The 115,343-nt window shown below is 43.9% G+C and carries 86 protein-coding genes (2 of these 86 running past the window's edge); 25 read left to right on the top strand and 61 right to left on the bottom strand.

Annotated elements, in window-relative coordinates:
* Both ACIFSR_RS06620 and ACIFSR_RS06625 read right to left on the bottom strand, forming a co-directional pair.
* On the bottom strand, nt 1-1,083 hold the 5' portion of the coding sequence (locus ACIFSR_RS06620; protein ID WP_430055976.1) for a sensor histidine kinase. The gene continues 270 nt to the left of window position 1, outside the view; 1,083 of the gene's 1,353 nt are visible here — the first part of the coding sequence; its start codon is at nt 1,081-1,083; its stop codon lies off the left edge, out of view.
* Nucleotide 1,084: 1 nt separating this feature from the next.
* Nucleotides 1,085-1,801 (bottom strand): response regulator transcription factor, encoded by a 717-nt coding sequence (locus ACIFSR_RS06625; protein WP_339206184.1) that lies wholly within the window; start codon nt 1,799-1,801, stop codon nt 1,085-1,087.
* Nucleotides 1,802-1,956: 155 nt separating this feature from the next.
* Between ACIFSR_RS06625 and ACIFSR_RS06630 the strand changes: the two genes are divergently transcribed.
* Nucleotides 1,957-2,619, top strand: a complete 663-nt coding sequence (locus tag ACIFSR_RS06630; protein ID WP_430055979.1) for a hypothetical protein — start codon at nt 1,957-1,959, stop codon at nt 2,617-2,619.
* A 154-nt stretch (nt 2,620-2,773) separates the two neighbouring features.
* Nucleotides 2,774-4,540: a sulfatase-like hydrolase/transferase gene (locus ACIFSR_RS06635; protein ID WP_430055982.1), complete on the top strand. Its 1,767-nt coding sequence runs from the start codon at nt 2,774-2,776 to the stop codon at nt 4,538-4,540.
* Between the two features lie 9 nt (nt 4,541-4,549).
* Here ACIFSR_RS06635 and ACIFSR_RS06640 read toward each other — a convergent pair whose 3' ends face one another.
* From ACIFSR_RS06640 to ACIFSR_RS06650, 3 genes are all read right to left on the bottom strand, one after another.
* On the bottom strand, nt 4,550-5,203 hold the full coding sequence (locus ACIFSR_RS06640) for a response regulator transcription factor (protein ID WP_430055984.1): 654 nt from the start codon (nt 5,201-5,203) through the stop codon (nt 4,550-4,552).
* The gene (locus tag ACIFSR_RS06645; RefSeq protein ID WP_430055988.1) at nt 5,200-10,281 is read right to left on the bottom strand and encodes an AAA family ATPase; all 5,082 of its coding nucleotides are present in this window, start codon (nt 10,279-10,281) and stop codon (nt 5,200-5,202) included. Before ACIFSR_RS06645 ends, ACIFSR_RS06640 begins: the two co-directional genes overlap by 4 nt.
* A gap of 570 nt (nt 10,282-10,851) precedes the next feature.
* The gene (locus ACIFSR_RS06650; protein WP_339206175.1) at nt 10,852-11,640 is read right to left on the bottom strand and encodes an arylamine N-acetyltransferase family protein; all 789 of its coding nucleotides are present in this window, start codon (nt 11,638-11,640) and stop codon (nt 10,852-10,854) included.
* A 146-nt stretch (nt 11,641-11,786) separates the two neighbouring features.
* On the opposite strand from ACIFSR_RS06650, the gene ACIFSR_RS06655 reads away from it, so the two are divergent.
* The 6 genes from ACIFSR_RS06655 (at nt 11,787) to ACIFSR_RS06680 (ending at nt 18,143) form a co-directional block, all read left to right on the top strand.
* The gene (locus tag ACIFSR_RS06655; RefSeq protein WP_430055991.1) at nt 11,787-12,542 is read left to right on the top strand and encodes a class I SAM-dependent methyltransferase; all 756 of its coding nucleotides are present in this window, start codon (nt 11,787-11,789) and stop codon (nt 12,540-12,542) included.
* A 464-nt stretch (nt 12,543-13,006) separates the two neighbouring features.
* A complete protein-coding gene (locus ACIFSR_RS06660; RefSeq protein WP_430056216.1) occupies nt 13,007-14,059 on the top strand; it encodes an LLM class flavin-dependent oxidoreductase in 1,053 nt (350 codons plus the stop codon).
* 148 nt (nt 14,060-14,207) lie between these two features.
* Nucleotides 14,208-14,885, top strand: coding sequence for a Crp/Fnr family transcriptional regulator (locus ACIFSR_RS06665; protein WP_430055994.1), 678 nt, complete (start codon nt 14,208-14,210; stop codon nt 14,883-14,885).
* A gap of 75 nt (nt 14,886-14,960) precedes the next feature.
* Nucleotides 14,961-15,113 (top strand): hypothetical protein, encoded by a 153-nt coding sequence (locus ACIFSR_RS06670; protein WP_339206171.1) that lies wholly within the window; start codon nt 14,961-14,963, stop codon nt 15,111-15,113.
* Nucleotides 15,114-15,327: 214 nt separating this feature from the next.
* Nucleotides 15,328-16,431 carry a hypothetical protein gene (locus tag ACIFSR_RS06675; protein WP_430055997.1) on the top strand — a complete coding sequence of 368 codons (1,104 nt, stop codon included), beginning with the start codon at nt 15,328-15,330 and terminating at the stop codon, nt 16,429-16,431.
* A 1,454-nt stretch (nt 16,432-17,885) separates the two neighbouring features.
* The gene (locus ACIFSR_RS06680; protein WP_430055999.1) at nt 17,886-18,143 is read left to right on the top strand and encodes a carboxymuconolactone decarboxylase family protein; all 258 of its coding nucleotides are present in this window, start codon (nt 17,886-17,888) and stop codon (nt 18,141-18,143) included.
* Nucleotides 18,144-18,209: 66 nt separating this feature from the next.
* On the opposite strand, the gene ACIFSR_RS06685 is transcribed toward ACIFSR_RS06680, so the two are convergent.
* The 6 genes from ACIFSR_RS06685 to ACIFSR_RS06710 all read right to left on the bottom strand — a co-directional run bounded on the left by ACIFSR_RS06685 (nt 18,210) and on the right by ACIFSR_RS06710 (nt 25,000).
* Nucleotides 18,210-19,541 (bottom strand): family 43 glycosylhydrolase, encoded by a 1,332-nt coding sequence (locus tag ACIFSR_RS06685; RefSeq protein WP_430056001.1) that lies wholly within the window; start codon nt 19,539-19,541, stop codon nt 18,210-18,212.
* A 207-nt stretch (nt 19,542-19,748) separates the two neighbouring features.
* Nucleotides 19,749-20,720 carry an N-acetylglucosamine kinase gene (locus ACIFSR_RS06690; RefSeq protein ID WP_430056004.1) on the bottom strand — a complete coding sequence of 324 codons (972 nt, stop codon included), beginning with the start codon at nt 20,718-20,720 and terminating at the stop codon, nt 19,749-19,751.
* 28 nt (nt 20,721-20,748) lie between these two features.
* Entirely contained in the window at nt 20,749-21,741 is a 993-nt protein-coding gene (locus ACIFSR_RS06695; RefSeq protein WP_430056007.1) for a LacI family DNA-binding transcriptional regulator, read from the bottom strand.
* 84 nt (nt 21,742-21,825) lie between these two features.
* Nucleotides 21,826-23,166 (bottom strand): ABC transporter substrate-binding protein, encoded by a 1,341-nt coding sequence (locus ACIFSR_RS06700; RefSeq protein ID WP_339206163.1) that lies wholly within the window; start codon nt 23,164-23,166, stop codon nt 21,826-21,828.
* Between the two features lie 59 nt (nt 23,167-23,225).
* Complete coding sequence (locus ACIFSR_RS06705) at nt 23,226-24,107, bottom strand: carbohydrate ABC transporter permease (protein ID WP_076268609.1); 882 nt, start codon at nt 24,105-24,107, stop codon at nt 23,226-23,228.
* Nucleotides 24,104-25,000 carry a carbohydrate ABC transporter permease gene (locus tag ACIFSR_RS06710; RefSeq protein ID WP_076268610.1) on the bottom strand — a complete coding sequence of 299 codons (897 nt, stop codon included), beginning with the start codon at nt 24,998-25,000 and terminating at the stop codon, nt 24,104-24,106. The genes ACIFSR_RS06705 and ACIFSR_RS06710 overlap by 4 nt, the downstream gene beginning before the upstream one ends.
* 551 nt (nt 25,001-25,551) lie before the next feature.
* On the opposite strand from ACIFSR_RS06710, the gene ACIFSR_RS06715 reads away from it, so the two are divergent.
* On the top strand, nt 25,552-26,094 hold the full coding sequence (locus tag ACIFSR_RS06715) for an NADPH-dependent FMN reductase (RefSeq protein WP_430056012.1): 543 nt from the start codon (nt 25,552-25,554) through the stop codon (nt 26,092-26,094).
* Nucleotides 26,095-26,190: 96 nt separating this feature from the next.
* Here ACIFSR_RS06715 and ACIFSR_RS06720 read toward each other — a convergent pair whose 3' ends face one another.
* The 4 genes from ACIFSR_RS06720 to ACIFSR_RS06735 form a co-directional block, all read right to left on the bottom strand.
* Entirely contained in the window at nt 26,191-27,189 is a 999-nt protein-coding gene (locus ACIFSR_RS06720; RefSeq protein ID WP_339206155.1) for a LacI family DNA-binding transcriptional regulator, read from the bottom strand.
* Nucleotides 27,190-27,447: 258 nt separating this feature from the next.
* Entirely contained in the window at nt 27,448-29,721 is a 2,274-nt protein-coding gene (locus ACIFSR_RS06725) for a glycoside hydrolase family 3 C-terminal domain-containing protein (protein ID WP_430056015.1), read from the bottom strand.
* A 49-nt stretch (nt 29,722-29,770) separates the two neighbouring features.
* On the bottom strand, nt 29,771-30,016 hold the full coding sequence (locus tag ACIFSR_RS06730) for a hypothetical protein (RefSeq protein WP_430056018.1): 246 nt from the start codon (nt 30,014-30,016) through the stop codon (nt 29,771-29,773).
* Nucleotides 30,017-30,290: 274 nt separating this feature from the next.
* A complete protein-coding gene (locus ACIFSR_RS06735; RefSeq protein WP_430056021.1) occupies nt 30,291-30,767 on the bottom strand; it encodes a CcdC family protein in 477 nt (158 codons plus the stop codon).
* 420 nt (nt 30,768-31,187) lie between these two features.
* On the opposite strand from ACIFSR_RS06735, the gene ACIFSR_RS06740 reads away from it, so the two are divergent.
* Nucleotides 31,188-33,281: a GxGYxYP domain-containing protein gene (locus ACIFSR_RS06740; protein ID WP_430056024.1), complete on the top strand. Its 2,094-nt coding sequence runs from the start codon at nt 31,188-31,190 to the stop codon at nt 33,279-33,281.
* 79 nt (nt 33,282-33,360) lie between these two features.
* Here the strand turns inward: ACIFSR_RS06740 and ACIFSR_RS06745 are convergent, their stop codons facing one another.
* The 17 genes from ACIFSR_RS06745 to ACIFSR_RS06825 all read right to left on the bottom strand — a co-directional run bounded on the left by ACIFSR_RS06745 (nt 33,361) and on the right by ACIFSR_RS06825 (nt 56,821).
* Nucleotides 33,361-34,326 carry an alpha/beta fold hydrolase gene (locus tag ACIFSR_RS06745; RefSeq protein WP_430056027.1) on the bottom strand — a complete coding sequence of 322 codons (966 nt, stop codon included), beginning with the start codon at nt 34,324-34,326 and terminating at the stop codon, nt 33,361-33,363.
* A gap of 53 nt (nt 34,327-34,379) precedes the next feature.
* On the bottom strand, nt 34,380-37,268 hold the full coding sequence (locus ACIFSR_RS06750) for a sensor histidine kinase (RefSeq protein ID WP_430056029.1): 2,889 nt from the start codon (nt 37,266-37,268) through the stop codon (nt 34,380-34,382).
* On the bottom strand, nt 37,265-38,614 hold the full coding sequence (locus ACIFSR_RS06755; protein ID WP_430056032.1) for a response regulator transcription factor: 1,350 nt from the start codon (nt 38,612-38,614) through the stop codon (nt 37,265-37,267). Before ACIFSR_RS06755 ends, ACIFSR_RS06750 begins: the two co-directional genes overlap by 4 nt.
* 84 nt (nt 38,615-38,698) lie before the next feature.
* Entirely contained in the window at nt 38,699-40,177 is a 1,479-nt protein-coding gene (locus tag ACIFSR_RS06760) for a glycosyl hydrolase family 28 protein (RefSeq protein ID WP_430056034.1), read from the bottom strand.
* Between the two features lie 23 nt (nt 40,178-40,200).
* Nucleotides 40,201-41,088, bottom strand: coding sequence for a glycoside hydrolase family 43 protein (locus ACIFSR_RS06765; protein ID WP_430056037.1), 888 nt, complete (start codon nt 41,086-41,088; stop codon nt 40,201-40,203).
* A 9-nt stretch (nt 41,089-41,097) separates the two neighbouring features.
* Nucleotides 41,098-42,594, bottom strand: coding sequence for a glycosyl hydrolase family 28 protein (locus tag ACIFSR_RS06770; protein WP_430056040.1), 1,497 nt, complete (start codon nt 42,592-42,594; stop codon nt 41,098-41,100).
* A gap of 29 nt (nt 42,595-42,623) precedes the next feature.
* Nucleotides 42,624-43,466 carry a carbohydrate ABC transporter permease gene (locus tag ACIFSR_RS06775; RefSeq protein ID WP_430056043.1) on the bottom strand — a complete coding sequence of 281 codons (843 nt, stop codon included), beginning with the start codon at nt 43,464-43,466 and terminating at the stop codon, nt 42,624-42,626.
* A 1-nt stretch (nt 43,467) separates the two neighbouring features.
* Entirely contained in the window at nt 43,468-44,436 is a 969-nt protein-coding gene (locus ACIFSR_RS06780; RefSeq protein ID WP_430056046.1) for a carbohydrate ABC transporter permease, read from the bottom strand.
* 88 nt (nt 44,437-44,524) lie between these two features.
* Nucleotides 44,525-45,964 (bottom strand): ABC transporter substrate-binding protein, encoded by a 1,440-nt coding sequence (locus ACIFSR_RS06785; protein ID WP_430056049.1) that lies wholly within the window; start codon nt 45,962-45,964, stop codon nt 44,525-44,527.
* A gap of 212 nt (nt 45,965-46,176) precedes the next feature.
* Entirely contained in the window at nt 46,177-48,519 is a 2,343-nt protein-coding gene (locus ACIFSR_RS06790) for an FtsX-like permease family protein (protein WP_430056052.1), read from the bottom strand.
* A 1-nt stretch (nt 48,520) separates the two neighbouring features.
* Nucleotides 48,521-49,282: an ABC transporter ATP-binding protein gene (locus ACIFSR_RS06795; RefSeq protein ID WP_076270674.1), complete on the bottom strand. Its 762-nt coding sequence runs from the start codon at nt 49,280-49,282 to the stop codon at nt 48,521-48,523.
* 144 nt (nt 49,283-49,426) lie between these two features.
* A complete protein-coding gene (locus ACIFSR_RS06800) occupies nt 49,427-50,686 on the bottom strand; it encodes a HAMP domain-containing sensor histidine kinase (RefSeq protein WP_430056055.1) in 1,260 nt (419 codons plus the stop codon).
* A complete protein-coding gene (locus tag ACIFSR_RS06805) occupies nt 50,683-51,366 on the bottom strand; it encodes a response regulator transcription factor (RefSeq protein ID WP_430056058.1) in 684 nt (227 codons plus the stop codon). Before ACIFSR_RS06805 ends, ACIFSR_RS06800 begins: the two co-directional genes overlap by 4 nt.
* Nucleotides 51,367-51,523: 157 nt before the next feature.
* A complete protein-coding gene (locus tag ACIFSR_RS06810; protein ID WP_430056061.1) occupies nt 51,524-52,339 on the bottom strand; it encodes an MBL fold metallo-hydrolase in 816 nt (271 codons plus the stop codon).
* Between the two features lie 372 nt (nt 52,340-52,711).
* Nucleotides 52,712-53,245: a DUF1854 domain-containing protein gene (locus ACIFSR_RS06815; protein ID WP_430056064.1), complete on the bottom strand. Its 534-nt coding sequence runs from the start codon at nt 53,243-53,245 to the stop codon at nt 52,712-52,714.
* Nucleotides 53,242-55,434, bottom strand: a complete 2,193-nt coding sequence (locus ACIFSR_RS06820; RefSeq protein ID WP_430056067.1) for an ABC transporter ATP-binding protein — start codon at nt 55,432-55,434, stop codon at nt 53,242-53,244. Before ACIFSR_RS06820 ends, ACIFSR_RS06815 begins: the two co-directional genes overlap by 4 nt.
* Before the next feature lie 178 nt (nt 55,435-55,612).
* A complete protein-coding gene (locus ACIFSR_RS06825; RefSeq protein WP_430056070.1) occupies nt 55,613-56,821 on the bottom strand; it encodes an MFS transporter in 1,209 nt (402 codons plus the stop codon).
* 196 nt (nt 56,822-57,017) lie between these two features.
* On the opposite strand from ACIFSR_RS06825, the gene ACIFSR_RS06830 reads away from it, so the two are divergent.
* Entirely contained in the window at nt 57,018-57,617 is a 600-nt protein-coding gene (locus ACIFSR_RS06830) for a TetR/AcrR family transcriptional regulator (RefSeq protein WP_339209459.1), read from the top strand.
* Nucleotides 57,618-57,746: 129 nt separating this feature from the next.
* Nucleotides 57,747-59,657 (top strand): beta-N-acetylhexosaminidase, encoded by a 1,911-nt coding sequence (locus ACIFSR_RS06835; protein WP_339206134.1) that lies wholly within the window; start codon nt 57,747-57,749, stop codon nt 59,655-59,657.
* Between the two features lie 119 nt (nt 59,658-59,776).
* Here ACIFSR_RS06835 and ACIFSR_RS06840 read toward each other — a convergent pair whose 3' ends face one another.
* From ACIFSR_RS06840 to ACIFSR_RS06880, 9 genes are all read right to left on the bottom strand, one after another.
* Entirely contained in the window at nt 59,777-61,291 is a 1,515-nt protein-coding gene (locus ACIFSR_RS06840) for a CehA/McbA family metallohydrolase (RefSeq protein WP_430056073.1), read from the bottom strand.
* A gap of 179 nt (nt 61,292-61,470) precedes the next feature.
* Nucleotides 61,471-62,589: a glycoside hydrolase family 88 protein gene (locus ACIFSR_RS06845; protein WP_430056075.1), complete on the bottom strand. Its 1,119-nt coding sequence runs from the start codon at nt 62,587-62,589 to the stop codon at nt 61,471-61,473.
* Between the two features lie 18 nt (nt 62,590-62,607).
* The gene (locus ACIFSR_RS06850) at nt 62,608-67,896 is read right to left on the bottom strand and encodes a polysaccharide lyase family 8 super-sandwich domain-containing protein (RefSeq protein WP_430056078.1); all 5,289 of its coding nucleotides are present in this window, start codon (nt 67,894-67,896) and stop codon (nt 62,608-62,610) included.
* 56 nt (nt 67,897-67,952) lie between these two features.
* Entirely contained in the window at nt 67,953-69,716 is a 1,764-nt protein-coding gene (locus ACIFSR_RS06855) for a beta-galactosidase (RefSeq protein WP_430056080.1), read from the bottom strand.
* A gap of 48 nt (nt 69,717-69,764) precedes the next feature.
* Nucleotides 69,765-71,435: a DUF4091 domain-containing protein gene (locus tag ACIFSR_RS06860; RefSeq protein WP_430056083.1), complete on the bottom strand. Its 1,671-nt coding sequence runs from the start codon at nt 71,433-71,435 to the stop codon at nt 69,765-69,767.
* An 84-nt stretch (nt 71,436-71,519) separates the two neighbouring features.
* The gene (locus ACIFSR_RS06865; protein ID WP_430056085.1) at nt 71,520-73,034 is read right to left on the bottom strand and encodes an extracellular solute-binding protein; all 1,515 of its coding nucleotides are present in this window, start codon (nt 73,032-73,034) and stop codon (nt 71,520-71,522) included.
* Nucleotides 73,035-73,088: 54 nt separating this feature from the next.
* Nucleotides 73,089-73,970 (bottom strand): carbohydrate ABC transporter permease, encoded by an 882-nt coding sequence (locus ACIFSR_RS06870; RefSeq protein WP_430056088.1) that lies wholly within the window; start codon nt 73,968-73,970, stop codon nt 73,089-73,091.
* Complete coding sequence (locus tag ACIFSR_RS06875) at nt 73,970-74,959, bottom strand: ABC transporter permease (RefSeq protein ID WP_339206122.1); 990 nt, start codon at nt 74,957-74,959, stop codon at nt 73,970-73,972. Before ACIFSR_RS06875 ends, ACIFSR_RS06870 begins: the two co-directional genes overlap by 1 nt.
* 319 nt (nt 74,960-75,278) lie before the next feature.
* Nucleotides 75,279-77,588, bottom strand: a complete 2,310-nt coding sequence (locus ACIFSR_RS06880) for a helix-turn-helix domain-containing protein (RefSeq protein ID WP_430056091.1) — start codon at nt 77,586-77,588, stop codon at nt 75,279-75,281.
* 264 nt (nt 77,589-77,852) lie between these two features.
* Between ACIFSR_RS06880 and ACIFSR_RS06885 the strand changes: the two genes are divergently transcribed.
* Nucleotides 77,853-78,503, top strand: coding sequence for a GDSL-type esterase/lipase family protein (locus ACIFSR_RS06885; RefSeq protein WP_430056094.1), 651 nt, complete (start codon nt 77,853-77,855; stop codon nt 78,501-78,503).
* Nucleotides 78,504-78,620: 117 nt separating this feature from the next.
* Here the strand turns inward: ACIFSR_RS06885 and ACIFSR_RS06890 are convergent, their stop codons facing one another.
* The gene (locus tag ACIFSR_RS06890; RefSeq protein WP_430056096.1) at nt 78,621-78,983 is read right to left on the bottom strand and encodes a DUF423 domain-containing protein; all 363 of its coding nucleotides are present in this window, start codon (nt 78,981-78,983) and stop codon (nt 78,621-78,623) included.
* A gap of 193 nt (nt 78,984-79,176) precedes the next feature.
* Between ACIFSR_RS06890 and ACIFSR_RS06895 the strand changes: the two genes are divergently transcribed.
* The gene (locus ACIFSR_RS06895) at nt 79,177-80,436 is read left to right on the top strand and encodes an MFS transporter (protein WP_339206117.1); all 1,260 of its coding nucleotides are present in this window, start codon (nt 79,177-79,179) and stop codon (nt 80,434-80,436) included.
* 67 nt (nt 80,437-80,503) lie between these two features.
* Here the strand turns inward: ACIFSR_RS06895 and ACIFSR_RS06900 are convergent, their stop codons facing one another.
* From ACIFSR_RS06900 to ACIFSR_RS06925, 6 genes are all read right to left on the bottom strand, one after another.
* Nucleotides 80,504-82,090, bottom strand: a complete 1,587-nt coding sequence (locus tag ACIFSR_RS06900) for an ABC transporter substrate-binding protein (protein ID WP_339206114.1) — start codon at nt 82,088-82,090, stop codon at nt 80,504-80,506.
* A gap of 47 nt (nt 82,091-82,137) precedes the next feature.
* Nucleotides 82,138-83,070, bottom strand: a complete 933-nt coding sequence (locus ACIFSR_RS06905; RefSeq protein WP_430056098.1) for a carbohydrate ABC transporter permease — start codon at nt 83,068-83,070, stop codon at nt 82,138-82,140.
* Between the two features lie 14 nt (nt 83,071-83,084).
* Nucleotides 83,085-84,005 carry an ABC transporter permease gene (locus ACIFSR_RS06910; RefSeq protein WP_430056101.1) on the bottom strand — a complete coding sequence of 307 codons (921 nt, stop codon included), beginning with the start codon at nt 84,003-84,005 and terminating at the stop codon, nt 83,085-83,087.
* Nucleotides 84,006-84,170: 165 nt separating this feature from the next.
* On the bottom strand, nt 84,171-85,745 hold the full coding sequence (locus ACIFSR_RS06915) for a response regulator (protein WP_430056104.1): 1,575 nt from the start codon (nt 85,743-85,745) through the stop codon (nt 84,171-84,173).
* 28 nt (nt 85,746-85,773) lie between these two features.
* Nucleotides 85,774-87,513 (bottom strand): sensor histidine kinase, encoded by a 1,740-nt coding sequence (locus ACIFSR_RS06920; RefSeq protein WP_430056106.1) that lies wholly within the window; start codon nt 87,511-87,513, stop codon nt 85,774-85,776.
* Nucleotides 87,514-87,774: 261 nt separating this feature from the next.
* Nucleotides 87,775-88,989 (bottom strand): MFS transporter, encoded by a 1,215-nt coding sequence (locus ACIFSR_RS06925; RefSeq protein WP_430056108.1) that lies wholly within the window; start codon nt 88,987-88,989, stop codon nt 87,775-87,777.
* 257 nt (nt 88,990-89,246) lie between these two features.
* Between ACIFSR_RS06925 and ACIFSR_RS06930 the strand changes: the two genes are divergently transcribed.
* Nucleotides 89,247-89,876 (top strand): YfbR-like 5'-deoxynucleotidase, encoded by a 630-nt coding sequence (locus ACIFSR_RS06930; RefSeq protein WP_339206107.1) that lies wholly within the window; start codon nt 89,247-89,249, stop codon nt 89,874-89,876.
* Nucleotides 89,877-90,100: 224 nt separating this feature from the next.
* Here the strand turns inward: ACIFSR_RS06930 and ACIFSR_RS06935 are convergent, their stop codons facing one another.
* A complete protein-coding gene (locus ACIFSR_RS06935) occupies nt 90,101-91,081 on the bottom strand; it encodes an NAD(P)H-binding protein (protein WP_430056111.1) in 981 nt (326 codons plus the stop codon).
* 237 nt (nt 91,082-91,318) lie between these two features.
* A complete protein-coding gene (locus tag ACIFSR_RS06940; RefSeq protein ID WP_339206105.1) occupies nt 91,319-91,837 on the bottom strand; it encodes a TetR/AcrR family transcriptional regulator in 519 nt (172 codons plus the stop codon).
* A 322-nt stretch (nt 91,838-92,159) separates the two neighbouring features.
* Here ACIFSR_RS06940 and ACIFSR_RS06945 point away from each other — a divergent pair, with 322 nt between their 5' ends.
* A complete protein-coding gene (locus ACIFSR_RS06945) occupies nt 92,160-94,088 on the top strand; it encodes an ABC transporter substrate-binding protein (RefSeq protein WP_430056113.1) in 1,929 nt (642 codons plus the stop codon).
* A gap of 80 nt (nt 94,089-94,168) precedes the next feature.
* On the opposite strand, the gene ACIFSR_RS06950 is transcribed toward ACIFSR_RS06945, so the two are convergent.
* Nucleotides 94,169-95,017, bottom strand: coding sequence for an AraC family transcriptional regulator (locus tag ACIFSR_RS06950; protein WP_430056115.1), 849 nt, complete (start codon nt 95,015-95,017; stop codon nt 94,169-94,171).
* A 247-nt stretch (nt 95,018-95,264) separates the two neighbouring features.
* Here ACIFSR_RS06950 and ACIFSR_RS06955 point away from each other — a divergent pair, with 247 nt between their 5' ends.
* The 5 genes from ACIFSR_RS06955 to ACIFSR_RS06975 all read left to right on the top strand — a co-directional run bounded on the left by ACIFSR_RS06955 (nt 95,265) and on the right by ACIFSR_RS06975 (nt 100,039).
* Nucleotides 95,265-96,644, top strand: coding sequence for an ABC transporter substrate-binding protein (locus ACIFSR_RS06955; protein ID WP_430056118.1), 1,380 nt, complete (start codon nt 95,265-95,267; stop codon nt 96,642-96,644).
* A gap of 79 nt (nt 96,645-96,723) precedes the next feature.
* Complete coding sequence (locus ACIFSR_RS06960) at nt 96,724-97,623, top strand: carbohydrate ABC transporter permease (RefSeq protein WP_076270705.1); 900 nt, start codon at nt 96,724-96,726, stop codon at nt 97,621-97,623.
* 16 nt (nt 97,624-97,639) lie between these two features.
* Nucleotides 97,640-98,497 carry a carbohydrate ABC transporter permease gene (locus ACIFSR_RS06965; protein ID WP_076270706.1) on the top strand — a complete coding sequence of 286 codons (858 nt, stop codon included), beginning with the start codon at nt 97,640-97,642 and terminating at the stop codon, nt 98,495-98,497.
* A gap of 40 nt (nt 98,498-98,537) precedes the next feature.
* Entirely contained in the window at nt 98,538-99,335 is a 798-nt protein-coding gene (locus ACIFSR_RS06970; protein WP_430056121.1) for a histidinol-phosphatase, read from the top strand.
* Nucleotides 99,336-99,340: 5 nt separating this feature from the next.
* Nucleotides 99,341-100,039 carry an MgtC/SapB family protein gene (locus ACIFSR_RS06975; protein WP_076270708.1) on the top strand — a complete coding sequence of 233 codons (699 nt, stop codon included), beginning with the start codon at nt 99,341-99,343 and terminating at the stop codon, nt 100,037-100,039.
* A 128-nt stretch (nt 100,040-100,167) separates the two neighbouring features.
* Here the strand turns inward: ACIFSR_RS06975 and ACIFSR_RS06980 are convergent, their stop codons facing one another.
* From ACIFSR_RS06980 to ACIFSR_RS07010, 7 genes are all read right to left on the bottom strand, one after another.
* Entirely contained in the window at nt 100,168-101,307 is a 1,140-nt protein-coding gene (locus ACIFSR_RS06980; protein ID WP_339206099.1) for a toxic anion resistance protein, read from the bottom strand.
* Nucleotides 101,308-101,332: 25 nt separating this feature from the next.
* Nucleotides 101,333-103,021: a VWA domain-containing protein gene (locus ACIFSR_RS06985; protein WP_430056124.1), complete on the bottom strand. Its 1,689-nt coding sequence runs from the start codon at nt 103,019-103,021 to the stop codon at nt 101,333-101,335.
* Nucleotides 103,011-103,778, bottom strand: a complete 768-nt coding sequence (locus tag ACIFSR_RS06990) for a hypothetical protein (RefSeq protein WP_430056127.1) — start codon at nt 103,776-103,778, stop codon at nt 103,011-103,013. The genes ACIFSR_RS06985 and ACIFSR_RS06990 overlap by 11 nt, the downstream gene beginning before the upstream one ends.
* 513 nt (nt 103,779-104,291) lie before the next feature.
* Nucleotides 104,292-104,939 carry a 2OG-Fe(II) oxygenase gene (locus tag ACIFSR_RS06995; protein ID WP_339206093.1) on the bottom strand — a complete coding sequence of 216 codons (648 nt, stop codon included), beginning with the start codon at nt 104,937-104,939 and terminating at the stop codon, nt 104,292-104,294.
* 109 nt (nt 104,940-105,048) lie between these two features.
* Complete coding sequence (locus ACIFSR_RS07000; protein WP_430056130.1) at nt 105,049-105,987, bottom strand: GNAT family N-acetyltransferase; 939 nt, start codon at nt 105,985-105,987, stop codon at nt 105,049-105,051.
* Nucleotides 105,988-106,495: 508 nt separating this feature from the next.
* Complete coding sequence (locus ACIFSR_RS07005) at nt 106,496-106,855, bottom strand: DUF3221 domain-containing protein (RefSeq protein ID WP_339206089.1); 360 nt, start codon at nt 106,853-106,855, stop codon at nt 106,496-106,498.
* A 386-nt stretch (nt 106,856-107,241) separates the two neighbouring features.
* Complete coding sequence (locus ACIFSR_RS07010; protein ID WP_430056133.1) at nt 107,242-108,615, bottom strand: hypothetical protein; 1,374 nt, start codon at nt 108,613-108,615, stop codon at nt 107,242-107,244.
* 557 nt (nt 108,616-109,172) lie between these two features.
* Here ACIFSR_RS07010 and ACIFSR_RS07015 point away from each other — a divergent pair.
* The 4 genes from ACIFSR_RS07015 to ACIFSR_RS07030 are packed head-to-tail and all read left to right on the top strand — an operon-like array spanning nt 109,173 to nt 111,610.
* Complete coding sequence (locus ACIFSR_RS07015; RefSeq protein WP_430056135.1) at nt 109,173-109,490, top strand: ArsR/SmtB family transcription factor; 318 nt, start codon at nt 109,173-109,175, stop codon at nt 109,488-109,490.
* A complete protein-coding gene (locus ACIFSR_RS07020) occupies nt 109,490-109,624 on the top strand; it encodes a hypothetical protein (protein ID WP_430056137.1) in 135 nt (44 codons plus the stop codon). The genes ACIFSR_RS07015 and ACIFSR_RS07020 overlap by 1 nt, the downstream gene beginning before the upstream one ends.
* Nucleotides 109,599-110,915: an alpha/beta fold hydrolase gene (locus tag ACIFSR_RS07025; protein WP_430056139.1), complete on the top strand. Its 1,317-nt coding sequence runs from the start codon at nt 109,599-109,601 to the stop codon at nt 110,913-110,915. Before ACIFSR_RS07020 ends, ACIFSR_RS07025 begins: the two co-directional genes overlap by 26 nt.
* Complete coding sequence (locus ACIFSR_RS07030; protein WP_430056141.1) at nt 110,912-111,610, top strand: DUF998 domain-containing protein; 699 nt, start codon at nt 110,912-110,914, stop codon at nt 111,608-111,610. The genes ACIFSR_RS07025 and ACIFSR_RS07030 overlap by 4 nt, the downstream gene beginning before the upstream one ends.
* A gap of 182 nt (nt 111,611-111,792) precedes the next feature.
* Here the strand turns inward: ACIFSR_RS07030 and ACIFSR_RS07035 are convergent, their stop codons facing one another.
* The 3 genes from ACIFSR_RS07035 to ACIFSR_RS07045 all read right to left on the bottom strand — a co-directional run.
* Nucleotides 111,793-112,680 (bottom strand): carbohydrate ABC transporter permease, encoded by an 888-nt coding sequence (locus ACIFSR_RS07035; RefSeq protein ID WP_339206077.1) that lies wholly within the window; start codon nt 112,678-112,680, stop codon nt 111,793-111,795.
* A 14-nt stretch (nt 112,681-112,694) separates the two neighbouring features.
* Nucleotides 112,695-113,585: an ABC transporter permease gene (locus ACIFSR_RS07040; protein ID WP_076270718.1), complete on the bottom strand. Its 891-nt coding sequence runs from the start codon at nt 113,583-113,585 to the stop codon at nt 112,695-112,697.
* 89 nt (nt 113,586-113,674) lie between these two features.
* Nucleotides 113,675-115,343, bottom strand: partial view of an extracellular solute-binding protein gene (locus tag ACIFSR_RS07045; RefSeq protein WP_430056144.1) — the 3' portion only. The gene runs 50 nt beyond the window's last position; 1,669 of the gene's 1,719 nt are visible here — the last part of the coding sequence; its start codon lies beyond the right edge, outside the window; the stop codon is at nt 113,675-113,677.

The following is a 115,343-nucleotide window of genomic DNA, read 5'->3' on the forward strand; positions in this document are numbered from 1 at the left end:
ATTTGTCACAACATTAAGCATCGCTTGAAGAAGCTTGTCTTGGTCTGCTCGTACAATCAGCTGTTCATGCTCATCATAGCTTGGATGCAGTGTAATTCCTTTTTTGACGAGCATAGGGTTTACACGTTCAATCGTCTCCGCGAGCAAATCCTTTAAACACACCAACGAGGGCTGATAAATATCCTCCTCGCTGTCGAGCTTCGCTAACAACGTCATTTCGGTCACCAGATTTTTCAGCCTGTCACTTTCACTTAAAATAATGTCCAAGCCTTTATAAACACCTTCACCTTCAAATACTCCGTCTCTAATGCCTTCCGCATAACCCGCAATGGACATTAAAGGTGATTTCAGCTCATGTGAAGCATTTTGGAAAAACTGCTTTTGCGCACGGTTAAAGCGATTAAGCTCGTCAGCCATTTCAAAAACGACCTGTGCAACAGAACCAATCTCTCCCCCTGCCTTTACGCGTTTCACCTTGGAAAACTGGCGGCTCTTCACCTTTGTCAATTCTTCCTTTAATTTCATGAGCGGCTTGATTAGCTTCCTTGTGATCAAATGGCTAAGCACCAGCATGAGCATTCCGCCCACACCAAATACAAGAAGCAAACGTTTCAGCAGCGCCTGCTCTATTTCTTTAACTTTGCTAACTGGCGTAAAGACCGTCAGCGTACCCTGCGGAATGGCGTTCACTTCAACAAGAAACCCTTTATCCGTACCGTTCACTACCTTACCAACGCTCGCAATGGCTGCTGTCTCCGTGCTCGACGCTTTGCCGGCCTGCAAGGTTTGTATCGGCAATACCTCTTGCATAATATTTCCTTGGGCATCCGTCACGACGGCTTCAATGGATGAGTTAATTGATAATGCACTGGCAGAAAGAGTCACCCGGCTATCCTTCGCTGATTGGGTCACCATATCCGTCTTCATAGTAGCGGACAGCGTTGCGCTTGCCATCTTCAATTCTTCCTTCTGCGCAACCATAAAATGATCTAATAATACATAATGAATTAATAGCGCAGTGATTGATAAAACAAGCACAAGCGCGATGCCAAATGCGAGATTAATTTGATGAACGAGCTTCATATTAATACACACCCCGATCCGTTCTCATTCGATAGCCATGACCCCATACCGACTCTATAGGTAAATGTTCTATTTTTTTTCGTATTCGTTTAATAAGATGATCGACTGCACGATCGCTGCCGAAATAATCGTCGCCCCAGACGAGTGTGAGCAGATCAGCTCTAGCAAAAGCACGATTCGGCTGCTCAATAAACACCTTGAGCATCGTGAATTCCTTGCTCGTCATGTCCACTTCCTCGCCTTGCCAGAATACACGTCTTTCCTCCAGCATCAATTGAAGCTCACCGAGCTCCAGCCGTGACAATGGCGTTGCAGCATTCGCCGTGTTTTCTTCGGCTTGGTTAATTTTATACCAGCGTTGGAGCTGCCGCTTTATGCGCGCCATCAGCTCGCGAGGACTAAACGGCTTAACTAAATAATCGTCGCTCCCAAGCTCCAAGCCTAATATTTTATCAACCTCTGTATCTTTGGCTGAAATCATAATAATGGGAACTTCTGCCTCATTCCGAATTCGCCTGCATAGCTCATAGCCATCCATTCCCGGCAGCATAATATCGAGCACCCACAGATCCGGAGGATTGGTTTGCCACAGCTCCCATGCGTCCTCTGCATTTTCCAAACCGATTGTCTGGTAATTTTCCTTCTGCAAATAAATCTCGACTAAATTACGTATATGAAAGTCATCATCCACAACGGCGATGCGATAATTGCTGTTCACCTTCACTAACCCCCTGAACATTTCTTCTATAAGTATACCAAGCCCACAATCACAATGGGGTCGTGCCATCGTTTTTCCACAAATACACCAATGTTCTGACACAGCCTTCTTGTAGAGTAAGACGAGTAAGACAAACCCATTAGGAGCGTGAAACCATGAACCATAAGTTGATTATTTCCAGAGTTGTCCTTTCATCTGCTTTATTAATGTCCGCTGTTGCAGGCCCTGCCATCTCGAATGCAGCGTCTAAAGCGCCAGCACCTGAAAAATTCTCTATGCTGCAAAACGTAACAGCAAGCACTTTCATCTCCGCAGATGCAACGACTGGTGTAGCTGTGGTCAACAGCTTTACTAATCCGCTCGACTTAGCCAAAAAGTATGCACCTGACACACTAGCGGACTGGCAGGATACATTAGACCAATATGAGAAAACGATCGGCAGCACTATGAAAAACCTCATTTCATCTGTTGAAGCAATACCAGCAATTTCAGCTGGCAAGGAAACGATCTCTATTTCTAAATCGGAGAATGTCGGAACTTTATCAATGAGCACTGCTGCAGTGAAAATCTCAGATTCCAATAAACTAAATATTGCACCAGCTGATGTCGTTCAGCTTGATAAGAATACAGGTACGGCAGTTCAAATGACTGAAGCGACTATTAGCGAAGCAGACAGCGCTGACATGGCGTTTATTAGAGCAGAGATTAAGCTGGCGCAAGCAGTTCAAGCTGAAGATGCTGCTGCTATTAAGCAATCACTTAGCGAGCTTCTTGTACAATACAAACAGCAAATCGCTGAATGGAAAGCAGAAAAGTAAAACCTATAAAAAAGGAAACAAGCTCACCTCCTTAATGAGGTGAGCTTGTTTCTTTTTTCGTATATGCTTACGCATCTAACGGTAGAAAATTACTGTTTCTAAGCTTTACAGCATAATTTAAAGTGAAGTCTTTAGCCAAGGATGTGTGTATGCCATGAAACGTAATCAGCAAGCTTCACGAAAGCTCGATAAGCCTAATTTTCTTGTCATCCTGGTGGATGAGGAACGTTATCCCCCTGTATATGAGAACGCCGAAATAAAAAAATGGCGCAAAAAAAATCTAATCGCACAGGAGTTGTTGAAAGAAAACGCTATGGAGTTCCATAGGCACTACATCGGGAGCTCCGCATGCTGCCCAAGCCGGGCAACCTTGTTTACCGGACATTACCCGTCGCTCCACGGCGTCAGCCAAACGGTTGGAATCGCCAAAGAGCCTTTCGATTCCGATGTGCATTGGCTGGATAAAAACACCGTTCCTACGATGGGCGACTATTTCCGCGAAGCCGGCTATCAGACGCACTACAAAGGGAAATGGCATATAACCTATGCAGATATTATCGTCCCTGGCACCCACAACAGCATTCCAAGCTTTGATCCTTTGACAGGCGTACCTGACAGAGAGCGAAGCGACTTATATTACCAAGCTAATCGCTTAGATGACTTCGGCTTCTCTGACTGGATTGGTCCGGAGCCAAATGGAAAAAATCCGCGTAATTCCGCCTCCTCTGCAGGTTTTGGAATAAGCGGACGTGATGTGGTTTATGGTGAGGAAACCGTGATGCTGCTTGAAAACCTTGATCGTCAAAAAAGCAATGATAAAAATGCCAAGCCATGGTTAGTCATTGCTTCCTTTGTTAACCCGCATGATATTGTTTTGTACGGTGCGCTCACCGCGCATCTGCCCGCCTTCCGTTTCGAAGTGGAGCCTACGGTACCATCGGTTTCCCCGGCGCCAACGATGAACGAGTCGCTGCTTACGAAACCAAGCTGCCAAGCAAGCTATCGCGATACTTACCCTAAGGCGCTGCAGCCGATCATCGACAATCCATTTTACCGTCAGCTTTATTACCAGCTGCAAAAAAATGCCGATCAGCAAATGTTAAAAGTATACGAGGCGCTTGCTCGCTCATCATTTTATGACAATACGATCGTTATTTTCACCTCAGACCATGGAGATTTGCTCGGATCTCACGGAAATCTTCATCAAAAATGGTACTGTGCCTATGAAGAGTTTCTGCATGTGCCATTCCTTATTCATAATAAGCATCTTTTTCCGCATAATAAAAATGTGGATACCCTTACAAGCCATGTTGATTTGCTGCCTACTATGCTTGGACTTGCGAATGTGGACATCCATACCATTCAATGCTGCTTGCAAAAGAGATTCAGCGAAGCCCGCCCTTTTGTTGGGCGCGACCTCACTCCTATCATTTTGGAACAAAAACAAGCGGTAACCGGCGATAGTCCTGTATATTTCATGACCGATGACGACGTGACACGCGGCCAGCACCAAGTAAATCCACTCGGGGAAGCCTATGCATCCGTTGTTCAGCCTAATCATATTGAGTCTGTCCTCATGACGATCATTACCGATGGCAAGAAACAATTGTGGAAATACTCCCGTTACTATGACAACGTGCAATTTTGGAGCCAACCAGGCGTACAAGATGTAACCTTTTTGCAAGCTGATGCTGCGAAAGGTGAACAGTACCCGCTGTGGGCGACACAAGTGAAAACGGAGCCGGCTCCTGAGGAATTTGAGCTGTACAACTTAACCGAAGATCCTCTAGAAAATCGCAATCTTGCGAATCCAGCCTATGCCACGCAGCATACGAAAGAAATTGAAACATGGATGATGGAGCTGCTAAATGAGCAGCGCATGCAAAAACGTCTTGTCCCAGCGGATACAGGCATCACTTAAAGCCATGAATCAAATCAAGCCTTGCAGGCGAATAATCGCCTGTGCCCGGTCGACAACTTCCAGTTTGCTATAGAGATTGCTGATGTAGTTGCGTGCTGTACCTTCGGCTATGAACAACGCATCAGCAATTTCTCGATTGTTCAGTCCGCGTATAATAAGCTGTGCCAACTTTTTCTCGCGATCTGTCAGCTGGATGTGGCGCTGGCTCGGATTTTGCCATTGCTCGTGATCTTCTGTAAACCTGTTCATCCTCTCAGCCAGTTTGGCTGCAACCGCGGCTGGAAGAATAAACTGCCCGGATATCGTATCACGAATCGCGGCAATCATTTTATCGATGTCCATATCCTTCAGCATATAGCCGCTTGCCCCGTGCGCCATGCCCTCTACAATATAATCCGCGTCTATGAATGTCGTTAAAAACAAAATAAAAATGTTGGGCGAGCTCTGCTTTATTCGTTTTAAAGCGGTGATTCCATCCATAATCGGCATTTGAATGTCCAGCAGCATAAGGTGTGGCTGAAGCGTCTCTGCCATTTCACACGCCTCTTCCCCATTTTTAGCTACGCCAACGATCTCGAAATCATCTTCCAAGTCCAATATGGTTCGAAGTCCTTCCCGTGTCAGCATCTGATCATCGGCAATTACTATCGTTATCTTATTCATTCCCTCTCTCCATTCAAACGTAACTTGTAGGGCAAATCGATTTTTAACAGACAGCCTTGATTTGGCCATGATTCAATAGAGAGGCTTCCGCCCAGCTGTTCCACTCGCTCTTTCATCGCCTTTAACCCAAATCCAAGCGCAATCTCGGGGGCTCCAATTCCGCAATCTTCAAGCCTGAACTGCAAATAGGTGCCGACGGTTTGCAAACTAAAGCGGAATTCCTTGCTCCCCCCATGCCGGATGCCATTGGTTAAGCCTTCTTGCAGCGCATGATAGATCGCCTTCTTATGCGCTGTCGACAACTTCGGCAAAGGCTGAATCACTGCATGAACTTCTACTTCCATATTGCGCTCTGTATCCTGAATGAGCCGATTCAGCATTTGTCCGAGGTCAGCGAACTTGTCCTCCTTCAACATATGGACAGAGCCGCGGATCTCATTCAAGCTATGCCTTGCTAGATCCTGTGCTTCTTTCAGCCGCTGCATGCCGCCCTCCATGTCCTTGTGCAGCAGACGCTTCCCAGCTTCAATCTGAAGGATCGTCGAGGTAAGTGAATGACCGACAATATCATGAATATCATGGGCAATGCGGCTCCGTTCCTCATAAACAGAAGCTTCGGCAAGCGCAGCAGACGTCTCTTGCATCGATCTCTCAAGACTGCGAGTCCGCTCGACGACTTGTGCCTCTAAGTTGTTTTTAAGATATTGTATCCCCGAATATAGCTTAGCGTTTTCTATGGAAATGGCGCACTGGGAGCCGAGCAGCTTCAGAACATCAAGCCGCTGCGGTGTGAAGACGCTCGTCGATAGCTTATTCTCCATATAAAGCAAGCAAATCAGCTTATTCTGATGCATGATAGGCAGACATAAAACCGACTTTAATCCATTATTTTTAACATACGGATTTCGGACGAACATCCCTTCATGGGCTGCATCATGCAGGACAACTTCCTCTTTCGTTCGTGCTGCATAGCCAATAATCGCCGCTGAGGCGATTTCCGATTCCTCCGCAAGGGGCACGGTTTCAATGTGAAGCTCCTCTGCTGTTCCATACGCCTCAACAACCCAATTGTCTTCGTGACCAAAAATAAGTACGCCATATTCCGCACCTGCATTATGAAGCATGATACGCATCAGCGTATCGAGCAAACGATTCATTTCCATTTCGCCCGATAATGCTTGCGCGGACATGACTGCTGAGAGATAATCCACACTTTCAAGGCCCGACTCCCGTCTAATGTGGAGCAGATGCCCATATTTTTGTTCCAGATCAGCCGCTTTTGCAGCCGCCCCCCATTCAATATAAGCTTCATACGCTTCCGTCATATAGATTTTCGCGAGCTGCTGCCTGCCTTGACGAAGGGCAAATTTTGCAAGGCATTCCGCTGCTATTGCAAGATCATGTATATATCCATAAGCACGCGCTGCCTCAATCGACTGCTCAAACAGCTCCTCCGCTTGACGGCTCTTTCGTCTAATCCGCGCCATTTCAGCTTTAATGAGCAAATATTTATGCTTATAGTTTTCTGGACAACGCGAAGTGAGCACTTTCATTCTTTTCATATGTTTCTTAATAGTTGTCAAAAATTCTTTTTGCTCCTGTACGGAAGCATCCTCATAAAGCTGTGCCAGCACTAACGATTCATAAAAATATTGTACGGTGCTCTCATAGTTATCATTCCGCAAAGAAATAATTGCGGCTGCTCTCTTCAAAGCCTCATTTGCTTCCTGATACTGACCAAAAAAATAGCCAGGCAAATAATGAAGCGTGCAAACCAGCTCTTGAATCGTATTAAATTGATCTCCGTGCACCGATCCGGCAAAATCCTCGCTAAAGATATCCGTTTCCATAAATGGATCATTCGGCGCGCGATATCCCGTTAAACGGACAAGGAGATTAGCAAGCAAAACGGCTTGCTTCCAATGAAGCGTATTATTATGGCGCAAAAAATCGCCTGAATGCGCAATTAACCGGTTATAAATATCACTAAGCGGATGACCATATTGCAGTAGAGTTGCACAATTAATTAATACACTTTGATTGCTGTGCCACAGATCTCCCGATTCCAGTCCAACTTTCCCAGCATGCTCGGTAAAGGTCTTCAGCATCATCGGATCAAATTTGCGCCAGCTGTCGTAACAAAGGGTGAATGAAGTAAGCGTCTTAACATGCAGTATAGGGTACGGCTTCGATAATTCACAGGCGAGCATACCCCATTCGAATGCCTCTTTATAATGCCGAAACTGAAAATTCAGGAACATGGCATAACCGACAAAACCGATTGAAGACTCCGGGGCCATGCCGTAATCCAGTGTCATTTCGACCATGGTAAACGTAGTAGCAAGCCAGCCTTTTTGATTTACAAAAAAACTGGCATTACTCGTATAGACCATCGCGGTCATAGCCGCTTTCCGTACTTCATCTGTCATTGGCGGTAGTTGCTGCAGCGATGCTATCGAATGTTTCTTAATTTTCCTTCTGAGCTTTAACCACTGCACAGTCAATTCGAATGTGCTTGGCTCAAAACGAGGGTAAATATCCAATAGCTCCAACGTTTGATGGCCCAAAGAAAGGACCTCGTCGTAATTGTCATTCGTTGCCTCTAATTGAATTTTCATGGTCCAAACGAGCGCTTTATCTAAATTAGTCTCCGCTTTGCTGATCAACAAATTAAATAAACCATCTGCTTTCGCAAAATGACCGCATAAATATTCCGCCTCGGCGCGTTCTCTGAATATTCGGAAGGCAAGCGAGTAGCTGTTTTTCCAACATTCCTCTTCGATAAGGGCAGCAGCATGACGCAAATAGCCTAGTGATGTCTCATATGCGGTCGATTGTTTGGCCTTCAAGGCCGCCTTTAAGTTCAGCTCGGCGAGTTCCAGCTTCTGCTCTAGACGTTCTATTTGTTTCCATGCCTGATTGAAATGATTGACGGCTTCGAATACATTTGCATCTTCAGTGAATGCTACACGGTCCACAAGCAGCGATCCGATTCTCCAATGCAATGCGGGAAGCTCATCCTCGGATACAAGATGATAGGCAGCCTGCTGAATGCGATCATGCTGAAATTGATAAATTTTTCCGTTCCCGAGCTTAACTGGCTGCAATAATTGTTCACGCTCGGCTTTCTCCAGCACTTCTGCAAGCTCCTGCAAGGGTAGATTCGTAATGGGAACAAGCATATCTACATCAAAGCTGGTGCCAAGAACAGCTGCCCGCCCAAGCACATAAACCATCTGATCTGGGAAAAGCTTCATCTTATCCGATATATAATCAGCCGTATTGGCCGGAACGTTCCTTTCAGCAATTAGCTGCAAATCCCACTGCCAGCGCCTGCTCGATTCATCAAACATAACTTGCTCATCATCAACCAAATCCTGAATAAATTGCTTTAGAAAAAAAGGATTGCCTTCCGTCTTATGGAGCAATATAGCAGCCAGCTCATCGGTTTCAGCAGCTTCGCAGCCCATGGTGTCGCTTAGAAGGCTGGTTAAATCAGCGGCTTCCAAAGCCTCCAGATGAATACGGCTGTTCTTTGTGTTGTGCTCTTCAAATTGATTCTCCAAACGGCTCAGCGGATGCAGCGGCGTAATTTCTCCATCCCGATAAGCTAAGATGACGAGTAAATGATTGATGTCCCTATCCTCTAGCAGATAAGCGAGATATTGAAGCGATTCTTCATCCGCCCATTGAAGATCATCAAAGAACAAAACCAACGGGCAGTCCCGGTGAAGGAATAGATGAATAAAACGGCTCAAAATAAGGTGGAAACGGCGCTGTGCTTCCACTGGCGGCAATGAAAGTACCGCTGGCTGCTCTCCAATCAGCAGCTCCAGCTTTGGAACCAATTCAATCAACAGCTGTCCATACCCATTTAGGGCATCTATAATGCGCAGCTTCCAAACCTCTGCCTGCAGCTTGCTCTCCATGAGCATCAGGCTAACCAGTTCATCAATGGCTTGAATCCATACGTCGTAAGGTTTTGCCGTTTGTTGCGGATTGAATTTGCCCGTAACAAAATAAACTTCAAGCGGCATCGACTTTCTAAGCGTTTCATTCACAAAGGACGTTTTCCCTATTCCTCCGTTGCCGCTAACCCAGATAACCTCCGCAGCGCTTAACGACGCTCGCTGCAGTGCATCTTGCAAGCATTGCTGCTCGGAGCGTCTGCCGTAATAATGGCTTGAAGTCCTCCAAAGATCGGAAATATCACGGCTTGCCAGTGCAAAGGCTTCTACTTCTCCTGATAACTGGAATTGATTCAGACATTCTTCCAAGTCCGACTTCAACCCGAATGCACTGATATACCTCGCATCAGGCATCTTCTCCATACACTTGCTTACAATAGCAGATACCATCTCGGGTATAGAGGGATACCTCTTATGCAGAGGTTCAGGCGTGCTGGCAATATGCCGATATATAACATCCATTACATCTTGTGATTCAAAAGGAAGGCTTCCCGACATCCATTCGTATAAGGTGACGCCGAGCGAATAGAAATCAGAGCGGTAATCGGGGATCATTCCCGTTCTGCCCGTCTGTTCTGGAGAGATATAGGACAAAATGAAGTCAGGCCTGCCTGTTGTTAAGGGAAGCTGACTCTTGTTAAGTTCAGTTGAACACATTCGAATATCAATAAACTTCACTTCATAAGTATCGGGATTTGCGATGAGATGAAAGGGGGTTATTTCATTGAGTATTATTTTTTCACGATGTATTTGCATCAGGCTATCTGCTGCCGATACTGCGATAGCCAGCAACGCTTCATGCATAAAAGGGTTATCGCGCGTGCGCAATACCCGATCTAGTGTACTGCCTCCGATATCCTGCAAAATCAGAACAGGTCTGTCAGCTAACATTTCCAGACTGTATGCTTCTAACGTTCCTCGTCCGCCGAGCTTAACGAGCAACTCATACTCATGCTGAAATGCAGCAACCACGTTCGGTCCTGTATAGATGTCACATGTGGTTTTGGCGATAACCGCAATGTTATCCGCTTGGCGAATCATTCTATATAGGTTTATATCATCATAACTGCCTATTTCATCGATCATTTGATAACCTGATATCTCAATCAAGAAGCCGCACTCCCCAGTTGCTAGATATGGAAAGAATTCATTATTTAAATATAGGTAATCAATTAAAGGAAGCCCAGAAGAAATTTAACTTCATTATAGCATTGGCTCATCTACTATGAATACCGCGTTCGTGCTTGGAATAAAAAAACAGACCATCCGATGGAAAGTCTGCTCGTTACATTCACTTAAACATTCGTTTTCGATGATTGCTCCCAATTTTATACCAATATTTAGTATGTTCATCCTTGAATAGTCGAATGCCTACCAATCGGAAAGGCGTCCAAATCTCTCGAAACATGATATACTCAGCCATTGTTTTCACCTCAAAAATAATTCCTATTATCTATTTACCTTTAGCATTTCTATCATTTACATGATACTAATTACCTATAAACAGTATAATCCAAATTCTCCCTTTTATATAGTGAGAGTTGTCATTTTTTTGTCATATGACAACAATCGGTCAGCATATACGTAAAAAATGGGCTATCTCAAAAGTAGATTAATCTACTTTTGAGATAGCCCATTAGTATGATAGAAATATAAAAGATGATCCGATTGCTTAGCATGCTATACGGATATGACAATTCCAAAATATTTACGTAATGCTTCCGCATATTCCTCTTGTGTAGAAGGTGTAACTACCTGAACGCCCTCTGCCGTAAATATACGAAACTCTTCGCCTGCGATCGTATTTCTTCCTTCAGCTGTCCGAATGGCCGCCATCGGCGTGCTCACAAATATCGAATCTTGTGCATGCTCACACCAGTAGGAAGTCATAATGAAATCCTGCGGCAGCTGCGGTTCCTCGGTAAAGGTATAAAGGCGGCTCCATTCCCCCTTCTTCCTCTCCAGCAGCACCCAGCCAAAAAAGGCATCCCGCTCCAGCTGATACGCTTCATCCTTTTGCTCATGGATGACATTTTCAGCCAAAAGAATCGGGTTTCGTGGTGCAATACCGCCTACTCCCACATCGCATAGATACGGCTTTCCTTCAGCTAATACCTGTAAAATATGATGCCTGCGTTTTGGCGGCGTCTGTGTCTCATCACGCCAGAACCGGGCAAAATAGTTCGTCACGTTAAAGCCGAGCTCGGCTAACAACCAACCAAACAGTGCATTCAACTCAAAGCAATAGCCGCCGCGATGCCTTGTAACGATTTTATTGAACAGATCAGGAATTTCCAATGATAGCGGAACCCGATTTATAATATCTAAGTTTTCGTAAGGTACGGTATGTACATGGCAGTTCTGGAGCTCCGTGAGTGTTGCCAAACTGTTGTCGATCGGGCCGTTATAACCTATTCGTTCAAGATACGCCAATACTTCAGGTTTCCATTGCTTGTGGTCAACTACCATTTTATCTACCCCTCGCTGATCGTAGACTTGTTATTTATTTCATCATATCTTCCTGCATCGACTAATGGCAAGACAAGAGCTACAATTAAAGAAAATCAGTAAAATTATTGTATTCAAAATAAATCATTTACGGGAGGCTATTTATTTTGGGGACAAAAGATAACTTTACGGGCAAAGCCACGATTTACTCCGAATACCGTTCCAATTATCCAATGGCTTATATGAACTACCTTATTCAGAGCAATAACCTATCACCGGATCATACTGTAGCTGATATTGGTTCCGGCACTGGAATACTTACGAAGCAGCTGCTGGATCAAGATTTAAAGGTCATTGCCATTGAGCCTAATGAGGATATGAGATCCACCGCAGAAAAAGAATTAAATCATTATGCTAAGTTTACCTCCATAAATGGTGCTGCTGAGCATACGCCGCTGCAAGGCCAAAGCATTGATTTAATTACGGTTGCCCAAGCCTTTCATTGGTTTGACAAGGAGCAGTTTAAGCTGGAGTGCCAAAGAATACTAAAACCAGATGCTAACGTTGCCTTAGTGTGGAATAGCAGAGATGCTTCAAGCGAGCTCGTTATTGAAAACGCAGCGATCTGCCAAAAGTATTGCCCTGCATTTAAAGGATTTAGCGGCGGTATCGATAAGACTCCTGACGTGTATGAGCAGTTTTTCCGGAACGGGAGCTATGAATTCAAAGTATTTGAATACCATTTGGAGTTTGATTTAGACCGTTTTATTGGACGAAATTTATCCGGTTCCTATGCGCCAAAAGAGACTGATGAACAATATGAACCATTTATTCAATCCCTCTCCGAGCTGTATGCAAAATACAGCAAAAACGATGTGCTTATCATGCCGAATCTGACACGCAGCTATATGGGTAACGTCTAATTCGAGTAATAACGTTCTGCTATATAGCTGAAAGGGCTGTCCCAAAAGTAGAAATCTACATTTGGAACAGCCCTTGTTATGTTTATGGAGGCTTAGACAAAACGCATGCCTGAGTGAATCGCTGTTAACTATGTGCTCCTTTGCCCGGAATTTGTATTGGATTTATCGCTAACGAACCTAGCAGCTCTTATTTAATCGATTCGTAATGGATTAAATATGTAACGAACTCCAGCGTCGCTATTTTGAGAAAAACAGCTCCTAACCCCTCATACAGCATGCCATAACGTTAATCAGGTTCGTTAAAATTTAAAAGATGCCGTTTTCTGCCTAATAAGCATATTACGATTCGTTAGAGAAGTAATCAACCGAAATTATCTGCTTACTAAATTTGAGAAACCATAAAAAATTGAGTAAACTATAGGTAATAAAGGAGGCGTATGCTTATGGCCAATTTGGCAGCAAACATGGAAATTGGAATTAGTACTTTTTTGGAAACGACACCGGACCCGGTGACAGGAGCAATCATGAGCCATGCTGAACGTCTGCGCAATGCGGTTGAGGAGATTGTGCTCGCAGACCAAGTTGGACTAGATGTTTATGGTATTGGAGAGCATCACCGTGCTGATTACGCTGGCACTGCGCCTGCGGTTGTACTGGCAGCAGCAGCTCCTATGACCAAAAATATTAGACTCACTAGCGCCGTTACCGTTCTGTCCTCAGACGACCCGGTTCGTGTATTTCAACAGTTTTCCACACTCGATGGCCTCTCGAACGGCAGAGCCGAGATTATGGCAGGGCGGGGATCGTTTATTGAATCCTTCCCGCTATTTGGGTACAGCTTAGAAGATTATGATGAATTGTTTGAAGAGAAGCTAGAGCTGCTTCTTGCTATCAGAGATTCCGAAAAGGTCAATTGGCGCGGTGGACATCGTCCTGCTATTCATAATCTACCTGTATACCCGCGGCCAGTTCAGAGCCCGCTTCCCGTTTGGATCGCAAGCGGCGGCAACGCACAATCTGCAATTCGCGCAGGCTTGCTCGGCCTTCCTATCGCCTTCGCTATTATTGGCGGGATGCCTGAAAATTTCGCACCGCTGGTCGATCTTTACAAGGAAGCAGCTGCAAAAGCTGGCCATGATCCTAGCAAGCTGCAAATCGCCACACATTCGCACGGTTTTGTTGGCGAAACAACGGAGCAGGCAGCCGATTTATTTTTCCCGCCGACTCAGGCACAGATGAATGTCATTGGACGTGAACGCGGCTGGGGGCAGCATTACAGCCGTGCAGCTTATGACTCTGCCCGCAGCCTTCGAGGCGCTCTATATGTGGGTGATTCTGAATATGTTGCAGAGAAGATTCTTTTGCTACGCAAAAATCTAGGCGTCACTCGATTCTTCCTGCATGTGAATGTAGGTACGATGCCGCACCGCGAGGTACTGCGAGCCATTGAACTGCTTGGCACCAAGGTCGCCCCCATTGTACGCAAGGAGCTTGCAAGAAGCGAAGGAAAGCAATAAAAAAGATAGCCATTATCAAAAAATTGAAGTGTGCGAGCCTGAGATGGCCAGTGCACTTCTTTTTTTAGGTTGGGTAAATCTTCTAATAAAAGGAAAAACAAAAAAGACAGAGAAATAGTACACAATCCGTCACTTAAGGAGCTTGTGTATGAATCATCTTTCTCGCAAAAAAATACAGCAAATTCAGCATATGTTTCCCTCATTCGCCCATCTTCCTGCTGAGAGCTGGGAAGCTGCACAGCTATTATCCATTAATCCGGCTACCTCGCATTCCATTCGCGAAGGCCATATTTTACAGCATGCAATGTTTATTGTCAGCGGTCAAATTCGAGTGTTTAAGCTGAGTCAAACAGGCAGAGAGATCACTTTATACCGGGTGCATAGCGGTCAGTGCTGCGTCCTTATAATGGCAAGCATACTAGGTGAGACTGAATATGAAGCATCGGTTGCCATAGAGGAGGAGACGGACGTGTTGCTGCTGCCTGTTTCCGTATTTCGAGACTGGATGAACACGATCAAACCCATTCGGCAATATTTTTATAAACAATTTATTGATCGAATGACGAATGTGACAAAGCTGTTGGAAAATATCGCTTTTCAGCCTCTCCCTTATCGCATTGCGGACTATTTAATTTCAGAATTTGTGAAGGGTGATTGCTTGCGGCTTACTCATGAACAGCTAGCTATAGAAATTGGGACATCACGCGAGGTCATTACCCGCATTTTAAAAAGCTTTGCGGAGCAAGGAGCGATTGAATTAAGCAGAGGAAAAATCATCATATTGGATCGCGGCATCTTAAACCGTATAATAAAACAGCATTTGTGACAATGTCACTGAGATTTGAATCGCTCTTCCCTACAATTAATAAGGAATCAATCCTATTTAACGGGAGGGTACAGGATGACCCATTATTACGATCGTTCGAATTTAAGCCGGATTCCAGAGTTGATTAAGCTCGTTCCACAGGCTGCAGGTTCCTTTTTAGCTTTTGAAAAAGACGTTTATCTTGCTTCTGATGCCATACCTGAACCTTCTTTTATAGTATCGGCTTGATATGGTTTATTTTTCATCTAAGTCATGCTATTTTCGACATTTTTCGTATAAACCTAAACTAGAACTTAGGACTTTTTTTCTTCTTCAGCAAACACTAAGGCCCAAAATCCCTATTTTAAACATTTATTACATATATTATAATTTTTGGTATTATAAAAAATATGATATGGGAGTGTTGAATGGAAAGATAGGTAAAATGAAAAGGAAATTTCTAATGGTTATACTAACTTTGGCTATGCTCTTTAGTTTGCCACTACTCGTATTTGCAGAGTCTAAAACTTTTTCAAACTCAACTTATACAAATTGGGATAAGCCATACACCGGCACTTACAATGCGTATAAGTACACAACATCCAATAAAAATTACGTTCATGCTGATGTCAAATTTAAATACAACAGCACTCAAAAAACAAATATGTTAAACACTAATTATTACCCAACAGTAGAGATAAAATTAGATAGTGTAAACCCTAAATTACAAGGACTTTATTATAGTACCACTATGCCAGATGCTAAACTAGATACAGATAATTGTTCATATAGTACATTTTCAGCCATTTGTGAAATTGAGGCAGCTTCTAAGACTCCAAATGATATTGTAGCTGGAACAGAATATCAATTAAGTACTGAATGGCAATATATTAGCTCTTATAATGTTTCTACAGAACCATATTTAATAGCATACTCATCTCAAAGTAGAGAACCTACAACTGCAGAATGTTTGATTGGGCAATGTGAACTAAATACAGTAAGTAATACATTTGATTCATTAGCTGGTTTTCATATCCCATCAGACATTACAAGTGGAAGTTGGACAGCAACAACGACTACCTTAGCTACTGACTCAATTCAAACGAACACAACTCAAATTGAGAGTAAAACTTTGATAGAGAATCCAGAGTATACAGCTATCGAAAACAAGATACAATTGGATGAATTCGCAGCTGAGGTGAATGACAATATAAGAGAACTTAAGGGTAATGAACTTTCAGAGTTTATTATTACTTTTAACAGACCTTTATCAAGTGAAGAAGTCAAAGAATATTTAGATGATATTTCGAGTGTATTATTGTATGGAAGAGGTATTAACTCAAATAGTGAACGTGTAACTATTGGTCAAGTACTACTGTCTGATTCAGTGTTTGATGCAATAGAAAGTGATACAAGTTATGAATTTAAAGGCTATATACAATTACAAGGTGTGGCAAGTAAAGAAGTTTTAGAAAAATTGGTAGATGATTCGAATGTGTATTCAGTTGAAGTTGCTAAAGGTACAATTCCAATGGGATTATATTGGAAGCTAGAAAATAGTAAATAATAATCTTAAGCCTGGAGACTTGTCTTCAGGCTTAATAATTTTTGTAAATGTGGTATAATATATACTAAACAAACAGGGGTAAGGTGGTGAGTCATATCAAAGTTGGTCACTATAAAAGGATAATTGGAATCCTTACATGTTTGACAGGTTTACTCTATATTCCTAGTGTATTGAAATGGCTTTGGAATAGTGATTCAACTATGAGCGACCTCTCAGTTAGCTTAGTATGGAGTTTCGTTTGTGTTTTTATTGGTATTGCTTTATGCTCTAAGGACTGGAGTAATCTTCATGTTGCTTTTTTAGTGATCAATTTAATTTATCACTTGATTTGGAGTTACTTAATAATTGATCAAGTCCTACATCTTCCTAACAAGCAACTCCAATACTTACCTTACTACATTCATATCGTATTAGTAGTAGGTTGTGGAGCGTATTTTATTATTTATAACAACAAAAAAAATACAGTTTAACAATAGTATCAAGTCAATAAGTCTAGTGTATTCTAGGCTTTTTATTTTGCGATCTATTATTACTTTTTATAATTTTAATAGGTGTAATAAACTTAAGGCTCTTCGCTCTATTACGTGGGTAAGCAGAATTTTGCTCCGATGATAGAACGATTTGACTTGGAGCCTCTGCGGCATGAGTAGTCGCGCCAAAGAAGAAACAGTCATTACAATATTTTCATGTTTCGGTCCCCAAACATATTCATTACTATAAATAGGTTCCTTGCCCTTAGTCTTATTGAGCTTTTGTATTAATCGAAACTGTTCTTGAAGAGAACATGCTAACTGAATATCTTCCTCTGAAAACGTTTGACTCGCAAGCAAATTAGTTAGTTCACTTTGCAGAAGTGGAATTTTCTTTGTTTGGTCTAATGTTTCAACTGCAATTCGTTCTATGTCTGATGGATTTAAATTTTCATACACTTGACCTGTAATACCAAGAACTTGATTATTTGCTAGAACATATTCTTCAAGTCTTATAAAATCTCCAGCTGCATTTTTTTAAATTCAATTTGTTGGTCAGAAGCTCTCTCTATTTCTGGCAAAATAGTTCTGTGTAGTTCCTGCTTGCCAATACCAACGGATAAAACCATTTTTTTAACTTTTTAACATTTGCAATAACAGAGTTTCCTCTAATGACACCTAGTAAACGTTCAGCTTTCCCAGCTACATTTAATGAATCGAATTCATCTAAATGGGGGCTATCTGGCTTATAGTTTTTCTAGTGTTTTTGTGTTGCAATCGACCAGTAACCCTCTCTTAGTTTGTCCATTATCATTTCCTCCGTAATTAAAAGTTACTAAATGAATTTATTAATATATTATATTAGATATCTCCAATTCCGACTTCAATTCTTCAACTGCGTTTCCACTAATAATAATCTTTGGGGAAATTTCAATAGTCATGTAAAACAAACCCTCTTTCTTAGAATCTTACAATCCGACAAAAATGAAAGAGCTCATTGCTGTAGCCGTTGCTCATGTGACCGGATGCCCCTATTGCATTGATGTGCATGTGAAGAAATGCAAGGAGCTAGGAGGCACACGGGAGGAAATAATAGAGGCCGTTTTGGTTGCAGCATCCACAAGAGCAGGCGCCATTCTCAGCCATGCGACCCATGCCTTAATCTCATTTGAAGAAGATGATAACAAACGATCACGCAAGGAAGCAGAGCAATCATCCTCAGCGCCTGACTGTTTCTGTTAAGTTTATTTCTTCAAATTAAAAAGCAGCAGCCCCCATTTGTTGTCGCGGGGGCTGCTGCATATTCCCTCAATCCAGAAACGGACTAACCGTTATGCTCACGACACTAATCTCGCCATTGCCGCCTGTGAGCCTAATGATATTGTCATCACCTGGCTCTAGCTGAACGGTAATGCTGGCAAGGCCGCTATAGTCCAGCAGACTTCCTGTCGACAGTGCATTAAGCAAGGAATAATCATGACCATTCACGGTCAGGTTTAGTTTGGCGAGTCGCTCTGCCGTTGCATAACGAATATGAATGGCCGCTCTTCCGCCTTTTTCTCCGTTGATAGCTTGAAACTCACAATAAGAGCCCTCAATATCCAAACGATTAACGACACTTTCTCCTTGCTCGTTTGTTTCAACAACCGCTCCTCCGTCCACACGGCTGGCAGAGTAGGTTTTCTGATTTGTGTTAGGAGCCGGAGCATCCCCTACAGGCTTGACGCCTTCTTTGGTTTGAACGACGGTCTGGATCGTTCCATCTTCATTAAAATACAAATAATCAATACACATGCTTCTTAAATTGCCTTGGCCCGAAATTTCCTGATTGTGATAAAACAAATACCACTGCCCCTTAAACTCCGCCACAGAACCGTGAGTAGTCGAGCATCCAGTCGGCTCTAGAAAAATACCTCTATATGTCCATGGTCCAAGCGGATGCTTGCTGGTAGCATATCTCATGCGGTTGTTTCCATCTAAATTATCGGCGTAGGTCAGATAGTAGAGATCTGCCCTTTTGAAAACCCAAGCCGCCTCATGAAAATCCTCCAGTCCTTCCATCTCGCGCATCTCGCCGTTAATGGACATCATATCGTCGTTCAGCTCGCCGCCCTCGCATCTGCTGCCCCCGCCATAATACATATAAGCACGTCCATCATCATCAACGAGCACGCATGGATCAATGAGTGCAAATCCGCCCAGTCCCGAGATATAACCTTGATCCTTAAAACCGCTTCCTGGTTTTTGACTCGTCGCCACACCGATTTTCCATGTATCATTCCAATTTGACCCGCTGGGATGCGGGTAATAGAAATAATAGGTTCCGTTCTTGTAGGCACAATCGGGCGCCCACATGAAGCCGCCTTCCGGCCTGCCCCATGCTACATCGTCTGAACGAAGAATTTCACCCTCATCCAACCAATTGACCATATCGGAAGAGGAGTACACATGGTATCGATCCATTAAATCACAGCCTCTTGCCGGATCCATATCATGTGAAGCATAAATATAAACCTTGCCGTCCTCCCAAACATGAGCAGAAGGGTCAGCCGTATATATTGTAGTTATTATCGGATTTTGAGATGTTAACTTCACATGTTTACGTTCTACTGGAATACCTTCATTTTTTATCATGTTCATCTATTCCTCGCTCTCCAGCCTATATTTTATAAACTTAACCAAATGATTAGCTTACTCCAGCATAACTCGACTTACCTATACGTCACCATGAGACGATATTAAACAATCTAGTCGATTTGAATAGCATCTTCATATGCCACGTTCATTACATTTGTTTTAAAAAGCCAAATAAAAAAAGAGCACCATCAACGGTGCCCTCCAAAAAAATCAATAACTATATTCCGACACGGATCTTAAACGGTCGTAGACTTCCCACGGCAGCGTATTCCCTTCAGCTTCAAAAGCAAGCCACACCGCTCCGACAACCGGTTCAATCTCGAGCTTAACTAATGATGCATCTGGAGCACAGCTTTTGACAGCTTGTTCAATATACGGGTGAATAAAACTTGCCTCTCCCCTAGTAAGTACGCTGCCAGCAAGGACAACATCGAACTTGTCCGCCTCCATCCTCAGACGTTGAATGACAGCCCGCGCCGACTTGCCCAGCTCCTCCCCCTGCACTCGCAAAATCGTTAATGCAACCTCATCTCCCTGTTCTGCTGCTTGAAACAGCAGCTTCACTGTTCTAAGCGGGGGTGTTTTATCGTGATTCAAATAATCGTTGAACATGCTCTCCACACTGTCGTAGCCTTGGTCCTGCAGGAGGAGGTTCGTCAATATAGTCGGCCGCTCGCGCCCATCCCAAGCCCGAATAACCGAGCGGAAAGCTTCAATGCCTAAGTCGCTGCCACCGCCGAAATCTCCGAAAGCATAAGAGAAGCCTCCGCACTGATAAAACTCATTCCGAGAGTTAACGCCCGCGCTGTTCGTCCCAGCACCACAAATCAGTACAACGCCATACGGCTGATCCGTTCCCGCTCGAAGAGCTATCGCTGTATCGCAATTCACTTCATGCTTTGCAAATCCCAGTTCTGCGATCATAGGTCTCAATATTTCATAATCCGCTTCCCTGTCAGCACCAGCCAATCCAAAATAAGCGAACTGAATGTCACTGTGGACTACATTTGCTTCTTGTAATGCCATCTCAACCGATTCGCGTATGTTGCGTTTGGCCGCCTCATAATCAACCTGATGATTGCCGTTCCCGCTATTCCCTTTTCCTACAATTCTGCCCGACTCATCTGCAATCAGCGTGTACGTCTTGCTGCCGCCGCCATCTACACCCAAGTAATATTTCAACGGATACACTCCCTTGATTTCATGTTTGTTATTGCCTCAAAGAAGTTGTCTCCCGAATAACCAGCTCAGGGCTCAATTGAACAGTGACATTTCTTTTGGCTGCACCGCTTATGCTCTTCAGCAGCAGTTCAACCCCCATCCTTCCAATTTGCGCGGCCGGCTGGCGCATCGTCGTCAGCTTCGGGTGAAACTCCGTGGCAAGAATCTGATCATCAAATCCAATGATCGAAATTTGCTGAGGTATCCGAATTCCTTCAATTATAAAAGCATTCATAGCGCCGAGCGCCATATTATCATCGGACGCAAATACCGCAGTCGGCAGTCTGCCAGCGTCCATCCAGCTTCGAGCAATTCGATAACCCGTAGATATTTCAAAATCTCCGCGCTCCACACAAAAGGGTGCTATGCCCGCTTCTTCCAATGCGGCATGGTATCCTCGTTCACGCTCTCGACTGCTCAGAAACAGCTCTGGACCACTAATATGCGCGATATCCCTATGCCCCAAATCGATTAAATGTTTGGTTGCTTCATATCCACCATAAAAGTTGTCTACGATGACAGAGGTTGCTGGCGAATTCATCTGCTGATTATCGAGCATGACAAATGGAATTCGGTTTCTCTTAAGCTCTAGTACGTACTCATCCTCACGTATGGGCGACAATAAGATGACGCCATCGACACGGCCTTCCTGAAACAATGATCGATGGATGTGATCATCCTCTTCTGTTGAAATCGATAATGCAAGAAAATAGCCGTTTTCCGCAAGCCGATCATTAACCTCCTTCACGACCGCATCGAGAAACGAGTCATGTAAAGTTGTTAACGCTAGTCCGATTATGCCTGTTTTTCCTCTTGCAAGACTCCTTGCAGACGCATTAGGGTGATAATCAAGCTCCTTCATAGCCTGAAGAACCCGCTCCCGGTTGCTCTTTCTGACACTTGGCAAATTGTTTAATACCCTTGATACCGTCACAATGGATAATCCTGATTTTTTGGCAACGTCCACAATGCTTACCTTCATAAGAACGCCTTCCTCAGACTAGTAGTAATCATGCTTTGTATAAAATGGAGGGGAGCAGCCTAAATCGCCCCTCCCCTTGACCCATTATTTATTCACTCTTGCCAAAAGATCCTTCAGCTTCTGTTCAATGACTGGCAGCACATCCTCAACCTTCTGCTTTCCGTTCTCTACACCAGAAAGTTCATTGATGAACAGCTCATTGATTTGAGAGTAATTGGAAATCAGATGATTGTACGATTCGAAGCCATATTTATAAGCACCTTCGAATACTTGCTTAATGCCTGCTGGATCGATGCCTTCAAAGTTGCTGTAATACTTTTCTGCAGCTGCTTGGTTGACCGGAGGATTGCCTCCGCTAAGCTCGATCGATTTCTCTTGAATTTCAGTTGTAACCAAGAACTTAATCCACTCCGCAGCTTCCTTCGGATGCTTCGAATCCTTAAGTACAAATAATGGATCCACGTAAAGCACGCTTCGTACATCGCCTTTTGGACTTACTGGAACCGCAGCAACACCTACTTTAAAGTTGAAATCTGCAGCGGCAGCAAGGCTCCATGAACCAACTACAGACATCGCGATTTTACCCGATAGGAACGGATCACCGAATTGCCCGGATACGGATTGGGAGAATGCTGGCGTTGGCGACACTTTTAAATCATGAATGAGACCATAAAGTGTTTTGTAGGCATCAATTACATCAGGCTTAGTCAGATTGATCTCTGTAGGTTTGCCGCCATTTGTCCATGTATCATCGGAATAAACATTCGCACCGAAGTATTGAGGACGCTGGTCGCGCTCACCAAATCCAAAGTCGACGCCATATTGAGCTTCCTCCAAATTTTCAGAGTCTACGGTCAGCTTCTTCGCATATTCGACCATTTTGTCGAATGTCCAGCTTTTATCCTCGTAATCAGTTGGAGGGTATGGAAGTCCCGCTTTATCAAAAAGATCCTTGTTGTACAGCATGACGGTCACGTAGCTATTTAACGGAATACCATAGGTTTTACCGTCAACCTTGTAGATGTTCATTACATCTTCCGGAATATTGTAGTCCGCTGCTTTGAAGTCTTCAAAATAAGGGGTCATATCCATCAGCATATCTTTGTTGTAATATTCCATAAAACCGCCATAGCCCCAGTGAGAGGTTACGTCCGGCGCATTTTTCGCAGCAATGGACGATTGCAGCTTAGAATCAAACTGTTCATAAGGTGCTTTAGTCACTTTTACTTTGATGTTCGGATGTTTTGCTTCAAACTCTGGAATCAGCTTCTCTACAAACGTTCTGTCCGGCGAGTCAATCGTATAATGCGTGATCGTTACCTGTTTTTCTTTACCGGAACCCTCGTTTCCGCCGTTTGAGCAAGCGGTTGCAAACATCGATAATGCGAGAATAGCGGTAATGGATAACCATTTCTTGTTCTTCATTCTAATTTCCCCCTTGGTTTTATTAGATTTCATACAAGCAAGCTAAAACGCTTAAAAAACTATTTAATGCCTGTAAGTACGATTCCCTCAACGAATCTCTTCTGTGCTACCGCAAACAACACGATAATTGGCAGTACGGAAAGAATCGAAGCGGCCATCAGTAAATTCCAAGGCGCTAAACGAAACTTCGATGACAGCATAGCGGCCATCCCTACTGGAAGCGTGAAGTTCTCCTGCGAGTCTAAGTAAAGTACAGGGGTGAGCAGGTCATTCCAACTCCAAATGAATGAAAATATAGCAACCGTAGCGAGCGCTGGTCCTGCTAAAGGCAGCGTAATATTCCAGTACAGTCTGAACTCACTGCAGCCGTCAATCCGGCCGGCGTTATAAAGCTCGTCAGGCAACGTAGAGAAAAATTGACGCAATAAAAAAATCATATAAGCTGACCCAAAGAAAGCGGGCAGAATAAGCGGCAATAAAGAATCATGCAGTCCAAGATTCATAAATAATAGGAACTGCGGAATCATAATCGCTGGATAAGGAAGCATCAATGTGCTGAGCACTAGCATGAACATAAGCCCGCTGCCTTTTCCCTTATATCTAGCAAATCCAAAGGCAACGAATGATGAAGAAAGCACCGTTCCAATAACTGTGAATATGCCAACAATCAAGCTGTTCTTATATTGCTGTCCGAATTTAATTTCGGTATTGGTAAACAATTCACGGAAATTTTCCCACGCAAACACTTTTGGAATAATTGTTGGGGGAAACATAAGCATTTCTTTCGTCGTCTTCAGGGATGTCGAGAGCATAAACCAAACCGGTGACAGCATCGTAATTGTTACCGCTAATAAAATAAGAAATCCGACAATTTGCGAAAGCTTTAGCTTTCTTTTGACAATAATCCGCTTTGAGCTCGCGTCATGGGTCACTTCACTCATTTACTGCCCCCTCCTTCGTAGTAAACGTAACGTTTCGACGTCCTCATGATAAAGTAGGTGACAACGAGTACTGCAACGAGAAGGATCCAGGCCATGGTAGACGCGTATCCGTAGCGGAAATTTTTGAACGCATTGATGTAAATGTTGTACACGTAAAACCATGTAGAGTAGTTCGGTCCACCACGCGTGATGGTATAGGCCTGTGTAAACACTTGGAAGGATTCAATGACACCGATGATAAGCTGGAACAGAAAAACGGGCGAAATCATTGGAAAGGTTACGTTCCAAAATGTTTTCCACCGGCCAGCACCGTCGAGCCTTGCTGCCTCCAGCAGATGAGCCGGCACACCTTGGAGCCCTGCTAGGAAAATAAGCATGCCTGCGCCGAGTCCCCAGAACGACATAATGATGAGCGCCCACAAAGCGTAATTCTCATCCAGAAACCAGTGGATGGGGTCAATTCCGAAAAAAGATAATCCATAGTTGAACAATCCCGCCTGTGGATTAAACACCCAAAACCATAACAAGGCCATGGATACGCCTGAAATCATACTTGGAAAATACATCGCTGTTCGGAAAAAGCCGTTAAAAGGAATTTTCTGATTAATCAAGATTGCAAACATAAGTGATAAAAACAACGTAATAGGAACACTAATAAGCGTGTACTTGAGCGTAACCATTATCGAATTATAAAACTGTTCATCCTGAAAGAGCTCTTTGAAATTGTTCAATCCCACGAAAACAGGCGGGTTAATAATATCGTAGTCTGTGAAGCTGTAGTACAATGATGCGCCTACTGGATATAAAGCAAATATGAGAAAACCAATAATCCATGGCGAAATAAATAAATAAAAGTGTTTGTTTTCCCGTCTCTGAAATTTGCTGTTCTTCAGTAAAACCGCCCCCTTCCATTTGGTTTCCTATTCCTTTTGGCCTTAAAAGAAGCAAATTTAAAAAACTCTTAATTGCTCTCTTGTATGTCCCCTTTTTTCCACCATTACTTTGCTTCTGCATTTCTTCGAAATCGCTTTTCAAATCACCTCTTTTTCTCTCTGTTATTGCTTTTCATTCACGAAAGTTAAACCGCTTTAATATTCAACATGAGTTTATACCGACATTCAAAATATGTCAATTAATATTTTTTTTGTTTATTATGGATTATAAATTCCCTTGACTTAGTACAAAAACGTACGGTTTCTGTTATTGTCTTTACTTGTCTCTTATAAGTATCAAACGTAAATTTTGTCGTATATTTTGTTTAAACGTTTAAACTTTATTATGTGAAAGCGCTATTCAATTATCGGGTTTTATTTTAATATAGGCAGAAGTTATTTAAAAACTCGTGCTTAAATGAGATAATAAATATGAATGCGACTGTTTATCATAATACACGGCAACTCCATATCGAGGGCTTAATATCATAGAAGAAAAGAGATGAAGTGGGATGAATAAGGAAATTAAAATCTTGGCTATTTCGGGGAGTCTTCGTCAAAACTCCTCAAATACATCGCTAATGAAGGCTGTCATCGGATTAGCCCCCGCAAACATGGAATTTACTATCTATGGCGGGTTAGGCGACCTTCCGCATTTCAACCCTGACATGGATATAGATGAAGGACCGGTGCCTGTCAGAGAGCTGAGAGCACTTCTTGAGGAAACGGATGGCGTGCTTATATGTACACCCGAATATGGAAACGGTGTGCCTGGCGTTTTAAAAAACGCGTTGGACTGGCTTGTATCCACAACGGCGTTTATGAATAAACCTACAGCGGTAATTAGTGCCTCACCTACTCCAATGGGCGGGGACAAAGCTCATGCTTCACTTTTGCTTACCCTTAAAATGATTAATGCTGATATTGTTGAGGGCGGGACATTAATTATTCCGCATATTACTTTGAAGCTAAATAAAGAAGGCATTATTACCGATTCCCAATTAAAGCAGGAGTTAATAACCGCGCTTCAATCACTTGAGCAGGCTTGCTACTAGAATTAATAGCGACTCAGCCAAGATAAAAAGAAAAAGCCAGCGCAATCACTATAGAAATAGTAATTGCGCTGGCTCTTTTGCTCGTTATTCTTAAACTTAACGCCCTCTTGGCGCTCCCGTCGATTTCCTCACCATTAACTCCGGATCAAACTCCATAATCGTATTTCTTTTTGGAGAATCCTTGATTAGCTTCAGCAAAATATCAACACCCTGCCGCCCAATTTTCTCAAATGGCAAACGGATGGTTGTCAGCGCAGGATGGAATTCTTCCGCATAGATCTGATCATCGAAACCTACGACGGATACATCTTGAGGAATGCGAACCCCTTCATTTTTGAACGCGTCCATTACGCCTAGTGCCATAAAGTCATCTGCTGCGAATACAGCTGTAGGCAGCTTGCCTGCATCGATCCAGCGCTTGGCAATGGCGTAGCCTGAAGGAATATCAAACGATCCTTGCTCCACTTCAAAAGGCTGCAAACCTGCTTCTTCGAGCGCGAACAGAAACCCTCTCTCACGCTCACGGCTGCTCAGAAACGGATCTGGCCCGCTAATATGAGCGATTTCGGTATGTCCAAGGTCGATGAGATGTTTGGTTGCATCATATCCGCCTTTGAAATTATTAACAATAACAGAAGGAACCGTCGGATTGCGCTGCTGGTTATCAAGGATGACAAAAGGAATTTTCCGCTTCTTCAGCTCCATCACATATATATCTGCATTAATTGGCGAGAGCAAAATAACTCCATCTACACGGTCCTCTTGAAACATCGAACGATCAAATGAATCCTCGTCCCCCTGCGAGATGGAGAGTGCCAGAAAATAACCCTGCTCTGCCAAGCTATCATTAATTTCTTTGACTACAGCGTCAAGAACAGTATCATGCAATGTCGTCAAAGTTAGACCGATAATACCGGTTTTGCCGCTTGCAAGACTACGGGCTGAGGCGTTCGGATGATAGTCCAGGTCCTTCATGGCCTGCAACACTTTTTCTTTATTTTTCTGGCGCACGGATGTCGACTTATTAAGAACTCGGGATACCGTTACAACCGACAATCCTGACTTCTTGGCAACATCGAATATACTAACCTTCATTGATGAACCGCTCCTGTTAAACGCAATTTACATAAACATAACACATTTACCACTAGATTTCACATAAGTTGAGACTTTATTAGAGTAAATTTATGTTTTATTCCATTGACAGGCCTATATTCTGGTTTTGACCGTAAAAGGCACCTCGCATCCCTGCTCAATTGTGGATCTGCATATAAAAGCTTTGCATTAATTGAATAGAAAAAAAGAACCGTCACGTGGAAGGACGGTCCTTTTGTAAAATCTATTTTGCTCCTACTATGAATGGTTTAATTGGTGAAGCAAGCCGTTTAGCATTTCATCTGTGAACGCCCCTTGGCTAAAGGACACCAAGCTGCGAAGAGGCATAAATTTCATCATCGCGGCCATCATGTCTGCCATTTCGTTATCCTCAGACATCAAGATTCCCATTCCTGCTTGAACCTGCTGCATAATGCTTTGCACGATTGGACCCTTCTCCGTATCACTTATTAAGTCACCGAGAAGGCTATTGCGATGATACACAACTTTCAGAGGGACAGTGGATTGAACGCGCAGCGTCTCGCCTAGGACTATATCCTCCGATGAACGCCCAATAAGAACAGCAAAGTCTCCGCTCTCGACATGCCAGTCTTTTAGAGCAACATTGTAATAAGCGAAAGATCGTTTATCCAGCGTAAACGTTATCTTCTTTTGCTCTCCAGGCTGCAGCTCCACCTTGGCAAATCCTTTCAGCTCTTTCTCCGGCCGGATCACGGTGCTCTCGACATCTTGAACGTACAGCTGAACGATTTCTTTGCCGGTGCGTGTTCCTGTGTTCTTAACCGTGACGTGAACGCTAACCGTTTCCGTATCCTTTATTTCCTTGCTGTCTATCAACAGATTTGTGTACTCGAATGTTGTATAGCTCAGACCATGCCCAAACGGGAACATCGGCTTAACGCTCTTCGAATCATAGTAGCGATATCCGACAAAAATGCCTTCCCGATATTCCGCATGATCTGCCTCGCCTGGATAAAATAGAAATGAGGGATTGTCGCTTAGCTTAGCAGGAAATGTCTCTGCCAGCTTCCCGGATGGATTCGCTTCTCCGAACAGCAGATCAGCAATAGCACCACCAACCGCTTGCCCCCCTAAGTAAGCCTCCAAAATGGCTCCCACCTCGTCAGCCCAAGGCATCTCGATAGCCGAACCATTCATAAGGACAACAACGACGTTGCTTTGCACGCTCGCTACAGCCTTAATCAATTGATTCTGATTACCCGGCATATTTAGATGTTTTCTATCGTACCCCTCAGATTCATAACGGTCGGGAAGACCTGCAAATACAATGGCCACATCGGCTTCGCTTGCGGCCTTCTTCGCTTCTTCCACGAGTGCATCATCACTATTATCGTTATCTAGCGAGTAACCCTCAGCATATACAATGAATGACGAGTCTCCAGCCAGCTGCTTTATTTCCTGCAGCGGATTATCGAGCGCAGTCGGCACGATATGCGAGCTGCCGCCGCCTTGAAATCTAGGCTTTTGAGCGAATGCGCCAATGACCGCCACTTTTTTCCCTTTGCTAAGCGGCAGCAGTTGTTGTTCATTTTTCAAAAGCACCATACATTCACTAGCAACCGTGCGAGCTAGCTGATGATGCGCTCCCACATTGTAGGAGGCGTTCTCTTTTTTCTGATCAACGCTCATAAATATAATGCGAAGCAGTCTTGCAACAGCTTGATCGAGCAATTCGACGGATAGCTTGCCGCTTTGTACGGCCTCTATTATTTTTTTGTCGCCACTGCCGTTGCTGGAAGGCATTTCTAGCTCAAGCCCCGCTGCAAGCGCATCTACTCGCTCATCTACCGCACCCCAGTCGGAGACAACAAAACCTTCATGGCCCCATTCTTCCTTCAGTATATCCGTTAACAAAAATTCGTTTTCCGAAGCATACGTTCCGTTTACTTTGTTGTAGGCGCTCATGACCGTCCATGGCTTTCCTTTTTTCACCGCACCCTCGAAGCTTGCCAAATAAATTTCACGCATCGTCCGCTCATCGACAATCGCATCGACTGACATTCGGCGATGTTCTTGATTGTTGAGTGCAAAATGCTTGAGTGAAGTGCCTACTCCTTGGCTTTGTACCCCTTGAATATGGCTTGCCGCCATTTCCGAGGATAGGAACGGATCTTCAGAAAAGTATTCAAAATTCCGTCCGCATAGCGGCGTCCGCTTGATGTTCGCGCCTGGCCCAAGTAAAACAGCCACATCCTCCGCTTGGCATTCCTCACCAAGAGCCACGCCTACCTTTCCAACTAATTCACGGTCCCAAGAGCCAGCAAGCCCCGCCGCTGATGGAAAGCAGGTAGCAGGAACGCTATCAAAAATACCTACATGGTCGGAAGAACCCTTTTGCTTACGCAACCCATGAGGTCCATCCGTTACCATTACAGAAGGAATATGAAGTCGTTCAACACCCTTTAAATGCCAGAAATCGAGCCCCGAGCACATACCTGCTTTTTCTTCTAAAGTCATTTGGTCAATAAGCGCTTGAATATCAATTTTCATTTAAAATCCTCCTCTATTGTGTTTCTCATTACACCTATGTTTAGACGCCTTAAGCTCTGAATACAGCATTAGGATTCTCATGCCTAGCCGTACTAAAGAGAATGCTGCCCGCGATAAATAGGACAATAAATGCAGGATGCTCGCCGAAGTTTTCAAAAAACGGTCCAAACAAGGAGTGTTCCTCGTTATATATCGCTTTGGACAAGCTCAAATCAGCAAAACTAAAAACGATCATGACTGCGACCCACAAGAGCACAAATCCCCAAATAAAGAGACGCATTCCTTTCGATGTCATATCCATACTCCTTTTCGAAAAATGCACATTACAGCAAACGCTTACATTTATACAAAAAAGATAGAAGCTACGACTAAACCATTACTTCCAGCATGGTCATCCTCATTTTCAAATCCCCCTCATCTCCATGGTTTCATTCCTATACGTTGATTATAAAATGCCAATTCCACAAAATATGGTATAAATTTCAGAAAAATAGTATTTTAATGAGGTGTCATGAAAACAGAAAAAAAGGAGCTCCTTTAAAAGGTCTCCTTGGATGCCAAAATAGCGATTATACTTTTCGTACCGTTTGAAGCTGCAATAGTTTCCGAAATTTAATATAAGAAACGACTCGCCATGGAATGACGTAGAAGAACGCTAAAATCATAAACAAGGCAGCCAGCGTTTGAGGTTCGATTGTGGACAGGTAATGGTGAAGCTCGAAACGAATGGCAATGACAACGAGAAAAGCGACGATGAATCCCCAGTTCTTCTTAGCGTATATAAGATGATCATCACGAATTTCATAGTTTGTAGTCCATATTAGAGGAATCGAGAGGATAATACCTATAGCCGCAGCAATCAAAAATTCGTAAAACGGCGCATGGACATTGGAATTAAATATCAACAGCAGACCCGGCAGCATAAATAGAATAGGGTACAACAGCCTTTTGCCGTCTCCTCGAATGGGGCGGTAAAAGCTCCTTGTTCGTCTCCACAGCACGAGAGCAGCAATGGCAATGACAAACACATAAACTGAACGATCCATTTCAACACCGCTTTCTACAAATTAAATATTGAATTTCCATAATTTATATTATACCTACTCGAATGAAATACCTGCAATACGATTCCTTTGGATATAAAGGGATCACTATGTGAAGTATATGCTGCATGCCTATTTTCCGCCAATTATATATATTTAATATATACAATTACTGTATGCAATACTCATGATTTGGCTATGTAAAAGGGACTACTGTCTATCTCTTTTGCGCTATTATACTTTAGGTCTCGAGTTGTCTTCTGTTGGAACATTTGTCGAAACGATTGTATTAAACATAAATATATTTAATATATAGTTTAGGTACTGCCGTATGCGCATTAGCGAAGCCGCCTAAGAAGGAGGGAATGGAAAAGGCGCTATGACGATGGTATTACCCAATCAGATGAGACGAGGTGTAAGATCGTGATTCGAAAACTTACTGTCACATGTCTGGCTATCGTATGTACGCTGTCTTTAACGCTTGGCGCTTCAGCACCAGCTGCAGCAACTGCGGAATCCAAATCCGGCAAAAGCTCTATTAGCTGGCCAAACAAGCAAGCGCTTCCATCCTTTGCAACCCCCAAAAAACTAGATGTAGCTGATATTTATGATGCGCCAGGGGACATTAAGCTTCTGCTTGCAACGCTGCAGGGTATCGTTAACCGTGAGGAGCCTCGCATCTATCTGCTGGAAAACCAAGAAGAAGGCAAACTGACCTGGCTAAAAGATTTGAAGGTTCCCTACAATGTGCATGCAGATTACTGGGAGATCGTCAAAAAATATAAAAAAGAAGTGAAAGGCATCATTGTTTACGATCCGAAGGTTGCTGATACTATCAATGTAGCGACTACTCTTGCTGGGTTAAAAGATGCCGTTGTCGCTAGCCCTGCTCTCGCCGCGCAGTTGAAAGCAGCACCATTTAATCTAAAAGTGCTCGATGATCTACAAGGCAAATTCAAAGACCGTTTGGATGCTTACACATGGCAATATGAGAATCTATGGGCCAAATCGACACATCGGATGTTAGTCGGATTAAGCCCTGACACATCCGTAAGAATACCTCCCGGACTCCCTGAATCGTTTAAGACCATTGCAGAAGACACCACGCAGGAGCGCGATGGCAAAAATAAAAATACGTATGAGCTGGATTTGACGAGCAATTTGGGCAAAGAATCCGTATTTCTTCGCTTCGAGGACGCTTTCCCTCAGGATGGCTGGGGATCCGCCGTTCATGAAGTAACCGTGAAGGCAGACGGGCAAACAATCGCACAGTTCATTCCAGGTACGCCTGAGGAAGAGGCGTTTCTGTACGACCGTCAAAGCTCTCAAGTATCGACAGGTCAAGGCGGACACCGATTCGCAGACAATGGCCGATACTTTGTCTATAAGTTTACGCCGCCTGCAGGTACAAAGCAGTTAACTGCCTCCGTCCTTATGTGGAATCAATTTAAGGTATCGGCAGGCAATATCCAGCCGCCAACCTCAGATCAGAAGGAGCCTTACGGCTACCTCCGTGATTATGCAGTTGCGAATAAAGCGATGGTGTTCTGGCTTGATTCCAACGTGCCGGAACAGAAAGCACTTTTCGAAAAAATCTTATCAGGCGTCAAGCCAGGCACCCCTTACTTAGGCTGGTTCAATAATGACGTTGAAGGCGAATTTAGCTCCGTAGAAATTACATCCAATTACAGTGTCTACGTGCTTGCGGCCGACTGGTTCAGCAACTTAACGGTTTTCTCGGGTACAAAGGCAAAGGCAGTCAAAGCCAAAACGCCTAAGGCACCTAAGCTTGCAAATAAAATTTACGTCACGTATACCTTCAGCGAGGGCGACAACTTCCAGTACAACCAGCATAGAATGCGTATCCTATGGGATGATCCTGCTCGCGGAAAAGTACCGATCAACTGGACATCAAGCCCGCTTCTTTATGACGGCGCACCCGCTATTTTGAACTATTTTCAAAAGACAGCAACAGAGAATGACCTCATCATTGCTGGTCCTTCTGGGTCAGGATACTTCTACCCGGAAGCATGGCCGGAAGCCACATTCTCTGATTTCCTTAAGCAGTCTTATACGTATATGAAGCAAACAGGAATGACCGTTCCATATGTGCTGAATCGTGTGAACAGCGAGAATGTTCCGCTCAGCGCATCAAAGGCAGCTGCCTATGAGAAGTTTTACAAGGCAAAAGGACTATTCCTAAGTTGGGAAGATCATTATGGTGTCGAAATTATAAACGGTACACTGCCGGTATCCACGATTCAAGGCATAAGTACCGCACAAGACGGGAAAAACATTTTGGCAGCAGCCAAAGCAAAATGGGATGGCAAATCACCATTATTCGTATCACTCGGGCTGCTCGCATGGAGCATGACACCTTCTGATGTTGTGGCGATAACAGAATCGCTCGGACCGGAATATCAAGCTGTAAGGGCTGACCACTACTTCTCACTTATCCGCGATTACAATAAACTGCCGGCCAAATCGCAGCTAGCGGAGGACGAAAACGAGGATTAGATTTAAAATATACGTGGCTTTTGTTAAAAGTGGAACCAAAAAAAACTCTGACCATAAGGTCAGAGTTTTTAATTCTATTTCATTCATATAAGTTCAAGAAAAATTGAATCGTACGATCCGACGAACCCGGCAAATGCTCATGCCCAAAGTCCGGATAGATGACTAACTGCTTAGGAGCAGTTATTTTGTTATAAGCTGCAAACTGTGTGGAAGGCGGACAAATGGTATCCATGAGGCCAACAAACATCAATACTTCGCCGCGAATGCGGTTTGCAAGAAATTGAAGATCGATATAACCCAGCTTCTCAAAAATTTCATCCTCGCGCTCATGCAGCGGATCAAAATAACGGAAGAAGGTGCGAAGCTCCTGATACGCGTCCTTCGCCAAATCCATCTCCCACGTGCGTTTATAATCGCAAAGGAATGGGAACACAGGAGCAAGCTTCTTTACTCTCGGTTCAAGCGCCGCACAAGCAATCGTAAGCGCTCCGCCCTGCGAACCGCCAGCTGCATAAACACGCTCTGGATCAACCTCAGGCAAGCCCAGTGCGATGCCCGCCAATTGTGCAGTATCCAAATAGATATGACGGAACAACAGATTGTCCGGATGGTCATCTAATCCCCGAATAATATGACCCTGATGTGTATTTCCCTTCACATTGCCGGAATCCTCAGACTCCCCGCCTTGACCACGGCAATCCATAGCTAGAACGGAGAAGCCTAATGCGGCATAAGCCAGCTTGTCACTCCAATCGCCTGCATTTCCCGTATAGCCATGGAATAATACGACTGCCGGATGCGGCTCTGCAATATGTTTTGGCCGAACATATTTTGCATGGATACGAGCCCCGCGAACGCCCGTAAAGTAGAGATCGAAGCATTCCGCGTTCGGAGTCTGGAATGAGCTTGGAACGAGCTTAATTTGCGGATCTACAGCACGCATCTCAGCGATCGCACGATCCCAATAAGCATCAAAATCAGCAGGGCGAGGATTAATTCCTTGGTACTCTTTTAACTTCTCAAGCGGCATGTCAACTAACGGCATTTACACTCATTCCTCTCAAATATTATATGTTTATGCGACTGTTAATCGGCAGATTACGAATCATCCACCACTGCAGGCGCAATGGGTAGTTTGATTGTTATCGTTGTACCTATAAGTTCCTCACTCTTAATATCCAATTCTAATTGCTCGCCATAATAAATGCGCAGCCGCTGATATACATTTACCAAACCTACACCACTGGTACGCTTCATTGTTCCTTTGGTCTGAGCTGGCATCGGCTCAGTCGCCATGCTTAACGAATCTTTTACCTGTCTTAACTCTTCCTCGCTCATGCCTATTCCGTTGTCTGATATAGATAGAATCAACCGGTGATCTATAAATTCTACACATATGCCAATTTCACCATTACCATAAAGGTCTTCTATGCCGTGCTGAAGTGCATTTTCGATAATTGGCTGCAAAATGAACTTTAAGACCGGCATTCTCATCGTCGACTCTTCCAGCTGCCAATTGACGGTGAACTTGTTTTGGAATCGCAGCTCCTGAATGGTCAAATAATTACGGGTATGCTCAATTTCTTCGGTAAGCGGCACAACTTCGTTGCCGGTATTTATCGTAAACCTAAATATTTTAGCTAAGGAGTTCACCATTGTACTAACCTCAGTCGCACCATATTGCCTCGCTCGCATATTGATGGCTTCCAAAGTGTTATAGAGAAAATGAGGATTAATTTGCTGCTGCAGCATGCCGAGCTCAGCCTTCATCCTAGATGTAACTAATATTTTCTCGCGGATTTGCTTATTAATATTCTCTTCCATCAATTCATGGATCTGCTTGATCATCTGATTAAAGCTTGCGACGAGCTGGCTAATCTCATCCCTCGGATTTGCTCCCTGCTCCAGTTGAATCGGCAACACCTCCTCCTTCTCTACAGCTTGCTTCAACCTTTCAATCGGCTTGACCAGCATGGACGATACACTCCACATTACCGCCAAAATAATAATGATAATCAGGAGAATGAGCAAAATAAAGCGATGAAACATACTGTTGATTTTTAAATACATATCATCAATCGTCATAAAAATAAACGTCGACCAGCCCAAGCTCCCTATCTGACGATGTACAATGACCTGATTGCTGCTTTCCACCTGATCGATTAAGACATCCTCCACCTTCTCCAAATCGCCATTCCACTGATGGGCCGCCGCTTCCCTGAACCCTTGTGAGGACGTATTCGAATAAATAAATTTACCGGAACGATCGAGCATGACGAAGCTCTGTTTGCGATCCGAGGTCACATAGGAGAATGCATCTTCCTTGAGAACAACCTGAAGAAAAGCATCCGTCGACTTCCCCGGGGACGCCGAGGGAACTGACAGCTTCTTAATCAGCATCAGGGATGGATGTCCATAGACATCATTAAGCCCAGTTACCCAAACCATTTGTTCAGGTTGTAAACCCTCCAGCAGTTCAGAATCAATTGAAGATAGCTTAAATAAAGTCAAATTGTTAAAGAATGCCGACGAGTAACGTGCAACTCCCCCTATATCATATAAGACAAAATAAGAAAGATCACTTAACCCAGGATAGCTTGCCACTGTAAAATCATCAATATTTTCCATATAAGAGTAAGGTGATATCAGGTTCGTCAATCGGCTGTCTGTAGACAACCGATTCGTTAAGTTCTCGTAACGCTCCATTCGATCACGCAGCTCTATAATAAGGTGGTCAGAAGATTCGACTGATAAATCCACTGCTTTGTTAAAGACGTAATTATACATCATGAACAAATGCATGCCGATTGCCATTAACACTGGAATAAGAACGGACGATACGAGCAAAAGCAGTATTTTGCCCCGAATAGACAATCTCGAAAACTTACCTTCGGAGAACTTTTCCTCAGGTATACTCCGAAGATCTAGCTCATTTCCCTTCTTCCATACGATTCTAGCAAGCACTTGGAATGGGTACATAATCATATTGGCAAACTTAAAGGCAATCAGAAGGCTGATCACCAATGTACACATGAAGAAACCAATGTATGCGTTGATATAATTCTGGCTCCATAACGAATCGCTTCTTATCCGTTCGAAGAAAACAATATTTAGCCCGTATGGGGAAACAGGTGTCGCTCTCACTCTATAATTGCCTTCAATGTGCTGCTCCCACTCGTTGAATCCGTTTTCAATTCGATGCACCGCTGTCTCTAGGGCGTCCTCGCTTGGCAAGTTTGACCACAGCGTCTGACGATTCTCATCTAGTACGCTTACGTAGCCGTTCCATATGCTTTCCGAGGGAAGCTCAGCCGAGAAAATACGTTCATCTAATACAATAACGGACAGCACGTTTAAGTAATTTACACCATTATTAATAATTAAATGCCCTTCTATGTGCTTAAAAAATTGATCGAGTCGCAGCCATGTATCCGCTGAAATATCCGCCTTCTTTGCTGTGAGGACATCCGTGAACATGCCGACTGGAATGTAAGTCGGCATGCTGTAATACCGGGTAAATGAATCGAGCAAGCCTGCACTTCTTAGCTCATCGATCCACGGAATTTGGCTGCCCGGAATAAATTCTTTGGTAACAAAAGATTTGCCGAAGTTTTGCTGGTTAATATTTTCCCCGATGAAATAAATTTGATCGACAGAGCCTGGAGGTAAGTGCAGCTGCTCCAGACGAGAATTGAGCTCGCTCCTTGCTATCGCTTCTTCTTCACGCGAACGAAGGCTCAAAAACGAACGTGCGTAATTCGTAAAGTCCAACGATTCAATCTGCAATGCCAAGGAATTCATTTCATTGAGCTTCGATACGATTTGACTCTCAACATGATTGGAAAGATTTTGCTCGGACGACCGCTGAATCTCGGAACCAACATCCCGCGTATTCCAATAACTTATGCCGAATAACGTGCATTCTGAAAGCACTGTCAGCAGAAAGGCAATGAATACGAGTCGGTTACGGTGGTAACGAAATCTCATAATGATGCGTCCTTGTCATCTATGTGATAAGAAGTATTGCGATATTCAATCGGAGATTGCTGTGTATACTTTTTGAAAACCAAAGTAAAATACCTAGGATTCTCGTAGCCTACCATTTCTCCGACCTCATGCACTTTATGGTTGGTTAGTTTCAATAAAGTTTTCGCTTTCTCGATTCGGTACACCGTTAAATAATCAATATACTTTTGTCCAGTAAGCTCTTTGAACAGAAAGCTCAAATAACTGGCATTCAAATGAACATGTTTGGCGACGTCATCCAAAGTGATCGTCCGATCAAAGTTCTCTTCAATGAAAAGTTTTGCTTCTTGTATGAGACGTTTGCCGTTAACCTGCTCGACGTACTTACGCGGGATGGCCTCTTCTTGCATTGATGTTTTTGTTTCAAGGCTAATGTGGTCATCCTTCGTTTGAAACAATAATCCCGCTCCCTGGTACGACAACCGAATATGTTCAGGTTTCGAGACGACCTTTCCAATGGTATACGACAAATGTGATTTAAATAATCCGCGAAAACGTCTTAAGCCATGCAGTAACCGATCAAGCTGATCGGCCAATTCTCCCGCGCCTTCCCTCAGCGCCAATACGGCACCAGGCTCAGTAACAATTAACGAGCATTGTCCTTCTTGATCCACATAATGATAACCGAGGCCTTTCTCATCCCATAAATCCTGAAGCAGATTGTCCAAGGTAAAGACGATTAAGTTCCAATCCTTGTCGCCAACACCTCTAGGTTTATTCGGATATTCTGAAAAACGAAGCAGACATACCGCATAGTCCCCGTTATCCTCCAGCATGACTTCAGCCGATGCGCTTTCCAGCTCGATAGCCTCTTCTGTCATCTCGCTTTGCAGAATATCCCTTAAAAACTTCTTTCGCAAATGATTCGCGGACAGCTTTGCCTTCCTCTCAAGCGTGAGCGTTTTAGCTTGCTGCTCTTTCTCTTGGCTAATGAGACGAACCGCTTTCGCCAAAATTTTCTCGTATTCATCGAAATCAAGCGGCTTAAGCAAGTAATCAAGCGCTCCATGTTTCATACACGACTTCGCGTATTCAAAATCATCATAACCCGACAAAATAATAATTTTCGTGTGGGGATATAGAGCGGCCACTTTTTCTACCAACTCCAGCCCATCCATAAGAGGCATCCGAATGTCCGTTACCACGATATCCACCGGTTCATTTATTAAAGACTTTAGAGCAAAAAGTCCATTCTCACAATCCTCTGATACTTCGATCTGAAGTGCCGAATAGTCAATGCTCCTAAGCCCTTGCCTAATTTCGTATTCATCGTCCACGATCATAAGTTTGTATCGATTGCTAGTCATTCGCAATCCCCCTCTGAGGATGACAATCTACTCCATTATATAATATAAGGGAGGGGAAAAAACGAAGAAAATTTCTATTAGTCACTATTCGGATTTTCCACATATGCTTATGTCGCTAACGTAGTCATTCATTCGGAAGTTCGCATCCTCCAATCGCTCGACTGGTCTTCCATCAATAAACAATCCATCAACCAAGACATCTTTAACCACATGGCTCGCGTCATACCCATGAAAGAGAGACGGCACTTCCTTAGGCAGGTAAATGTTTCGGAATAGTATATTATTGATATGGCCTGGTTCGCTGTCTACCGACCAACGGTCTTTGAAGATCAGACACGCCATGGCATACTGGCGTTCATCTTCGATCCTCATATTCTCGAATCGAACCCTCTCAATAGTGCCGGAGTCTCCTACAATAATACAGAGGGAGCCCAGCTCCTCCGTCCATGTAGCTGTACTATGCACAATGTCGCAATCTTCGAATACGACGTCCTGAATATTTGTTCTCGTCTCCCCCGTAATACCGAAGCAGCGCACCTTATCATTCCATACCGTGCATTGGCGAACGGTAATATTTCGTCCCCCAACCGCAGGAGGAGCAGCCATTGCCTTGACGACGACCGCATCATCGCCCGTACGGATTAGACAGTTTGCTACATGTATATCCTGACTATTAACAATATCAATCCCGTCACTGTTCTCCCGGTAACCGATTAAAGTAATGTCATTTATGGTGCAATCGCTCGATTTGGATAGATGAATCGTCCAATGCGATGTTCCGACAATTGTTAAACCCTCAATCTGAATACGTTTGCTTTCATTAATAAATATTGCCTTTCGAGCATGCCAATCCAGCTGGGATAAATCAATAATGCCTCGTCCTCGTATTTGTATATCTTCGGTGTGTTCCGCGACAATAAAGTCCTGATAAACCTTCTTTTTTGCCCAGTCGCTCTCGACCATCGGGACTTCATCTTCCGGAACAAACACCTGAAGGACAGCACCTCCTGCGATATAAAGTGTCTGCCCCTTCGCAAGTTCCAGCTTGCTGACCCTGTGCAAACCCGGCCCGTAATAAATGACATCTGGGTTGCCAGCGTGGGGTACATTTCGTTCTTCGGCATGTACCGTTATGAACAAAGGACAATCCTGATTTTCATTCGTCTCAATAATCAACTTACAAGGGCCGTTTATCGGAATATGGACTTCCTGCTCCAGCGTTTTTGGAGACAGCCCAAGCGAAAATGGGTGAATGGATGCGCTGTGAACTGGCCTTGCGCTACGTGCAACAAGCGTGATTTTGCCCGGTTCACCTACATAAGATAGCGAAGCAAATGAAGCAGGCCCCCCGCTGGTGACGGGAGCAGCATATACAGGGATAGCATGCCCGCCGACGCACAACTCCCAGTCCCTGGAAAGCACAAGTCCGTCAGGATCAGCTCCATATGCGTCCTCACCTTGTCGCTTTAACCTTTCTTCACTCACCGCGTAATAGATCCCCTTAGGGGCGGGGTCTATCCGAATGGATGCATAATCCCCTTTATAAACAATCGTCTCTTCCATATCAATCTCTCCTCGTCGTCCATTCATGCCTCTAATTGTTTTTTGTGCTCCACTTGAAGCTTTCCATCAGCGCTAAGGACGGATAAGAAAGTAGGTCGCTCATTAGGATGAGTATTTGGCATGTGTAACGATAACAACAGCTGCCCCTGCAGCGTATGAAACAGCATGCCATGACCTCCATCTTTCTCGAATAGTAGCTCTGGCTCCTGCAACCACGGACCCAAAATATGACCCGTAACCGATTGTGCTATTCCAATGGCATAACCCTGCTTGCCGTGACTAGACCACATCATTAATAATCGTCCGGCGTCAGACCGAAACAAGAAAGGCCCATCCGTTACGAAATTTCCTTTTCCTTCGGCTTCTACTGGCCAATAAGCTTGTGATGCCTTGAATAATAAAACGGGTTTACCCAGCGCCCTATCGAGTTCATGCGTCAAGCGCATGGCGTGTATTTCTCCATCCTTAACCTGTGTCCACTCATGACAAAACACGATCCACGGAACACCGTCATGGTCCACAAATAACGTACCGTCCAAACACTCCCATTCCGGAGGCGTTATCGGTCCATCGCCATGCGGAACAAAAGGCCCTAAGGGATGGTCCGCGACCAGTATCTGTGTAGCTCTGCACTTATTAAGCGCCTTAAAGCTCGCAAACATATAATACCTGTCACGATAGAGATGCACCTCTGGCGCCCAATAGTGATGATCGGACCAGAAACCGGTCGGTGGACGAAATACCGGAAAAGGACCTTCCCAGTCGATTAAATTGCTGCTCGTATACGCATCGAATCCGTTTGCTTTGCCATTCCAAGCGGTGTCGCCGTTCGTACCATACATGTAATAGCAGCCATTGCTGCTGTCCGTCCATACAAAAGGATCGCGCAGATGAATTTCACCTAATCGCATGACTCCCTCCTATTTCACATGCACATTTTCTGCATATTGGTTTATTGTAAAATGCGGATCATCTACGGCCTTTACTTTCTTCCCATTAATCTTGATATTGTCGAAAATAACATCCGAGATCATACGGTCTTTGCTCCAGCCCTGAACTTTAATTTCGTTCGTTCCATCCGAATAAGAAGTAATATCCTTGTACCGGATTCCTTTAATTGATCCGGGCCATGCCCAGCTCCCCTGTATAGCACCAAAGTAAAATGTTGTGTCCATCTGAATATTAATCAGCCTTTTTGCTTTCTCAACTCTAATATTCTCGAATGAAATATCACTGAATTCCGTGCCATGCAGCGCAAAAATATTGATTGCAGAACGATCTGTCAACCCATCTGGATGATCACGATCGTCAAAATTATATAGCACGTCAATATTGTTGAAATGAATATTTTTAAAATACGCGGCTACTGTCTCTGCGCCGATGCCGATTGCGTTATTGCCATCTGCCCAAAGCTGAGCGTTCTTATAAGTGATATTGTATACAGGTAGCGCTTTAGCAGGATCTTCCTCTTGCGACAATCCCTTAATGGCTAACGAGTCATCAGCGGAATGGATAAAGGAACCGTCAAAGACGATATCATGACTGCTTACAATATTAAACCCGTCTGAGCTGGCATACCTTGGACTTACAGCTTTATAGTTAATGACTTCAACGTCGCTGTTGCCATGCATCGATGACGTCCAACTATTCGTATCTCGATTGACAATAATATCTCTAACCGTGGACTTGGTGACGTAGTTCAGTGCTAATGCGATATCATCATATTCATCTTGGGCTCTGTAATCATTAAGAATAATACCCCTGCCTCTTATCGTAATATTCGTTGCATGATCGGCTCGGAACCTGCCTCTCACAACCGCACCGCCGCTAATATACAAGGTTTGGTTTGATTTGATCATGGTTGGTGGCGTGCCATATTCCCCTAAGTCATGAAAACCAGGACCAAAGTAGATAACATTAGGATCTGTAGGGTCGGGAATATCCGTCTCCGGGGACTCAGCAAATAGATGCAATACTTTACCCTGATAATTGCCGTCCACCACTAAAGAAACGTTGGCTGGACCATTTAGCTTGAACGTAATGGTGTTTCCACTGCGTTCGCCTTTAATCCCAAGCGATCTAGGCACTAGCTCAAAGGACGAAAATTCGAAATTCGGTGTTACCGCAATCGTACTGCTGGTTGGAATATCGAAATATCCGTAAGAGACCGGTTTATTCCAGCTGTTATTGCCTGCGTTGTATAAATCAATATCGCTCTCTCCAGCTTTCACTGTGAAGTCGTTCGAACGGTAGTTCACAGGTAAGTCAACCGGCGCTGCGTAGGTTTGAACTGGTTTTTCTTCTACGTTCTCCTGCGGCTGCGCGCAGCCAGCTAACGTCTGGATGAGTATGGCTGCCATCATAACCTGAAGCAGAATTAATCTAATAACACGCTTTGGATTCCTATTTCCTTTCATCTAAATCCCCCCATTGCTTAATGCTATGATCATCCTTTGACAGCCGAGGATACGACTCCTTCTACCAAATAACGCTGCCCTAAGAAGAACACAACGATAATGGGCAATACGAACAGAACCAAGCCAGCGCTCTGTACCTGCGTCATCGTAATTTCCTTCTGCCCGGGAAAAACATAGCCGATCGAGAACAAAGCTGTAGCCAGCGGGTATTTATCATTTTGCAGAAACATGAAAGGTGTAATATAATCATTGCCCCATGATCCGTTAAAAGCGAGGATCGATACCGTTGCAATGACTGGGAGCGATATCGGCAAAAAGATATTCCAGAAAATACGATAGGTCGAACAACCATCAATTCTGGCTGCTTCCTCTAAATCTTTAGGAAATGTCGCAAAAAATTGGCGATACAAAAAGATGCTGAACGCACTTCCGCCCAAAGCCCAAAAAAACCAAGGCCAAAAGGTATTAATAAAGCCAATTTTGAAGAAAATGACGTACGTCGGGATCTGAGTAACGATACCTGGCAGCATCATCGTGGAAAGCATCAGTAGAAATAAAACATTTTTCCCCGGTCCCCGAAGCCTTGCGAATCCATAACCGACCAAGGCGCTTGTTATCGTAGGTATGACCACAGAAATAACGGTAATGATGATTGAGTTTTTAGCGTAACTCCAATAATCAATGAAGGTTAATGCATACTTGTAATTTTCGAAGTGCAGGCTGGTTGGCCAGAATGTTGAAGCTGATCCTACCACTTGCAAAGAGTTTGTCACAAGCCAGTAAAGCGGAATGACAAAAAGAATGGAAAGCAAGACAAGCAATGTATAGGTAACAATTCTGAATGACGTATTCTTTACACCTGCGTTTACCATCTTACTTTCCCTCCTGATCAACTTCGTAGAATACCCATAGCTTGCTCGAAGAGAAAACTACGACAGTTAGAACCAATATCATAATGAAAAGAACCCAGAGCAGCGCAAGCCCATATCCAAAACGGCCATAAGCGAATATTTGTTGAAATGCATGTACCGAATAAACATAGTTAGGCCGGATTGGTGTCGACAATAGGCTGTTTGAGTTAGCCGCAAGCAGGATAGGCTGCACGAATATTTGCAAAGAGCCGATGATACTCATTATGAATTGAAAGAACAATACCGGTGTAACAAGAGGAATCGTAATTTTCGTAAAGCGTTGGAACGTCTTGGCCCCGTCGATGGCCGCAGCTTCGTACAAGTCCTTTGACACGCCTTTTAATCCTGCCAAATAGATGAGAATACCTCCACCCACACCCCATAGAAGCATAATGATAAGCGGATAGATGGCGTAGTCGTAGCCGAGCCAATCTATAGGCTCCATCCCAATTTCAATCAATAGGTTATTAATTACGCCTTCATCTACAAACAGGGATCTCCACATCGTTCCTACAGCTACCACAGGAATTATAGATGGAATAAAAAACAGCGTACGATAGAGCCCAATTCGCTTAATATTCTGGTTTAATAGCACAGCGAGCAAGAAGCCTAACACGATGCTGGTTGGAACCATAATTACCGTGAAAAACAAGGTTCGGCCAAGCGAATACATCGCATCGTTATCCGTAAATACTTTGCGGTAATTGTCTAGTCCAACGAAGGTCAACCGATCCATATTAAATCCTGCGTAATTGGTAAAACTCAAATATAGTCCGTATAACAGTGGAATAAGACCTAAGAAAATAAAAACAACGAACCATGGAGAAATAAAAATATAAAATTCAACGGCTTCTTTGAAGCTTTTCTTGCGGAATCGTCCCCGCTTGGTTTGGAAGGCTGCTGCCGTTCCGGGGTTGGCTAATTGACTCATGGAAGCCTCCTTGCTTTACGTCGTATGTGAATCATTAAAAAAAAGAGCTGCCGGAGAATGATCTGCTCCGGCAACCCTATAACGCTTCTTACTCTGGGCTGACGAGTTGCTTGCCTTCCGTAATGAGTGTGTTTAGCTCTTCAGTCATTTTTTTCGTAGCGCCATCCACCGTATCTTTGTCGAAATACACTGGAGTGAAATATTTATCAAATATCGAGTTAACCGCTTGATAATTGAGGTATGGATTATACGGCAAGCTGCCATCCGTATACTGCAGTTCATTCTGGATAAAGTCGTAATTCATTTTGTCGAATTCATTAGATTGCGGAAGCATAGCCGCAAATGTCTTCGTGCCTGGCAAGCCGTATCCTGCTTTTGCGCGATCTTCTGCAGGCTTACCGCCGAAGAACCATTCGAACACTTCCCATGCCTCTTTTGGATGCTTCGTGTTTTTGTAAATAATTGCGCCTGTACCTGCGCCAGTCGGCGAAATTCGTTTTCCTCCTTCAACTACCGGTGCAGGAGCTACGCCAAATTCACCTAATCGGTCCTTCGTAAGCTCATTTGTCTTCAGGAACCCAGAGAACCAATATCCCGCGATAATAATAGCTGCCTTGTTGTCCACAAACAATTGCCCGCCCCAATCTGTTTCTTGGTGCAGGGGACTAGGTCCTACTCCCGACTTCGCAGTGTCTACCCAGAATTGAAGCAAGTCCTTCATCTGCGGTGTCGATAAATCTGCTGTGCTGAAATCACTGCTGAACATGCTTCCGCCTTGCTGAAGCAGCTGAAGGTTTAAAAGATCCTGGTTTGCAACGGTTCCGCCGTTGAAATAAACGAGCCCATATTGGCTCACTTTCTTACCATTTTTGACCGTCAGCTTTTGTCCTAACTCCACAAGCTCCTCCCATGTCATCGCCTCCGTACTGCTAGGCAATGGCACTCCGGCCGCTTCGAACATTTTTTTATTGTAATAAATCGTATAGTCTGGCGACCAATCTTTAGGGAAGCCATACAGCGATCCGGTGCCATGCAATCCAGTCACAGTATCGTATTTAAATTGATTTACGACAGGAAGAAAATCATCTGTTTTGAATACGCTGCTTTGATTGAAGTTTGTAGTCAAATCAAGCGCCATCCCTTTCAGAACATAACCAGGAAGCTCGGTAACAGAGTTCGTACGAATGATATCCGGTCCGTTACCAGCCGCCATCATTGCCATGAGCTTGTTGTAATCAGCGGATACGATCTCCACCTTGATGTTGGGATGAGACTTCTCGAATTCCGCAACCATCTCGCTTGTAAACTCGCTGTCATACATCGTGTGCCTAATAACGACTGGTTCCCCATTCGTTGCAGGTTGTTCGGACGGCGCTCCGGTATTTGTATTTTCATTTCCGGTTGACGATGTGTTGTTCTTTGACGTAGCGTTTTTGTCATTCGCATTGTTTCCCCCACATGCGCTGACGAGCAGCAAGCCGGATATTAAGAGTACAGATAGACAAGTCGACCACAACGTTCTTTTCATTAGAATCCCCCTAGACGTAATAAGTAAGAAATAAGTAGTAGTACTATCTACTCTTCAAATTATAGAATTGATCCCCCTAGGCAACAACGTCGTATCTTTTTTGATTCGTTCACTTTTATTTAGGATTTTCCAATCCCTTGTTAAGCGTATCGTTTCCGAGTATACAAAAAAGCGACCCCGAAAGGTCGCGTATACGCATATTGGCTATATTTTTACTCTGTAATTAATTCATAAGCGGAAATTCCTTTGATCCGCCGCGACACAAGAATGGAAACAACGTAAGACAACATAACAATTCCGAAACAAAGCGCAATAACAAGAGGCAATTTAATAATGAACTGAACATTGTGAATTCCCGCTCCAGAGAGCAGCAAGGTCAGCATGGAATTGGTATACAGGCTGCCCAGTACGCCACCAATAACAACCCCTATAATGACAATTGGCACAAAGCTTAGCATGATTTGCGTCATTAGCTGGCTCGTCGTATATCCTGTTGCTTTAAATATTCCGAGCTCCCTCTTGCGCTTGAGAATCATCGTTTTAATAACAAGATAAAGAATGAGAACGACCACCAATACAGTAATCGCGAGAACAAGCGCCATAACAGCAAACACCGCGGAAATATAGACGCTGCTTTGGCTGTTTATCGTCTCATCTACATCAACAAATTCCTCTACTGAGCTTCCGTATTGTACTTTACTATTTTTGATAAAGCTCGCATTATCGATACCATTTAAGTAAACGTTGAGCATCTTGCCCGTATAATCTGGAATGAGGTGCCGAACACCTTCCAAAGTGACAGATGATATTTGCCCCATATTGCTAATAGACTGACTCAGACCGGTAATTAAAAAAGAATGACTGGCTTCCCCTATATCTACTTTGACTGTATCGCCAATGTTTTTTTCAAGCAGCTGCGATACTGCCCACGAAACGACAATTTCATTATCATATTGCGGATATCGTCCCTCATACACCATTTGGTTTTCCAACCCGCTGTAATCATCCGAAATCGTCATAGCAAACGGTTTATCGTCAACTTTCGCTATTAAATAGTCCAGCAATACCGTTTTTTCAACACCATCCATTTGCTTAATGGATTCAAACAGCGCCTCACTATCTACGTCCTCTTTAGCCTGAACATTGACATTCGAGGTTTCTGCACCAACGAGGTGAATAAAGGCTGTTTTATCTGTTGCTATATTGTAATAAAGAACGATAGCAAAAACAGAGGCAAAGGTAACGGCGGCAACGATAAAAGTGATCATAATGTTCTGCCTGATGTTCATCACGATGGTTTTGCAAGCAAGCACAAAGCTTAATCCACCCTTGGCTTGATCTAGGGGGAAGCGATTTTTCTTAAAGTTATGTGTCACAATGCCTCCCCGCAGCGCCGCTATTGGATGCAGCTTTCTAATACGTATCGAAGTGAGAAGTGTTACAGTCACGACAAGTACAACTACAATTAGAATACTGGCTAAATTAATTACAGCATTAAAGCTTTGATTCCATAGCAGTCCAGACAGCGTAGAAATAATGCCTCCGAATACAGGCATAACGGTGTAAGTGACCGCCACCCCCATAATACTTGCCAATAAGGTAATGATCATAAACTGCATCATAATAGATAAAATAATTTGCTGGCTCGTATAGCCCACTGCTTTCAGAACACCAATATTAACAAGGCCATCCTCAATACTATTAGTGACACGGAACTTAATAACAAGCAATGACACCACAACAATAACCGCCGCAAATGCAACCATAATCATAGCGACCAGATTGATCGTCATCGTACTTATGCCCTTCATCGTCATGACGTCTAATGAAGAATAAAAGGAGCTTGCCTCATTATGGGAGAAGGGAAATTGCTCTTCGTAATCTTTAAGCAATTGAATTGACTGCTCGCTGTTTTTCAACTTGGCAGATATGAAGGTGCCTTCCTCTTTGGGGCTTAATTGGCTGAGCAGCTGCTCATATTCCGTATCCGGCAAAAAATACTTCATCAACGTTATGTTGGTGGTGCCAAGCATCGTTGTCTCAAAAAAACCTGCAACCCGGTAACGATATTCCTTGTCCTGATAGGTAAAGACGAAGCTGTCAGCCAGCTTATACCCGCCGCTTACTTTAAAGCTGTAAGGGAGGTATATATCCGGCTCAGAGCTCAAGGCTATCTGCTCAATTAGTTTTAATGGTGCAATCGTGCGAGCAGTATCCGCATTAAGGATAACAGCGGCATGGCTCATGTCACTATCCCCATAACGAAATTTGGCTGAACTCATCAACACCATGTTTTCGAGCTCAAACTCACTCACATCAGAATAGTTTTTCAAAAAGTCGCCCTTGGCATTCGTATAGCTTGCACTGTCCATGATGATGTTCAAGTGGGGATCATGTAGTTCCGCCACCTTATCATCAAAAAACGTATTAATTTTGAAAATAACCGTCATTCCCACATTAAGCAGCAGCGCTGCGATAAATATCAAAATAAAAAGGGAAAATGCCGCGCTTTTGCCTTTTCTGATGTTGGCCCAGGCTAGGTTGACGATGTTCATCTCACCACCCCATTTCAGCCAAAAATGCTTTTAGCTGCTCATGCCGTTTATGGTTATTTTCCACATGGAACGGACTAAGCTGCAAATCCCCAAAAATAACGCCATCACGCAGGTAAAGTATTCTATTCCCTCTTAATGCGGTTTTCATATCATGTGTAACCATAACAATGCTTTGTCCGCTCTTATTAACCTCCGTCATGACATCCAGCACACTGTCGCTAGCAGCGGAATTAAGCGCGCCGGTTGGTTCATCTGCAAACACAATTTTGGGATCATTGATCAATGCGCGCACGATGCCAGCACGCTGCGCCTCTCCTCCGGAGAGCTGCTCCGGAAATTTGCCCCATGAGGTTTCATTCAACCCCACTTGGGCAAGCAGTTTTTTTGCTTTGGCTACGATAGCCCGCTTGTTTTTGCTAACGAGCAGACCGCTTGCCAGCGCATTATCCAGCACGCTCATATTGTCGAGCAAATAAACCTTTTGGAATACAAAGCCGCAATTGTTCCTTCGGAAAATCGCCAGCTGATCGTTATTTAGCTTCGAAATCTTTTTCTCCTCAAAATAAATTTCGCCTAATGTCGGTTTATCCATTCCAGAAAGCGCATAAAGCAGGGTCGATTTGCCCGATCCTGAGCTTCCCATAATAACGGTAAAGTCACCCTCCATTAAACTAATGTCGAGGTTTTTTAGCACATGCTGCTGATTTCCCCCGCTTGAGAACGTTTTGCACAATTTTTCGGTTCTTAACATTTGGCTTGGCATAAATTAAATCTCCTTTATCCTGCAGTTGTATGATAGCTTCGCTCTAGCCCTAAGCAAAAAAGACTGTAATGTAGCTTACAGTCCTATCATACAAAACCAATTCTTAGTTAAGCTTTGTTCAATCCTTAGCCAATTCTTAATTCTTTAAGCTAACTTAATTTTTAACGTCACGCTAAAACCATCTTCACGGTTATGGCAGGTTATATCGCCCTGCATGCTTTGCATCAAGTACTCGGATATGTATAGCCCAAGCCCTGAGCCACTGTGTCCCTCTGCATTGTTTCCTCGATAAAATTTATTGAACAAGAGCGGCAACTCGTCCGGATGAATTCCTTTTCCATAATCCATAATGCTTATTTCCAAATAGCTGTGTTTTATTGCGGACAAAATGGTAACTGAGGTGCCCGCATACTTATAAGAATTGCTCAAAATATTATCAAATACCTGCTGTAAACGCGATACATCCGTTAAGATTAGGCATGCAGGAACAGGCGTAAAGCTGATTTGATCATCATAATTCACGTTAGCGATGATGCCGTTTAAAACACTGCTTTCTTCCTCCGTCACCGTTACTTTCAGCTCATTAAGCTCCTCTAAAGTCGCCGTAAACATATCGCTCACCAATAGGTTGATCTGCTCTGCCTTTGAATAAATCGTCGTTAATTGCTTCGTTACTTTCTCATCGTCAGCTCGAAGCAGCATCAATTCGCTCACCGCTTTAATCGAGGCGACTGGTGTCTTAATGTCATGGCTTAAGCTGGCTACAAGCTCCTTCTTGCTGCGGTTTGCCTCATATTCACTTTGCCTTGCTAGAGCCAGTTCCTCGCGCATAATGTCGAAGCTTTCTGTAAAAGCGCCAAACGGGTTGTTTTGACCCATTTTCAAAGGAATATCCAGATTCCCTCTCGCCACGTTAACTGCAAAGCTTTGCAGCTTATGAAATGGTTTGAAAACCTTATAATTTAAAAACAAAACATAGATGACACTTAGCAGCGCAAACATAGTAAAAGTGATAAAGAGCACGATAATAAGCTGCCGTTTCATTTGCTGAATTACTTTTTTATCATCGTTTAGCACAATAAGCTTGCCAACTAAAGTACCCTCTACCACGACATCTGTTATCGTATCTCTGTTTTTAATTGCATCATTAATGGTAGGAGATTGCCCCTCGAATGTTTGAAAGCGTACTTGGCCATGAGTATCGATAACGCTGAATGACTGCTTTATCGTGCTGAAATTCGCTTGATCGATTTGCCCCCAGTGGCTCTCAAGCTTTTTTAACACCTCATTTATAGCTACCATATCCACTTCGGTATCCGTCTTGCTATTCATAACGAGCCAAGAAGCTGCACTGCCTGTTGCAAATACAAAGAGGATAGTGATGAACAGCCACTTTATTCTCATAACTTGTGATCTTCCAGGACGTATCCCGTCCCCCATACCGTTTTAATATATTGCGGCTGGTTGGGATTCGGTTCGACTTTCTCGCGCAAGTGCCGAATATGTACATTAAGAGTTCCATCTCCGGCAAAGGAGTCACCCCACACCTTGTCAAACAGCTCTTCTTTTGAAATGACTCTGTTTTTATTTTTCGCCAAGTAACAGAGCAATTTATATTCCATCGTTTTGAGCTTCATATCTACACCGTTCACACGAACGCGGCAAAGATTGCAATCAATTTTCACTTCTCCAAACTCCAGCATTTCGGTTGGGCTTTGATTCCCGTATCTTTTGAGGACAGCCTTCACTTTAGCAAGCAGCACACTAAGCGTATAAGGCTTCTGGATATAATCGTCGCCGCCTATGTTAAGAGCTATAAGAATATCGTCATCACTGGACCGAGCGCTAATAAACAGAATCGGAATTTGTGTCGTTTGTCTGAGCTTCTTGCACAAGTCAAACCCGGAAGTATGACCAAGATTAATGTCGAGCAGGATAAGCGACGTTTCATTTTCCCGTAAAAAGAGCTCACATTCCTCCGCACTTGTCACGTATGCTGATTTGACCTCAAACATATTAAAATATTCACTCGTCGTTTCTGCAAGAACCGTCTCGTCATCCACAATTAAGCAATCATAGTTCATATGCGTTCTCCATTAGTTGATAGAATAGTAAACATCAGTCACTTCCATAATATACTATGAAAAAGGAAGTTTAAACGTAAATAAACCAAAAACACCCTATCGCGCAGCACGCAAGCGGCTCCTCGTTAGGGTGTTTTAATGTTCGTTGATTATAATATTACTGATATTCACGTTGTATAATCGATACATTTTCCTTGTGGCAATATTCCGTAAAGGTGGATAAGAAGGCATGCTCACGGTAGAGCGCAGCAAGAGCAGTCTCGTTATTTGCCATAACTGCCTCACAAAGGCGGTTTAGATAATCCGATGCCATAGCCAAACGTCTCTTCATCTCTGACGAGTCGGCTGTCGCTTTTCCGTGACCCGGTATAAGCAAGCGAACGGAATGCGTTACAAATATACGGTCAACCTTCTCAAGGGTATGGTTATACGCCTTCGCACTTTGATAAATAAAAGGCAGCTCGAAATCGGATAAATAATCTCCTGCAATCATGCTTCCTAACGGCTCGACGATCGTTATTAATCCATCCTCCGTATGACCCGGCGCAAGATAGAAAGTCATTGTCGTATCTCCTACGTGCAGCTGCTGTCCATCCTCTTTAATTATGATATCAAGGCTTGGGAATGCGATAGGATAATTTCTTGCAATATAGTTTTTACGATCAAACTCTCGAATCATTTCAAGCTTCTCTTCTTTTTGCGGATGCTGATGCAGCCCGATGCTGCCGATGGTTGTGGCATCAGGGAACGCTTGATAACCAATAATATGATCGAAATCTCCGTGAGTAAATAATAGATACAGAGCTCGATCACCTTTGATCTCATTTACATACTCTTTAATCGCCTCAACTTCTCCCGCAAGCCAGTTCGGATCTACGATGAGTACCATTTCCTCCGTCTGAATGACCGTCGCTGTCGTTTGATATAACTCACTTTGGAACACGGTTACCTGTTCATTTTTGTATTGAATCAAAAGTATCTCTCCTTTAGGTCTCGCCGAGAAGCTTCTTAAACGAAGCTTCTATTTCATCTTGGTCAAGCGATCCGATAATGTAATCAATGATTTCCCCGTCCGTATTCACAAAGCACAGAGCTGGGAAGCCATCTCCACCGTAGTACTTGTATACATCCCCCGTTTTATCCAGGAGGACCGGGTATCCACACCATACTGCTTATGGATGATATCGTTCCCCAATGACTGCTGGTTGAATGTGGATATCAATCTAGCTTACGATGATTTTCACATGCAATCTACTTTTTTTCTACACGAGCATCATAAGACAATACAAAAGTGCCGCCCTCTCTTTTTATTTAGAAAAAGAGGGACAGCACGATATTCGTTGCCTTATAAGACATCCTTCAACTGACCGCGACTGTGGCCGTCTAACTTCTTCCAATCACGAACTTCACATCTTTTGCCGTTGATGTCGGTCAGAATAATTCGATTATCACTCGGGTATTGCATATGCTCATGCAAGTTCCGCATGACGATGCGGGTCGGTCCCAAATTGGTTTGCAGCTCCCAAATCCACATGTCGGCTTTTTGCTTAATGGAATCAATATGAGTTACAAGCGGAAGGAAATACCGAAGCTTCAGCTCCTTATCCATTTCGGATCGGCTTTCTTTATCCAGCTGCTCAATATCCTGAATAACGCCGATCTCTTCACCCTTTGCATCGCGGACGGAAATATACTGGGTCGTGTATTGGAAAGGAAATATACGAAAGAGTATGATTTCTTCATAGGCCTTTCCTGCTACAACGCCTTGAAAAACGCCGCCTTGGCTGCGGGAAAATGAGACCGCGTTTGGTTCCAATAGATTAATCTCAAAAGGGTCCTTCGTGTTTATTTCAACACCAATGTCATTGGAATCAATCATGCATTTTCAACCCCCTTGATCTTGGACATTTCCTTTTGCGCCTCAACCAGCTTGTAGTATGCACCTTCGGAAGCCAGCAGCTCCTCATGTGTTCCTACTTCAACAATTTTGCCGTGATCCAGCACAACAAGCCGGTCTGCATTGCGCAAAGTTGACAATCGATGGGCAATCGCAAACGTTGTTCTTCCTTTAACCAGACGCGATATCGCTTCTTGAATTTGACGCTCCGTCACCGTATCTACGGAGGCCGTTGCTTCGTCCAGAATTAGAATTCGCGGATCATGAATAATGGCGCGAGCAATAGATACCCGCTGCTTTTCTCCACCAGACAGCTTATGACCACGTTCACCTACTCTCGTGTCGTAGCCATCCGGCAGCTGAACGATGAAATCATGTGCATTAGCGATTTTGGCTGCGCGCATAATTTCCAGCTCTGTAGCGTCCGGTTTAGAGTAAGCAATATTTTCTGCTATCGTCCCGTCAAACAGAAACGTCTCCTGCAGTACGACGCCAATCTGCTTACGCAGGTCGTTCTGGCTAATATTGCGGATGTTCGTGCCGTCGATCGTAATCGTACCCTCATCCGAATCATAAAATCGGCAAATCATGTTAATAAACGTCGATTTTCCAGCACCGGAATGTCCGACTAATCCAATCATCTCGCCTGCAGCTACCTTTAAGTCTACGCTTTTGAGCACAGGGTGATGCTTTTCGTATCCATAGGTCACCTTTTTGAATTCAACCTCGCCTTTTACACGGCCAATCTGTGCTGGGTTTACGGTATCGGGCACATCAGACGGGGTATCCATAATTTCAAATACGCGGTCAGCTGCCGAAATCGCATGCGTTGCCCAGTTGATCATTTGGCTTACCCACTGCAATGGTCCAAGAAGCATGCCCAAATAGGTAACTAGAGCGATCAAAGTACCGATAGATAGATTGCCCTGAAGCACGGTTTTGCCGCCAAAATACCAAATCAATAAGGTACCCGCTCCAGCGACTAAAGCGAAGACGGGGAACATGCCCTGCCACAAACCTTCAATTCGAATATTATGCCGAACGAGCTCCTTATTCGCTGCCGTATAACGTGACATTTCCGTCTTTTCCTGACCAAACGCTTTAACCACACGAATTCCTTGCAAAGAATCGCCAACTAAAGCATTTAATCTGAAAATAGACCTCCACTGCTGATACCACCGCCGACCGATCATCGGCCATAATACACTGGACAAAATAATCATAAGCGGCATAGGCAGCATGGCGAGCAGCGTTAATTTCCAATCAAAGCTAAACATAATGATGAAAATCGCAATGACACGAAGTGACTCACCCGAGACCCAGATGACACCATCGGTCATGAATTGCCGCATCGCCTCTGAATCATTGTTTACCCGTCCAATGAACTGCGAGGATTGTCTTCGGTCAAAGAAGGATAACGACAATCTCATCAAGGCATTATAGACATCGTGCCGAAGATCGCCCATTAATTTGGAACCGATCCACACGCCAATAATACCGCGCACGGTCTGCATGAGGGTGACTACCAGCGAGGTCGCTGCAAGGCCGATAACAATCCACAAAAGCGTGGAGCCCATATCCTTCGGAGTCAGCACATCATCCACAATCATTTTGGTCAAAAATGGCGGGATAAGCTCAACCAATGTTGTGAAAATCAACATAATCGCTGCCGCAACCATTTGCAGCTTGTAAGGTTTCGCATAGCTCAGCATTCGAAACAGAACCTTGCCGTTGTTTTTACAAACGGGACAAGCTTGAGAATCGTCCGGCAGCGGATTGCGGCATTTTGGACAATTTCTCGGGAATTCTTTCTCAGAAACCGTTGGCCGCTCTTCGCCTTTTGCCACTGCACCCATTAATTTAGATGCATATCCAAATATAGAAGTAAGCGATGCTGTGTAGCGTATAAGGATAATCGGACCGTTCTTGGTATCCGCTAGCAATGAGCCGCCGCCTACTCCGCCAACAGCCCGGGCATCTGTAATATCCGAAAATGCGAGTGTAGTCACCAACATCCCATCCGAACTCCACACCGATACTTCCTTTTCAGTCAGGACCAGCCATTCTTCCCCAAACTGACCATCATTCATTAAATCTGATACGGCATGAAACAGCGTTTTCTCTCTAAGTTGTGCTTCTATCGCCTTAGGAAGCTTATTAATAAAGGTCATATTCTTCCCCCTTTCGTTACCAACCTATTTACTCACATATTTTCATATGGGTAAAGATGGAAAATAACTATAACTGTTTATTACTGCCGGGCTGTCTTTATTACAGTACAAACAAAAACCCACAACCTTATTTGGTCGTGGGTTAGTATTCATACTATAGCTCTTAGCATATTAATACTTACTGCTCAGAGCTCCTTATTGCGTAATTATATGCTGTCATCAGCGATTTATAACCAAGAGCCACAATAATCAGAGCGAGAATTCCTGCTGCTATTGCTACCGCGAATCCCGTTCGCGCACCAAAGTGATCCACGACCCAGCCAGCTGCGGATGATCCTAAAGCAACCCCGATTCCCATGCCTGTAATAGCCCAAGTCATTCCTTCCGTCACTTTAGATTCGGGCACAATTTTCTCCACCAAGCCCATCGTAACAATAATAGTAGGAGCTACCGATATCCCAGCGAAAAATACAGCTACTGCTAGCTTCGTTATATTATCTACAAATAATAGCGGAAGCATCGTTGCCATGGTGACCGCGGCAGCCCACAAAAACTGGCGATAAAGCGGAGTTCTGAGCCTAAGTGCACCATAAACCAAGCCAGCTAAGCACGAACCTAAAGCATAAACGGAAAGCACAATGCTGGCAGCTGCAGTATTTCCTTGATTTTCTGCAAAAGCTACACTAACAATATCCACGGTGCCAAAAATAGTGCCTAACGCAATGAGCGCAAACACCAACACCCGCAATGAGCCAATCTTAATAACCGAACCTTTATGATCTGAATGAAGGGGACGCACAGCAGGTTCTGTACTCTTTTGCATCGTAAACAGGATGACCCCTATGGTTAAAAAAACGATGGCTAGAAGCGGACCCGCTTCGGGAAACAGCATAACGCTTAAACCGACCGAAATGATTGGGCCAATGATAAAGCAAAGCTCATCCATTACAGATTCAAAGGCAAACGCCGTTTGCAGCTTCGGGGAGCCCCGGTACAGCTCAGCCCAGCGCGCACGAACCATTGCCGGCATACTAGGCATGCAGCCTGCAATTAAGGCAAACAGGAATAGCGTCCAATCCGGCGCTTCATATCTTGTGCATAGCAGCAAGAAAACGATAGATACTACACTAATCCCTGTAAATGGGAGCAGAATACGGGATTGCCCCAACCGATCTACCATACGGGAAATTTGTGGAGCCATTAAAGCCGTTGATAAAGCAAAGGTAGCTGCTACAGCACCTGCTAGCCAGTATTCGCCGCGCAGCTGCGACAACATGGTCACGATGCCAATGCCCATCATCGATATAGGCATACGAGCAACAAAACCTGCAGCTGAAAACCCTTTTGCTCCGGCAGCTTTGAATATCTCGCGGTACGAATTAGCCATGATGCACCTCCAAGCAGTAAACGATTCGTACTACACTGTTCATTCCTTTTCTCCCCTCATATGAAAAACTTTTTATTTAGACTCTGTTTGATTTGGGCGTCGAAATATGAATTGACATACGCCGTGTATGTGAATAATATAAATACATACGGCGCGTATGTCAATGATTAAAAAAAGAATGCAAGCAGGAGGAAACATGGTTCGCAAAACGAGATCAGAAATGATTGCAGAAACACGAATCAAACTAGTGAGTGCCGCTAGAGAAGCATTTGGCACGATTGGGTATGCAAACACATCGATGGATGAGCTTACAGCTTCCGCGGGGTTAACGCGCGGTGCGTTATATCATCATTTTGGCGACAAAAAAGGGTTATTAGAAGCAGTTGTCAACGAAATAGATGCTGAAATGGATAGCAGATTAGCCGAAATTTCAGATACAGCCGAAGGAAATTGGGAAGGGTTCGTTGGTCGATGCCACGCATATCTTGCCATGGCGCTTGAACCGGAAATTCAGCGAATCGTACTTAGAGATGCACCCTCTGCTCTCGGAAATGCTTATTCGCAATCATCTCAGTCCCAATGTCTCGCAACGATGGCTGATATGCTTCATCGTTTAATGATAGATCAAGTTATAAAGACGACAGATCACGAAGCTTTAGCGCGGTTATTAAATGGAGCGCTAATTAATACTGCTTTTTGGCTGGCAAACGCCGAAAACGCCGAGGACGGCTTGAGTAAGGCTTTGCAGAGTCTTTCCCTCGTGTTAAACGGCTTGCTTCTAAAAGATCGTTCATAACATATAAAAGCGTGATGCACCTCAAATGTGCGAATGAAGTCCTTATTGCTTTCATCAAATGGTTGGAATAGCATTAAATTATTTGTGGTTATCATCTTCACAAAATCCGAAATGCTGGAGGAAGATCATATGAAGTTACGTTTCGAGGGGCATTATGCGGAGCTAATGCCTGGTGTAAAGCTGCTCATAAAGGAGCTGGGAATTGACTTGCAAGAGGACGGGCTGCCCGTTCACATCGAAGCATCCGAAGGTGAACTGGAAGTTGGCCTTGAACAGGACAAGGCTTATATTCGTTATGGACAAAAACATCAATTTTTCCGCGGACTTGGCTTGCTCATTCAACATAGCCGCAAGAGCAGCACATTCCATATTCGTGAGAAGCAGCAGTTCGATCAAATTGGACCTATGTTTGATCTTTCCCGCAACGCGGTGCTTACTTTAGACGGCTTTAAATCCATGCTGAATAAGATGGCTTTAATGGGAATGAGCACGGTCATGCTGTACATGGAGGATACATACGAAATTGAAGGCGAACCGTATTTTGGTTACATGCGGGGCCGCTATACGCAAGCGGAGCTGAAGGAAATTGACGATTATGCCGACCTATTCGGCATCGAAGCCTTCCCAAGCATACAAACACTCGCGCATCTGGAGGAATTTCTAAAATGGGAGCCGATCAAGCATTACCGCGATACGAAAGGCGCCTTGCTCGTCGGTGACGAACGGACAGATAAGCTAATCGAAAAAATGATTGATGCTGCCAGCTCGCCGTTCCGCAGCCGCAAGCTTCATATCGGAATGGACGAAGCAGAGGAACTTGGCCGCGGCAAATATTTGGACTTGAATGGCTACGAAAGCCGCTTTAATATTATGACTTCACATTTGGAGAAAGTACTCGAGGTCGCTCGCAGCCGCGGTTTGAAACCGATGATGTGGAGTGATATGTTCCTCAAGCTCGCTTCCGGGAATGGCGATGAATATTACGATAAAGATACCTCCATTCCTGAGGAGATGGCAAGCCGCATTCCCAAAGATGTCGATATGGTGTATTGGGATTATGTACATTTGGAAGCTGAGGATTACGAGAGGGTTATCGCTAATCATCGGCCGCTCGGCTGTAATTTAGTATTCGCAGGAGCCGTTTGGATTTTCAACACATTCGGCGTGAATTACGGCTTATCGCTGAACGCTTCAGATGTTGCGTTGCAAGTATGCAAACAGCAAGGCATCCGCGAAGTATATGCAACCATGTGGGGCGACGACGGCAATGAGGGAAATCCTTTCGCAGCGTTGCTTGGTCTGCAGCTTTATGCGGAGCATGCTTACTCCGAACAAAAACCAACGCAAGAACAGCTGGCGGAACGGGTTAAGTTTTGTACTGGAATAGAAGCAGAAGCTTTCATGCAGTTGAAGGATCTCGACGAAATTCCAGGGTCGGAGCCAAACAACAGCAAGCAAAGCAACCCTTCGAAGTTTCTACTATACCAAGATGTGCTGCTCGGGATGTTCGACAAGCAAATTGAAGGGCTGGATCTGGACAGTCACTATGCCAACTTAGAGCTGCAAATTCATAATAAACGCGATAAGAATGCTGCGCTTGATTATTTATTCGAGATGCCTGAGAAGCTGTGCACCGTATTGAAGCTAAAGAGCGAAATCGGGATTACGCTTAAGCAAGCCTATGATTCAAAGGATGATGATAAACTGAGGCACCTAGCCATGAATGAGCTGACAGCTATTGCAGAGGCAGTACGTGAGCTTCGAATAGCACATCGCTCGCAGTGGCTGCGCATGTTCAAACCATTTGGTTGGGAAGTCATCGACATTCGTTATGGCGGAGTTATTAGTCGCTTGGATACTGCGTCCGTTAGGATTATGGACTATGTGGAGGGACGAATTGCGAGGATCGAAGAGCTTGAACAGGAACGGTTGGTGTACAGCACAGTAAACCGCTTCAACCACAAAGGAGTAGGCTGGTGCAGCTATTATTATCGGATGGCATCGCCAAATGTCTTCTTCCATGTCTTGAACCCTTTTTAAGTGAACTGAATGAATAATTAGACTAAAAGCCCGTGAACGGATGATGACTACACAAACATCGCCGTCACGGGCTTGTTTATTATGAAATGTATAAGCTCCAGCGTATACGAAAGCCTGCCCTAATCCTCTTGTGTCAGATTAGCGCTTGCCAAGAGCTCATTGTAAGTTGTAATCTGCGGCTCCTTAGAACCGTAATAGAATGGGTTCGTAAAGGCGAGCAGCATTCCCGCTTCATCGCGAATATCAAAGCGATACCAGTTATACGCGCCTTCTTCCCAAGGTATATTCCATTCCAGCGCCGCTGGCGTTTCTTCCGCATCCGCCGCAGTAACTTCCTTCACTGATTCAGCAATACCGTTGTGAATGAAGGTTACTCGAGCGAACACATCACTCGCTACACTTAATGTGCAGTTCACTTCATGGGATGCAGCCTCGCTTTTCCCCGAACTAAACGCATCAGACAAATCACAGCCAAATCGGTAATCGTGGCCGCTGACTTGAATCGACGCTTCAAGCACGGGTCCGCGCGACACATAAACATGCCCATTTTTCACGCCTTCTAATACGTTGTCTGCACTCAAATCATCACACCATACATACGTGGAAGGGTCGCCAATTAAAGAAGGAATGGGGCTATCTTCATATTTATCTGTAGGCAGCATGTGAGAGTCAGAACCGCCAATTCCCGTAATACGATAACCTTCATTCCAGCTTGCCGTCCATAGCTGCAATGCCTTCTCGGTAGCTGCAGTGTTTGGAGAAAAGGTCGGATCATTCCATATTTCCATGGCGTGTAATCGCTTTAGCTGCGTCTCCCCATATAACCATGCCCAAGGTGCCAGCATTGGATGATTTATGGAGCAGACCGCTCCAAGCTCCGCTGCTTCCTTCATCAATCGGTCCATTCCCCGCTGCGTCGTCAAGCCACCGTCTTGTGCAGTCGCTCTCCAGTCGATCCATTTCCTTAGACCAAGTGCATTCCAGTGCCCGTCACCAGCTGTGACCTCCACGCCGGGAATGACAAGTGCATCTCCTTTCGCCCATGATGTAGACAATACATTGTGATCTGTCGCTACAAAGAAATCCAGATCCTGCTTCACCGCTTGCTCACGGTTCATAAGCTGCGTCATTTTGCCATCAGACAATATTGTATGTGTGTGGAAATCACCTTTGTAGTAGCGGCCCCCCGTCTTCCACACCTTCGCCCAGTCGTAGTTGTCCATCGTGACGCCAGCATTCAAATTGCCAGTGCTCCAATATTCACGCTCGCCCTGCATCTGTGTCGATTCATATTCTGCCGGCAGAGAGCCATATCCAAGCTCCCATTCTGCTTCGAACATTCTGCCCTGTTCATTTGAAACCTCAAGCGTCCATGTGCCTTGAACAATGGGACCGGGCATCGCTATGGGACTCGTAAATTCTACCTGCTTATGAACGACGATCAGCCGCTCATTTCCACCATCTAGGAAGCAGAAGCGAATATTGTTCTCTGCATCGAATAAATGCAATCTTCCCCATGAATTTTCCTTCTCATACGTAAAGCGAATCGCAAGCCAGTCGTACTCTTCTTCAACCGCAATCGGAAAATAGCTGTTATTTTGCTCCAGCTTAACGGAAATTTGTCCTTTATTCATGGTTATTCACCTTCCATATCCTATAATTCTGTAACTATCCAAGCGTGCCTATTATAATAATTCCTGTGGTAATTGCGATCGACATCACAATCCGCATTTTCCCCTGCTGCTCTTTCAGGACTATACTACCGAGCAGCGTACCAAAGACGGTTAAAATAAAGCCTGCTCTCTTACTCCATTTACTCGTACCAGTAACCTTTTATTCCTTTTTCCATCCGCATAAGTGCCTCAAGGTAAAAGTAGTCTCCCCAGATCATAAAATCATCCGGCGCTGTATTGCCTCTTACATAATAAGAGCCATGCTTTAATAATCCCTCTGCCTCTTCTCCCATCGTGGAGTAATGACGAACAAGTGAGGTCATCGACAAATTCAGCTTCCGTTCAAATTCAGTGCGATCTGGATCGTTATCGTCCAGATGGCTCATTAATTCTAGCAAGCCCGCGGCTGTAATCGCAGAAGCAGAGCTGTCACGGTACGTCCCTTCCTCGACCTGAACATCAAAGTCCCAGTAAGCTACATCATCCTCTGGCAGCTTTGAAAGGAAATAGGCTGCCATCCGTTTCGCTGTATCCAAATACGCCTTGTTTCCGGTGTAGCGATAGGCAAGTGCAAAGCCATAAATACCCCATGCTTGGCCGCGAGCCCATGTCGATCCGTTGGTGTACCCTTGATGTGTTGCGCCGCCTAGCGCCTCACCGGTTTCTTCATTAAAAACGAAGGTATGATAGGAGCTGTCGTCACCTCGCACAAGGTAGCGGCGGCTTTGATCTGCCTGCTTAATGGCAACCTTATAATAACGCTCATCGCCCGTTTGTTGATAAGCCCAGAATAACAATGGAAGATTTAAGAGGCAATCAATAATCATGCGCCCGCCATGCTTCTCGTCTCCAGCCAGTCCCCAAGCTTGAATGTATTGCCCTTTTTCTCTAAAGCGGCGCAAAAGCACATCTGCCGCCTGTAATGTCAGCTCTCTTGCTTCCTCATCCCGCTCCAAAATCCACTGTGCTTTCGAGGATAAGGTGTATAAGAAACCGATGTCATGATGATCAAGCACAATATGCTCTTCCATACGATGCTTGAAGCTCTTTACCGTGAGCCGAGCAGCATCACGGTAAGCTTCATCTCCGGAATATTCGTAGCATAACCACAGCATTCCACTCCAAAATCCGTTTGTCCAATCTTCATTGTCATTGAGTTCATACTTGTCGTTGACACTGACATGCGGGAAGCGAACCCCAAAACGCTGGATGTTCTTTCTCGTCTTCTCCATTGCATCTTCAATTGCCGATTTCCACATGTCCTTCCATCCTCTCAGCTACCGATTTATCTGATCCAGCATTCTCTTCACGATAGCGGCTGCTTCCGCACGAGTTGCTAAAGCCGCAGGGTTAAATCTTTGCTGCTTGTCCCCTTGCAGCAGTCTATTATTTACCGCTGCTGCTGCTTCCTTTACACTCCATGGTGCAATTTTTTGGGAATCCGTAAAAATATGAAGTTGAGCAGTATCTGCCCCGGTCATCCAGTCTGGTTGAATCTTACTCATGACGCGAGCAATCAGCACCGCCAATTCTTGGCGCGTAATGGTTTGCTCTGGCTTAAACGAGCCGTCTGCATAACCGTTCATCAATCCAGCCTCATGCACTCGAATAATATCATTCTCGTACCAACTGCCCTGCATGTCGCTTGCATCGGTGTACGTTAGATTTGAGCCTTTCACACCAAGATCCAGCATACGAGCGATTATAGCAGCCATCTCTGCGCGAGTAATTTCCGCCTGAGGTGCGAAGGTATCTGCATTTCTTCCTTGCATAATAAACTTAGAGGCCAAGTATTGTGCATCATCCTTGACCCAGTGCTTCCCAAGATCGGCAAATGTCTTGTTTGCTTCAACCAACAGGTAGGTTTCTCCTGGCAGGCCGTCAAAGGTTGCTTCTACACCGCTCCCAGCCGCTTTTAGCTTCATTGGAACTGGAACAAGCGCTTTGCGCTCCTTGTCATAACGCAGCCCCGCCAAATGAGCCGGATTTGCTTTCGTTTCTATCGTCCATTTCATTTCTAGCTTTTCAGCATTAATCAAGCTGCCGTACATTCGCTGCAAGGAGCCCGCCTCCACTACAACTTGGTCAGCGATATGAACGAGTGAAGCACCTAATTTTTTGGCATGGTCTGTAATCGTTGTAACTGCGTCTTCAGCAATAGGCTTCATTCCGATTCGCAAGCCATTGGCCACTTCAACATTATCCATCTGCTTTAGTGGAAGAGTAATAAACATATTGGGCCCGCTCAAAATTAGCATAGCTTCGCGGTTCCACTCCAGCAGCTTCGAAATGGCAGCGTATGAGAGCTGAACGCTTTGGGCTCCATTTGGTATTAAAATTAAAATCTGCCCAGCCGCCAATTGCTCGTCTGTACTGACCATTTTTAATTCGCCGCCAAGTATGACTTGAACCCGTTCTTTTATCGTTATCTCATTTGAACCTGAACCTCCATGTGCCGGGCTCGGCGTTGAATCAGGAGTCGGTGTTGGTGTTGGTGTCGGATCAGGCTTTGGCGTTGGCTCCGGATCTGGTTTCACTTCCGCCGCCTCAATTACAATAGTCGCTGTCGCTTGATACCCTCCATCGACAGAAGCTGCAATAATCTCCACCTTGCCGGGCAGCACGCCTGTAACAACGGCTTGTCCATTATTAACTTGCAGCGTTGCTAGGGCACGATGCTCATCGCTCATCGTCCAAACGATTTGTTTGTTTTTGGCATGATCTGGTTTCACAGCCGCTTCAAGCTTCACTTGCTTACCCTGCTTTAGCGTTGCTTCTGGTGGTGTGACGGTAATTTCCGTCACCTTTGCCCCCTCAGATGCCTTCATCTTCACTTCCAAATATGGCGCAAACGCAGCGTTTTCTTTACTCTTGATCTGTGTATTCAAGCCTTTCACGCCTGGCTGCTCGATCAATGCTAAACTTAAACGCTGATCACGCAGCAATTCCGCTTTTACGGTGTCTACCAGCTCGTATTCACGCCATTTATCAACCTTTTGGAAAGCAATTGTGGAGATGGCATCACCATAAGCCGGTTGATTGCCCCACACCATCTCGGTCTCTTTCCAAGAATCGTCCTCAACGCGGTGAATACCGATCAAATTAGAATCGTATTTGGCATCGCCATCATTTATTTTTCCGTAGACCTTCAGCTTTACAGACTCCATATCACCAGAGATGCTGCTAAGGTCAAACTTCATAAAGGATCGTTGTGTATATCCCTCGCCATATTCACGCACTTCAACATAATCTTTGGAGCCATTATTCACATTGGCATGATTTGCTCCACTACGGACGAAGGTATCCTCCATCACCGGAACTTTAAAAGTTTTACCTTCTTCCGGCTGCATGGCTTCCATATCGATTGTTTGGCTCGGATCAACCTTCAACGTAATCGTATGGACTTTTCCTGCTGATCCTTGCGTATGGATTGCCAAGCGAGTATACGGGAAAGTTTGTACGACCTGAATGCTTGGATCTTGTGCAATGATCTGCAATCCTATTTTACCGAGGTCAACCGTTACCATGCCCTGCTTCTGTGTAGGCTCAGCAATCGCAAGGGTAAGCTCACTGCCTTTCTCCTTCATCATCATGGAAATAGGTTTATCGGTCTTCACATACTGGAAAGCAGACGCCTCCCAGAAATTCAAACCTGTAACCTGCTGCTTCGTTTCTTTTACAGCATGAACCTTCTCCGTTTTAGCCAGTACTAGAATGTCGGGATTCACTTCATATGCAGCAGTTTGCTCCGGCGTCTTGCCTGGAAGCAGCACATATTCATAAGTCCCATCTGTCGGCAATATGCCATGCTCAATGGCAAGGCTTAAATAATTGCGCTTCACTACATCCGCTGGGCCACCCTTATTAATTTCGCTCCATGCTCCCTCGCGCGCTTCACGTTTGCCTGTCACTTTTTCTCCCGAAGGGAATACGTATCCGATATCAGAACCGACAGCATTGCCCTCCATATGAGCCCATTTTACATCCGTCATTTGCTCCTTCCAGCCTAAGCTTGTTGGCATTTCATGACCGTTCACAATAAGCTTATTGGTACCCGCTTCGGTTAGCTGACGATTCTCAACGATCGTTTCAGTCATGTTCGCCGTGTTGTTAACAATATCTGAGCCTATTGCAACCATTTCATCATCAAACAAAAACCATGATTTTTTTCCTTGCAAGGAGCTCCCTGTACTGCCTGCAAGCGAGAATTCCATACCAACAGCTCCATAGTAATCATCGATCACCGAGCCGCCAACCCAGTCCTTGCCATTCATATAATTGCCCCATTCTGCGGGCTCTCTGTAAGAACGATCCGTTGTTGTTCCGGGCAGCCTATAGCTATCAATCGTTGGCCAATAATGATCACTAAACTGCTTCAAGTCGCTATTGTACACATTTGTCATTCCGATTCCGGTGTACCAGCCCTTCTTATTCTCGCCATTGCCATATTCAAACGCTGCAATGCGATCCGAGAACATACTGATAGAAAGACCGAAGTCAGGACGAAGCTGAACCGCACGATCCATACCTGCGAACATTTGCGTATGCACAAGCTCGCCACGAGGAGCAACGCTGTCATCCTGCATTAATTGCTTTAATAAGTGAAGTTCATATAATGGCAATCCTTCGTAATAATTTTCGAATGTCGTGTCAGAACGTACCCATTCCTTCACCATACTTTTGGTTTCCTCCGCTATGGCTGGCGGGGCAGACTGAGCCAGTCGCAGAAGCGTCATTATAATGGAGCGCCCTGTAATATGATCAGAATCGGCAGCACGAGAAATGCTGCGGCCTTTCACCGAGTCCAGAATCGCACCTTTATATAAAAGCGGTTCAAAAGAATCTTTTACCCAGTTATAAACATTGCTTGCACTCGGGTCTGAAATCGCCCACTCCGAATCTGCAAAAATATAAAATAAATCAGCCATACGTCCGAGCAATACCGCACCATAACCGCCGGTATACGCGATGCTTGTATGTTGAACGAGGGAACCATCCTCATAAAGTCCATCCCCCTTCTTCACATACAAGAACTCATTCGCAATCGAATCGCGTCCCTGCATGACTTTAGCGGCATGTTGACCTACAATGCCACGCAGCGTCACAACGAGTGCTTTATCAAGCAGGTTTGCTCCTGTCTCAATCGTCGCTGAGTTCGCTACACGTTTTTTGGGGTCGGGTACGAACTTATCAATCGCTTCAATATATTTCGCAATCAAATCTGGCGGCATTGCATCATACATGAGCGACAGGATATTCATAATTTCCTGCGGTGTTCCGATCTCCCAATCCCACCAGTTTCCTGTAATCTTCTTGCTGGAATTGTATTGATACTTCAGCATCCATTCCATCGCCTGAATAATATCGTTTTTTAAGTCTTCATTTTGAAAAAGAGAGGAGCCTTTCATTGAATAAGCCAACGAGAGATCTCGAATAATGCCGTACGCCCAGGAAATTCGCCACGAATCATTTTGAGTTTTGCTGATGACGTCTTCCCATAATGCATCCGCATCAGCAGCTTTATTCAGTTTGTCCCATCTTCCGGTACCTTCTTTATTCGTCATTCGGTTTACTAACGCTTTAACATTTGCAGCAAGCTCAGGATCATTCATATCGATCCCTTCTCCGCCAACCAGCTTTGCCGCCCATTTTTTGCGAAGCGTTTCATACGCTTTTTTCTGCGCTTCCGATTCTACCGTAACGAAGCTTTGTGCGGATACTCTACGATCGCTCGTCGCAGCAGTAATCACCGCCGTACCGTAATCATGAGCCGTTACTTCACCGTTTTTAACCGTTGCTACTAGCGAATTGGATGAGCTCCAAATCAGGTCATCCATCGGTGCATTCGCAGGTGCCACAGTAGGAATCAGCTGGACTTTTTGCTCCTTATCCATGTTCACGTTTTTTGGATTAAGCTCGATGGACGTAATATCTTTGAATGGAGAGAGCGTTACATCGTCAATCCAAAGCGTTCCTGTACCCGTCTCAAAAAATATTTCAACCTTAAAGCTCGCAATTTGCGGCTTGTCTGGAACCTGCAGCAGCAGTTCATAAGGTGTCCAATCCGTTGTCCCTCTTACATAAGGAAGATAAGGACCGTCTTCAATCTTTTTCCCATCAGCACCGCAATACTGTGTACGAATATATACGCCTTTACTCACATTTTCCGGCAGCACTTGATCCGTCTTTATCCAAGCCTGCAGCTTATAGGTCTGCCCTGGTGTAATCGGAACGAGCGGATCAGGAACGATGTCTGTTCTAGCAAGCTTATCGTGCTTTACTTGCACCGATCGTGTTCCTGTGTGATAGACAGCCTCCGTAACGGATACATTCTGATTGCCTTCCATTGCGCGCCATACGCCCCAGCCCGCTGGTCTTCCTCCATCCTGCCAACCTTTATCCGAAATTAAGCTGCCTTCTTCAAAGCCGCCATTAGCAATCAAATTGACCATTGTATTCGCACTTGCATTCGCTTGACCGCCAAGCATAGGCAGCCCCGCAAACACAAGCTGAAATGCCATACAGCATACCACTACAATTGAAATGAACCTCTTCCTGATATTCATGAATGAACCCTCTCCTATCTCCAGTTCATGATGGTATTACTTTGCAATACTTTGCACTACCCCAAATCAGGTGTATCTTGAAGCGTCACTTGCAGCGTCTTCGCTCCATGCAATTCGAACACTACAATTTCATTTGCACCGGTACGAAGCAGCGGACCTGGAACATAAAGCGTCTTCTGCGGCCCTGCTTCCCAGTAACGTCCGAGGTTGAAACCATTTACAAATACAATTCCCTTGGCCCAGCCCTCAAGTGCTAGGAAGGTATCTGCAATATCCGACTCCTGCTCGATGTGGAAGGAGCCTTGGTAGAAGGTTGGTCCGTTTATGTCCTGTACTCGCCCTTCAATAACAGGCGCTTGCTCAAGAAGAGCAATATTATGAAGCGGCAGCGAATGAATCGTCCAATCAAATAGAAATTGGAAGCCCAGTCTCACCCCTTCAGTAATCCCTTTATAATCTCGCAAATAAGGTCCATAGTTGGTTCTGCCCATATTCTCGACTAGAATACGAAGCTCTGCCCCGCCCTCCGGCACATCGAATTCAATTGGCTGTGGGTCCCAGCGTTCGATAACTCCCTTATACTCACCATCTAAAAATACCAGCGCGCGATCGTGAACCTCCTGCAAAACAAGTGAACCATTGAGTCTTGGACCCGAAACCTTTGTTGTATATAAAATAAATCCATAATCCTGTCCGAGCTTCTCCATCGGTTCAGGGCAAGTGCGCTGCACGGGTGTCGACAGCAGCGGCAGCACATCGAACAACGGCGCAATCGGCTTCATTTGAACATGGCCATAACCCATTTTACGAACAGGCTCCGGAAGCGGCATCAACGCCGTGCCAAAATGTTTTGCAATTAGCTCTCTTAACAGGACGTATTTCTCCGTAATATCCCCCCACTCCGTTAGTGGACTATCATAGTCGTAGCTCGTTACCGTCGGCTCATATTTCCCGTGATTGTTGGCTCCATTATAGAACCCGAAATTCGTACCTCCATGAAACATATAGAAGTTGACCGATCCTCCAGCATTCAGCATATCCTCGAATACTTGCACCGCTTCCTGTGCATCCCGCGTATGATGCGGCTTGTTCCAGTGATCGAACCAACCATTCCAATACTCCATGCACATGAGCGGCTTGTCCGGCTGGACTTGCTTTAAGCTGTCAAAAGCTTCCTCTGTTCTCGAACCAAAGTTTACGGTTTCAAGAATACCCGGAATCATCCCGCCCTGCAGCATAAAATCTTCCGGGCCATCTGAGGTAAACAGCAGAACGTCCATTCCGCGCGAAATCATGCTTTCCTTGATATGCTCAAGATATTTTAAATCATTGCCATAGCTGCCGTACTCATTCTCAATTTGCATTGCAATAATTGGACCGCCGTTTGTACATAACAAAGGCTTTAGCATCGGCAGCAGCACATCATAATAAGCATCTACTTTTGATAAAAATAACTCATCATAGCAGCGTAAGCGCATTCCATCCTCAGCAAGCAGCCAAGCTGGCATGCCACCGAACTCCCACTCCGCACAAATGTAAGGACTTGGACGTACAATGACATGCAATTCCAGCTCTGCTGCTATCTCGATAAACGCTACAATATCCGCCATTCCCGTGAAACAGAACTTACCCTCCTGCGGCTCGTGCATATTCCATGCGACATACGTTTCAACTGTATTAAAACCGCAAGCTTTTAGCTTAAGCAATCGATCCTTCCAATACCCCGGAATAACACGGAAATAATGAATCGCCCCCGACAAAATCGTTATCGGTTTATCCTCATAAAGAAATTGATTACCTTGCACTCTGAATGATGCCATGTCATTTACTCCTCTGCTCATGAACTTGATGTATTTGACTTGCCATATCTACTTCGAATTTGCATGCTCGCCAATTAGACGGTTAATTTCCTCACGCTTGCGGATATACCATTCCGTCTCACGCGGATATGCTTCAAAGGATAGTTCCTGCTCTAAGCCATCTTCGAGCAAAGCAATTACCGCTTCCCGTGAGGTACTCCGCTCTAGAAGCTCAAGCGCTCGCAGATCCTGCAGTGCTTCTGCAAGCACCTCCAGCCTGATTGACTCAATCGGCCCTTCAGCACCTGGATATACGAGAAATGCATCCCCCGCTGGAAAACCGCCCCCTGCATCCGTCACTTGAAACGGATTAATCGGATACTTCGAGAACTGCGCATACCAGAAGTTGTAGCCCCAATGCAAGAAACCTGCAAGCTTCAGCTTGTACAGCTGCATGCCTAATACACGATTGCGCGAAGACGGCATATGGAGAAAGCGATTAGACACAAGCTTGTATTGGGCGCAGCAATAATACGACCATAATCCCTCTACCCCGTGTTCAAGAAACGGCTGAATCGCATTGCTAGCCGGAATGGGGTGCTTAATTAGACCACTTTCATAAAATTCATACTCTGAGAGTGCATCAATGATCGGAAATCCTTCCAAAATCGGTCCAATAAGCTCACTCGCTGCTCGATAGGTGTCCATGTCCGCAAGGTTTGGCTCATCCGACAGATGGAAATAAACCCGCTTCTCTAAACCGTTTTCTTTTATAAATGACACTAACTCGTGCAAAAATAACGTAAGAAATTTGGTGTACTCCGAATCCGTGGAATCCGTATCCCAGCCAAACAGCTGCTTCTCCTGACCATCAACTGTGGCGACTACCTTCGGTGCATGCTTCGCACCCCATTGTGTAAAGAGATGAGAGAACTCAAAATATTTCACGCCGCTGCGGTCACATAATGCAATCCAGCGCTTTAATTTTTCAAAAGTAAATCTGTAATCATCCCCCACGCGTTCAACTTGAACGAGCTGCACGGTTGGGCGGTCTCCTCCAATTTCCGTGTCTAACGGAGGGGTAAACAAAGGGGTCAAAATCATATTCATTCCATGTTTCACAGCGGTTTGGATGTATTGCTCAATCAAATGCCAATGGTACTCGCTAAATACGTCCGTCTTATAGTAGGTAGCCAAGCAGTCAACATGGAACCATTCGGTATGGATAAGCGACTGCTCCGGCAGTGCTGCCGCAATTACCTCCAGCGTAAATGTTTCCTCGCCTACTTGCTCGCCGCTATCATTGATGAGATAAATACGAATATCAAATAAACCTGCTTTCGCATCTATCGGAACCTCGACAGTTATCCATAGAGAACGCCATTGGCTTGGATAACCGGTTAAACCGCGGTTTGCATCAAATGGGATTAACGCATCTGGATACAAGCCGGGCGTGCTTCTCAGCACATATTCATCCGCATCGTGATAGCTCACCATATTGGCGGGTACCAGCTCTACCGTTCGTACGGTCAATGCTTGCTCAAGCTCGGACTCCACCCGAACCTGCAGCTGCCGCATAAGTACATCTGCCCGATATGCAACCTGGAACGAATAGGATTCACCAAGCAGTGCCGAGCCTCTAGTTACCGCAGCTGTAAGCAGTTCTTCATCGGCGAATACTTTGATTAATGAACTGATACATCTCGTTTCCAGCTGCAAAGCTCCATTTAACTTTTCCACTTCATATTCCCCCTACATGATCTAATAAAAAAGATAAGCCCGGTAAACTCGACTGACCTATTCGAACTTACCGGGCTTATTTACTTACTTGCTTGCTAACGCTTTGTAAGAATCACTTGTTTCTTTCAGATGCTGCTGGAAGCTGGCGTCGGCTTTAAGCCCGCCAATAAACTTGTCCCAGTCCTCCATGCTTGCTTTGCGGATGACAACGTTTGTGTACATATCAACAAACTTCTTCTGCCAATCGCCGCCTTTTTCCATCCATACTTCAGTCGTTGGCAGCCCTGCAGCAGGATTTTTAATTGAAGATGCTGAGATGGTATCTACCAGCTGGCGGTTGTAATCTCTAACTTCTGCTGGCATGCCAGGTCCTTCAGCACGTTGGTATTTGTTGAAATAACCGGAAATCCATTGTGCAGTCGTCGCTGTACCATAAGCTTTTTTCTTGCCTTCATCGGTTTGAACGATTGAACCATCTTCCGATACGGTATAATCCTTGTCTTTAATACCATAGGTAACGAGATTGTAGCCTTCTTCAGTCGCCGTTTCGTTATAAACCTCAAGAATTTTCTTCAGCTTGTCTTCGCTAACCTTTTTGCTGACTAGGAATAATCCATAGTAGCCATATGCTTGTTCATTGTACTTTTTGCCGTCTTTGGCAGCTGGAATTTCATACGCCTTCAATTCTGCTTCAGGCTTAATTTTTTGCAGCTCTTGTCCGAAAATAAACGCTTCGTTAATATTGCCGAAAGAGATGCCCGCTTTGCCTTGAATCATCATTTCTTTTACTTGGCTTGGCTTCATTACTGGCAAGTCCGGCGTAATAAGACCATCGCCATACGCCTTGCTCCAGAATTCAAGCGCTTCTCTTGCTTCAGCCGTCAGCCAATAAGGCTCAAGACCGCCTTCAGCCGTTTCCTTCCACGCTGTGCCTGCGCCAAACATCGTCATCATATAAGGGCTGACACTCGCTTGCACCATACCAAAGGTATCGTTTTTGCCGTTGCCGTCTGGATCATTTTTTGTAAAAGCTTCTAACACTTTGTAGAGCTCATCCATCGTCGTTGGTGCATTCAATCCCACTTTATCAAGCCAATCTTGACGAATAATGAGAGATTCATGTCCATCCAATGGGCGAACACGCGGAATACCGTAGGATTTGCCCTTGAACTTAATGTTCTCAATGGCATTCTCCGGATAACCTGCTAGGTTCGGATAATCCTGCAAGAACGGAGTCAAATCCCAGAATGCACCCTGCTCAATCGCGGTTGAGAATGCAGGATCATTGATATCCTCGATAAGAATGACATCAGGCAAGCTCTTGGAAGCAAGCAAAGCATTCAGCTTCTCTTTATAGCTATTAATCGGATAAAAATCGATGCTCAGCTTTACATTTAGTTTTTCATTGAGCTGCTGAACACTTTCGAGATCACTGCTAGGAGATTCACCATAAGTCATCGTGCCGATATTAATATCAACCGGCTTTTGTTTACCCTCTTTATTGCCGGCCGATTTAGCTTCGCCACCATTCGAACAGCCAATTAAACTTGTCGTAAGAACGAGTGTCAAAAGCGTCATGCCAAAGTTTCTTTTTTTCATTTTTAAAACCCTCCCTTATTTGTAGTAAACCCCTATATAATGGTCGTTTGTCCGTTAACCCTTTACGGAACCAACCAGCATACCTTTTACAAAATACTTCTGCAGGAACGGATAAACCATAATGATAGGCAGAGACGCAACGACTACTGCCGCCATCTTGATCGTCTCTGGAGGGAGCATTTGCTCACTCTGCAGCATTGCCGCTACGGATGGGTCAGCTATATTGGTTGAAGCTTGAATCAGCATCATCTGCAGCACAACCTGCATCGGACGAAGTTCATCCGAGTTAATGTACAATACGCCGTTGAAGTACGTATTCCAGAAGCCTACTGCAAAGAATAACCCAAACGCAGCGACTGCTGGCATTGAGATAGGGAACATAATTCGAAAGAAAACCCCAATATCATTGCATCCATCAATCTTCGCTGCTTCCTCCAGCTCCTCCGGCAATTCCTGATAGAAATTTCTCATCAAAAATACGTACCAAGCGCTCGTAATAGCCGGCAAAATCAACGACCACACAGTATCGATAAGCCCCAAGCTTTCAACCAAAAGGAAGTTCGGAATCATACCCGGGTTAAACAGCATCGTCATTAGAATCGCAACGAGGAAAAACTTTTTACCGAAAAATCGTCTCCGCGACAAGGCATAAGCCAAAGCGCTTGTAACGATAATACCGATTGCCGAACCCACAACAGCCAAGAAGCCGCTGACCCCTAATGAACGCATAAACATCGGAGTCGATAAAATGTACTTATAGGAGGAAAGGCTCCACTTCTCTGGAATTATAATTAACGACTTTCTCAAATACTCCGAAGGATCTGTAAAGGAAACAACAATGACATACAGGAAAGGCAGCAGCGTGATGAGTCCAATTAGACCAAGCGCCGTATAAATAATGCCGTTTGTCACTTTATAACCGAGGGACTTATGCATTAGTAAAGACCCTCCTCACCGAATTTTTTAGCTAAACGATTGGCTGTAACGACTAGGATAAGACCAACCACCGATTTAAATATGCCCACGACCGTCGCATAACTGAAACGACCATTTTGAATGCCTGTTCGGTATACATACGTATCAAATACATCAGCCACATGTGAAACGGGAGAACTCATCATCAAGTAAATTTGTTCGAACCCTACCTCCATTACTTGTCCAAGCCGCAAAATGAGCAATACAATAATTGTGCTCTTTATGCATGGCAGCGTAACATTCACAATTTGCTTCCAACGGTTTGCACCATCAATTTGCGCCGCCTCATACAAGTCTTGATTAATGCCCGCAATGGCAGCGAGGAAAATAATTGTGCCCCAGCCTGCTTCTTTCCAAATGCTCTGTGCAGTCAACAAACCCCAGAAGTAATTCGGCTCCGTCAAGAAACCGATCGGCTTGCCGCCTAATTCGACAATAATCTTGTTAATAATACCATCGCTTTGTCCGAGGATTATAAAGCAAATCCCTGCAATAATGACCCAAGACAAAAAGTGCGGTAAATAAATAATCGTTTGAATCGTTTTCTTAAAAGCCCGATTGTGAACCTCATTAATGAGAATAGCGAGAACGATGGGGATCGGGAAAAAGAAAACGATGTTCAGCAAACTAATCGCCATCGTATTTCTAAATAAAAGCAGGAAGTCTGGATTCGAGAAAAACTCATTAAAATATTTAAATCCGACCCACTCGCTTTGCCAAAAGCCTAAATAGGGGGAGTAGTTTTTAAAGGCTAACGCCAGCCCCCATATGGGCAAGTACTTGAAAATAAGAAAGAAGAGAATACCCGGAAGTGCTAAAACGTACAAATATTTTTCTCTGCCTAAAATGACTTTAAATTGAGACCACTTTGAATCTCTCGTTTTTTGCCACTTAGGTTCATGTCCTTGTGATAAACTTGCGTTCGCTAATTCAGGATTAGATTGCGGCAAGGGTTTCACCACCTCCAACAATTTTGTTTAAACTTGGCTGCTCATATGGTTTCATGTCTGCATCTTACAAGCCGAAGCTTCCGCCGGGCAATGACCAATTCTTATTCGCTCAGAACAACTGAGCAATAATTGAGAATCCCTTGCTGCTACTGGGTTTGTGGAAGCTTCGAGTCTCATTAATTAATCTCTTTAACCCTTGCCAGATTATAAATTCGCACCCCATAAAATCAAAAAAAAGCTTGCAAGATGGAGAGGTTACAATTCTCTCACTCTTAGCAAAGCCTTTTTGAAATAAGCCTATTCAATTTTGTTTGGCAATTTACTTACGATGCATTTCTCGATATTGTCCCGGAGGCAATCCAACCTGCTTCTTAAATACACGAATGAAATTTTTAGGGTTGTAGCCTACCTGCTCTGCTATTTCATTCACCATCAAATCTGTTGCTTCCAGCAGCTCCTTAGCCTTCTCTACACGAACTTGTGTGAGATACTCAATAAAGGAGATGTCCATCGTTCGCTTAAACAGCTTGCTTAAATATTGAGGAGTTAGATTGCAAATCTGTGCACACTGATCCAAAGAAATATCAAGATTATAATTTGCCGCAATGTAGTCTGTAACTTTTTCGATAAGCTGCTCATACTCTTGATTCCGCTTGCCGCTCACGGACATCATAATCGGTTCAAATATACGATCTATCAGCCACTCATTAATGGAATGAATCGTTGCACATGATCTCATATCAAAATTGAGCTCACTAGCGGTTCTTCCAAATAGCTGCTCTGGACTCATGTTCATTAAATATACGGTTCGTAAAGTCGTAGTCAACAATTGATCATACGACATCCTAATAAGCTCGGGATTATGCACAGCAGATTGCACTTTATCGGAAAAAGCATCAAGCAAACGCTTCGTTTCAGCGAGATCACCGACCTGTAATGAATCGATAAGATGGTTCTCGATCTCTGCTGGATAACGATACATCATTGAAACCGCAAGCCCTTTGCTCTCAATAATCTGATTGCCGCCATTAATCATCCGCGAATAAATAGCAAGCTGCGCTTCACGATATAAATCGGGCAGTTCCTCTACCTGCGAGGCTGCACGGCTTAACCCAATCGTTGCTGGAGATTGCAGAAAATGAGTGATCTGCTGTCGTATTTTTTCAATGCCAGACTTCAGATTGTTTGACCATGCATTCATTTTTTCATTTTCTGTCCACAACCAAACCACTACTTGATCATTTAATCCATTAATGACCATGCCTTCTAGCTGCTGCTGCTCCAGCAATTCTGTCGTCATATTTTTTATAATAAACAAAATTAAATCCTTATCCGACTCTTGAAACTTGCCTGCGTCCGATAGGTGATCATATGAAATAATAAAGACAGCTGCGCATTGTTTCTCTGGAATAGCATATCTGCGCAGAAGCTCATGCAAATGTTCACGTCGTTCATGACTAAATTGCCCTTCCAATAGCCTTAAAGCAAACAACTCCCGAATAAGTGGAAACTGCTGATTGATTTGGCCTTCCAGCTGACTCGCCTTACTGTTAATTTCCTTCCACCGCTGCTGCACATAATTAAATTCGTCTGTTCCCATATCCGCTTGTTGATTATCACTAATATGAGAGACCAGCTTCCGAATCGGACTATATACCCTTTTCGTGCCGATCATCGCGAGCGCAATTCCCGCAGCAAGAACAACAAGCACGATGCCAATCGTTATACCCGCAATCTTCCTTGCGCTGCTGTAAAGCTCCGCTGTTGGAATCATATCCACAAACAGCAGCTTCTTGATTGGAGATACCATAGAAGTAACTAAGTACTCTCGGCCCTGCCATTGATATAAAAACTCTTGCTTGCCCTCATGTGCCACCGTTATCAACTCAAACAAATCTTTAGGCACTTCAGATCCATTCATATGGAATACGAGCTGGCCACCTTCATCGATTACAAACATATGCTGGTTCTTGTATTTCAAAAATTTTTTAGTTAGAGATTCAAACGCTTTATTATCAATAATGACTTGAATAATACCGATCGGATCTTTTGTATGTAAAGGAATTGTACTCGTTAAGGTAATACCAGAATCGTACACTTGACCGCCTTGGGAATAACCAGCCTGCCAAACTAATTGCTGATTGTTTTCCAGCAGCTTCTCATACTTTTCCCGTTCCACTGCTGACTCCATTTTCTTGCCACCGTAAGTAGACGAAATCAAGTAATTCTCGTCCAATGTATATAGCGAAATATCCTTAACAAGTGGGTTTCCGTTCATAAAAGCCAACATGTTCTGATAGATACTCGAATAAAAACCAGAATAATTGGTACGTTTCATTTCCTTCAAGTCTGAAGTGAAGAACGAGCTCAGCTCCAGCTGAATTAAGTTATTCTCTACTCTTTCAAGCCCATTATCGATGGTCTCTGAAGCGTAGCTTAAGACCTGGGTAATGTCTTGGCTGGCATTATCTTTAGCCGTTTTGGAAGTTAAAATATAGCTGGTGATCCCAAGGATAATGATAGGAATGATTGATGATAATAACGTAAAAACAATCATTTTGCGATAAAATGATGGATACTTCAGAAAGCTTTTACGATTAATTATTCGGTTACCCTCTATAAGCTTCATTCTGTCGACTCCTATGTTGATAGACTTTGCTCCTCAGCACAGCGTACAAATCATTTGAAATGAAGTCAATAATTATTAATGAATTTATCCAATTTGCATGCTGCTGAACAAATGTCCACGCAAACAGCATAGCATTGCAATACTATAACTATAGAGATGCACTAGTGAAATAGAAGAATAAACGACTGTTGATTGTCAATGTCAAACCTTTACTAGCCTATTTGCATTGTCTATATGATTAAGAATAGGGTGGGTGATATCGTTATGCTCTATACAGCTCTTGGAGATTCTATTACCTATGGGGAGAATGCCTCCTCACTCGCAAAAGCGTATCCCCAACTAGCCGTTGCCGCTCTAAATTCACGCTCCCGTTCCCGCAGGGCAACTGGATATGTATTAGCTCGTCCGGGCTGGACCAGTCATGATCTATTAAACGCAGTCATCTGGAAGGGTTCCGCTGCTATAAGCAAATCCGATGTTGTTTCTGTTTGGATTGGAGGGGTAGATTTAGCAAACGCTGCATTATCTTCGATTAAGAACCAACAGCAAATAGCTATAAAACCGATCTTAACTCCCTACAGGCAAAATTTACGAGCCATTCTCGCTCATATAAAAAGCGTAAGTGACGCCCGTATTATTTGCTGCACGCAATATAATCCGTTTCCGAATAGTTCTCTAGCAGCTGCTGCTATCGACCAATTAAATTACACGACGATTGAGGTTGCCCAAAGCTATCATGCACAAATCGCTCCCGCTCATAGATGGTTTGAAGGAAAACAAGCCTCACTAATCTATGGCTATCGTAATGGCAGATTAGAAGATGCATTGAGCGGTACTCTGCCTATCCATCCCAATGATCGAGGTCATCAAGTGATCGCAAACGGATTAATTCCCTATCTTGCTTCTCGCAATTAGTTTTAGAAATAAAAAAATGACACCTTCCCTCTAATGGGTTCGTGTCATTTTTTTGATCCTAACTCTTTTTATATTCTCTCTTTACTCATTCAAAATCCAATTTCGTCAGAGTTGCTCCTAAAGAACACCCACAACGACAAGCACCCAGCCAATCATAAATGAAAGTCCGCCTAGCGGTGTAATTGGACCAAGAAACCGGGCTTTGGCAATACTCAGTACATATAGGCTACCCGAGAACAAAATAATGCCCGCTACCAAAAACCAGCCTCCGGTAACGATAAGCTGAACATCTGGATACTGTCCTACCAGCAGTCCAATTAATATCAAGCCTAGTGCATGCGCAATATGGTACTGCACGCCTACCTCATATACCTTTAGCTTATCCGCTGTTATTTTACTTTTCAGCGCGTGTGCGCCGAACGCACCAATAGCAACCGCCAGCACCATCAAAATACTGCCGAGCATTACAAATGTTTGCATAGAAAACTCCCACCTCATCTTTCAAGTCGTACATTTAGCATATCATGATTGATCGAGGGAGGGAATTGCTCTCCTAGGTTTCTACCTATTAGACAACAGTACTCTATTTATTTTTCCTTACATAATAATTTCCGATTGATTTACTGTTGCCAGAGGAGTAATGTAGTTTGGTATAGCATCAGGAGGCATCTACGTGAAATTCTTTCAATCTACCGCCACAGAGTGGCAGGGCTGGTCCCGCAATATTCGTTTATTTTTTCTAGCAAACATGTTATATCAAATCGGTACGGGCATGTTCTCGGTACTCTACAATTTGTACATTCACGAGCTCGGTTACCCCGATGCCATGAGCGGAAAAATCGTCAGTATGCAATCACTCGCAACCGCGTTATGTTTCATTCCCATTGGCTTATTCGGCGATCGCGCCAGCCGCAAGCGATTACTCGTCATTGGCGCTCTTTGCAGCGGTGTGGTACTCGCTGGACGCTCATTATTTGAAACAGAAAGCAGCTTACTTACAATGGCCGTTCTGACCGGCTTATTTGCTGCCATCTTTCAGGTGCTTGCCATTCCCTTTCTTGCCACAAACGTAGCTAAAGCAGATCGACTGCGCATTTTCAGTATTTTTTCAGCATTTGTACTCGCCTCGCAGGTCGGCGGCAGCCTTGGCGGAGGCGTCATTGCAGATATTATGCAGGCGGCAGGACTAAGTAAGCTGCTCTCTTTCAAGATCGTTTTACTTGCAGGCAGTATAGCGACAATTGCAGCATTTCTACCTTTGCAAGCCATTAGGGAATCTGCGCGCAGCCAGAAGGAAAGTGTTGAAGCAACTAACGAGCAGCCTGCTTCGAACCAAACAGCTCATCCTAATAAAGAAATGTCATTTATTATGAAGTTCGCCTCCATACAGCTTTTGATTGGTATCGGATCGGGTCTTGTTGTTCCTTATTTGAATTTGTATTTCACCAATCGGTTCTCGATATCACTTAGTGCGATGAGCTTATTGCTTTCATTAGGTCAAGTCATGACCATTATCTCTATGCTCATTGGCCCGTCGCTCGCCAATCGAGTTGGACAAGTGAAAGCGATCGTTATTTTTCAAACCTTATCGCTGCCATTCCTGCTATTAACAGGTTTTACGAACCTGTTACTCGTCGCTTCTATAAGCTTTCTATTCAGACAAGCGCTTATGAATGCGGCCAATCCGCTGCAATCGGCTATTTTGATCGACCGGGTTTCTGCAAAAAAGCAAAGCCTAGCCAACTCCTGTATGCAGACAGCTTTTATGCTTGGATGGGCTACGATGGGACCCATTCATTCTCATCTCATTGCTACCTATGGCTACTACTGGGGATACGCCATCACGTTCAGCATAACTGGAGCACTCTATGTCACGGCATCTATGCTATTTTTTATGTTATTTCGCGAGAAACGTTCCGTAACGTTAAATTAACCAAAACAAAATGATAAAAGAAGCCGCCAGTGGGATCTGGCGGCTTCTTTTTTTAAAATTCAATTTCTTATTTCCGCGCTGCAAGGAATGCATCAACTTGGCTTTGTACCTCTGCAATGATCTTATCGATTCCAGCGGCCTTGATTTTTTTCTGCAAATCTTCCAAGCCTTTATCTACATCTTTAATCGCACCGTATTCGAGCGGAATCGCATAACGAAGCATGACGTTGCTCACATTAGCCACTTCTGTTTTCACTTTGCTGTTGTCGAATACAAAGGTTTCAAGAGGGTAATGATATACCGTTGCTTCCCATGTTTTGCTCATGGCAGATGCCTCTTCTGGGAATGCTGCATCCGTACGATTGAGCGGCGAGTTAAAGCTCCAGTTGGAGAAGCCCGTATAATTGGCAGTCTTGTCTGTCGACTTAAGTTTATCGTCGCCATCAGCTACATAGTTCACGCCATCAATACCGTACATCATGAGATTATGAAGTTCTTTATCATTTTGCATCAAGTTAATGAACATCAGTGCGCGTTCTGGATTTTTCGAAGTCGCATGAACCGATGTTCCATTTTGCGTAGCAACGGCTTGAGACTTTTTCTTAGCAGGCGTAATATCGGCAAGTGCAGCTTTATATGGAGAGTTTTCTCTTTCCATCGCCGCCTTCAAGGAACCGAGCGTACCCATATTATGAGTAATCGAAGCCGTTTTGCCTTCTTTAAAATCCTGCTGGTGATCGTTTTTGTTGTTCAATACGTTTTTTGACCAAGCATTATGATCTGCAAGATCCTTATAGTAGTAGAGCAGCTGCTTGAACTCTTCTGTTTCATACACATTAAAGATTTTGCCCGTCTCATCTGTCAGCTTAAATCCGATCGGAAGATCGAAATCAAGCATATTCCACTCACTTTGCTGCTTAAGCAAAATACGATCTAAATTGTGGAGCTTCCAATCCCCTGTTTCTGGAGTAAAGGGTACAATTCCCTTCTCATTTTCAGAAACCGCCTTTAAGTAATTCGCGTAAGCTTCAGGACTGTCGATCGCAGGAAGATTATATTTCACACGCAAATCTTCACGGTACAAGATGAGCTTCTCAACGGACTCTCCGCTGTTCTGTGGTACCATGTATAGCTTGCCGTCAACCTTTGCTTGATCCCAGTTGGATTTCGGCATGATTTCCCATGTTTCCGGCATGTATTTAGACAACATCTCTTCCGTCAGCTCTAAAAATCCGCCCTTCAACGCCTGATCATTATATCCAGCCCAGTTCGCGGAATAAATTAAGTCAAATTCTTCATTGGCTGCTAGTTTCAATGGATACTTTTGAGCCCAATCGGACCAATCTAGAAATTCGCCATCAATTGTCGCATTAATTTTTTCCTTCAGCTTCTTATTAATTTCAGCAAACACCGTATCATAATCTACCGGCTTCGGACCTACAAAAATCATTTTAAGCTTAACTTCCTTGGAAGTATCGATCCCCTCTTCTGCAGCGGCAGGCTGCTCAGTAGCAGGCTGTTCCGTAGCGGTCTCGGTTCCTTCGTTCGCTGGTTTCGGAGATGTGGCTTCTTTGTTGCTGTTGCCTGAGCATGCACTTAAAATGAAAACGAATGTTAGTACAAATGCCAGCCAAAGCGATTTTTTCTTAAACATGCTGGAGACCCCCAATTCATATATTGATAAACCAGGATTGCCTGGAACTATCCTTTTACAGCGCCAATCGTTAAACCTCTAACAAAATATTTTTGAACGAATGGATAAGCAATTAGAATGGGTCCGCTTGCTACGATCGTCATCGCCATCTTTAAACCCTCTGTCGGAAGGCTTGTCGTAACAACCGCACCTGATCCCATCATCGCCTTGCGCATGCCGTCCATATTGCCTAACATTTTGTACAAATAGTACTGAAGCGGCATTAATTTCTCATTCGAAATAAATAACAGCGCATTATACCAATCATTCCAGTATCCGAGTGCCAAGAACAAACCTATTGTAGCCAAAGCTGGCTTGGATAGTGGAAGAATAAGACGCATAAAGATTAGAAAATCGCCTGCGCCATCTATTTTTGCTGACTCCGTAATCGCTTCCGGTATACCGCTCATGAATGACTTCATCACGATAATGTAGAAAACATTGAACAACAGCGGGACTATTAAAGCTAGTGCGGTATCCTTCATATGGAGATAGTTGACGATGAGCAGATACCAAGGAACAAGTCCGCCGCTGAACAACGTGGTGAAGAAGAAATAAAACGAAAAGTGATTACGCCATTTAAAATCCTTTCTACTTAGACAATAAGCAGTCATCGACGTTAGAAACAAACCAGCTATCGTGCCAATCGCGGTAACAGCTATTGTTACGATGTAGGCATTAATCATTTGATCCGGGTATTTGAAAAGTATTTTGTAAGCTTCCAATGAAAATTCGCTTGGGAAAAGCTGAAACCCGTCCACAACAATTTTGCTCTCATCCGTTAGGGATGACGATAAAATCAAGATAAATGGAACGATACATAACAAGGCCAGCATCACAAGCGCGGTATAGCCAATCGCATAAAATAACCGTTGATCCACTTTTTTTATTTTAGCAGCCTTGACTGCTTTCTTAGATAAACTCAAGCCGGATGCATTCATGTCTTGACCCCCATTCAGAATAATGCGCGATCCTTATCATATTTACGAACAGCATAGTTGACTAGCATGATTGTCGTGAAGCCAAGTATAGACTGATATACGCCTGCCGCCGCTGACATTCCGATCTCGTTGGTTGTGATAAGTGACCTAAATACGAAGGTATCGATGACATCTGTGGAGGAGAACAACACCCCGTTATTGCCAACCATATTGTAGAACATGCCGAAATCGCCGCGGAAGATGTTGCCGACTGCCAATAAGACTAAAATAATAATGGTCGGATACAGGTTCGGAATCGTGACTCGCATCATTCTTTGGAAAATATTAGCGCCATCAATTTCAGCAGCTTCATACATTTCCGTGTCAATGCTCGTAATGGCTGCCAAATACATTACCGTTCCATAACCAAGCATCTTCCAAGCGGAGACAAATACGAGTATAAACGGCCAATATTCAGGTGTATTATAAATGTCGAGCGGCTCCATCCCAAAGCTCTTCAGCAGGACGTTCACCGTACCAATGTCACTATTCAATAAATTGTAGGCAATCGCTCCAACTACGACCCAAGAGATGAAGTATGGGAGAAAAATAACCGTTTGCGTAATTTTACGGAACCATTTGCCGCCAACCTCAAACAAAAATATGGCTGCGAACATTTGCAGTAAGTTGTTTACGACAATAAAAGCTATGTTGTACAACGCCGTATTTCTTGTTACCCGCCAAGCATCACCCGATTCGAAGAAAAAGCGAATGTTGTCGAGGCCATTCCACGGACTTCCAAACACACCGCCCGCATAATCATAATGCTTAAAAGCAAGAATGATGCCGACCATCGGAATGTAGGCAAACAGGAGATAAAATAGAACGGCAGGCGCCAGCATGAAAAGGATTACTTTATACTTGTTCAGATCATTCCAAAATCGATGTCGAATCATCAACACTGCCCCTCTCTTCTCTATGTACACTTATTATAGAAAGCAGCGGTAAATAAATTAATTATGGGAAACAACTAAAACCAATACTAAATCAACGATTTGCATATCTTTTGCAAAAAAAATAGCCCAACGCCTGTTTTCGACTTGAGCCTTAAATTATTTCCTCTAAATTTTATGCTTTTTTCGATATTCTCCAGGTGACAGCCCCATCGCTTGCTTAAATTGTCTATTGAAATAAATAATATTTTTATAGCCGACCTGCTCGGCAATTTCATAAACCTTCTTTGCCGGGTCCTTTAATAGCTCGCACACCCGCTCCATTCGCAATTGATTGAGATAATCGCTGAATAGTATGTTCGTCTCTGTTTTAAAAAGCTGTCCCAAATAATTTGGTGTGAAGTCAAAATGGGCGGCAACCTCATTGAGCGTTATTTTCTGATCCAATCGCTGCTCGATATAGGCTGTAATTTGATCAATCAGCTTGCGCTTCTGCCGCTGCTTCTTTAAATACAGCAGTTCAGATAGTTCAAAGAACCGTCTCCTCAGCCAAGAGAGGATATCATGCACAGTTTCAAATTCAAACAAAATAATCGGATGATGAGATTCCCATTTCAGCATTTCGTACATATGTTCATTCATTTGCTGCAAATCAGCATGGAGCTTGGAGGTAATACGAATAATGAGATCATAAATATCGTTTTTCTGGGTCAGTGGTTTTTCACCGTTTAAGAGCTGAAGCAAACAGTCGTCAATGGTCGTCAGGTCATACTCCAGCATCGCTCGAAGCATAACATCAACAACCTCTTCAAAATTTGATGCGGCCGATTGTTTAGGGCTCCACTGGAAAGCGCCTTGAATGATTCGATTTTTGCCCATGATCCATTTGATGCTTAATCCTGCTTTCGCCTGCCGATAAGAGTCATGAAGCTTAGCGATATCATTGGTGTACATGCCCATTCCAATCGTAATGGAGCAAGAGAACGTCACATTAAATTGCCGAACGAGTTGTTCCAGCAGCGCCGTCATGTACTCCTCTTGAACAGCAGCCAGCAGAACATAATGGTAATCATAGCTTGTCATTATACTGCCCAAGTTGTTGTCCAAGGCAAAATTGCGAATAAAGAGGGTGATCTGATTCATAAACAATCGCCGCTCTTCCTCACTTTTCTCCTTAAGCTTCCATGCAAGATCATCAATCTCAATAATCGAGACAGAAGCTCCCTGCTGCAGGAGAGGCGATAAGATCGTATGAATATGTGCTTCAACCTGACCTGGCGTTGCTTCATTAAACCAGCGAAGCAGCAGCTCCTGATTTACTAGCGATAAGGTTTCAGACAAGGCCATATTCTGCTGTCGTTCGTTCTCAATCTTAGAGCAAATGAGAACGAGCATGTCGTTGAGCTCACTATCATCTACAGGCTTAAGCAAATAACCGCTGGCATTCAGTTGAATGGCCTCTTTAGCATAACTGAAATCCTGATGTCCGCTTATAAAAATAATATGAACCTGAGGATTAATTTCCTTTGCCTTGCGAGCAAACTCCATTCCAGACATGATCGGCATTCGAATGTCGGACAAAATAAGATCGATGCGCTTCTGTTCCATGATCTTCAAAGCTGCAAATCCACTGATTGCCGTTCCTACATCTTGGAGGGATAGCTGTTCATTGCCCGCTACCCGGCGCCTTAACCACTCCAAATCTATTGCTTCATCGTCTACCAATAGGATGCTGATATCCATGTCGGTACTCTCCTCCTCTGGCGCATCATTATGACAGCGGTTCCAAATCTTCAATGATTTCTTCATCGATCGGAAGAATAATTTGCACCGTCGTTCCTGCTCCATATATGCTGCCGATATGAATGCCAAAGTCCTTACCGTATCTTAGCTTGATACGTTCCTCTACATTTTTCAGACCGTATCGATCCGAGTGGATCGTGCTTGCCAGCATTCTTTTCAACGTTTCCGGTCTCATACCGATCCCGTTATCAATAATTTTCAGCTCTATATGATCCCCGAGACGTTTCCCTGTAATACGAATAGCGATCGTTTCCCCAAACCAAGCATGTTTGAAAATATTTTCGACAAACGGCTGAAGAATCAGCTTAATAACCGGGATATGTGCAATTTCAGGCTCAATATCAAAATACACCTTAAAGGTATCTGCATACTTCACTCTTTGAATGTCTAGATAGGATTCCACCTGTTCAAGCTCTTTCTCAAGCGTGATATAAACATTGCCTCCATTTAGCGTAAGCCGATAAAACTTGGATAGCGCCTGCACCATCTTTGTTACTTTATCTACTTCCCCTAAGTTAGCCAGGCTGCCGATCGTCGAGAGTGTATTGTATAAAAAATGAGGGCTAATTTGCGCTTGGAGCACATCAAGCTCTGCCTGTTTTTTCTGAATGCCCTGCACATATACATTTTTGATGAGGTCCTGAATGCTGGTTGCCATCTGATTAAAAGAATCTGCAATATGAACAAATTCATCATTTCCTGTAAAACCAATTCGCTTATAAAAATTCCCTTCTTGAAACGATTGCACGAGCGTTACAATACGTTTCATCTTTTTCCCTGACAGACGGGCAACTATCACTCCGATAAACGCCATAACCAAGAAACTGATGAAGCAAACGGTACTTATCGCTTTTTTCATTCTGGTCGCATCTTTATTTAGATAGGAATGAGGAACCAACGTCTCGATCACAAAATTTGTTCCTGGAATCTCTTCCCTCACACTCAAATATGATTTCATGCTAGCCTTCTCATCTATGCTTCCTCGTTCATACAGATTAAGCCCAGAAGCCATGTCTATTAATCGCAGGCTGATGCCCTCTTCGATTGGGAATGTATCGAAATTGCCTAACAATTCATCGAAGCGAGCCGTAACGCGCAAATAACCGATCGTAGACGAAATGCCGCTGGATGTGACTAATCTACGGAAATGAGAGATGTTGTTTAGTTTCTGGTCCGAATCGACCTGAATCCATAGATGGTCCTGGAATGTAGAGGAAATGGATTTAAACCAATCCGTATTCTCTATACTGTGATGAGAAAGCACATAATAGTCACGCCTGCCAATCGGGGTGGCCATATCATCGCCCGAAACTTCAAGCATATTTTCGTTTACCGTATAGAGCGCCAGTCTAATATTGTTTCCATACAGCAGGAGAGGCGCCTTCATTTGCGGAATAATATCATCCCTCATTTTTAGCATCATATCAAGCTGGTCCCCTTCAAACTGAAGAGCGTTCTGAAAAGTAATGCTGCTGAAAAGTGTACTGGACATTCGCTGGATCTCATCCAGCTGATATTCAATATTGCTTCTCGTCTGCTTCATAGCCGTCCGAATATTCGTTTCTGCCATCTCTGTTCTCGACTCAATGAGCATCGTATAGGAGATGTATCCGATCACAGCGTCAGTCAGCAGAACAAGAATAAGATACGGAATCATCATTTTGTACGTAAACGGAATATACATTTTATTCGGAATGAATCTCTTCATTTTCTCCCGCCTTTAGCCCGTTCTAACAATAATTTAAAATGATAGCCTCATATTATTGTAATAAAAATCCATATAATTAATAAAGATATTACAGTATGGCTTCATTAAATACAATCGGTTGCAGAACGATAATAATAGAAAAATGCTGGCTGATATCGCAAAATGCCAAAAAAACCACAACAAGGTACGGTTGTGGTTTCTAAGTTTATTCTCTTATTTATTCATTCTTTTCTTCCTTTAAGCCTCACCTAATGCAGGGACTTATTTCGCTGCTATTCCTACATGCAGTCTTTTCAAAAAGTTGTTTAATTTTTCCGTACACAAGAGCATAGCAATCGCAAATATAATAATAAACCATGGGAAAATACTAATCGTTGTATTGGTTGCAAGCAATCCTAGAAAAGGGGGCACTAGCGTACTGCCTGTATAGGCAGCAGCCATCTGAAAACCCATAATAGACTGTGCGTTCTTTTTCCCGAATCGCGCAGGTGTTTCATGCAGCATACACGGAAATATCGGAGCTAATCCAAGCCCTACAATCATAAATCCGACAAGCGAGACGATAGATGGAAACGGCAGCACTAGCACTACTGTTCCGATTAATGCAATCAGCTGGCCATACCTAATCAGCATGCGACTGCTCATTTTAAATGTTATAAAACCAGTAATCATTCGACCAACTGTAATTCCGACAAAGAACCATGACACCCATTGTGCAGCTGTCGCTGCAGGCAAATCTTTAATATTAACAAGAAAGCTGCTTCCCCATAATCCCATGCTCGCTTCAATGCCGCAGTAAAATAAAAAGGTTAGCATCGCTAATTTGACCCCTTTTATTTGCCATGGCTTCTTATTTTCAGCGGCCTGCTCCAACTTCTGATCATGCAGCTCGTTTTGAGCTTCAGCATTTATCACATGGCTGCTTTTTGCAACTTTATCCCATAAAGGAAGAGAAATAAATAAAATGACGACTAAAACAAACTGAATCGCTGCAACCGTGAGATAACCATCTCTCCAAAGGTTTTGACCTGAGATAGACGAAGCCATAATAATTGGACCTAGCGTAGCTCCTACTCCCCAAAAACAGTGAAGCCAGCTCATATGATGAGCTTTGTAATGGGTAGCCACATAGTTGTTTAATCCAGCATCTACACTGCCCGCGCCAATACCTAATGGAATCGCAAAAATAATTAACCAAATAATTGAAGGAGACCATGCAAAACCAAGTAAAGCTCCTGCTGTCAGGATGCAGCTCACAAGTGTTACCTTCCCCGTGCCAAAACGGTGCAGTACGGTACCACTTATCAAGCTCGAAACGATCGTGCTTGCTGCAATAACCATAGAAATGCTCCCAGCCGTTCCTAATGACGCATTCAAATCCATTCTCATCACAGGCCATGCCGATCCGAGCAAGGAATCCGGCAAACCTAAACTAATAAAAGCTAAATAAATAATAATTAAAAAGAACGTTGCCATCGTTATCTGATCTCCTTGGTGTTCGTCATCCATTTGTTTAAGAAGGCTCACGCCTACTTATTAAAGATCTTTAATAAGTCATTATGATAATAGCAGGATTACGTCATACTGACAAGAGAATAAATCAATGCTTGCCCTATTAGTTATTACATATATTACCTGATTCATTTTATCGTCCATTAACAAATGAGCTTTATACTAACTCTAATGCCTCGCATTGTACATCATCTTTGGGAAAAAGAAAGGAATTGCATGCTATGGGAATTCATACGTACTTTCAATCACTTAACGATCTCGAACGTATCATTCGTTGCCCAGGTAAATTTAAGTTTGAAGAGCACAGTGTATCCGCTCATTCTTGGAAGGTTGTTCAATACGCCAAAACATTAGCAGATATTGAAGAAACGAACGGCGTCACAATAGACTGGAAGAAGCTTTACGAAATTACGAGCAGCCATGATTATGGTGAAATATTTATTGGCGACATTAAAACACCAGTTAAACATTACTCCTTAGAACTGCGTGGCATGCTGCAAAAGGTTGAGGAAGGCATGATCGCTCTTTTTATCGAGGAAAATATCCCTGAGGAATTTAAGCCTATTTTCCGCAGACAACTGCGCGAGGGCAAGGATGAATCCGTCGAAGGCCTTATTCTTGAAGTAGCCGATAAGCTTGATCAAGTTTACGAAGCGCTTACGGAATTGCAAAGAGGCAACACCGAAAAGGAATTTGTCGTTATGTACCGTGAAGCGCTCGTCAAAATCAAAAAAATAAAGCTGCATTGTGTAGATTATTTTTTAGAGCACATTTTACCAGACATCGTGAAAGAAAGCTCCAATTGTCCTGTCGATATTCAAAAGATTACAAAGGAAGCCTTAGAGCTGTAGCTTTCACTTCAACTCCTGTTAAATTCCGTAATAAACCTCAGCAATACATCACCTTTTATATGCCTGTAGTCAAAGCTTGCAAAATGGCAACACGCCTCATTTACCACTAATCTTCCCTCTTTTTAAATCAAACCCACTATCCCTTCTGTTTTTTAACTAAATGCCGCGAACTGTGGTTGTATAAAACCACAATTCGCCGTATTTCAATCCGTACTTTTTTAGCCTCAACGCGATATTGCCTCTTTTACTTCATTCCGTTTCATAAGCGTATTAATTGTAGCCATAATCCCTATCTCGTATGGAGTGGCAGGGATCGGTCCGACAAGCCGCTTATATTTTTCACCGCTTAATACGAATGGTTCCTCAGTTAAATACAGCATCTCAACGACCTCTTTCATAACTGGGGAAAATAAACCGAGCAGCGATAAGCCCATTTTGCCAAGCGGTATGACTGGTTTTGACGTACCTGCTGCCCTCTGGGCTATCTTTACAAAATCGCGGCCAGAGATGACACCTGACGCTGGAATATGCCAGTTCTGCTCGTAAGCATCCTCCCTAATGGCCAGCTCTACGATCATAATTGCCGCATCCGGCAAATAAACAAACTCACGGGCAACCTTCATCGTTCCAATAAATACGGAAGGTTTGCCGGCCGCAATTCCCTCTAAAGTGGATCCCAAATAGGATGCTTGGTTTGCAGATGGGCCATAATAGTCTGGTAAACGTACAATCATTTTATGCGCCTTAATCCACCGTGGGCTAAACACCATTTGCTCGTACTGCAGTCGAACCTTTCCTTTTTTAGTGTGCGGATTTTTAGGGTGATCCTCAGTTGCCTGATTAGTCGTTTTTCTCCCATAAGGATAAATGCCATCCACAACGACGATTTTTGCACCAAGCTGATTAGCGGCCTCCATAACTGCCTCTCCCATAGGGATCAGCTTCGTATGCATGTCATTGTACGGCACATTCGCGCAGCTAAAAATAACCTCATGACCTTCGCAAGCTGATATCAGCTCTTTGGTATTAAAAACATCTCCGACTTTAAGAGATAAATGCTTAGGATTACCTAAATCCATTGCAAGCTGTTTCAGCTTTTGATGAGACCGCCCGAATGCTGTAGTCTCGATTCCTCTGTTTAGAAGCTCCTCAACAATGGGAGCACCAGTACCTCCGGTAGCACCTAATACAATAGCTTTTTTCATTATTATTCACTCCTCTAATTTGTGATTGATCAATCACTAACAAACTGGCGTACGGACAATGCAAAGACTTCAAAAACAAATAACAAATCAATTACTTTGGGAAGCTTCTATCACTGTCTGTATCTAGATGCCACGGTAGCCCCTAATATGCCAAGTATTTTAAATGTAATTTTATTGATCTAGAATATTTATTGATTGATTAATTACATCAATAGGTTAAAGAGCCAAAATTCAGCTCTAATACATTAACTCCGGCAAGGATAGCGCCATCGAGACATTACACAGCATGCCTCTAGCCAAAAATATAACCGTTTTATCCTTCGGATTCTCAAGCCCAGCTTGCTGGAATGCGTTTAATACTAACTGCTGCACTTCACGGTATCCATTTCGCATAACCTCGACAATCGCTTCGTCTTTTATCGTCTGAGCCTGCATTAGCAGCAGCGTTTCATTCTGATACGATTTCATGACTTCTATATAAGCTTCAACAAGCTCCTTCTCAAGCTGATCAGGTCCCGCTGTCTCGATCACGCTGCGAAATGCAACTACGATGCGTGTCCATGAAACCTCCAAAGCTTCCTTCAACAGAATTTCCTTCGTTGCAAAAAAACGAAAAACATACGGCTGTGATATTTGAGCACGTTCAGCAACCTTTGCTGTTGTCGCGCGATAATATCCAATTTCAGCGAAAACTTCAATCGCAGCAGCAATAATATCTGTACGGCGATTAACGGACGCTGCTGTATTTTTTTCCATCGTATCTTCCACCTTTAAGTGCTCACTTGTTAGTAATTGATCAATCACTAACTGAATTGATCATAACTTATCGCTTGAAGGAATGCAATAGCTTTTTAGCTAGGCTGCAATTTAAACACATGGGTTCAATCAAATGAAATTGAAATAACGAAGACAACAGCTGCATATCCACTGTTATCTTCGTTTTTGAATAACCCATTATTGCTGTACCCACCTGCTTTCTCTATACGCGCTTAATGGGGTACGATATGATTATATATTATAAATGATATGTATTCTCACTAGTAAAATAATTCTATGTAATCCGTCACGGGGTGTGGTTATGGAATGGCATGAGACTATCACAATATGGAGCCAAACGCCGGTTAAAGTGCTTGATATTCGGCATTTGGCAATGAAGACAGGTGAGGAATTGCAAGCTTACCGCCTTCCAGCAAATGCTTTTATCTTCACTAACCAAGGTGAGGCTAAAATATGTCTTGATGGAATGGCTGTCGAATCTTCTAATTCCCTGCTGCTGCACGGCGGCAAAGGCGCTACGCTGAATATCAGCTGTCTGAGCCGTCCTTTTGACTACTATCTTATTTTATATAAACCTATGCGCGGCTTATCTACTCAATCCACGCAAAGACAAGCTGAACAGCATGCTCCATTTGGGCAGCAATATACTTTTAAAGCAAAACACCCCTTGTCTCTGCTTGCTCTGCTAGAGTCTATGCAGCAGCATTGGAAGCTGAGTGAAGAGCTGGACCGACTGCAGGTGACAGGCCTTTTCTACCAATTCGTGCATGAGCAGTTCCGCCAGCTGCGTATCGCTGATACTGAAGCTGCCCCGCCAGATCTGGCTGTACAGATCGCTCATTATATTCATGCGCATTATCACGAAACGATCTCCATGGAGATGATCGCGAATATATTTCATTACAGCACACACTACCTCTCCAGGGTGTTTAAACGAAAATATGGATGCAGCCCTATGGAGTATCTCGTTCAGACACGTATGAATCAGGCTAAGTTTTTGCTAAATGAAACAGAGGTGACCATTCGTGATATCGCCTACAGTGTCGGATATGCAGATATGTATTATTTTAGCCGCCTTTTCAAAAAGCAAACTGGCGAGACACCAGCTCAGTTCAAAATGCATAACCTCGGTTTAAAAAGTTCAGTTCGCACAAATTTTATGCCCGAATCGTTCATTGCTCCCTCCCTAGAAGAAGGTTATATTGTTAATAGTGATAATCATTATCAACAAGATGCTTGGAGAGTGGATGAAATGAGTTTTGGTTTTAAGCCTTCTTTTGCTGTAACGCTATTGTTTAGCCTATCGTTGCTGCTTGCTGCTTGTGGTGGTTCAGATTCAAATGTGCAGCAGTCTACGGAAGGCAATAATAAGCAGCAAAGTGAAAGTACAGATACATTGCCAGCAGAGGCTAGGGTTTATAAGGATGCATTAGGGCGAGAAGTGACTATCCCCGTTAAGCCGAGCAAGGCTGTCGTCATTACATACGGTGGTTATTTGCTCCCGCTAGGACTAGAGCCAGTTGGGGTCGATCAAGGTACACTTGAACAATATCCAGACACCATGACAGAGTCCGAAAGCATTGGTGATGGACTTGGCAATGCAGAGGCTATATCTGCCCTACAACCAGACATCATTATACTGCCAGACTATCATAGCGCTGAAATCTACGAAACTTATCAGAAAATAGCTCCAACGGTTGCCGTAGCATGGGGCGGCGATCCAGATGTCATCAATACGCTCCGAGCGATGGGCGATGTCATGAACCGGAAGCCAGAGGCGGAAGCATGGATTTCTAAATTCGAGGAGAAGCTTGAGCGTATCCGAGATGAGATCAATATAAACATTAAAGAAGGTACAACCGCCATCACGTTCATTCTTTATAAGGGCGAGGTTCTATTGGGAGGCAAAGGCGGTACTTTGGGCAAGCTGATCTATGAGGATTTAGGCTTCCAAATGCCAGAGCAGTTTGAGAAATTTGCAGACGGCGGCGCTGCGTTGTCGATGGAATCTTTGGCTGATCGGCCTGCCGACTATTTCTTCACACAAATGAAGGATGATGAGCTGGAAGAGATGACAAAGCTATTCCAAGAGCCTCTCTATAAAGCCATTCCCGCAGTAAAAAATAATCGTGTCTTAAACATAACCCGTAATAAATGGAATTATGGTCCTGACCTCGTGGATGAAGCCGTAGATGCTTTAATTGCACAGGTAGAGCAGTCGCAGAAATAAGGTTGAACTATAACTTGCGTAATCTAAAAAAGCCAACAACCACGCATGATTTGCGTCGGAGTTGGCTTTTTTCTATTTGGTTAATTCAATTCAAACTTATAGGCTTGGCGGTATTTGAGCGGTGAATGGCCGGTAATATCTTTGAAAATACGCCCAAAATGCGTCATGCTCTCAAAGCCGACCTTTTCAGCAATATCAGCTATTTTTAAGGTGCTCCCCGTTAAGAGCTGGCGTGCCTCCTTGATTCGAACATTGTTCAAATACTCTGTGAAGGTGAAGCCTGTGTTCTCCCGAAACATTTTGCAAAAGTAAGAGGAGCTGATGAAAAAGCTGCTGGATATGCCCTGAATCGTTTGGTTTTCATGATAATGCTGGTTCAAATAATCGACGATTTCAAAAATCTTTTTATTAATCGGATTGCTTCCGTCATGTTCAGCTGCAGGAAGCGTTGACGTCTTGCGGTAAAGGAAAATAAGCAGCTCGAACAGTAGTGTTTTTAAATAATATTCATAGCCGGGAGGCTGCTTAATAAATTCCGCAATCATTTTATCGAAAAGCTTCTCGATCATGCTTTGTTCTTGGCCGTTTAAGGGCATGAAATTTTTGCCGCTTGAAAAGCTGGATAGCACATGAAAGCTGTCATTGTAAGGAAACATATCCTCAAGGAATTCCTCTTGAAACAACAGCGTAATCCGCTCAAAAGATTCTCTGCTTGAATTGACCAGCTTATGAATCTCATTCACATTGATGATCAATAACGCGCCGCCAACCACCTGATAGCTTTTATCTTCGATAAAGTAGCTGATATCACCAGAGACGAGATAGAAGATTTCATAGCCATTATGATAATGACGTGATGGCATGCTTGTGTCAGTTTTTCTCTCACGACTAATATCAAACTTTGCAGCTTCATAAAAATTCGACTCCATAAACATTACACCACCATGTAAAGTAATGAGTTTATATTCAAAGTAATATACGTAGAAAAATGATAAATTAGATAAGATATGTGCTTATAATTCATATTATCATATGCTATATTGGTTAGCAACAAGGCATAACAACAGTGGGTGATGCATAGTAGAACATGCTTTTGGAATGAAATAACAATAATTCGAGTTAGTTTTATTAACATTTTGTAAAAGTGGGTTCAAAAAAACGAATACGGGGGTTGTCATGAAAAATCTAATAACGAAAAATCGTTTAGTGATGAGTGCACTTCTTTTGTTTTCCCTTTCTACCACGTTGTCTGCTTGCGGCGGTGAAGCCGGGTCAAAAAATAACAGCAACGAAGGGGTAAAGAACAACGGCAAGGATAAGGTTGAGATCGTTTGGGTAATGGCAGCAGACCCGGACAAAAAGGCATGGCAGGACGCAATGGTTTCGACCTTCGAAGAAAGCCATCCGAATGTTAAAGTGCGGCTTGAGAATATCCCGTACGATCAATTCGATCAAAAGCTGACTACCTTGATTGCCAGCGGCAATGCACCGGATGTTTGGAATCCCAATCAGGCGGATAGCGGATTTGCTACTTATATGAAGATGGGCGCATTGAAGGACCTTACTCCTTATATTGAGAAAGGGGCTCCCGAGCTCGATACAATGGACCCTAACCTGCTCGATATTTATAAAATCAACGGTAAAAATTACGGCATTCCGCTCGTAAGCAACGCTACTTATCTTTATTACAACAAGGACTTATTCGATGCTGCTGGCCTTTCTTACCCGACGACCGACTGGGATGATAAGTCTTGGAATTTCGATGCGATGCTCGAAACCGCACAAAAGTTGTCTCATGACGTAGGTGACGCTCGCAAGCAGGTTTTTGGCTTCTCCAGCGCATTAAGCGCAAATGCAATGACATGGCTATTCGGAGGAGATCTATTCAAGCCCGAAGCTTATACATCTGGCGTAATGGGTGAGCCTGATCTAATGAAGCCGATTAACGTCGAAGCACTGCAATTCAATGTGGATTTGATCAATAAATACAAAGTAGCGCCGAACGCAGAGACAGTAGCCGCATCCGCGCAGCTAGGCGATCCTTTCCTTACCGGCAAAGTCGGAATGTACATTTCTGGCGGCTGGGGACTCGGCTCCTACAAGCAAGCGGATTTCAAATGGGGCGTTGCGGCTGTTCCCTATCATGAAGGACGCAAGGTTACCCTTTATGTTGATCCTTGGAGCATCTCGGCAACAAGCAAGCATCCCGACGAGGCATGGGAATTTGTCCGGCATTTAGCTAATCCAGCTGAAGGCGGCGGCGCCTACCGTTACATGAATGAAGTAGGAAGAACGCCGGCAGACGCGAGCTTATTCAAGCTTTGGTATGACAAAATGGGTGCAGAAATCGGCATGGACCCTGAGGCATTCAAGCAGGTTCACGAAGGCTCGATCAAGTATGGCAGGGAAGCTGAAAACCATTTGATCGTCAAATTCAATACGGTTCTAGAAACGATGAACCAATCGCTCTATCTGGTATGGGGAGGCAAGAAGAGCATAGCCGACGGTTTGAAAGTGTTGAATGATAACCTCCTATCGTTGAATTTGAATCAATAGCAGCCAGAGCTTTAAGTAAATTTCAGCCGAGCGGATGCCCTTCATTAGAAGGCGTCCGCCGGCCCAACGGAGGTAGCCCATGAGAAAGCTTTCGCTGGCCATGAAGCGCGAGGAACGGTCGTTTTGGTTTTTCATAGCCCCTTGGTTTATCGGTTTTATATGCTTCACCGGGGGACCGATTCTCGTCTCGCTGCTGCTCAGCTTCACTGATTACAATGTCATCTCGTCCCCGACATTTGCAGGAACAAGCAATTACAGCACGCTGTTCGGAGACCGGCTGTTTTACAAGTCATTGTCCGTGACTCTCTATTACAGCGTTATGGCCGTACCGTTTACGATACTGACATCTTTAATTGTTGCCGTTCTGCTTAATCAAAAAATCAAGGGGCAATCGCTCCTACGCACGCTGTATTACGCACCAAGCATCATATCTGGTGTAGCCGTCTCCTTTTTGTGGTCATGGCTGCTTAACCCGCAGTTCGGTGTCGTGAACTCTGTCCTTTATGATTGGTTCGGCATTCAAGGACCAGGTTGGTTTACGAGCCCGGGTACGGTCGTTCCATCCATGGTACTCATGCAATTGACGGCATCAGGCAGCACGATGGTGATCTTTCTTGCCGCGCTGCAATCGCTGCCGGCAGATCTGTTTGAAGCCGCATCTATGGAAGGGGCGAGCGGTTTCGCGAAGTTCCGTAAAATTACGATTCCGCTTATTTCACCTGTCATTTTATTCAATACCATTATTAGCATGATCGGATCGCTGCAAATCTTTACGGAAGCCTACGTTATCACGAAGGGAGGGCCGGACTGGAACTCCTATTTCTACGTGTATTATTTATTTGATACTGCATTCAAGCAGTTCCGGATGGGGTATGCCTCCGCTCAGGCATGGATATTATTCCTGCTTATTTTCGCGCTGACTCTCGTATCGCTGTGGGGCTCCAAAAAATTCGTCCACTATGAATATGACTCGAAGTAAAGGAGGTTCCTTTATTATGAAGCGAAAAAAATCGTACAATCACGGCGATCTGCGTCTGATGGACAAAACAATCATCTACATCCTTCTATACGGAGGCGTTCTATTATTCGCATTTCCGCTGTTTTGGATGCTCTCCACTTCGCTTAAGACCATCGGCGAAATTCATCGCGTTCCGATGACGTGGTTTCCAGCCCATTTGCAGTGGATCAACTTTAAGCAGATTTTCATCGATGCCCCTATGGCTCGTTTCCTATGGAACTCGGTGTGGTACTCAGCCGTGACGGTAGGTGCAGTCGTATTCTCCTCGTCGATGGCCGCCTTCGCTTTTGCAAGATTGCGGGCGCGCGGAAGTATGCTTTTATTCGGGCTTGTCCTCAGTACGATGATGATTCCGTCCCAAGTCACCTTGATTCCACAATATTTGCTGTTTACAAAGCTGCACTGGACTGGCACGTATCTGCCGCTCGTGATCCCAGCTTTTACAGCAAGCTCCTTCACCATTTTTCTAATGCGCCAATTTTATTTGGGCATTACCAAAGAATTGGATGAAGCCGTCAAAATCGACGGAGGAAGCCATTTCACGATGTATTTCCGCATCCTAATTCCTCTCTCCATGCCTGCGTTCGCAACTGCGGCTATTTTGGAGCTGATATCGAGATGGAATGATCTATTCGGACCGCTCATTTATTTGAACGATATGACGAAATACCCGATTTCACTCGGGCTCGCTAATTTTACAGCTGCATACGGAGCAACACCGTGGCATCTGTTGATGGCAGCTTCGCTGGTCGCGATTTTGCCTTTGCTGTTCATTTTCTTTTTTGCTCAAAAGTATTTCATTCAAGGAATCGTTGTATCCGGCTCTAAAGGCTAAATAAATCTAGTATTCATCACGCATTCATCGGAGGTACTACATGAAGTTTGACTATCATACGCATCATGAACGCTGCGGACACGCAGTTGGTTCCGTCAAGGAATATATCGAAGCAGCAATAACACAGGGATTAGATATTATCGGCATCTCAGATCATACACCATTTTTCGCAATTGCTGAAGATCGTCCTTCCTTAACTGGCAGCATGGCAAAAAGCGAGTTTCCCACTTATATTAAAGAGGTCTTGGAGCTAAAGAAAGACTATGAAGAAAAAATAGAGGTGCTGCTCGGCATCGAAGCTGATTTTTTACCTGAACATCTGGATTTATACCGCTCGGTTATCGCTTCTTATCCTTTTGATTATGTTATTGGCTCTGTGCATGAATTCGCCGGTATCGGCATATACGATTCAGAGTATTGGGAAGGCTTGACTGCAGCACGTAAAGTGGAAGTGAAAAATTTATTTTATGATTATATCGCTCAGTCCGCCAAGTGTGGATTATATGATATTTTAGGTCATGTAGATTCATTGAATCGCTACTTCTACGGTTATCCAGAGCTCCGCACAGAAGCTGCCGACGTCACGTTGAAAGCAATTGCTGCTAGCGACGTCGTCATCGAAATCAATTCTTCCGACAACAATTGGGTGCCGGATGGCTATTTCCTAGAACGCGCGCTCCATTATGGGGTTAAGGTGACCTTCGGCTCCGATGCGCACCAGCCCGAACGTGTAGGCGAGCATTTCTCGGCCATCGGCAGCCATTTATATGAAATTGGGTATCGAGAATGGGCCATATTCCGCAAACGCGAACGGTTGATGGTTCCAATTAGTCGGTGATCGCCTTGGATAACCCGTGGGTTATTGACCATGCCACCATCCTAATCCGGTTGTCTCTGGCCGTATTTCTTGGCGGTCTCATCGGCTTCGAACGGGAGCAGCAAAATCATCCGGCTGGGCTTCGCACGCATATTCTGGTTTGCCTCGGCTCTTCGATGATCATGCTGCTGTCCATTTACGGCTTCGCTGAATTTGCGGGAGAGCCCAACGTACGGATTGACCCGGCGCGGTTAGCGACGGCTGTCATTACCGGCGTCGGCTTTCTCGGAGCCGGCACGATTCTATTCACAGGCAAGTCAATTACGGGACTGACAACAGCCGCGTCCTTATGGGTCGTCGCAGCCATTGGGCTGCAGATCGGTGCGGGTTTTTATTTTAGCGCAGCGGCAGGAACGATTCTTGTGTTCATAACATTATGGGTTTTCAATAAAGTGGAGCACCGTTTTCTGAAGAGCAAGAAGGTAAGAAAGCTTACCATTCAGGCGGAGACAGAAGAGGAGCTGCTGGACATCGTCACCCAGAGGCTTGCCAGCCGCTCGATTATGACGCAAAAAATGATGCTGCAGCGGATACGTCCATCGCTAGATATGCCGCTATGCTGGGAAGTAAAGCTTGATATCGTCGTTCCAAGAACCATGGAGCCGAAGGAAATCGTAGCCGAAATGAAACAAATCGGCGGAGTCGTTGCTGTCAGTTTTGAATAGAATAAGTAGCTAAACACCCCCGGTGGTAACCTCCGGGGGTGTTTGTTCATATTTGCACTGAAATGATGCGTTTACTAGTATATCAACTCTTTTAATTAGCGGGGTGTCGCCCCTCCTCATCGTGCCATCTACAAGCCTAACTTTTGCCCCTTCTCCAGCCGCAAAATTCTGCTCTCTCCCTCATTCGCCAGTTCTCTAAACTGACTAATGGTTTCACGCATACGAGGAAGCGCCTCCTGCTTATAGGTGCTAATTGAATCTAACGCCGACAGCACATCAACAAAAGCCTGTTTCATCGTGTCGACTGAAATATTTGTTTCAAGTGATTGCTTATGGATCGCTGCACCTTGGTCTTTCAGCATTTTTGAAGTGCCGCTGATGAGAGTGTCCGTGGTTTGATTAAGGAGCTCAATCTTTTTTAGTACAATCCTTTGATTGTAGAGTGCGCTGGCTACTGTGACTGAAATTTTCAGGGCAGAAACGGTAACATTCCTCGCTCTGTCTACCCCTCTCATGAGCTCCTTATTATTTCTCATCACAACTTCAATTGCCATAATCCCCTGTTGATTAACGACCAGCATTTGCTGCAAATCCATGAGACGCTGGCGCAAAGGAAACAAAACTTCCTCTGTAATGAACAGGATTTTGTCTTCAGATTCTTGACGCAGTTTAGCTGCTTCGATCTGCGATTCAATTTCCGAATCCATTAACACACCCAGTTGGATTTCCTTTTGAAGCTTTTTAGTGAGCTCCCTGAGAGCATGCTGCTCAATCTCCAAGGTTGTATTATCATTTTTCAATACCGTTTTTCCCTTATCCAAAGAAATTATGATGTCCGAAATGACAGCATCTGCTTTCTGGTACTTTACAAAATAACGCCGCAAAGGGTTAAACAACATACCTAAAACCCCGCTTTTCGCAAAATCTATGACGCTGGGATCTAGATCTTTTAACTGAAGATGCAGCTCCGCCAAGCCCTTGGCTACCTGCCCGCCTTCATCCCCTGTTTTGGATAAGTTCCCTACAGAAACCTGCAAAAGAGCATTTTTCTCCGAGGATGACCGCATGGAGCTCATCCCAAAGCTATCGATGGATTGCAAGACCGCCCTCCGTTTCTCCAATGACTCGATATCCAATGCCAAAATCGTAGAAACATTATTTAAAGCCAGCTCCTTCAGCTGCGTTAATTCCTCTGGCTCGGGCTTAACCTGCTCCTCCATTGCTGATTTCAATTTTTCCTCACTAATCACTTCCATAGAAAATGACATTGAAGCCCCTCCTCATTGATAATCCTTACATTTGAACGTTGAGCAAATTGCTGATTTTATAAACAACATCCTCTGTATCTGCGTTAATGCTGGCCGCCTCATTGATGCTCGAAATACTTTGAAGCGCCTTGATATTCGCATTGTAACCTATCGTGTAGATTGGGATTTTGTACGTCTCAATCAGTCCTCTAATATCTTTAAGCGAATGCCCTTCATTCGTTTCCCCGTCGCTGAGCACAAAGATTAGCGGCTTCACATCCGGATTCAAGGCTATCTCATCCTGAAGCATTTTCATCGCCACCACAATACCGTCAAAAGTAGCTGTTCCTCCACTGGCTTGAAGGCTGTCTATGGCCCCAACGAACATCGACTGCTGATTTGTGTCATACTTCCCTATAGGAAGATTAATGGCTACATCACTGGAGTAAGAAACAAATCCAATACTGTTGTCCCGTCCCAAAAACTTTTGTCCTTTCAGCAGCGATTCCTTCAATCGGTTTAAGGGCTCACCGCCCATACTCCCTGATACGTCTGCTACAAACACAGCCGCTATCGGTTTACTCCCGTTCTTCTTTTCCTTCCACAGCTTCTGCGCAGCAGACAAAATACTGCCATCCACCGCTTCAAGCTCTGACTTATAGTCATTCAGGCCATTAAAACCCTTTTGCTCCGCTAATTTCTGATATTTTTCTTGTTCCACAAAATCGGCAAACTTCTGAATAATGTCGAGCTTATCCTTTGGCAAATCACCTAAAGCATAAAGCGGGCTGTCATGTCTGACACCGAAAGGGGTGAACACGTAACCTGCTTTGAAATCTGTTGCGTTCACAAAGGTTTGATACTCAAGAACAAAAGCATCAAGCATACCCGTCTTGGCTGCCTCACGCATTTGCAACGTGGTAGAAGCAATAAAAGGTACATTGGCCTGGAACTTCTCAAAGCCTTGAACCGCTTTCTCCCCAAGCAGATTGGAGCTGTCAAAGGTTCCGAGGGCAGTCACCAGAAAGTTTAGCCCTGTAGAACTGGCAAATGGATCTGTATACCCCATAGCCAACTCATTATCCGCGATAGCGTCGGTTACTGTTTTTAAATTCAGAGAACCGTATTTATCGACAAGCTCATCATATTTCGCCTTGGTTGCTACAATGCCAGTAACATTACCAACAAGACGCTTAGAGACCAGCTCAGCTTGGATGCCATCCGCTTTCACCATTTCTCCCCACAGCTCGTTGGAAGGAGTAAAAGCATCCGGTATATATTTGCCTGACCTGATATAATCGGCAGCAGTTCCCGAAGCAATATTACGGATCATGACCGAAACCGGCTTTCCATTTACCGTCGTATTGGATTTATTGAATTCTTCAGCCACCTCGTTTAACCAGCCATCAACACCCGTTCCTGATTTCTCTGTGGAAGAGAAAATCTCTACAAAGCTATCGGTTGTATTTGTTACTGAAACCGGAAACTTCGAAATATCAGGTAAGGAATCCCCGATTGACGCGGGATCGAGATCGATTTGACCCTTAATTGGCTGTATCGTTTTCACAGACACATCTTTATATAATTTATCAAGCTTTTTCGCTGCATCTTCCGTCGTGATCTGCGTCTTTGTTTTACCTAAATTTGAAGTTAAGCTAATGCCTAAATAAACAAGCAAAAAAACAGACACTGCAATAGCTCCTATCACTACAAAAGCTTTCCCCTTACCTGCCATATCCGTCTCCCTCTCCATGCTTATATAATTTAGTCTGCTTGATTAATATATCGATTTCCTTCATGCATGACATTTCCTCAACATCTCTATAATCGGTACTGTTTAACAGCGATATTTCCAATAATAATTTATCTAGCTTAAGCAAAATTTCCTCATTCGCACGAAGATAACCCGTCACGTAGGATAAGTACTCCTTGTATAAATTTGTTTTTTCCTGTACTAGCTTGTTAGATAGCCCCGCGGGTTGCTGTTGGCCTGTAAAGTTGGAGTATCCAGAGGCATTGAATACACTAAGCTTATTGAGAATACCTCTAATATTAAGATAGAACAGCTTCTCAACCTCATAAATAACCGAATCGAACTTCTTATAGCTTAACTCCGTCTGATCAAATCGCTGACTAAGAACCTCGGTCAAGGCGGTCTTCTTCTTTTCTATGCGTTCCAGCTGATCCAAAGCAAGAGCCATATCATTTTTAAGATCTTTTGCATGTCGATACGGTTGAAGCGCTGCGATATAATCCTCACGCGTTGAAATGTTTTTTACAGGCAGCGCAACTGGCGGTTTAAAAAGCAAACTATAACTCCCATATAACATAACAAGCAGGCTTACAACCAATAACGTTACGCCTGAAGCCGTTTCAAGTACACTTTCACCTCCTATTTCCACACCTAGAAGCCCAGGTGACAACACGACAATATTCAGGATCGCAACTCCGCCAATAAGCCCAAACAGCTTCAAAAATCTCCCGTTATCCAACGTTCACACTTCCCCCTGCTATTACAGTAACTTACTCCAATTCAACTTTTTAAGAAGCATCGTTATCAACACAGCTATATCGTTAAAATGTAGATATTACACTCCTTATGCTTAATTTTATCAGAGAATAACCGAACAAGCTCCTAAATCTTACTAATTTATCCGTTTGAATTTATAAATGGAAAAAAGAGATGCCTGAGGGTCTCTTTGTTATTGGATTTATAAGTAGGGGAAGGCAATGATCTGCTGCCTAGAGGCATTAGAAAGCTGAAGCTGTAATACCTAAGTACCTTACGAGGACTTACGAGGGGTAAACGATGCAATCAACCTATTAATTAAATAATAAAACAGCTGCCTAATAAGTGAAAAAGCAAAAACCCCGACCTCTTATGGTCGGGGATTCACATTGTGGAAGCGAACTGCGCCAAAGTACAACGACAATTGGCCTCAGCGCAATGATTTGATTGCTGGGATTAGTATGATTCCTTATATTCATTGCTTCCAAATCACTCTTTATGAAATGCGCAGCGCCTGTCTTCTCATCCACATCGTCGCGACCCACTTTTCACCTTTAATCACCGGTGTACCTGCATGCAAGGTGAAATCATTTATTTCATTATTGTTATAAAAATATTCAAAGTAAACAGCCATGCCTTTGTTAGGAAAAACTGAAATATTAAGCAGAGGGAACGCCGTTTCTCCGCCTTCCTCCACATCATTCAAATACATTATAAGCGTACTAATTCGATTGTTAGCACTTGCTCGATTTGTTTCTGCGAAAAAATCATAATGTGGCTGATACTCTTGGCCAGGGGTATACAGCAAAACTTGCAAGCCGTCGCCATGCTCAATGGGAATATTCATAATTTGAGAGAATCTTTTTTCGATTTTTGTAATCGTCTCATTCTCCTCACAAAATACTCCACTGCTCGTTCTAATTTGGTTCTCTGCACGATCTCCACTTATTTTTGAACGTTGCAATTGTTCCCTAGAATGTCTAATTAGCTCATCGCATTCCTCATCGCTAAGCACATTTCCTAGTACGACAACCAATGGCTCCTCATACTTGGCAAGAATACGAATCTCTCGATCTTCTGTCTTAATTGTATTTCCAGCATGATCAAATATCGTCCGCTCTTTTTCCGTCGTATCCCCTATCATTCTTACACAGCCCCTATGGTATGACATTCACCACAAAATACCATACCATACATTTCAAGTATTTACTTTAAAAAATCAGAAAAATCGAAACAATCAAACGGTCACCCCGCTATGGTTGCGCAGGTATATACATATTTTGTATCTCCTGTACTCCGGGCACGAACCCGAGATTAAAATAAACAGATTCTGCATCGTTACCTTCCATCACATACAATCGTAGAATTGAATATTTATTTTTCAGCATACTCAGCGCTCTTTGCAGCATAAGTGTAGCCAGCCCTCTTCCTCTATGAGCAGGTATTACACCGATACTATATACTGCTGCCATGTTATCTTGTAGACAAAGACGACAATTGGCAATGAGCTGACCAGAGTTCTTATCATAGATTAGTGTTGAGGCCTGAACTAATATGTCATTCGAATAATTAGGATCTTCATTTGGCATAAAATCTTCTAAAGAAAACTTTTTTCTCCTTACTGCTTCAAATCCGCCTTTAAAGCTTTCATAGTCACAATGAGCAATGTCATCTTCATTGATGAATCGCTTAGCTCCCGTCTCGTTTTCTTCAATTTGGGGACTTTCAATAATTAGATTATCATCCCAGATAACTTCGAAATGATCTGTAGGACGCTGCATCCAACGGCATCTGAATTCATCCGCCCAGAAGCCTGCCCTCGCAAATAATTGAACTTGATCAGGAAGAACCTCAAAAGTCTTAATTGGCTGCGATCTGTCAGACCAATGTATTACTATTTTTTTAAGCAGCTTCAATATCTTGAATGCATCATTAAAAGGAGGAATAAAAAATAAATGGTAGATTACGTTGGGCGCCATTCTTACGCCACCGATTTTATTCTCTCCCTCATAAATCCAATATGAATTTCTTCGCGATGCTGCATAGCTTTCTTCTCTAAAAAAACCATTATATTGCATATTATAATATACAGAACAATACAATCCCCATTCTTCTGGATCCGCCATCCGAATAGAATATTCCTTCGACAAATCATAAGTAATGGTATCCATAGACCAATTGTTTAATTGCATACTCCATACCTCCTTGTAAATTCACAAAATAATAGAATGAAAACACGAATTACTACCGTTTGATACCTCTCTACAAGACGTCCGAGAACGACAAAAAGACTACAGATGAACGTAGCTTCATCTGCAGCCTCTAATCTCCTAAGTGATCCCTATTCACAGGAATGAAATTCATTATACCTGATATAAGAATACAATTACCGCGCACATAAGTCGCGTTAGAGTAAGGGCGTATGATATTGCTATTGTTCTTAATGTACGAGTTTAGCCAAATAGCAGGTATGCAGATCATAACTGCGATCACCTCCAATTAAGCCACACCTCATATATTCAGTTATTTTTTCAACTGATTAAGAACAACAATAATCATGACACCATTCACTCCTATCGCATGCTTATTTGTCTATATTACCAACGAGAATGCCTATTTTCAATTTACTAAATAATTATAAAAGATTTCTACCCGTATTTTATCCTACAGATAGCAAAAACTTAATGACCTATAACCTGCCTAGTGCTTCTGCCTTTCTATTTTACCAGCTATAATTTGTGGGGGATAAGATTGCATTACAACATATTCACCTTTATCATTCGTTTTGGGAGTTACATTAACTGATTCACCTATCGCCAGCTCGTTGTAGAGCAGAGTATCCTCAACAATATAATTTATTAATTCAATATCATTCTTTTTAAATGTTTCAAAGTCCATACTTTCTGCATCTTTCCAAGAGATATCCTTCGCTACTAAAATTTTTTGCTCTTCTTTTGCAATAATGTAATTCCCCTTTTTGTCGTCTGATGAGGAACTGCAACCAGCTAATCCACATACGAAAATTGCTAAGGCTACTCCTAATACTAACTTTTTCAACATTTTCACCCCTATTCAGTATAACCTTTAGACGAAAATGTAAGTGATATGTTACGAACGAATACAATTTCAAGCTTTTGTTTTGGTTGATTTATCAATACGTCATCATATTTCATACTTAATCATTATTGCCACTCGGTTCAACATTCATGTTGTATTCCTTTTAAACCACCATGATGATTCACTATTTCTTCTAGTCCTTCGACCGTCTCTCTAAAAAAACTTTGCTCACTTTCAATTTCAAATTTCATCTCATTATCTTGATGTAAATGAGAGCAGGTTCCGCAGCCTGCTCATTAATATGTTCTATTCAACTAACGTTACCCACCCTCGTAACAAAAATTCATTTAAAGGCTAAGTTCTTTCTCTTAACATTGTATTTTTAACATCTACCAAGCTGATGCGTTCATTCTGGCAATTTCATCGGTTAGTCCCAGTCTGGTCATTTCTTCTACCATTACTTTTTCGACTTCCTCGCTATGAAAGCCTTTTGCGTTAAATGTACGTATCAACGCTAGTTTGCCAGCATAGGTAGCCCGCTTTAAATAACCCTGCAATTCTTCAGCTTCCAAATCATCATCCACCAGAAGTGTTTCGTGTTGCTGACCTTTATCTCCAGGATGTACATTGGTTACCCCTAGTCCATCAGGAGTAGCGACAACGATTCGTTTCTCCCTCGCTGCTTTCACTCGATCAAGGTATGTATATGGATGATCGATTTTTGGTAGGTTTAGCGCATCTACCAGTCTGGACATGACCTTACGGCGATTTGCTTGATCTTCCTCGGTTGGTGCCCATTCATATTGCGCTTCCTCTTCCTCTTGTAAGTAGTTTTGGTAGGCCTCATCACTTTCAAACGACATATATATAAAAGTACTGTCAATAGCAATTACGCTCAAAAACTCCCTAATATTGTTGGCAATGACTTCTCCAGCTTCATCCCCACCCATTGGGGAAACTCTTACAATAGGGGCATTATTTAAATCCGGGACAGATCCAAATTCCGTTAAGAAGCCGTAGTGTTCGCCATCTCCACCCGTCCACCCAAACGAAATGATATCCCAAGGAGTATTCCCATACTCACTTTGGTAATAACCTCCGTAAAAGCCGAGCTCATCCCATAACGATAGTCCTTCTTCTTCAAGTTCCTTATCTAAGGAGTACAGGTCGCTGAATATATCCAGATCAGAATATTTTCCGTAATTAATTTCCTCACTTTCCTCTGCACTCATTGTATTCTCTGTGACCGTTTCTTGCTTCGCTTGCCATGCGAGCAATTCCTCCCTGTCTTCATCTGTGACCTCGCCAGGGTTTGGAGATGTTGTAATCATAACTTTACCTATCCCAGCATTAAAAACAATTTCTGAATCTGTTAAACCACTTAATCGTTTCGAGTGAATATAAATATGCCCATCAACTAGTCGAAGCGTATCTTCCCACTCATCATGCATATAGGTCGTACCACTTCCATTTAATGTTTTGTAAGAGATAGCTAATGATCCATCTTTTTCGTGATTATAAGTCCAACCCATGGCAGTAAGTACCGAATCAAGAGGAAGATACAATCTTCGTCCCTCTATAAAAGGTTTGTTAGTAATAAGAATTTCATTCCCATCAACGTAAATATCCACTTGCTTTCCTGCCTTCTGTATATTCTCAGGGGGATTGGGTCTATCGCCACATCCACTCAGTATGCCCACGATTATGTTAAGGACAACTACCACTAATACTAGTTTCTTGACCGTCATTTCTTCTGTTCGCACATACTAATCCCCTTAGAAACGATCTCTTTTTCTATATTTTCGTCAGATAGTTAGATTATTCTGAAGTAATAAATCCAGAGGAGTACCATCAATAACGATAGTATGATGTTCAACTCTACAATACTCACTATTCATCGTTACGACTTCAATTTTATTTACCAGTTCCATTGTTTAGGCACCTCACTTTAAACAATTACCACGAAATAATGCACTACGATTTGCTCCACTAACCTACCCGCTAGTTCAAACGACCTCCTATTTTAAATTCTCAGTTGGGAGGGGCGGTGCAAACTCATATCGCCTAGCACGAGTATATACGTTGTTTTTAAGCCGTAATTCAAAACATGCACCGTTAAATAATTCGCTTTGGCAGCTTCAATATCCTTCCAGTTAAAATGCTATCTCCTCCAATATGAATCTCCAATAGTGTAACGGTAGATTGAATTATTTGACATGTATTACGACTTACCAACCCATGCATGAGTTTTTTTAATTTATTATATACGTTGACACGTATATACATTTAAGTGTATATTTAATGCATGAACACAAACACTATGCAATTAACATTACTTACACTCGCCGAGCCGAACCGCTTTAACATTGTTGAATTATTAAAAAAAGCACCACGATCGGTGAGTGAGATCGTCCAAGCGCTCAATATCGGTCAACCGCAAGTGTCTCGCCATCTACGAATTTTGAGCGAGGCTGGGTTGGTGCGCTCCCGCAACAAGGCACAACAGCGAATATATAGCCTTGAAGCAAAGCCCTTTCAGGATCTGGATGCGTGGTTTGACTCATTTAGTATCCTTTGGGAAGAGCGTCTCGATCATTTTGAGGATTATATGCTCGACTACAAAAAAAAGGAGGATTAATGCTAGCCTTTTATCTCAAGCGTTATCGCAGCAATGTTCGAAATCACCAAGCCATTTGGAATAATCGATTTGACGCACTAGAAAATGATCTAAAAAGGATGAATGAAGATGCGATCAAAAACAAAAATCCATAAAAACCGGGAACTTCGTGAGCTTACCATCGAACGGATATTAGCCTTGCCTCCCAAGCTTGCTTGGGAAGGTTGGACAAACCCGGAACATATCGCGCGTTGGTGGGGCCCTAAATTATGGACAACCACCGTCTTTGAAATGGATGTAAGACCCGGCGGTATTTGGCGTTATAGTCTCAAATCAGATGGCATTATCGGGGAAGAGGCTTTCTGCAAAGCTGTTTATCAAGAGGTTACTGAACCCTTTACACTAGTATACACCGACTCGTTTACCGACAAAGACTGGAATGTCGTAGAGAACAGCGAGATGCTAACGACTGTTCTATTCGAGGAAACAACAAATGGCACAAAGCTTAGTATCGTTACACGATTCGCAAGTGCCGAGGAATTGGAAAATGCCGAAGCAATGGGCATGATTGAAGGCTTCAATGATGCATTTGACCGACTTGAAGAATACTTAGAAACGTCGACGGGAGGACTTATGGATACAGCTACTTCAAAGGATGGAACAAAGATCGCATATGAAAAGCTAGGAAATGGACCTGCCGTTATCCTAGTATCATCGGCTGTTGCCGACCATAACGATGCAGCCCAGCTTGCCCAGCTGCTCGCAACTCATTACACCGTTTACAACTATGATCGCCGTGGCCGCGGTCAAAGCTCTGATGTCGCGCCTTATTCCGTCCAACGTGAAATCGAGGATATTGAGGCTCTAATCCAGAAGGCCGGCGGCAGTGCTTGCCTGTTTGGAAGCTCATCCGGCGCTGTGTTAGCTCTTGAAGCAGCGAGTCGATTAGGAGACCAGGTGTCGAAGCTGTATCTTTACGAACCACCGTTCATTATTAATGGCAGCCGTAAACCCTTGCCTACAGAATATGTTCACCATTTGAACACGCTAAATCAAGCAGGCAGACGCAGCGAAGCGGTCGAATACTTCATGTCGGAGGCTCTCGGTATTCCGGAAGAATATATTGGCTACATGAAAGCCGATCCTTCTTGGCAGGCGATGGAAAGCATTTCCCACACAATCGCCTATGATGGCATGATTATGGGTGACACGCAATCCGGCAAACCGCTTCCAACCGACCGATGGAAAGTAAATGTTCCCACGTTAATTATGACAGGCGAGAACAGCGAACCGCTCTTTCACGAGTCAGCCAAAGCACTTACCGAACTACTGCCTTTTGTTGAATCCCAAACGCTGCCCGGACAGGATCATTCGGCAGTCGTGATGGCTCCGAGCATTCTAGTGAAGACGATTGTCGATTATGACATCGTCCGAGAAGAAAAATGACGAGATTATTGCCATTAGAGAATACGAAATTAGCTAAACCACTATTGATTGCAAAACCTATATCCGCGATATCATCTAATGCCGCACGATTGTCTATCGTCTCTGGATTACTTTTCATCTTGATCCTGGGTTGCCTACACCTCTTAGAGCCTGAATTCGATCCGACTTGGCGTTTTATCAGCGAATACGCATTAGGCAACTTCGGCTGGATGATGCATTTTGCATTTATATTGCTCGCTGTAAGTCTCATAAGTGCCGGAGTTGCAATCTTCTCACAGATTCGTAGCGTCTTGGGATACATCGGGCTCGTTATTCTTGGACTAAGTGTCTCAGGTATCTTAATAGCAGGCATTTTTGTGACCGACCCTATATCGGTGAGTCCGGATGCTGCAACGTTCAGCGGTAAAATGCATGCCATTGGCGCCACACTCGACTATTCGCCTGTCGCCGCCCTCTTGATCAGCTTTGCATTGGTACGCAATGAAGCTTGGAGGCCCATTCGCGGACGACTGTTAATCAGCAGCGGAATTATGTTTGTTTTAATGGCGCTATTTATAATTCAAATTCCTCAAGATGGACAGTTCACTCCTGACGTACTTGCAGGTTTATTCGGAAGATTCTTAATCGCATCCTACCTTGGGTGGCTTTTGGTCGTCGGATTTCACGTGCTCAAGCTTCGCAAGCAGAGCTTATAAAAACAGATTTTCCCTACTAGCATGAACAAAAAAATCAAAAAATCCGACCTCACGAGGTCGGATTTTTTCATGGTATTGGTGGCGAACCATGGCTGTGCAAAGCCATAATTCGCCGAAGTGTGCTGCTTATACTGTTCGTTGCATGGAATGACCAGTGGCACGTCTTCCTCACAGGCACAGCCTCACTCTTTCACCGCGCCCAGCATTATACCGGAAACAAAGTACTTTTGCAGGAAAGGATATACGATCAGCATTGGCACCATAGCTATGAAAACCTTGGCCGCATTCAGCGTTCGATTAGACAGCTCGGACAGCTTCTTATATTGTTCAGGGGTCAGATTGGTGCCAACCGGAATGTTTACGACAAGCTGCTGGATATAGGTTTGAAGCGGATATTTAGCCGCAGTATTCATTAGCACTAACCCGTTGAAGAACTCGTTCCAATGATAAACGCTAAGGAACAACGCTACTGCAGCAAGTACAGGAAAGGAGCATGGAATATATACCCGAAACAGCACTGACCAAGGACCAGCACCGTCGACTACCGCCGCCTCATTCAGCTCCTTCGGCAAATTGCGGAAGAAGTTCATAATCAGGATCACGTCGAATACCGGCACTCCTCCGCCAAGTACTAACGCCCAAATCGTATCGATCAAATGATAGTTTTGAATTGTGAGATACCACGGAATCAATCCTCCGTTAAACAGCATGCAAAAGACAAGAATCCACATGAAGGTATTGCGCATTTTAAAATCCCTCTTAGGCCTTGCCAGTGGGTAAGCCATTAATACCGTCATCAGCAAAGCAAAACCTGTACCGAGCACGGTGCGCTGAATGGAAATCCAGAACGCGTTAAAGAAGAGGGCGTCATTAATAATTTCCTTATACGGCGTCAAGGAGAAGCCAATGGGATAAAGCGTAACCAAGCCTGCATTAGCAGCGGATTTCTCAGAAATTGATACACAGAATGTGTACCAAAGCGGGTAAATACAGCTAATAAGCAAAAGGCCGAGGACGACGATATTGGCAATTTCAAACGTCCGTGAGCCTAACGTTGTATTTCTGACCAATGCAGCGCCCTCCCTCAGAATACCGTGTAATCGGCATAGCGATACGCCAGACGATAGGATATGAATATCAGCACAAAGCTAATGACCGACTTGAACAAACCTGCCGCCGTCGCGAGCGAGAATTGAAGATTTTGCAAGCCCAGTCGGTACACCCATGTATCCAAAATATCTCCAGTTGAATACACAAGCGGGTTATAAAGGTTATACACTTGATCGAATCCGGCGTTCAGCACGTTGCCTAGACTTAAGACGCCCAGCAAGACAACCGTGGTTGACAGTGCAGGCAGCGTGACGTGCCTAATCAACTGCCAGCGATTGGCACCGTCAATGGCGGCCGCCTCATATAGATTGAGATTAATGCCTGTTAACGCCGCAAGATATATAATTGCGTTAAAACCAAATTCCTTCCACACATCAGTACCGATGATGAGCTGCCGGAATATCCCCGCATCCGCCATAAATAGTTTAGGATCAAAGCCGAACATTCCAAAAACCGTATTAACAACGCCATAATAGCCAAAAATTCCGATTACAATCGTTGACATAATAACCCACGATAGAAAATGCGGCAGGTAAACGACAGTCTGCACAAGCTTTTTGTAGCGCATGCTGCGAAGCTCGTTTAGCAATATGGCAAAGATGAGCGGAATGAGCAGATTAAGCACGATTTTGCCGATTGCGATGATAAAGGTATTAACGATAACCGTCTTGCTGTCATTAAGCTGAAACATATACTTGAAGTTTTCGAGCCCCACCCACTCGGATTTAAGCAGCCCCGCTCCCGGATTGAAATCCTGAAAGGCCATCAGAATTCCAAACATAGGCACAATACTGAACATCACAAGCCAGACCATACCCGGCAACAGCATCAAATAATAGTGTTTCTGATGGCCTAATTTTCTCACTAAGGCTAGCCTCCCGTCTCCCTATCAGGATAACAAAGCTTGCAAAAGGCACTTAAAACCGCCAGCGCCTTCTGCAAGAGTATGCTCGGTTACTTCTTCAAGAGCTCGGCGACTTCCGCTGTAATCTCATCTCCGCCTTGAGACTTCCAGTCCTTCACGAATTTATCGAAAGAGTCGATGGACGCTTGGCCAAGGATGATTTTCATAACGGTCTCATCCTCCATCTTCTTCAGGTTAGCCCATTTCGTTTCCATCGTTGAAGTTTGGTTATAGGTTACGCTAAAGACCTTTTTATCAATTGGAATTGTTGTGAACGGACGATCACCAATCATGATGGAGTACAAGCGCTGGAAGTCTCCGAAGTTAGCTGTACTGAAGTTGCTGACATTTAGATCATCGTACGGAGGCTTAATGACGTCTTTTACCTTTTTCGCATCCGCATACATCAGCTTGTACAAGCTGTTCGGCTTATTATAATCCTCTGGATTGGTCTCGCCTTTCAGTACTTTCAGAAGCTCGGCATACTCATATTCCGTCTCATTGGCCGCGGCCATAACGTTGCGAAGCGGATACCAAGCCACATTAACCGACAAATCAAAGGTCGCTTCATCACGTACAAGCGCATTATTCATAATCATAATGGCTTTGACGACATCCGGTTTGGCATTTTTGCTAATAACAGTGTAGGTGCTGCCCGTCGTTTTCATATGCACATTCCATTTGTTATCGTCAGAATAGACCGGATAGGCCTGCCAGTTAGCCGTCGGATCGTTTTTGAAGGAGTCCCCGTTGCCATAGCCGCCATTCCACCATGGGCCGAAGAAAATCCCCGCCTGATTGGCATTAATCGGATCCCCTACGTTGTCACGGGTACCTACTTCAGGATCAATAAGCCCTTTTTTGTACCAGTCAGCCAGCAAAGCCAACGTTTTTTTCGTATTGTCCGTCGTCGTTCCGTATGTTACCGATCCATCACCATTGTCAAGCCAGTAGCCCGGATACGCATCCATCGCGCCAAAAATCGGATCGAATCCTCCCATATTGTTAGAGGAGACGAGGAAGGTAGAATAAGGGAACGTATTTTTGGAAGGACCGGCAATACCAATCATTTTGTCCCCGCCTAGCTTGCTATCAACAAACGCTTTCGCCGTCTTTTCGACATCGGACACCGTCTTCGGCACCGGCAGCTGCAGTTTATCAAGCCAGTCCTTGCGAATCCATAAGACATGAACGCCGTCGGTATCCACCGTAATGTTCGGGAGCGAAACCATCTTGCCCTTGTAGCTGGCATTCTCCAATGCACGGCCTTCGGTGCTTGCCATGATATCCTTCACCTGTGAAGATTGATATTGCTGGAAGATGTCGGTGATATCATACAACAGTCCCGAACTCGCCGCTTTGGTCATGAAGGAGCGGTCGTCGACGACCATACCGTCTGGCAGCTTACCCGATGCGATCGTCAAGCTGACCTTCTGCTTAAAATCGTTGCCGGTGGCCGCAGTCCAATCCACAATCACATTGATGTTGTACTTTTCCTTAAGGTAACGCGTGTACTGGTTGTTGCTTACACTGTCGCCTTCCGGCAGCGTTTTGTCTGTCGGATCCACCACCATGCCGATGTGGACATCAACAGGGTTCGGAAATTTGGAGAAGGCCAGGTCATCTCCCGATAGTGCTGGGCTTGCAGAGTTTGAGTTTGGATTTGAAGACGCTTTCAAATTATTCGATGAATTGTTGGAAGAAGAGCATGCTGTCAAA

It is taken from the genome of Paenibacillus sp. NRS-1760 (assembly GCF_050467785.1).
Lineage (GTDB): Bacteria > Bacillota > Bacilli > Paenibacillales > Paenibacillaceae > Pristimantibacillus.

What these genes read in the sequence shown, in the direction of transcription:
- ACIFSR_RS06775 (WP_430056043.1), bottom strand. Translation starts at nt 43,466, where the DNA reads ATGGTAAACGCAGGTGTAAAGAATACGTCATTCAGAATTGTTACCTAT.
- ACIFSR_RS06665 (WP_430055994.1), top strand. Translation starts at nt 14,208, where the DNA reads ATGAATCATCTTTCTCGCAAAAAAATACAGCAAATTCAGCATATGTTT.
- ACIFSR_RS07025 (WP_430056139.1), top strand. Translation starts at nt 109,599, where the DNA reads ATGCGATCAAAAACAAAAATCCATAAAAACCGGGAACTTCGTGAGCTT.
- ACIFSR_RS06670 (WP_339206171.1), top strand. Translation starts at nt 14,961, where the DNA reads ATGACCCATTATTACGATCGTTCGAATTTAAGCCGGATTCCAGAGTTG.
- ACIFSR_RS06965 (WP_076270706.1), top strand. Translation starts at nt 97,640, where the DNA reads ATGAAGCGAAAAAAATCGTACAATCACGGCGATCTGCGTCTGATGGAC.
- ACIFSR_RS06925 (WP_430056108.1), bottom strand. Translation starts at nt 88,989, where the DNA reads ATGGCAACGTTCTTTTTAATTATTATTTATTTAGCTTTTATTAGTTTA.
- ACIFSR_RS07015 (WP_430056135.1), top strand. Translation starts at nt 109,173, where the DNA reads ATGCAATTAACATTACTTACACTCGCCGAGCCGAACCGCTTTAACATT.
- ACIFSR_RS06650 (WP_339206175.1), bottom strand. Translation starts at nt 11,640, where the DNA reads ATGGTAGTTGACCACAAGCAATGGAAACCTGAAGTATTGGCGTATCTT.
- ACIFSR_RS06880 (WP_430056091.1), bottom strand. Translation starts at nt 77,588, where the DNA reads ATGAAGCTTATAGAGGGTAACCGAATAATTAATCGTAAAAGCTTTCTG.
- ACIFSR_RS06930 (WP_339206107.1), top strand. Translation starts at nt 89,247, where the DNA reads ATGGGAATTCATACGTACTTTCAATCACTTAACGATCTCGAACGTATC.
- ACIFSR_RS06920 (WP_430056106.1), bottom strand. Translation starts at nt 87,513, where the DNA reads ATGAAGAGATTCATTCCGAATAAAATGTATATTCCGTTTACGTACAAA.
- ACIFSR_RS06720 (WP_339206155.1), bottom strand. Translation starts at nt 27,189, where the DNA reads ATGAAGGTTAGTATATTCGATGTTGCCAAGAAGTCAGGATTGTCGGTT.
- ACIFSR_RS06890 (WP_430056096.1), bottom strand. Translation starts at nt 78,983, where the DNA reads ATGCAAACATTTGTAATGCTCGGCAGTATTTTGATGGTGCTGGCGGTT.
- ACIFSR_RS06745 (WP_430056027.1), bottom strand. Translation starts at nt 34,326, where the DNA reads ATGCCGTTAGTTGACATGCCGCTTGAGAAGTTAAAAGAGTACCAAGGA.
- ACIFSR_RS06725 (WP_430056015.1), bottom strand. Translation starts at nt 29,721, where the DNA reads ATGAAAATTGATATTCAAGCGCTTATTGACCAAATGACTTTAGAAGAA.
- ACIFSR_RS06835 (WP_339206134.1), top strand. Translation starts at nt 57,747, where the DNA reads ATGAAGTTACGTTTCGAGGGGCATTATGCGGAGCTAATGCCTGGTGTA.
- ACIFSR_RS06805 (WP_430056058.1), bottom strand. Translation starts at nt 51,366, where the DNA reads ATGAACTATGATTGCTTAATTGTGGATGACGAGACGGTTCTTGCAGAA.
- ACIFSR_RS07030 (WP_430056141.1), top strand. Translation starts at nt 110,912, where the DNA reads ATGACGAGATTATTGCCATTAGAGAATACGAAATTAGCTAAACCACTA.
- ACIFSR_RS06760 (WP_430056034.1), bottom strand. Translation starts at nt 40,177, where the DNA reads ATGGAAGAGACGATTGTTTATAAAGGGGATTATGCATCCATTCGGATA.
- ACIFSR_RS06915 (WP_430056104.1), bottom strand. Translation starts at nt 85,745, where the DNA reads ATGGATATCAGCATCCTATTGGTAGACGATGAAGCAATAGATTTGGAG.
- ACIFSR_RS07000 (WP_430056130.1), bottom strand. Translation starts at nt 105,987, where the DNA reads ATGCAATTAAACAATTGGTCTATGGATACCATTACTTATGATTTGTCG.
- ACIFSR_RS06985 (WP_430056124.1), bottom strand. Translation starts at nt 103,021, where the DNA reads ATGGCAGGTAAGGGGAAAGCTTTTGTAGTGATAGGAGCTATTGCAGTG.
- ACIFSR_RS06640 (WP_430055984.1), bottom strand. Translation starts at nt 5,203, where the DNA reads ATGAATAAGATAACGATAGTAATTGCCGATGATCAGATGCTGACACGG.
- ACIFSR_RS06765 (WP_430056037.1), bottom strand. Translation starts at nt 41,088, where the DNA reads ATGCGATTAGGTGAAATTCATCTGCGCGATCCTTTTGTATGGACGGAC.
- ACIFSR_RS06815 (WP_430056064.1), bottom strand. Translation starts at nt 53,245, where the DNA reads ATGATTGATTCCAATGACATTGGTGTTGAAATAAACACGAAGGACCCT.
- ACIFSR_RS06995 (WP_339206093.1), bottom strand. Translation starts at nt 104,939, where the DNA reads ATGATAGGGGATACGACGGAAAAAGAGCGGACGATATTTGATCATGCT.
- ACIFSR_RS06940 (WP_339206105.1), bottom strand. Translation starts at nt 91,837, where the DNA reads ATGGAAAAAAATACAGCAGCGTCCGTTAATCGCCGTACAGATATTATT.
- ACIFSR_RS06855 (WP_430056080.1), bottom strand. Translation starts at nt 69,716, where the DNA reads ATGGCATCATTCAGAGTGCAAGGTAATCAATTTCTTTATGAGGATAAA.
- ACIFSR_RS06850 (WP_430056078.1), bottom strand. Translation starts at nt 67,896, where the DNA reads ATGAATATCAGGAAGAGGTTCATTTCAATTGTAGTGGTATGCTGTATG.
- ACIFSR_RS06865 (WP_430056085.1), bottom strand. Translation starts at nt 73,034, where the DNA reads ATGAAAAAAAGAAACTTTGGCATGACGCTTTTGACACTCGTTCTTACG.
- ACIFSR_RS06935 (WP_430056111.1), bottom strand. Translation starts at nt 91,081, where the DNA reads ATGAAAAAAGCTATTGTATTAGGTGCTACCGGAGGTACTGGTGCTCCC.
- ACIFSR_RS06955 (WP_430056118.1), top strand. Translation starts at nt 95,265, where the DNA reads ATGAAAAATCTAATAACGAAAAATCGTTTAGTGATGAGTGCACTTCTT.
- ACIFSR_RS06780 (WP_430056046.1), bottom strand. Translation starts at nt 44,436, where the DNA reads ATGAGTCAATTAGCCAACCCCGGAACGGCAGCAGCCTTCCAAACCAAG.
- ACIFSR_RS06795 (WP_076270674.1), bottom strand. Translation starts at nt 49,282, where the DNA reads ATGCCAAGCCAAATGTTAAGAACCGAAAAATTGTGCAAAACGTTCTCA.
- ACIFSR_RS06945 (WP_430056113.1), top strand. Translation starts at nt 92,160, where the DNA reads ATGGAATGGCATGAGACTATCACAATATGGAGCCAAACGCCGGTTAAA.
- ACIFSR_RS06705 (WP_076268609.1), bottom strand. Translation starts at nt 24,107, where the DNA reads ATGAGTGAAGTGACCCATGACGCGAGCTCAAAGCGGATTATTGTCAAA.
- ACIFSR_RS06870 (WP_430056088.1), bottom strand. Translation starts at nt 73,970, where the DNA reads ATGCATAAGTCCCTCGGTTATAAAGTGACAAACGGCATTATTTATACG.
- ACIFSR_RS06675 (WP_430055997.1), top strand. Translation starts at nt 15,328, where the DNA reads ATGGTTATACTAACTTTGGCTATGCTCTTTAGTTTGCCACTACTCGTA.
- ACIFSR_RS06885 (WP_430056094.1), top strand. Translation starts at nt 77,853, where the DNA reads ATGCTCTATACAGCTCTTGGAGATTCTATTACCTATGGGGAGAATGCC.
- ACIFSR_RS06790 (WP_430056052.1), bottom strand. Translation starts at nt 48,519, where the DNA reads ATGAACATCGTCAACCTAGCCTGGGCCAACATCAGAAAAGGCAAAAGC.
- ACIFSR_RS06970 (WP_430056121.1), top strand. Translation starts at nt 98,538, where the DNA reads ATGAAGTTTGACTATCATACGCATCATGAACGCTGCGGACACGCAGTT.
- ACIFSR_RS06635 (WP_430055982.1), top strand. Translation starts at nt 2,774, where the DNA reads ATGAAACGTAATCAGCAAGCTTCACGAAAGCTCGATAAGCCTAATTTT.
- ACIFSR_RS06825 (WP_430056070.1), bottom strand. Translation starts at nt 56,821, where the DNA reads ATGGCTAATTCGTACCGCGAGATATTCAAAGCTGCCGGAGCAAAAGGG.
- ACIFSR_RS06680 (WP_430055999.1), top strand. Translation starts at nt 17,886, where the DNA reads ATGAAAGAGCTCATTGCTGTAGCCGTTGCTCATGTGACCGGATGCCCC.
- ACIFSR_RS06900 (WP_339206114.1), bottom strand. Translation starts at nt 82,090, where the DNA reads ATGTTTAAGAAAAAATCGCTTTGGCTGGCATTTGTACTAACATTCGTT.
- ACIFSR_RS06735 (WP_430056021.1), bottom strand. Translation starts at nt 30,767, where the DNA reads ATGGATCGTTCAGTTTATGTGTTTGTCATTGCCATTGCTGCTCTCGTG.
- ACIFSR_RS07005 (WP_339206089.1), bottom strand. Translation starts at nt 106,855, where the DNA reads ATGTTGAAAAAGTTAGTATTAGGAGTAGCCTTAGCAATTTTCGTATGT.
- ACIFSR_RS06700 (WP_339206163.1), bottom strand. Translation starts at nt 23,166, where the DNA reads ATGAAGAACAAGAAATGGTTATCCATTACCGCTATTCTCGCATTATCG.
- ACIFSR_RS06840 (WP_430056073.1), bottom strand. Translation starts at nt 61,291, where the DNA reads ATGAATAAAGGACAAATTTCCGTTAAGCTGGAGCAAAATAACAGCTAT.
- ACIFSR_RS06660 (WP_430056216.1), top strand. Translation starts at nt 13,007, where the DNA reads ATGGAAATTGGAATTAGTACTTTTTTGGAAACGACACCGGACCCGGTG.
- ACIFSR_RS06750 (WP_430056029.1), bottom strand. Translation starts at nt 37,268, where the DNA reads ATGAGATTTCGTTACCACCGTAACCGACTCGTATTCATTGCCTTTCTG.
- ACIFSR_RS07020 (WP_430056137.1), top strand. Translation starts at nt 109,490, where the DNA reads ATGCTAGCCTTTTATCTCAAGCGTTATCGCAGCAATGTTCGAAATCAC.
- ACIFSR_RS06845 (WP_430056075.1), bottom strand. Translation starts at nt 62,589, where the DNA reads ATGTGGAAATCGGCAATTGAAGATGCAATGGAGAAGACGAGAAAGAAC.
- ACIFSR_RS06910 (WP_430056101.1), bottom strand. Translation starts at nt 84,005, where the DNA reads ATGATTCGACATCGATTTTGGAATGATCTGAACAAGTATAAAGTAATC.
- ACIFSR_RS06980 (WP_339206099.1), bottom strand. Translation starts at nt 101,307, where the DNA reads ATGTCATTTTCTATGGAAGTGATTAGTGAGGAAAAATTGAAATCAGCA.
- ACIFSR_RS06960 (WP_076270705.1), top strand. Translation starts at nt 96,724, where the DNA reads ATGAGAAAGCTTTCGCTGGCCATGAAGCGCGAGGAACGGTCGTTTTGG.
- ACIFSR_RS06685 (WP_430056001.1), bottom strand. Translation starts at nt 19,541, where the DNA reads ATGAACATGATAAAAAATGAAGGTATTCCAGTAGAACGTAAACATGTG.
- ACIFSR_RS06800 (WP_430056055.1), bottom strand. Translation starts at nt 50,686, where the DNA reads ATGAGAATAAAGTGGCTGTTCATCACTATCCTCTTTGTATTTGCAACA.
- ACIFSR_RS06695 (WP_430056007.1), bottom strand. Translation starts at nt 21,741, where the DNA reads ATGAAGGTAAGCATTGTGGACGTTGCCAAAAAATCAGGATTATCCATT.
- ACIFSR_RS06950 (WP_430056115.1), bottom strand. Translation starts at nt 95,017, where the DNA reads ATGGAGTCGAATTTTTATGAAGCTGCAAAGTTTGATATTAGTCGTGAG.
- ACIFSR_RS06730 (WP_430056018.1), bottom strand. Translation starts at nt 30,016, where the DNA reads ATGACATCGAAAGGAATGCGTCTCTTTATTTGGGGATTTGTGCTCTTG.
- ACIFSR_RS06830 (WP_339209459.1), top strand. Translation starts at nt 57,018, where the DNA reads ATGGTTCGCAAAACGAGATCAGAAATGATTGCAGAAACACGAATCAAA.
- ACIFSR_RS06630 (WP_430055979.1), top strand. Translation starts at nt 1,957, where the DNA reads ATGAACCATAAGTTGATTATTTCCAGAGTTGTCCTTTCATCTGCTTTA.
- ACIFSR_RS06820 (WP_430056067.1), bottom strand. Translation starts at nt 55,434, where the DNA reads ATGACCTTTATTAATAAGCTTCCTAAGGCGATAGAAGCACAACTTAGA.
- ACIFSR_RS06770 (WP_430056040.1), bottom strand. Translation starts at nt 42,594, where the DNA reads ATGAAAGGAAATAGGAATCCAAAGCGTGTTATTAGATTAATTCTGCTT.
- ACIFSR_RS06785 (WP_430056049.1), bottom strand. Translation starts at nt 45,964, where the DNA reads ATGAAAAGAACGTTGTGGTCGACTTGTCTATCTGTACTCTTAATATCC.
- ACIFSR_RS06755 (WP_430056032.1), bottom strand. Translation starts at nt 38,614, where the DNA reads ATGACTAGCAATCGATACAAACTTATGATCGTGGACGATGAATACGAA.
- ACIFSR_RS06715 (WP_430056012.1), top strand. Translation starts at nt 25,552, where the DNA reads ATGAATAAGGAAATTAAAATCTTGGCTATTTCGGGGAGTCTTCGTCAA.
- ACIFSR_RS06905 (WP_430056098.1), bottom strand. Translation starts at nt 83,070, where the DNA reads ATGAATGCATCCGGCTTGAGTTTATCTAAGAAAGCAGTCAAGGCTGCT.